100 protein-coding genes and 1 pseudogene (2 of these 101 cut by a window edge) are annotated in these 115,343 nt (G+C 58.4%); 50 read left to right on the top strand and 51 right to left on the bottom strand.

Annotated features, from left to right (window positions below):
- Positions 1-553, bottom strand: the 5' portion of a protein-coding gene (locus tag ACZ47E_RS23475; protein ID WP_464017180.1) for an MBL fold metallo-hydrolase. The gene continues 419 nt to the left of window position 1, outside the view; 553 of the gene's 972 nt are visible here — the first part of the coding sequence; it begins with the start codon at positions 551-553; the stop codon falls past the left edge of the window.
- Positions 554-677: 124 nt separating this feature from the next.
- On the opposite strand from ACZ47E_RS23475, the gene ACZ47E_RS23470 reads away from it, so the two are divergent.
- Positions 678-1,574, top strand: coding sequence for a LysR family transcriptional regulator (locus tag ACZ47E_RS23470; protein WP_022563188.1), 897 nt, complete (start codon positions 678-680; stop codon positions 1,572-1,574).
- Between the two features lie 64 nt (positions 1,575-1,638).
- Here ACZ47E_RS23470 and ACZ47E_RS23465 read toward each other — a convergent pair whose 3' ends face one another.
- Both ACZ47E_RS23465 and ACZ47E_RS23460 read right to left on the bottom strand, forming a co-directional pair.
- Complete coding sequence (locus ACZ47E_RS23465; RefSeq protein ID WP_022563187.1) at positions 1,639-2,013, bottom strand: VOC family protein; 375 nt, start codon at positions 2,011-2,013, stop codon at positions 1,639-1,641.
- 39 nt (positions 2,014-2,052) lie between these two features.
- Positions 2,053-2,859 carry an AraC family transcriptional regulator gene (locus ACZ47E_RS23460; protein ID WP_022563186.1) on the bottom strand — a complete coding sequence of 269 codons (807 nt, stop codon included), beginning with the start codon at positions 2,857-2,859 and terminating at the stop codon, positions 2,053-2,055.
- Positions 2,860-2,914: 55 nt separating this feature from the next.
- Between ACZ47E_RS23460 and ACZ47E_RS23455 the strand changes: the two genes are divergently transcribed.
- The 5 genes from ACZ47E_RS23455 to ACZ47E_RS23435 all read left to right on the top strand — a co-directional run bounded on the left by ACZ47E_RS23455 (position 2,915) and on the right by ACZ47E_RS23435 (position 7,400).
- A complete protein-coding gene (locus tag ACZ47E_RS23455; RefSeq protein WP_223216964.1) occupies positions 2,915-3,304 on the top strand; it encodes a hypothetical protein in 390 nt (129 codons plus the stop codon).
- Complete coding sequence (locus tag ACZ47E_RS23450) at positions 3,301-5,304, top strand: FUSC family protein (RefSeq protein WP_278067646.1); 2,004 nt, start codon at positions 3,301-3,303, stop codon at positions 5,302-5,304. Before ACZ47E_RS23455 ends, ACZ47E_RS23450 begins: the two co-directional genes overlap by 4 nt.
- Positions 5,301-5,507 carry a DUF1656 domain-containing protein gene (locus ACZ47E_RS23445; RefSeq protein WP_022563183.1) on the top strand — a complete coding sequence of 69 codons (207 nt, stop codon included), beginning with the start codon at positions 5,301-5,303 and terminating at the stop codon, positions 5,505-5,507. Before ACZ47E_RS23450 ends, ACZ47E_RS23445 begins: the two co-directional genes overlap by 4 nt.
- A gap of 2 nt (positions 5,508-5,509) precedes the next feature.
- Positions 5,510-6,430 carry an efflux RND transporter periplasmic adaptor subunit gene (locus ACZ47E_RS23440; protein ID WP_034497688.1) on the top strand — a complete coding sequence of 307 codons (921 nt, stop codon included), beginning with the start codon at positions 5,510-5,512 and terminating at the stop codon, positions 6,428-6,430.
- A 109-nt stretch (positions 6,431-6,539) separates the two neighbouring features.
- Positions 6,540-7,400, top strand: coding sequence for an alpha/beta fold hydrolase (locus ACZ47E_RS23435; protein WP_022563181.1), 861 nt, complete (start codon positions 6,540-6,542; stop codon positions 7,398-7,400).
- 111 nt (positions 7,401-7,511) lie between these two features.
- Here the strand turns inward: ACZ47E_RS23435 and ACZ47E_RS23430 are convergent, their stop codons facing one another.
- The 3 genes from ACZ47E_RS23430 to ACZ47E_RS23420 are packed head-to-tail and all read right to left on the bottom strand — an operon-like array spanning position 7,512 to position 11,085.
- Positions 7,512-9,488: an iron ABC transporter permease gene (locus ACZ47E_RS23430; protein ID WP_022563180.1), complete on the bottom strand. Its 1,977-nt coding sequence runs from the start codon at positions 9,486-9,488 to the stop codon at positions 7,512-7,514.
- The gene (locus ACZ47E_RS23425; RefSeq protein ID WP_022563179.1) at positions 9,485-10,342 is read right to left on the bottom strand and encodes an ABC transporter ATP-binding protein; all 858 of its coding nucleotides are present in this window, start codon (positions 10,340-10,342) and stop codon (positions 9,485-9,487) included. The genes ACZ47E_RS23430 and ACZ47E_RS23425 overlap by 4 nt, the downstream gene beginning before the upstream one ends.
- A complete protein-coding gene (locus ACZ47E_RS23420) occupies positions 10,339-11,085 on the bottom strand; it encodes an AraC family transcriptional regulator (RefSeq protein WP_022563178.1) in 747 nt (248 codons plus the stop codon). The genes ACZ47E_RS23425 and ACZ47E_RS23420 overlap by 4 nt, the downstream gene beginning before the upstream one ends.
- A 285-nt stretch (positions 11,086-11,370) precedes the next feature.
- Here ACZ47E_RS23420 and ACZ47E_RS23415 point away from each other — a divergent pair, with 285 nt between their 5' ends.
- The 6 genes from ACZ47E_RS23415 to ACZ47E_RS23390 all read left to right on the top strand — a co-directional run bounded on the left by ACZ47E_RS23415 (position 11,371) and on the right by ACZ47E_RS23390 (position 20,581).
- Entirely contained in the window at positions 11,371-13,566 is a 2,196-nt protein-coding gene (locus ACZ47E_RS23415) for a TonB-dependent siderophore receptor (RefSeq protein WP_464017179.1), read from the top strand.
- 35 nt (positions 13,567-13,601) lie between these two features.
- Entirely contained in the window at positions 13,602-14,435 is an 834-nt protein-coding gene (locus ACZ47E_RS23410; RefSeq protein WP_234704082.1) for an ABC transporter substrate-binding protein, read from the top strand.
- A 139-nt stretch (positions 14,436-14,574) separates the two neighbouring features.
- Positions 14,575-15,189 (top strand): siderophore-iron reductase FhuF, encoded by a 615-nt coding sequence (gene fhuF, locus ACZ47E_RS23405; RefSeq protein ID WP_464017178.1) that lies wholly within the window; start codon positions 14,575-14,577, stop codon positions 15,187-15,189.
- 308 nt (positions 15,190-15,497) lie between these two features.
- Positions 15,498-15,959 (top strand): DUF4126 family protein, encoded by a 462-nt coding sequence (locus tag ACZ47E_RS23400; protein WP_022563174.1) that lies wholly within the window; start codon positions 15,498-15,500, stop codon positions 15,957-15,959.
- Complete coding sequence (locus tag ACZ47E_RS23395) at positions 15,956-17,317, top strand: FAD-containing oxidoreductase (RefSeq protein WP_022563173.1); 1,362 nt, start codon at positions 15,956-15,958, stop codon at positions 17,315-17,317. The genes ACZ47E_RS23400 and ACZ47E_RS23395 overlap by 4 nt, the downstream gene beginning before the upstream one ends.
- A 345-nt stretch (positions 17,318-17,662) precedes the next feature.
- Entirely contained in the window at positions 17,663-20,581 is a 2,919-nt protein-coding gene (locus tag ACZ47E_RS23390) for an autotransporter outer membrane beta-barrel domain-containing protein (protein WP_048902908.1), read from the top strand.
- 58 nt (positions 20,582-20,639) lie between these two features.
- On the opposite strand, the gene ACZ47E_RS23385 is transcribed toward ACZ47E_RS23390, so the two are convergent.
- From ACZ47E_RS23385 to ACZ47E_RS23365, 5 genes are all read right to left on the bottom strand, one after another.
- Positions 20,640-21,302, bottom strand: a complete 663-nt coding sequence (locus tag ACZ47E_RS23385; protein ID WP_022563171.1) for a TetR/AcrR family transcriptional regulator — start codon at positions 21,300-21,302, stop codon at positions 20,640-20,642.
- 8 nt (positions 21,303-21,310) lie between these two features.
- Positions 21,311-21,709, bottom strand: a complete 399-nt coding sequence (locus ACZ47E_RS23380; protein ID WP_022563170.1) for a DoxX family protein — start codon at positions 21,707-21,709, stop codon at positions 21,311-21,313.
- A gap of 273 nt (positions 21,710-21,982) precedes the next feature.
- Positions 21,983-23,785 (bottom strand): NAD(P)/FAD-dependent oxidoreductase, encoded by a 1,803-nt coding sequence (locus tag ACZ47E_RS23375; protein ID WP_022563169.1) that lies wholly within the window; start codon positions 23,783-23,785, stop codon positions 21,983-21,985.
- Between the two features lie 118 nt (positions 23,786-23,903).
- Positions 23,904-24,977, bottom strand: a complete 1,074-nt coding sequence (locus tag ACZ47E_RS23370; protein ID WP_022563168.1) for a 2,3-butanediol dehydrogenase — start codon at positions 24,975-24,977, stop codon at positions 23,904-23,906.
- Positions 24,978-25,141: 164 nt separating this feature from the next.
- On the bottom strand, positions 25,142-27,028 hold the full coding sequence (locus ACZ47E_RS23365; RefSeq protein ID WP_022563167.1) for a sigma-54-dependent Fis family transcriptional regulator: 1,887 nt from the start codon (positions 27,026-27,028) through the stop codon (positions 25,142-25,144).
- Positions 27,029-27,313: 285 nt separating this feature from the next.
- On the opposite strand from ACZ47E_RS23365, the pseudogene ACZ47E_RS23360 reads away from it, so the two are divergent.
- A pseudogene (locus ACZ47E_RS23360) lies at positions 27,314-29,079 on the top strand (diguanylate cyclase).
- A 239-nt stretch (positions 29,080-29,318) separates the two neighbouring features.
- Here ACZ47E_RS23360 and ACZ47E_RS23355 read toward each other — a convergent pair.
- Positions 29,319-30,392 (bottom strand): NAD/NADP octopine/nopaline dehydrogenase family protein, encoded by a 1,074-nt coding sequence (locus ACZ47E_RS23355; protein WP_048902907.1) that lies wholly within the window; start codon positions 30,390-30,392, stop codon positions 29,319-29,321.
- A 387-nt stretch (positions 30,393-30,779) separates the two neighbouring features.
- On the opposite strand from ACZ47E_RS23355, the gene ACZ47E_RS23350 reads away from it, so the two are divergent.
- The 10 genes from ACZ47E_RS23350 to ACZ47E_RS23305 all read left to right on the top strand — a co-directional run bounded on the left by ACZ47E_RS23350 (position 30,780) and on the right by ACZ47E_RS23305 (position 40,424).
- Entirely contained in the window at positions 30,780-31,760 is a 981-nt protein-coding gene (locus ACZ47E_RS23350) for a LysR family transcriptional regulator (protein ID WP_048902906.1), read from the top strand.
- Between the two features lie 53 nt (positions 31,761-31,813).
- Positions 31,814-32,914 (top strand): extracellular solute-binding protein, encoded by a 1,101-nt coding sequence (locus tag ACZ47E_RS23345; protein ID WP_022563164.1) that lies wholly within the window; start codon positions 31,814-31,816, stop codon positions 32,912-32,914.
- Positions 32,915-32,994: 80 nt separating this feature from the next.
- Positions 32,995-33,978 (top strand): ABC transporter permease, encoded by a 984-nt coding sequence (locus tag ACZ47E_RS23340; RefSeq protein ID WP_022563163.1) that lies wholly within the window; start codon positions 32,995-32,997, stop codon positions 33,976-33,978.
- A gap of 9 nt (positions 33,979-33,987) precedes the next feature.
- Positions 33,988-34,779 (top strand): ABC transporter permease, encoded by a 792-nt coding sequence (locus ACZ47E_RS23335; RefSeq protein ID WP_048902905.1) that lies wholly within the window; start codon positions 33,988-33,990, stop codon positions 34,777-34,779.
- A 3-nt stretch (positions 34,780-34,782) separates the two neighbouring features.
- Positions 34,783-35,853, top strand: coding sequence for an ABC transporter ATP-binding protein (locus ACZ47E_RS23330; protein ID WP_022563161.1), 1,071 nt, complete (start codon positions 34,783-34,785; stop codon positions 35,851-35,853).
- A gap of 53 nt (positions 35,854-35,906) precedes the next feature.
- Positions 35,907-37,388, top strand: a complete 1,482-nt coding sequence (locus ACZ47E_RS23325) for an NAD(P)-binding domain-containing protein (RefSeq protein WP_022563160.1) — start codon at positions 35,907-35,909, stop codon at positions 37,386-37,388.
- A 10-nt stretch (positions 37,389-37,398) separates the two neighbouring features.
- The gene (locus ACZ47E_RS23320; RefSeq protein WP_022563159.1) at positions 37,399-37,992 is read left to right on the top strand and encodes a 2-hydroxychromene-2-carboxylate isomerase; all 594 of its coding nucleotides are present in this window, start codon (positions 37,399-37,401) and stop codon (positions 37,990-37,992) included.
- A gap of 7 nt (positions 37,993-37,999) precedes the next feature.
- Positions 38,000-38,506, top strand: a complete 507-nt coding sequence (locus tag ACZ47E_RS23315) for a CMD domain-containing protein (RefSeq protein WP_022563158.1) — start codon at positions 38,000-38,002, stop codon at positions 38,504-38,506.
- A gap of 1 nt (position 38,507) precedes the next feature.
- Positions 38,508-39,086 carry a peroxidase-related enzyme gene (locus ACZ47E_RS23310; protein ID WP_004445999.1) on the top strand — a complete coding sequence of 193 codons (579 nt, stop codon included), beginning with the start codon at positions 38,508-38,510 and terminating at the stop codon, positions 39,084-39,086.
- Positions 39,087-40,424 carry an MATE family efflux transporter gene (locus ACZ47E_RS23305; protein ID WP_006697836.1) on the top strand — a complete coding sequence of 446 codons (1,338 nt, stop codon included), beginning with the start codon at positions 39,087-39,089 and terminating at the stop codon, positions 40,422-40,424.
- Positions 40,425-40,448: 24 nt separating this feature from the next.
- Here the strand turns inward: ACZ47E_RS23305 and ACZ47E_RS23300 are convergent, their stop codons facing one another.
- Complete coding sequence (locus tag ACZ47E_RS23300; RefSeq protein ID WP_022563155.1) at positions 40,449-40,712, bottom strand: hypothetical protein; 264 nt, start codon at positions 40,710-40,712, stop codon at positions 40,449-40,451.
- Between the two features lie 311 nt (positions 40,713-41,023).
- Here ACZ47E_RS23300 and ACZ47E_RS23295 point away from each other — a divergent pair, with 311 nt between their 5' ends.
- On the top strand, positions 41,024-41,626 hold the full coding sequence (locus tag ACZ47E_RS23295) for a cytochrome c oxidase assembly protein (protein WP_278067642.1): 603 nt from the start codon (positions 41,024-41,026) through the stop codon (positions 41,624-41,626).
- On the top strand, positions 41,623-42,123 hold the full coding sequence (locus tag ACZ47E_RS23290) for a CopD family protein (protein ID WP_022563153.1): 501 nt from the start codon (positions 41,623-41,625) through the stop codon (positions 42,121-42,123). Before ACZ47E_RS23295 ends, ACZ47E_RS23290 begins: the two co-directional genes overlap by 4 nt.
- Here ACZ47E_RS23290 and ACZ47E_RS23285 read toward each other — a convergent pair.
- Positions 42,101-42,598, bottom strand: coding sequence for a DUF2231 domain-containing protein (locus tag ACZ47E_RS23285; RefSeq protein WP_004445991.1), 498 nt, complete (start codon positions 42,596-42,598; stop codon positions 42,101-42,103). The genes ACZ47E_RS23290 and ACZ47E_RS23285 overlap by 23 nt on opposite strands.
- 51 nt (positions 42,599-42,649) lie before the next feature.
- Here ACZ47E_RS23285 and coxB point away from each other — a divergent pair, with 51 nt between their 5' ends.
- Positions 42,650-43,318, top strand: a complete 669-nt coding sequence (coxB, locus tag ACZ47E_RS23280) for a cytochrome c oxidase subunit II (protein WP_022563152.1) — start codon at positions 42,650-42,652, stop codon at positions 43,316-43,318.
- The gene (gene ctaD / locus ACZ47E_RS23275) at positions 43,318-45,816 is read left to right on the top strand and encodes a cytochrome c oxidase subunit I (RefSeq protein WP_022563151.1); all 2,499 of its coding nucleotides are present in this window, start codon (positions 43,318-43,320) and stop codon (positions 45,814-45,816) included. The genes coxB and ctaD overlap by 1 nt, the downstream gene beginning before the upstream one ends.
- A 402-nt stretch (positions 45,817-46,218) precedes the next feature.
- On the opposite strand, the gene ACZ47E_RS23270 is transcribed toward ctaD, so the two are convergent.
- The 7 genes from ACZ47E_RS23270 to ACZ47E_RS23240 all read right to left on the bottom strand — a co-directional run bounded on the left by ACZ47E_RS23270 (position 46,219) and on the right by ACZ47E_RS23240 (position 53,040).
- Positions 46,219-47,340 carry a DmpA family aminopeptidase gene (locus ACZ47E_RS23270; protein WP_022563149.1) on the bottom strand — a complete coding sequence of 374 codons (1,122 nt, stop codon included), beginning with the start codon at positions 47,338-47,340 and terminating at the stop codon, positions 46,219-46,221.
- A 26-nt stretch (positions 47,341-47,366) separates the two neighbouring features.
- Positions 47,367-48,128, bottom strand: a complete 762-nt coding sequence (locus ACZ47E_RS23265; RefSeq protein WP_004445980.1) for a DeoR/GlpR family DNA-binding transcription regulator — start codon at positions 48,126-48,128, stop codon at positions 47,367-47,369.
- Positions 48,129-48,269: 141 nt separating this feature from the next.
- Positions 48,270-49,022: a cysteine hydrolase family protein gene (locus ACZ47E_RS23260; RefSeq protein WP_022563147.1), complete on the bottom strand. Its 753-nt coding sequence runs from the start codon at positions 49,020-49,022 to the stop codon at positions 48,270-48,272.
- A gap of 10 nt (positions 49,023-49,032) precedes the next feature.
- Positions 49,033-49,839, bottom strand: coding sequence for an ABC transporter permease (locus tag ACZ47E_RS23255; protein ID WP_022563146.1), 807 nt, complete (start codon positions 49,837-49,839; stop codon positions 49,033-49,035).
- Positions 49,840-49,842: 3 nt separating this feature from the next.
- Entirely contained in the window at positions 49,843-50,739 is an 897-nt protein-coding gene (locus ACZ47E_RS23250; protein WP_022563145.1) for an ABC transporter permease, read from the bottom strand.
- Position 50,740: 1 nt separating this feature from the next.
- Entirely contained in the window at positions 50,741-51,871 is a 1,131-nt protein-coding gene (locus ACZ47E_RS23245; protein ID WP_004445970.1) for an ABC transporter ATP-binding protein, read from the bottom strand.
- 29 nt (positions 51,872-51,900) lie between these two features.
- Positions 51,901-53,040 (bottom strand): ABC transporter substrate-binding protein, encoded by a 1,140-nt coding sequence (locus tag ACZ47E_RS23240; protein WP_022563144.1) that lies wholly within the window; start codon positions 53,038-53,040, stop codon positions 51,901-51,903.
- Between the two features lie 305 nt (positions 53,041-53,345).
- Between ACZ47E_RS23240 and fabG the strand changes: the two genes are divergently transcribed.
- Positions 53,346-54,119: a 3-oxoacyl-ACP reductase FabG gene (gene fabG, locus ACZ47E_RS23235; protein ID WP_022563143.1), complete on the top strand. Its 774-nt coding sequence runs from the start codon at positions 53,346-53,348 to the stop codon at positions 54,117-54,119.
- Positions 54,120-54,149: 30 nt separating this feature from the next.
- Here fabG and ACZ47E_RS23230 read toward each other — a convergent pair whose 3' ends face one another.
- From ACZ47E_RS23230 to aspT, 5 genes are all read right to left on the bottom strand, one after another.
- Entirely contained in the window at positions 54,150-55,478 is a 1,329-nt protein-coding gene (locus tag ACZ47E_RS23230; RefSeq protein ID WP_022563142.1) for an aspartate aminotransferase family protein, read from the bottom strand.
- Between the two features lie 10 nt (positions 55,479-55,488).
- Positions 55,489-56,478 (bottom strand): phosphotransferase enzyme family protein, encoded by a 990-nt coding sequence (locus ACZ47E_RS23225; protein WP_022563141.1) that lies wholly within the window; start codon positions 56,476-56,478, stop codon positions 55,489-55,491.
- 359 nt (positions 56,479-56,837) lie between these two features.
- Positions 56,838-57,935, bottom strand: a complete 1,098-nt coding sequence (gene dinB / locus ACZ47E_RS23220) for a DNA polymerase IV (protein ID WP_022563138.1) — start codon at positions 57,933-57,935, stop codon at positions 56,838-56,840.
- A 418-nt stretch (positions 57,936-58,353) separates the two neighbouring features.
- The gene (locus tag ACZ47E_RS23215) at positions 58,354-59,943 is read right to left on the bottom strand and encodes a bifunctional aspartate transaminase/aspartate 4-decarboxylase (RefSeq protein ID WP_004445962.1); all 1,590 of its coding nucleotides are present in this window, start codon (positions 59,941-59,943) and stop codon (positions 58,354-58,356) included.
- An 18-nt stretch (positions 59,944-59,961) separates the two neighbouring features.
- Entirely contained in the window at positions 59,962-61,647 is a 1,686-nt protein-coding gene (gene aspT, locus ACZ47E_RS23210) for an aspartate-alanine antiporter (protein ID WP_022563137.1), read from the bottom strand.
- Between the two features lie 592 nt (positions 61,648-62,239).
- Here aspT and ACZ47E_RS23205 point away from each other — a divergent pair.
- Positions 62,240-64,114 (top strand): methyl-accepting chemotaxis protein, encoded by a 1,875-nt coding sequence (locus tag ACZ47E_RS23205; protein WP_022563135.1) that lies wholly within the window; start codon positions 62,240-62,242, stop codon positions 64,112-64,114.
- A 147-nt stretch (positions 64,115-64,261) separates the two neighbouring features.
- Here the strand turns inward: ACZ47E_RS23205 and ACZ47E_RS23200 are convergent, their stop codons facing one another.
- Positions 64,262-65,344 (bottom strand): aldo/keto reductase, encoded by a 1,083-nt coding sequence (locus tag ACZ47E_RS23200; RefSeq protein WP_022563134.1) that lies wholly within the window; start codon positions 65,342-65,344, stop codon positions 64,262-64,264.
- A 30-nt stretch (positions 65,345-65,374) separates the two neighbouring features.
- The gene (locus tag ACZ47E_RS23195; protein WP_064263626.1) at positions 65,375-66,367 is read right to left on the bottom strand and encodes an MBL fold metallo-hydrolase; all 993 of its coding nucleotides are present in this window, start codon (positions 66,365-66,367) and stop codon (positions 65,375-65,377) included.
- A 157-nt stretch (positions 66,368-66,524) separates the two neighbouring features.
- Between ACZ47E_RS23195 and ACZ47E_RS23190 the strand changes: the two genes are divergently transcribed.
- Positions 66,525-67,451: a LysR family transcriptional regulator gene (locus tag ACZ47E_RS23190; RefSeq protein ID WP_022563132.1), complete on the top strand. Its 927-nt coding sequence runs from the start codon at positions 66,525-66,527 to the stop codon at positions 67,449-67,451.
- 71 nt (positions 67,452-67,522) lie between these two features.
- Here the strand turns inward: ACZ47E_RS23190 and ACZ47E_RS23185 are convergent, their stop codons facing one another.
- Both ACZ47E_RS23185 and ACZ47E_RS23180 read right to left on the bottom strand, forming a co-directional pair.
- Positions 67,523-68,179: a nucleotidyltransferase family protein gene (locus ACZ47E_RS23185; RefSeq protein ID WP_022563131.1), complete on the bottom strand. Its 657-nt coding sequence runs from the start codon at positions 68,177-68,179 to the stop codon at positions 67,523-67,525.
- 366 nt (positions 68,180-68,545) lie between these two features.
- A complete protein-coding gene (locus ACZ47E_RS23180) occupies positions 68,546-69,289 on the bottom strand; it encodes an AraC family transcriptional regulator (protein ID WP_022563130.1) in 744 nt (247 codons plus the stop codon).
- Between the two features lie 308 nt (positions 69,290-69,597).
- On the opposite strand from ACZ47E_RS23180, the gene leuA reads away from it, so the two are divergent.
- Positions 69,598-71,268: a 2-isopropylmalate synthase gene (gene leuA, locus ACZ47E_RS23175; RefSeq protein ID WP_022563129.1), complete on the top strand. Its 1,671-nt coding sequence runs from the start codon at positions 69,598-69,600 to the stop codon at positions 71,266-71,268.
- Positions 71,269-71,607: 339 nt separating this feature from the next.
- Here the strand turns inward: leuA and ACZ47E_RS23170 are convergent, their stop codons facing one another.
- The 4 genes from ACZ47E_RS23170 to ACZ47E_RS23155 form a co-directional block, all read right to left on the bottom strand.
- Positions 71,608-73,911 (bottom strand): xanthine dehydrogenase family protein molybdopterin-binding subunit, encoded by a 2,304-nt coding sequence (locus tag ACZ47E_RS23170; RefSeq protein WP_022563128.1) that lies wholly within the window; start codon positions 73,909-73,911, stop codon positions 71,608-71,610.
- Positions 73,908-74,897, bottom strand: coding sequence for an FAD binding domain-containing protein (locus ACZ47E_RS23165; RefSeq protein WP_022563127.1), 990 nt, complete (start codon positions 74,895-74,897; stop codon positions 73,908-73,910). Before ACZ47E_RS23165 ends, ACZ47E_RS23170 begins: the two co-directional genes overlap by 4 nt.
- Positions 74,894-75,427 (bottom strand): 2Fe-2S iron-sulfur cluster-binding protein, encoded by a 534-nt coding sequence (locus tag ACZ47E_RS23160; protein ID WP_022563126.1) that lies wholly within the window; start codon positions 75,425-75,427, stop codon positions 74,894-74,896. The genes ACZ47E_RS23165 and ACZ47E_RS23160 overlap by 4 nt, the downstream gene beginning before the upstream one ends.
- A 118-nt stretch (positions 75,428-75,545) precedes the next feature.
- Positions 75,546-76,535: an XdhC family protein gene (locus tag ACZ47E_RS23155; protein ID WP_022563125.1), complete on the bottom strand. Its 990-nt coding sequence runs from the start codon at positions 76,533-76,535 to the stop codon at positions 75,546-75,548.
- 228 nt (positions 76,536-76,763) lie between these two features.
- On the opposite strand from ACZ47E_RS23155, the gene ACZ47E_RS23150 reads away from it, so the two are divergent.
- The gene (locus ACZ47E_RS23150) at positions 76,764-77,345 is read left to right on the top strand and encodes a TetR/AcrR family transcriptional regulator (RefSeq protein WP_022563124.1); all 582 of its coding nucleotides are present in this window, start codon (positions 76,764-76,766) and stop codon (positions 77,343-77,345) included.
- 98 nt (positions 77,346-77,443) lie between these two features.
- Here ACZ47E_RS23150 and ggt read toward each other — a convergent pair whose 3' ends face one another.
- Together ggt and ACZ47E_RS23140 are read right to left on the bottom strand one after the other, a co-directional pair.
- Entirely contained in the window at positions 77,444-79,201 is a 1,758-nt protein-coding gene (gene ggt / locus ACZ47E_RS23145; RefSeq protein WP_464017177.1) for a gamma-glutamyltransferase, read from the bottom strand.
- Positions 79,202-79,564: 363 nt separating this feature from the next.
- Positions 79,565-80,488 carry a LysR family transcriptional regulator gene (locus tag ACZ47E_RS23140; protein WP_004445940.1) on the bottom strand — a complete coding sequence of 308 codons (924 nt, stop codon included), beginning with the start codon at positions 80,486-80,488 and terminating at the stop codon, positions 79,565-79,567.
- A gap of 134 nt (positions 80,489-80,622) precedes the next feature.
- On the opposite strand from ACZ47E_RS23140, the gene ACZ47E_RS23135 reads away from it, so the two are divergent.
- From ACZ47E_RS23135 to ACZ47E_RS23120, 4 genes are all read left to right on the top strand, one after another.
- Positions 80,623-81,396 (top strand): SDR family oxidoreductase, encoded by a 774-nt coding sequence (locus ACZ47E_RS23135; protein ID WP_022563122.1) that lies wholly within the window; start codon positions 80,623-80,625, stop codon positions 81,394-81,396.
- A gap of 60 nt (positions 81,397-81,456) precedes the next feature.
- Entirely contained in the window at positions 81,457-81,726 is a 270-nt protein-coding gene (locus tag ACZ47E_RS23130) for a hypothetical protein (protein ID WP_022563121.1), read from the top strand.
- 448 nt (positions 81,727-82,174) lie between these two features.
- Positions 82,175-82,540 (top strand): DoxX family protein, encoded by a 366-nt coding sequence (locus ACZ47E_RS23125; protein ID WP_278067641.1) that lies wholly within the window; start codon positions 82,175-82,177, stop codon positions 82,538-82,540.
- Between the two features lie 432 nt (positions 82,541-82,972).
- Positions 82,973-84,802, top strand: coding sequence for a PAS domain-containing sensor histidine kinase (locus ACZ47E_RS23120; RefSeq protein WP_082891344.1), 1,830 nt, complete (start codon positions 82,973-82,975; stop codon positions 84,800-84,802).
- A gap of 78 nt (positions 84,803-84,880) precedes the next feature.
- Here the strand turns inward: ACZ47E_RS23120 and ACZ47E_RS23115 are convergent, their stop codons facing one another.
- Positions 84,881-85,963: an ATP synthase subunit B family protein gene (locus ACZ47E_RS23115; protein WP_060942251.1), complete on the bottom strand. Its 1,083-nt coding sequence runs from the start codon at positions 85,961-85,963 to the stop codon at positions 84,881-84,883.
- 433 nt (positions 85,964-86,396) lie between these two features.
- Here ACZ47E_RS23115 and ACZ47E_RS23110 point away from each other — a divergent pair, with 433 nt between their 5' ends.
- On the top strand, positions 86,397-86,813 hold the full coding sequence (locus ACZ47E_RS23110; RefSeq protein WP_022563116.1) for a hypothetical protein: 417 nt from the start codon (positions 86,397-86,399) through the stop codon (positions 86,811-86,813).
- Between the two features lie 156 nt (positions 86,814-86,969).
- On the opposite strand, the gene ACZ47E_RS23105 is transcribed toward ACZ47E_RS23110, so the two are convergent.
- From ACZ47E_RS23105 to ACZ47E_RS23075, 7 genes are all read right to left on the bottom strand, one after another.
- On the bottom strand, positions 86,970-87,680 hold the full coding sequence (locus tag ACZ47E_RS23105; protein WP_004445932.1) for an anti-sigma factor: 711 nt from the start codon (positions 87,678-87,680) through the stop codon (positions 86,970-86,972).
- Positions 87,677-88,219: a sigma-70 family RNA polymerase sigma factor gene (locus ACZ47E_RS23100; RefSeq protein ID WP_022563115.1), complete on the bottom strand. Its 543-nt coding sequence runs from the start codon at positions 88,217-88,219 to the stop codon at positions 87,677-87,679. The genes ACZ47E_RS23105 and ACZ47E_RS23100 overlap by 4 nt, the downstream gene beginning before the upstream one ends.
- A 125-nt stretch (positions 88,220-88,344) precedes the next feature.
- Positions 88,345-88,776: a DUF2177 family protein gene (locus ACZ47E_RS23095; RefSeq protein ID WP_004445929.1), complete on the bottom strand. Its 432-nt coding sequence runs from the start codon at positions 88,774-88,776 to the stop codon at positions 88,345-88,347.
- 73 nt (positions 88,777-88,849) lie between these two features.
- Positions 88,850-89,227: a DUF2147 domain-containing protein gene (locus ACZ47E_RS23090; protein ID WP_004445928.1), complete on the bottom strand. Its 378-nt coding sequence runs from the start codon at positions 89,225-89,227 to the stop codon at positions 88,850-88,852.
- Between the two features lie 27 nt (positions 89,228-89,254).
- Positions 89,255-90,487, bottom strand: a complete 1,233-nt coding sequence (locus ACZ47E_RS23085; protein WP_022563114.1) for an SAM-dependent methyltransferase — start codon at positions 90,485-90,487, stop codon at positions 89,255-89,257.
- Positions 90,474-91,292 (bottom strand): DUF1365 domain-containing protein, encoded by an 819-nt coding sequence (locus ACZ47E_RS23080; protein ID WP_022563113.1) that lies wholly within the window; start codon positions 91,290-91,292, stop codon positions 90,474-90,476. The genes ACZ47E_RS23085 and ACZ47E_RS23080 overlap by 14 nt, the downstream gene beginning before the upstream one ends.
- Positions 91,289-92,662, bottom strand: a complete 1,374-nt coding sequence (locus tag ACZ47E_RS23075) for an NAD(P)/FAD-dependent oxidoreductase (protein ID WP_022563112.1) — start codon at positions 92,660-92,662, stop codon at positions 91,289-91,291. The genes ACZ47E_RS23080 and ACZ47E_RS23075 overlap by 4 nt, the downstream gene beginning before the upstream one ends.
- Before the next feature lie 188 nt (positions 92,663-92,850).
- Between ACZ47E_RS23075 and ACZ47E_RS23070 the strand changes: the two genes are divergently transcribed.
- From ACZ47E_RS23070 to ACZ47E_RS23050, 5 genes are all read left to right on the top strand, one after another.
- Positions 92,851-93,639, top strand: a complete 789-nt coding sequence (locus ACZ47E_RS23070; RefSeq protein ID WP_022563111.1) for a DUF1295 domain-containing protein — start codon at positions 92,851-92,853, stop codon at positions 93,637-93,639.
- Positions 93,636-94,676, top strand: a complete 1,041-nt coding sequence (locus ACZ47E_RS23065) for an SAM-dependent methyltransferase (RefSeq protein ID WP_022563110.1) — start codon at positions 93,636-93,638, stop codon at positions 94,674-94,676. The genes ACZ47E_RS23070 and ACZ47E_RS23065 overlap by 4 nt, the downstream gene beginning before the upstream one ends.
- Before the next feature lie 119 nt (positions 94,677-94,795).
- Complete coding sequence (locus ACZ47E_RS23060; protein WP_022563109.1) at positions 94,796-97,006, top strand: ATP-binding protein; 2,211 nt, start codon at positions 94,796-94,798, stop codon at positions 97,004-97,006.
- Positions 96,999-97,454 carry a response regulator gene (locus ACZ47E_RS23055; RefSeq protein WP_022563108.1) on the top strand — a complete coding sequence of 152 codons (456 nt, stop codon included), beginning with the start codon at positions 96,999-97,001 and terminating at the stop codon, positions 97,452-97,454. The genes ACZ47E_RS23060 and ACZ47E_RS23055 overlap by 8 nt, the downstream gene beginning before the upstream one ends.
- A gap of 13 nt (positions 97,455-97,467) precedes the next feature.
- The gene (locus ACZ47E_RS23050) at positions 97,468-98,460 is read left to right on the top strand and encodes a sensor histidine kinase (RefSeq protein WP_048902966.1); all 993 of its coding nucleotides are present in this window, start codon (positions 97,468-97,470) and stop codon (positions 98,458-98,460) included.
- A 43-nt stretch (positions 98,461-98,503) separates the two neighbouring features.
- On the opposite strand, the gene ACZ47E_RS23045 is transcribed toward ACZ47E_RS23050, so the two are convergent.
- Positions 98,504-98,878, bottom strand: coding sequence for a response regulator (locus tag ACZ47E_RS23045; RefSeq protein ID WP_006699868.1), 375 nt, complete (start codon positions 98,876-98,878; stop codon positions 98,504-98,506).
- A gap of 210 nt (positions 98,879-99,088) precedes the next feature.
- Between ACZ47E_RS23045 and ACZ47E_RS23040 the strand changes: the two genes are divergently transcribed.
- The 6 genes from ACZ47E_RS23040 to ACZ47E_RS23015 all read left to right on the top strand — a co-directional run bounded on the left by ACZ47E_RS23040 (position 99,089) and on the right by ACZ47E_RS23015 (position 107,481).
- Positions 99,089-100,543 carry a sensor histidine kinase gene (locus ACZ47E_RS23040; RefSeq protein ID WP_037092065.1) on the top strand — a complete coding sequence of 485 codons (1,455 nt, stop codon included), beginning with the start codon at positions 99,089-99,091 and terminating at the stop codon, positions 100,541-100,543.
- Positions 100,540-100,977, top strand: a complete 438-nt coding sequence (locus ACZ47E_RS23035) for a response regulator (RefSeq protein ID WP_004445914.1) — start codon at positions 100,540-100,542, stop codon at positions 100,975-100,977. Before ACZ47E_RS23040 ends, ACZ47E_RS23035 begins: the two co-directional genes overlap by 4 nt.
- Positions 100,978-100,981: 4 nt before the next feature.
- Positions 100,982-102,019, top strand: a complete 1,038-nt coding sequence (locus ACZ47E_RS23030; RefSeq protein WP_022563105.1) for a sensor histidine kinase — start codon at positions 100,982-100,984, stop codon at positions 102,017-102,019.
- 500 nt (positions 102,020-102,519) lie between these two features.
- Positions 102,520-103,974 (top strand): HlyD family efflux transporter periplasmic adaptor subunit, encoded by a 1,455-nt coding sequence (locus ACZ47E_RS23025; RefSeq protein WP_022563104.1) that lies wholly within the window; start codon positions 102,520-102,522, stop codon positions 103,972-103,974.
- A gap of 148 nt (positions 103,975-104,122) precedes the next feature.
- Positions 104,123-106,087, top strand: coding sequence for a glycosyltransferase family 2 protein (locus ACZ47E_RS23020; RefSeq protein ID WP_022563103.1), 1,965 nt, complete (start codon positions 104,123-104,125; stop codon positions 106,085-106,087).
- Positions 106,088-106,182: 95 nt separating this feature from the next.
- The gene (locus ACZ47E_RS23015; RefSeq protein WP_278067640.1) at positions 106,183-107,481 is read left to right on the top strand and encodes a hypothetical protein; all 1,299 of its coding nucleotides are present in this window, start codon (positions 106,183-106,185) and stop codon (positions 107,479-107,481) included.
- A gap of 84 nt (positions 107,482-107,565) precedes the next feature.
- Here the strand turns inward: ACZ47E_RS23015 and ACZ47E_RS23010 are convergent, their stop codons facing one another.
- The 5 genes from ACZ47E_RS23010 to ACZ47E_RS22990 form a co-directional block, all read right to left on the bottom strand.
- Entirely contained in the window at positions 107,566-108,447 is an 882-nt protein-coding gene (locus ACZ47E_RS23010; RefSeq protein ID WP_022563101.1) for a carbohydrate ABC transporter permease, read from the bottom strand.
- Positions 108,444-109,532, bottom strand: a complete 1,089-nt coding sequence (locus ACZ47E_RS23005; RefSeq protein ID WP_004445905.1) for a carbohydrate ABC transporter permease — start codon at positions 109,530-109,532, stop codon at positions 108,444-108,446. The genes ACZ47E_RS23010 and ACZ47E_RS23005 overlap by 4 nt, the downstream gene beginning before the upstream one ends.
- 11 nt (positions 109,533-109,543) lie before the next feature.
- Positions 109,544-110,812 carry a sugar ABC transporter substrate-binding protein gene (locus tag ACZ47E_RS23000; RefSeq protein ID WP_022563100.1) on the bottom strand — a complete coding sequence of 423 codons (1,269 nt, stop codon included), beginning with the start codon at positions 110,810-110,812 and terminating at the stop codon, positions 109,544-109,546.
- Positions 110,813-110,964: 152 nt separating this feature from the next.
- On the bottom strand, positions 110,965-111,930 hold the full coding sequence (locus ACZ47E_RS22995; protein WP_022563099.1) for an MYG1 family protein: 966 nt from the start codon (positions 111,928-111,930) through the stop codon (positions 110,965-110,967).
- Between the two features lie 159 nt (positions 111,931-112,089).
- A complete protein-coding gene (locus ACZ47E_RS22990; RefSeq protein ID WP_006697222.1) occupies positions 112,090-112,557 on the bottom strand; it encodes an Lrp/AsnC family transcriptional regulator in 468 nt (155 codons plus the stop codon).
- A 123-nt stretch (positions 112,558-112,680) separates the two neighbouring features.
- Here ACZ47E_RS22990 and ACZ47E_RS22985 point away from each other — a divergent pair, with 123 nt between their 5' ends.
- The gene (locus tag ACZ47E_RS22985) at positions 112,681-113,964 is read left to right on the top strand and encodes a cystathionine gamma-synthase family protein (protein WP_004445895.1); all 1,284 of its coding nucleotides are present in this window, start codon (positions 112,681-112,683) and stop codon (positions 113,962-113,964) included.
- An 85-nt stretch (positions 113,965-114,049) separates the two neighbouring features.
- Positions 114,050-114,733 carry a DUF2161 domain-containing phosphodiesterase gene (locus ACZ47E_RS22980; protein ID WP_022563098.1) on the top strand — a complete coding sequence of 228 codons (684 nt, stop codon included), beginning with the start codon at positions 114,050-114,052 and terminating at the stop codon, positions 114,731-114,733.
- Positions 114,734-114,843: 110 nt separating this feature from the next.
- On the opposite strand, the gene ACZ47E_RS22975 is transcribed toward ACZ47E_RS22980, so the two are convergent.
- Positions 114,844-115,343, bottom strand: the 3' portion of a protein-coding gene (locus ACZ47E_RS22975; protein ID WP_022563097.1) for a LysR family transcriptional regulator. The gene runs 397 nt beyond the window's last position; the window shows 500 of its 897 coding nt (coding positions 398-897); the start codon falls outside the window, past its right edge; the stop codon is at positions 114,844-114,846.

Genomic DNA, 115,343 nt, shown 5'->3' with positions numbered 1-115,343 from the left:
TACGCTTGGCCGGGTCGGTCCAATGCTTGACGTCGCGCCGATCAATATAGACTTCCGCGTTCGGATAGTTGTTCCTGCCACCGGCGATCAGGCCGCCCATGTGGTCCTGATGCATGTGCGTCACGATCACCGCGTCAATCTGATCAAGCCGCAGACCGAGCCTGGCGAGGGACTGCGGCAGGTTGCCGGTTTGCCCGATGGAGCCCGCTGCGCCGGCATCAATCAGGATGCGGCGTTGGCCATCATCGACGAGATACTGATTGAACAGAAATCGCACTCCGCTTGGCCTGGCGGTGAACTGGGCGGCAGCCGCCTGTTCCACCTCGGCCGGATCCCGCCCCGGGAAGAAGTTATAAGGCATATCCGCATAACCATCCGTCAGCGCCGTCACCGTAAAGCGGCCGATGCGGATCTGCGCCAGCGGGGTTACGCTGGCCAGCGTCGCGACCGGTTCCGGCGTTGCGGCGATGGCCTGCGCACTATGGATCAGTCCTCCCCCGAGGAGGCCAAAAAGAAGGGCGCTGGCAAAGGCACGACGCGAAAGATCGGGCATGATGTCTTTCTCCTTATTGTGGCAATGGGGGAAGATCCCCGACGTCATGAAAGCTAGGATATCCAAAACCGATAGGGTATCCTGCGATTTCAGGAGATTACCTCTCAATTTATGGAAGGATGGAATGGATCGGTTCGAAGCGATGTCAGTGCTGCTCGCGGTGGTCGATGCCGGCAGCCTCTCGGCCGGCGCACGTCGACTGCAGGCCCCGCTCGCCACGGTCAGCCGCAAGGTCGCCGACCTCGAAAAGCATCTTGGTGCCCGTCTGGTACTGCGTACCCGCCGCGGGCTGACCTTGACGGAGGAAGGGCGAAATTACGTCGCCGCTTCCCGGCGTATTCTGGGGGAACTGGACGCGGCTGAGCGGCAGGCAAGCGGCGATTACGGCGCGCTGCGCGGAGGGCTGCATATGACGGCTCCGATCGCGTTCGGGGAGCGCCACGTTCTGCCCATAGTGCTCGGATTCCTGAGGGAACAACCCGAAATCGACATGCGGCTGACGCTGACGGACCGTCAGATAAGTCTGGCGGATGAACCCGTTGACGTAGCGCTGCGTATCGGCCATCTGGCCGATAGCGCGCTGATCGCAACCCGTGTCGGTTCGGTCCGTCGGGTCGTCTGCGCCAGTCCTGACTATATCGCGCGACGAGGCGTTCCGCTTGATCCCGATGACCTCGCCCGGCACGACGGTATAAGCTTCCAGGGCTTCGCGACCGCGCCCGAAGTTCGTTACCGCCGCGACGGGACGACCTTCAATGTCGAACCCCGCCCCAGGCTTGCGGTCAACACGACAGAGGCCGCAATTCAGGCAGCCATGTCCGGTATTGGCATCATCCGGGTGCTCTCCTACCAGGTCGCCGATCAACTGCGTTCCGGCGCCTTACAGGAAATTTTGACCGAGTTCGCACCTGAACCGCTGCCTGTTAATGTCATTCATGGGCCGGCCGAGCCCTTGTCGATGAAAGTGCGGTGCTTTCTCGACTGGCTCACACCCCGCCTGCGCGAGCGGATGGCTCAATGAGTTCCGCTCCGGAGCCACGACCGAGCTTCATTTCTGCAGCCAACCGAGCGCAAGGTTGCCTGCCTCATGTCGTCGGAGGCGTCCGAGCGGTCAGTTTATTTCCATCGGGATCGCGAAGATATGCGACGAACGCCCCGTTCGGACGCGCCGTCGGCGGGCTCTCGATTGCCGTGCCGCCATGCGCGACGCCGGCGGCATGCCAGGCTAAAACATGATCGGGGGTCGCCGCCGCAATACCGATCGTTCCGCCGTTGGCGGCAGTCGCCGGCTTGCCATCGATCGGTTTCGTGATCATGAGCCGCCCACCCTCATGGGCGTAAATCAGTCGGCCTCTTGCATCCATTTCGCCGGGCTTGCCGCCCAGTGCGACAAAGACGGCATCGTAGAATTTCCTGGCCCGCTCCAGGTCGTTGCTGCCGATCATGACGTGGGTGAACATGTTTTATCTCCTCTCAGATGTTGCGGTGTTTTCTGACGTTCAGCGGTCGAAATTTCCCAGATATCGGGCAGGTGATGTGCCAAGCGCTTTCTTGAACATGGTTATGAACGCAGACACGGATTGATATCCAAGATCGCCCGAAACCTGCTGCACCGTTGCCCCCGCGGCAAGGCTTCGGATCGCGACAATCACCTGCAATTGTTGTCGCCAGCGGCCGAAGGTCAGGCCCGTCTCGTTTTGGACGAGGCGGGCAAGCGAATTCTCGCTCATCGCCATTCGTTTTGCCCATTGTGCCATCGTACTACGGTCGGATGGATCTTCCGCCAGTTCCGATGCAATGCGTGCAAGCCGGGGCTCATCCGTCAGCGGCAGATGAAGATGCTCAACCGGCATCCGCGACAAGGCCGACAGAAGCAGCGTTGCCATGACTTCCGAGTCAGCAGTCGCCACAGCGGACTGGTCGGCCATCTCGATGATCAACTCCCTGACGAGCGGGGACAGGGAAAGCGTGCAACACCGGTTCGGCAGATCGGCGGCCCCCGGCTCGATGAACAGGAAGAACAAACGCGCGTTGGCGGTCGCCACGTTGCTGTGACGCATGCCTCCTGGAACCCAGACGCCACAATGAGGCGGAACCATCCACATGCCGCTTGGGACGCGACATGTCACGCCTCCCCGCAGGGGCATGACAAGCTGGCCTTTGCGGTGCTGGTGTTCCGGAGCCTCGCGTTCGTTCTGCGACACGTCGATCCTCACAGCGCGAACGCGCGACGAGGAGCTTTCGAGATCATGGTCGGCGAGGGCGCCGGACAGGGATATCGGCGTCTGGTGGTATTTAGTGATCATTAGAGAGAATATCTAAATTCTTCTTCTGGTTTTGTCGATAGGGTCATCCGGAAAGATGCTGGAGAAGAAGATTATGGCACTTCAAAAATACGACGACCGCTGGTGGTCGGATATTATCCGGACTGAAATTCGTCTTCCCCTGAAAGGACCTCGCAGGTTCTGCGTCCTTCTCCCGTTACGACCGGGAGCAAGGTTGGCCCGCGCTACGGTGCTGAAAAAGATGACAGACGGGCTCGTTTCGAAAGCCCGAGCGCTCGTTGCCCGCCATCTACCGGCCATGTCGCCCGGTGAGTCCGCCGACCCGGCCGAAGCCTATCTGCACGCCTGCCTCGCCATACCCTTCTTTTGTTATGTGTCGCCAGCGACTTATGGCCTCGCAGACGAGATCACCAGCAATAAACAAGGCATTGAGCGCAGCGCCCCCGCGCCGGAGGATGCGGTGTGAGCAGCCGGCCAGTTGTCACCAGCGGGAACGTCATCTTTTCGCTAAAATCATTCCTTGCGGCCATGCTGGCATATCTTGTTGCCATCAGCTTCGATTTGAACCGACCGTCCTGGGCAGTTGCAACCGTCTATATTGTCGCTCATCCCCTCTCCGGTGCGATATCGTCGAAATCGGTATATCGGCTTCTGGGCACGGTCATCGGCGGCGGTGCGACGATCCTCATGGTCCCGAACCTTGTGAACGAACCGATATTGCTTTCCGGCGCGATCATCGTATGGGTCTCCGGGTGCACCTTTGTCAGTCTTCTTGATCGCACACCACGCAGTTATGTTTTCCTGTTAGCCGGCTATACCGTTCTTCTCGCAGGACTGCCGCTCGTCAACGCCCCGGCAAACACCTTCGATATTGTCGTTTCCCGCACCGAAGAGATCGGGCTCGCGATCATATGCGCGTCGATTGTCAGTCACGTTGTTTTTCCGGTTCACGTGGGGACAGCGCTTCTCAACCGGATCGATGGATGGATGGCCAGGGCGCAGAAGCTTTTCGAAGTCACAGCAACCGGCAAAATGGACGAAACCCAAAATCGGATGGAACGCCACGCCCTGGCGGGGGAGGCGGCCGATCTGCGGTCGTTCGCGGTGCATCTTCAGTATGACGGATCCAGATACCGAAGCAGAGTGGCGCTGGTGAAGTCGCTGCAGCACCGGATGGTTTCCTTCCTGCCCCTACTGAGCGAACTGGAGGATTTGCGACGATCGCTGGGAAGGTTGGACCCTGCCGGCCGGGACAAGGCATTGGCGATAGTCGCGGAGGCGGATTCGCGTCCGGGAGGCTCCTTCTCCACGATCGATGCGCTTGCCTTCCCCGCCTCGCTGCCGACATGGGAAAAACTCCTCCTTGTCAATTTCGCCCGAGACTTGCGGACTGTTTCTCGGCTCTCTGACGAGTGCCTTACTCTTCGAAAATCCATTGAAGATGAAAACGGAGCAAGAGGCGCCCGCGCGCCCGACAGAGCGCCCGCACCGCATCGCGATATCGGAATGGCGTGGCTGTCGTCGGTGGCGGTTGCAGTATGCCTCGTAACATCGCTCTTCTTCTGGATCGCCACCGGCTGGTCCGACGGAGTTACCTTCGCCCAGATATCTGGCGTCCTTTGCTGCCTCCTTGCCACCATGGACGACCCGGTTCCTGCCATGCGCAAGTTTGTTAATGTGACGATCGGTGCAGCCATTGCGGCATTCGTCTACGGCTTTGCAGTCCTTCCGGTAATCGACGGGTTTGCATCGCTCTCTGCTGCTTTGGGGTTGTTTCTGATACCGGCGGGCATATGTCTTGCAGTGCCTTCACTCGCCATTGTCGGCATGGGGCTTTGCATAAACTTTCCCCTTCTTCTCACCCTTCAGGCATATCCCGCGACAGACTTCGGCACATTCGTGAATGCCGCGGGGGCGACCATACTCGCAATGGTCTGGACGATCACGGTTTGCGGTCTCTTTCGATCCGTGCGAGTTGAGACAAATGCGAGAAGGCTTCTTTCTGTTGTCCGGAAACACGTCGCGAACATCGCCGTTGGTAAACAGACCGACGTTCTCGCCGCCCATTATCGCATGATTGACGTTGCCGGCCTGTTCGCCTCAAGACTGGCGAAACTGCCTCCGGTGTCGGAGGTCGGCGGCTATGACCCGTTAAGGGATATCCGGGCAGGGCTGCATCTGATTGCAATGCAGGAGCTTTTACCCAAGGTTTCGAACGGTATTCACCTTGCTGCACAACCGGTCTTTCAGGCGGTCACAATTCTATACCGCGGCCGTGCCGGTAAAGGTGGAAAAATCCTGGAAAGCGCCGTCCGGGCGCTGGATGATCTGATCCTTTCCCCTGTGGCCATCACCGTGATGGATAACGAACTTCTGCTGCGCGCCGCTGCTCTTCGCCTGTGCATTGCTCCGGACGCTGACGCGCCCGTTCCCCAGATACCCGGGTCTTGGAGGAAAGCCGCTTGAAGGAACAGCTCGATCTCTATGGCATTTTTCTGCCCTCGTTCGCAGCGCTCGCATTGTTTGCGTATGCAGGATTTCGTCTTCTCACATCACTTCTCGAAAAGATGGGGTTTTACCGGATGGTATGGCACCGCTCCCTGTTCAACCTTGCGCTTTACATTACCCTTGTCGGCGGATTTTCTGCCGCTATCGACTGGTTTCCATGATCATGAAAAATCTGATGTTTACCGCGGGTCGAGTGCTTCTCACCTTCTCCATGACGGGATGCGCTGCGGTGCTGGGCTGGCACCTATGGTCTTTCTACATGGAGGCACCATGGACGCGTGATGCCCATGTCCGGGCGGATATCATCCGATTGGCACCAGATGTTTCCGGGCCTGTCGCCGAGGTTCTGGTGTCGGACAATGCACAGGTGGAGAAAGGAACGCCGCTGTTTCGCATCGAAACAGATCGCTTCGAGCTCGCGCTGCGCGAGGCAGAAGCGCAGGTTACAGCGACAAGGGCGGCGGCGGAGCTGGCGAAAACCGATTTCGAACGGTATCAACTGCTTGCATCAAAGGAGGCGGCAAGCCTCAAGGAGCGTCAGTACGCGGAAAGCCGGATGTATCAGGCAGAGGCCGCCTATCAATCTGCGCTGGTTGCCCGGGATCTGGCAAGGCTCAACCTGGAGCGCACAACGGTCAGGGCACCGGCATCCGGTGCAATCACCAACTTTTCCCTGCGCAGGGGTAACTATGTCGTTTCCGGCAACGCCGTGGGAGCCCTGGTGGAAGAAGAATCCGTCTATGTCGCAGGATATTTTGAAGAAACGAAGCTCCCCCGGATCCACATTGGCGATCCGGTAACGATCAGTATCATGGGCGAAGCTCAGTCGGTCACCGGACGTGTCGCAGGCATTGCCGCGGGCATTGAGGATCGGGAGCGAAGCGATAATGCGGGTTCTCTGGCAAGCGTCGCCCCGACATTCTCATGGGTCCGACTTGCCCAGAGAATCCCGGTGCGGATCGAGATCGATGACGCCCCAAAGACGGTTCGGCTCGTTGCGGGAAGGACCGCAACCGTTTCGATCGAGCAGAGGAGTAACCGGGTGGCACTTCGTCATCCGTTACCCTCCGCCATCACACCCTGATCGCTACCGAAGCAGAGTTTTGAGCGGACCCGCGGTTCCAAGCCACGGCAGGCCGAGATGGAACCGCTGGTGGCAGAGACCGTTCGTTCCATGATCCAAGGGGAGCGCGATGTTTGAAAATTTCAGGCTGGAAATGATCAATGTCCCGGAAACGACACTTCGGGTTCGCCATGGCGGCAAGGGCCCGCCGCTTCTTCTGCTTCACGGACATCCGAGAACACACACAACCTGGTACAAGGTGGCTCCCATTCTGGCCGAAAAGTTCACGGTTGTTTGCCCCGATCTGCGAGGTTTTGGCAAGTCTGGCAAGCCGTCCGACCCCTATGATCATGAGGCGTCGTCAAAGCGGGCCAAGGCTCGTGACTGTGTCGCGCTCATGGAACATCTCGGTTTCGACCGGTTCTTTCTGGCCGGCCACGACCGTGGAAGTTACACGGCATTTCGCACCGCGATGGACCACCCGGCAAGAGTTGAGAAGCTCGCGATCCTCGACGGTGTTCCGATCCTCGAAGCGCTGGAGCGATGCAATCTTCGCTTTGCACAGCAATGGTGGCACTGGTTCTTTTTTGCTCAACACGACAAACCCGAGCGGGCCATCCTTTCCGATCCCTTGGCATGGTATGGCGGGAGCGAGGCTTCGATGGGAAAAGAAAACTTCGCGGACTTCCGCTCGTCCGTCGAAGACCCCAGGACTGTTCAGGGCATGCTGGGTGATTATCGCGCGGGTATGCACATAGACCATCTCCACGATCTTGATGATCGAAATTGCGGAAGAAAGCTGACATGCCCACTTCATGTCCTTTGGTCGCTGCAGGACGATCTGGAAATGTTGTACGGAGATGTCCTGTCGGTATGGCAGCCCTGGTCAACCCTTCCCGTTTCGGGTCTGGGAATAGACAGCGGACATCACATGGCAGAAGAGGCTCCAGCGGAACTGGCGCATGAGCTCATCTCGTTTTTCACCGCATGAGGCTATCGATTTCGTCCGCCCCTTGCTGTGTAGGCGATGGGCGTTGTCGCCGGATTTTACCGCCCCGCAGTCGAACACCCGAGACCATAGAGTTGCACCTCTTCCATTCGATCAGGACCGCGACCTCAATCCGGAACGGAGCAGCAGCATAAAGGCGGGCGCACCTATAATTGCGGTGATGATGCCCGCCGGAAGTTCAAGTGGCGCTATAATGCTGCGACCGATCGTGTCGGCGAAAGCGAGCATCACAGCGCCGAGCGCCATCGCGACAGGAAGGCTTTTGGCATGGCGCGCTCCGGCAAGGAGCCGAGCCGCGTGGGGCGCGAGCAAGCCAACGAAACTGACGGCTCCGATGGAAGAAACGGCGATTGCCACCGCGACGGCGGCATAGAGCATCGCGTATTTGCTCGCATTTTCCGTCGCGAGGCCCAGTGAGCGGGCTTTTTCGTCCCCAAGCAAAAACGCATCAAGATGACGGCTGAACAACAGGCCGATGGCCGACAGGGCGAAGACCCATGGCATCAATACGACTGCGTCGGCGTAACCACGGGCGTGCGTGGAGCCGATGAGCCATGAAAGTGCCTGAGCCGTTTGCAGGCGAGCCTCCACGACGATGATCGTTGCGGCCGCGCCCAGGCTTGCTGCGATTGCGACACCGGCCAGAACGAATTTCTCGGGAGAATATTTTGGCGCCAGCAACCGGAGCAGCAAGAGCACGGTAATGGCCCCGACCAGAGCGACCGCCTGGAAAGTTGGCGTTGCGGGCGCAAATCCCAACAGGAGCGCGACGAGGCTAAACAGCGCTGCTCCCTGTGTAAGGCCCAGCGTCTCCGGCCCGCACAGCGGATTGCGCGCCACCGCCTGAAGGACGGTGCCGGCAGTAGCCAGCAATGCACCACAGCCAAGTGCCACAAGAAGGCGAGGCGCGCGCAGGTCGAGGTTTCCCGTCACCTCGGCAATCGTCAGTGAAAGTCCGTCGCCTGTCGCGAGACTTGCCGCGATGACTATCAGGCCCAAGGCGGCAAGTGCTGTCGCGGCAAGGGGCAGGGGCGGGGGCGCTATCCCTACGGGCAAGCCGATTCGGCGCTCTCCCCCGATCTTTGCCTTCCGGAGCAGGAGCAGCATGGCCGGTGCACCAAGGCAGGCAACCGTAACGCCTGTGGGTATGCTCGTGCCATTGCGCGCGAGGGACTGCGTGACGATATCTGCGAGGAGCAGGGTGTTTGCTCCCCAAACCATCGAAAGCGGCAGATGGCGATGATGCCGCATTATACCCAATGCGCGCAAAACATTCGGGACTGCAAGGCCGATGAAGCCAATCGGCCCTGCGAGGGTAACGGCGGCGCCGCAGAGAAGAACGCCGACGAGCAGACCGAAAAGTGTGACGGCCCGCGTCACCCCGAGACTAGCCGAGGCCTGATCTCCCAGTCCCAGCAAGTCAAGGGCGCGCGCCATCACCATCAGCATCAGGAAAGACAGGAGCACCAAGGGGATCGCCGTGGCGACCCTGGCCCATCCGGTCTGGTCCAGGATACCGGAGGACCAGAGCAACAGACCGGACGCCCGTTCGTCGGCGAGAAGCACGATGGCCGATGATATGGCGGAAAAACAAAGTGATACGGCGATACCCGAAAGAGCCAGCCGGCCGGGCGCGGCTTGAAAGCCGCCTGCCAGCGCGAGACATGCAGCTGCGCCGGCGAGACCGCCCGCGCTTGTCGCGATGATGGGTGGCAGAGCCAAGGGCAGCAACAAGGTTGATATGACTAGGAAAAGCTGCGCGCCGCTGGTAACGGACAGTATATCCGGAGCCGCCAAAGGGTTTCGCAAGACGGTCTGGAGAACCGAACCTGCCAGCGCGAGGGCGGCGCCAGTTGATATTGCTGCGACCATACGGGGCGCCCGGGTCGTTTCCAGAATTGCCTGCGCGAGTGTTTCCGGGGCTGTCGGAAAAAGAAACACGTCCCTCCAGCCGACCAGCCTGCTCCCCACTCTGAGTTCCAGCGCCGCCAGGAGCAGCAAAAGGATCACGCCAACGGGCCAGACAAGGGATGGAGCCAATCGATGAAGGGCGAGGCGAGACAAAGTCATGGTTGAGCCGAAGCCGGGCGGTTTTGCCGATTGCCGGTGCCGACCCAGTCGACCATGCAATAGGTTCGCCCGCTTCCGTCGGGATGTGGGACGAGATCGACGTGGCACTCAAAGGCCTGCCGCAGCAGGTCAGCCCGAAGCACCTTGTGTGTCGGCCCAGCCGCGAGAACCTCACCCTTCTGCATCAGGACGACGTCATCGGCGACATCCATAACCTGATTGAGATCGTGAAGCACCGCGATGATCGTGAGCCCTTCCTCCGAGTTGAGTTTGCGCAGGAGTGTCAGCAGCTCGGCCTGATGTCTGATGTCGAGAAAGCTCGTGGGTTCGTCAAGAAAGAGGACACGCGGTTCCTGCGCCAGAGCCATGGCCAGCCAGGCGCGCTGCCTTTCACCGCCGGAGAGGGTCGTGAGTTGACGCGCACGTAAGTCCTGGAGGCCGACGCGAAAGATGGCGCTTTCGATAATTCCGCGGTCCCGTGTCGACAGGCGTCCCAGCCAGGGGCGATGAGGATAACGGCCTTGTTCAACGAGTTCCTCGACGCTCAGACCGATCGGAACCTCCGGCGTCTGGCTCATGACGGCAACCTGACGGGCGACGGTGCGCCGTGACAAAGCGTTGAGTTGCTGCCCGGACAGGTGGACCTCGCCCTCCGTCGGTTGTTCGAGCCCGGCGAGGCATTTGAGCAGCGTGCTTTTCCCGGAACCGTTCGCGCCGCATATGACGGTAATACGGCCTTCGAATGCGATCGAATCGACCTGCCGAAGCGCTTGAGTCTGATCATAGATGACGCTGAGACCAATCGCCTGAGCGGCGATTGTCTGCGTCTTCTGTCTGCTTGCGAGCCCCGTCATCCGGCAGCCTCGCGCATGGCTTTGCGCAGAGAGGACAGGCTGCGATAACCGACGTCTGCGGCCGCCTCTTCCAGGCGCGCTCCCTCCGCCTGCCGGCGCATGACATGCGCCATGCGCAAGCGACGCCGCCATTCGGCGAAACTCATGCCCGTCTGGATTCGGAATTTCCGGGTCATGGTGCGCCGGCTCATGCCGAGATTGTCTGCCCAGCGGTCAATATCAAGATCGAGCGATGGGGTTTCGGAAAGATCCCGGCACAGCCGCTGCAATCGCCTGTCACTTGGCGTTGGAAGCGCAAACGGGCCTTCCTCCGCATTGGCAATTTCTTCGAGTATCAGAGCTGCCAGATGTCCGCCGCGCCCATTTTCGTCATAAAGAGTTGGTTCCTTCAGGAACGCTCCAACCGTGGCCGAAAGGAGCGTCGAGGTCGAGATGACACGTGGCGGCTCCCACGGCATGGCGATCCCCGGGTCCGGCTCGATATAGACCGACTGCATGGAAACCCGCCCGTGTGAATGGACGGCATGTGGTATCTCCGGCGTTATCAGCAAACCGTAACCACAGGGGATGATGAACGAGGTGTCGGGGGTGCGGGCGGTCATGAAGCCGTCGATGATCTGGAGCAATTGCCCTCGGCGATGGCTGTGCCAGCCAAAATCGACGCTTTGCTCGTAGGTCCGCGCCATGGCAGCGACAGGCCGCGGCACATTTTGAAGATCGGCTGCCCTTTGCGGCTGTTTCATCGTGTTTCCAGGCAATGGGATTCCTCACGGGGGCCTTGCCGCCGCATCCAACGGGAAGAGCCATAGTCGCGTCGCGTCCGTATTTCAAAAGGAAAAATTGGCCCGATGGAGCAGAATAATATCATCTAACAGGATCGGGCCACAAAATGGCCCGCAAGAGCTCGATTTTGACCTGACAATGCTGATAAAAAAAGTCTAGTTAAGCGGCCAAGCGTGCGGGAAAAGAAAATCACTGCGGACAGTCCGGAGTAGCCCTTACGCAGTATTCCTATCACAGGTCCTCGAATGCAGAACACCCACCTTCGCCTTCGCACATCAACCTGCCACTTCACCAGACAGCAGCTCCTGTTTCTGGTGTCAGGCGTTGCGTTGGGGGCGCTTGTCCTCCAGCCGGGAAGGGTTGAGGCGCAAGAGGCAAATGGGTCCACCGTGCTTGAGCCAATCGTCGTACAGGGAAAGACGGGCGCCAAAGGGGCGCGTGTCGAACAGCGTGGCTACGTTGCGACGCAATCGGCTTCGGCCACCAAGACGACGACGGCGATTGCCGAGACGCCGCAATCCGTCTCCGTGATTACCCGTGGCGCGATGACGGATCGAGCCGTGCAGACGGTGGCGGACAGCCTGCTCTATAGCGCGAACGTCAACGGCCAACGCTACGGTAACGACCCCCGTTCGGATTACTTCAGCATCCGCGGCTTTAGCGCCGATCTCTATCTCGACGGCTTGCGCGTGCCGCAGATTGCAAACCAGACCGGTGGCTATGCCGGCTTTCGAGTGGAACCCTACTTCCTTAATCGCGTGGAAGTGCTGCGCGGACCAAGTTCGGCGCTTTTTGGACAAACGAATGTCGGCGGCGTCGTCAACATGATCAGCAAGGATCCGTCAGAGACCGCTGGCGGAGAAGTCTACGCGCGCTTCGGAAGTTATAATCAGAAGGAAGCAGGGTTTGACGTCACGGGCCCTGTCGGTGCGGATTCAAATCTTACCTATCGCCTGGAAGGCATTATCCGCGACAGCGAAACAATGAACGATTTCGGCAAGAACGACCGTTTCGCCATCAGCCCGACAGTCAGGTGGTCGCCGGATGAAGATACCAGTCTCACGGTTTATGGCGCCTATATGAAGGATGACGCCGGCCAGGTGCCCTCGCTTATTCCAGCACTCGGGAGCATCTATTTCAATAGTCTCGGTTTGACGATACCGCGCAGCTTTTCGGACGGCGATCGCTCGTTGGCGATTTACGACAAGGAAACGGCCTATATTGGATATCGGCTCGAACACGCAATTAACGACGATCTCGTTCTACGCCAGAATTTCCGGTACTCATATCTGGACGTCAATTATCAAAACCTTTTCGGCAACGGCCTTTCCGCCAACCAGCGCACGCTTTCACGCCTCGTTTACAATGCGCAGCCAACGCTCAACGCCGTGGCGCTGGATACCAATCTTGAGTACAAGTTTGACAGTGGGCCAATCAGCCATACGCTTCTCGGCGGTATCGACGTGCAGTGGCAAAACCTTGTGAACAGGACAGGATCACGCAGTGGCCCCACACTCGACCTGTTCAATCCGGTCTACGGCATTGGCGTACAGCCGGCAGCACTGACGACACGTCTTGATCAGACGCAGCGTCAGGTCGGTTTTTATCTCCAGGATCAAATGGAACTCGGCGGGCTTCGACTGACGGTTGGCGGCCGCCAGGACCATGTCAGCAACGATTCCGACAGCACCACGCTTGCCAGCGGTCTTACCACCCGATACCGGCAGGACGATAGAGCCTTCACCGGCAGGGTCGGTGCCGCTTATGTCCTTGATAACGGCCTTGTGCCCTACGCGCTTTATTCCACGTCCTTCTCCCCGGTGCTGACATTGGCGCCAACGCCGCTGAAGCCAACCAAGGGCGAGCTGAAGGAAATCGGCGTGAAATTTGCGCCACAGGGCGAGGACTTCAGCCTTACTCTTTCCGGCTTCGAGGCGACGCAGCAGAATGTCGTCAACCGTGTTGCAGGCGTTTATTACCAGACTGACGAGGTGCGCGTCCGCGGGATCGAACTGGAGGCCAACGCCACCCTTTGGGACAGTCTCAATGTTACTGCGGCGGCGAGCTGGCAGGATCCTGTGGTAACCGAGAGCCAGACGCCCACCCAGATCGGGAAAATGCCGTATACCGTTCCAAAGCAGCAGCAGTCGCTGTTCGTGAGTTATGATCTGCCGATGCCGGACAGCTGGAACGGCAAGCTGACAGTCGGTGGTGGTGTCCGACGCATCGGCAAGACTGCCGGGGATACCGCGAACTCACTCTTCGTTCCCGGTTATACGCTGGTCGATGCCTTTGCCCGTTACGAACATGATCGCTATTCGTTCCAGCTCAACGGCTACAATCTCGGAGACAAGACCTACGTCGCCGGTTGCAACACCACCACGCAGTGCTATTACGGGCAGGGTTTGACCGTTGTCGGAACAGTGAGCGTGAAGTGGTAGCGGGTATAGGCAGACGATCGTTCTTGAGTGGCGCGGTGGCTTTGATCGCGGCGCCAGGGTCGCTTGCCGCCTCAGGAACCTCACGCCTGGTCACGCTGGATTGGACTGCTACCGAGATTGCGCTTTCCCTTGGGATATCGCCGGCTGGATGCGCGGAAATCTCCGGGTACAGAACATGGGTCGATGTCGCAAATGAAGGCCTCTCCGATGCCGTCGACGTCGGACGACGACAGCAGCCCAGCCTCGAGGCAGTCCGCAAACTTCAGCCTGACCTCATCTTGACGTCGCGGTATCGGCACGCGTCCATCGCTCATGCGCTCGGTGAGATCGCTCCGGTTCATCTGATCGATGATCAGGAAAATGGCGGTGACATGCTGGCGAGCGTCTGTCAGAGCGCCCGTCAGGCGGGCGCAGCGCTTTCGCGATCGGATGACGTCGCAAGGCTCCTCGGACGTTTTGATGATGAGATCGAAAACCTGAAATCGCGCCATGCCGGGCAGGTGGCAGGCCGCAAGCTGGTCGTGGCGCAACCGTTGCCGGGCGTTCCGCGGTTGCGCGTCTTTGCGCCCAACGCCGCAATTTCCGGCCTTCTCAGGAAGATCGGCTTTGCCGATGGCATTGAAATGTCAGCGCAACCTTTCGGTTTTACGACAATCGATCTTGAAGGACTTGCCTCCCTTGGAAGCGACAGCACCTTGTTCATCCTTGGCGAGACCGTTCCGGCTGATCTTCTCAATGCTTCGCTCTGGCCCATGTTGCCGGTCGTAGCGCAAGGAAATGTCCGTTTGACCGGCATGCCATCCTGGCCATTCGGTTCCACGGCCTCACTGCAGCATCTGGCTCGCCAGATTGTCACCCGGCTCGTTTAGGCTGCGGGAGCGTATGCGAAGGTCGGAGGTTCTTGGCGAATTGCTGCGGCAGTCGGCACATTCGCAGTGGCGGGATTGCTTCCGGCGCAGGCGGCCCACTGATCTGGCTTTCACTGAATTGCTGGAGCCCGATTGTCTTTTGGCTGTCCTCAACAGTTACGGTCGCCGCCACGGGGCGAACGCGGCCATTGCCGCCGTTGCCGGGGAGTGGTCAAAGCGGTACTTCGCAAGGGTGATGAGACCGATTGCCACCGCAGCCATGTTACTGGATTGGCGGGTAACTCTGACGCCGGCGGACTTGAGCATCGAAATAAGCGGTGAAGGGGAGGTCGTTTCGCTCGGCCTGACTGATTTCGGCCACCCGGTCCGAGCGAAGTCCGCAGAGGACCGTTTTGATTTTCTGATCAGGGGCAATATCGAAGCAGTTATCCGAGCTGTGTCCGAGGTGAGCGGGCTGTCTCGCAACGTCCTTTGGTCAAATGCGGGCAACCTATTCGAAGGTATCGCCCGCGGTTACGCCGTGGATAATGATTGCCCTGGTGCAGGCGTCGTGGATGCACTGGCATTGCTTGAACTGCCTCAGATGGCAGATGGCTCACGTAACCCGCTTTTCAGACCTATCCTTTACCCTGAAAGCGATGGCCAGCCGGAGCGGCTCCGCCGCGTCTGTTGTATCCGATATCTGATCGACGGACTGGATTACTGCAAGACGTGCCCGTGCCCGGGGCGGCACTGTTCTTCGGGAAAAAATTAAGGGCCTGCCGAAAGCAGATAGCGTGCCCCCTTTCAACAAATTTGCAGGACCTCAAACAACCGAAACGACGGGGCGCTGGCTCACGGCACCACGCAGCGGCCCTGTCGACCAAACTGGCGCGCCATGGTACGGTTGCGATCTGTCCGGTAGGTAACGGCAAGTTGAGGATCAATCCGGGACGCCGTCGCGGCCGATCTTCCGGCTTTCCTTCGGACGTGTCGACCGAGGACGGCCCAGACGGGCAAGGGAACTGTCAACTGCGCATCAGCCGGGCGCCGCGGCATGCCGATTTAGCTTAGGGGATCTGAATGCTCATTCTTCTCGCAATGCTGATAGGGCTTGTCGCCGGTCTGCGCACCATGACTGCCCCGGCCGCAGTCTCCTGGGGCGCTTATCTCGGGTGGTTCGATATTTCTCCAAGCGTTCTCTCCTTCATGGGCTCGCTCTGGGCTGCGGCGATTTCGTCTGTGCTTGCCATCGTGGAACTGATTGCCGACCAGCTTCCCGGCACGCCCTCACGCAAGGTACCCGTTCAATTCGGAGCAAGGGTTATAATGGGCGCTCTCAGCGCTGCGACGGTCGCCGCAACTGCAGGAATGGTGGTTCCCGGGCTTCTCGCGGGGGTCATCGGCGCTGTCGTCGGAACCTTCGGCGGTGCATCCGGCCGCGCTTATCTCGCCAGGCATTTCGGCCGCGACCTTCCCGCCGCCCTGATCGAGGATGCGGTAGCCATCCTGCTCGCGCTGATCGTCGTGGTGTCCGTGTCATGAGGGAGTATGACGCGATCTTCATCGGGGCCGGTCAGGCCGGACCATTCCTTGCCGCCCGCATGGCGGCGATGGGCCGCAAGGTGGTCCTGATCGAACGCAAATATCTTGGCGGCACCTGTGTCAACGCCGGGTGCATGCCGACCAAGGCATTGGTCGCCAGCGCCAAGACCGCGGAGGTTGCGCGGCGCGCATCCGAATTCGGCGTCACCATCAGCGGTGAGCCGATAGTGAACATGCCGGCCGTAGCGGCCCGCGCCAGGAAGGTGACCCTTGATGCGAGAAACGGTTTGGCATCCTGGTTTGACAGTCTCGAGACGATGGATGTGATCCACGGCCAGGCCAAATTCGTCGGTGCGAAGGCCGTGTCCGTGGACGGGACAGACTATACTGCGCCGCAGATTTTTATAAATGTCGGCGCGCGGCCACACATCCCCGACATTCCTGGCCTTGAGGACGTGCCATACCTCACGAGCACGTCGGTGATCGCGCTCGAGAAATTGCCGAAACATCTGATTGTTCTTGGTGGCAGTTACATCGGACTGGAATTCGCCCAGATGTATCGGCGCTTCGGCGCCGAGGTTACGGTCATTGAGCGTGGGCAGCAACTGGCGCCCAGGGAGGATACCGATATCTCGCAAGCCATTGCGGAGATTCTGAGTAGGGATGGCATCGAGGTTCTTTTGAACCGCAGACTCCTGTCCTTCACCAAGGAAGATGTGGGCGTCGTCGTGCGGACCGATCAGGGCGAAGTCAGTGGGAGCCATGTCCTGGTCGCCCTCGGACGGCGGCCGAACACCGATGATCTCGGTCTCGATCTTGCTGGCATCGAGGCTGATCAACGCGGCTTCATCACGGTGGATGAGCGCTTGCAGACCACCGCAGAAGGCATTTGGGCCCTTGGTGACTGCAACGGGCGAGGCGCATTCACGCATACGTCCTACAATGATTTCGAGATCGTCGCGGCGAACCTCCTTGATGGCGGCAACCGAAAAGTGTCAGACCGCACCCTCGGTTACGGCCTCTACATTGATCCGCCGCTCGGACGCGTTGGCATGACGGAGCGTCAGGCGAAGGAGGCCGGTCACCGGATCAAGGTCTCGACCCGACCGATGAGCCGCGTCGGCCGGGCCGTTGAGAAAGGTGAAACGCTTGGCCTCATGAAACTCGTCGCCGACGCCGAAACCGACCGGATACTCGGTGCCGCTTTCCTGGGGGTCGGAGGTGACGAGGCGGTCTATGGGGTGCTCGACGCCATCAACCTGGGGGCCACAACTGAAGAACTGCGCTGGGCGGTGCCAATCCATCCAACGGTCGGAGAGCTGGTGCCGACACTGATTGGCGACCTCAGGGAAACCTGACATCCAGCCGGCCCGGCGAGGAGCGCAAAGGCTTTTCCGGATCGATGAGGCGACTGTCGCTCGTTTCGTTGGTTCAACGTCGGCCTTACGCTCCACACGTGTCCGGCTGAGCTGCTCACTCGATTTCGGGAATGGCTTCTGCAGTATCCATAAACCGCAATCAGGAGCTGATATTTTCAGAAATAGCGATTTCTTTGCAACTTGCCAATCGGCGAGAAGTGAAGTTAGTGATTTGTTAAGCATAATCCTCCCACCATCGCAGTTGCTTGGTTCAATTTTTCAACTAGGTCTGCGATGCAGAACAGCCGTTTCCTCCATAACGTTCTTGCATCCCGCCAATGCCTCATGTCGACGGCACTGTTGGTCGTGGCGCAGGCGACGCTTTCGCCCGCCTGGGCACAGGTATCGATTGGCGGCGACAGCACACCATCGGATCCCGCGCTCGTCGATGGCAGTGTCGACCTGGACATCGGTTTTACCAGTTTCGGCAGCTTGACCGTTTTCAATGGCAGCATATTGACGAACAACGCAGGCTACGTCGGCGGCGATGCGGGAGGATTTGGCGTCGTAACGGTCTCGGGCCAGGATTCGCGATGGGACAATCTGGAGAATGTCGTCATCGGGCAATATGGCCGAGGAACCCTCGACATCCTGGCAGGTGGGCTCGTGACCGGGGAAACCGGCTACATCGGCGCCAGCACCGGCGGCATCGGCATCGTGACGGTTTCGGGCGATGACGGTTCCGGCACTGCATCCAGCTGGTCTCTCCGGCAGGACCTGAATATCGGAGAGGAGGGGGCCGGTACTCTGAACGTCACGCAGGGTGGTCATGTTTCTATCGCCGGGCGGGTCAGCGTCGGTTCCTGGGGGCAAGGCAATGTTGAGCTTTCCGATAGTGCCACAATCTCAAGCTATGACGCCATTATCGGTATCAGCGGATACGGAGAGGCCCTTCTAACGTCGGGCTCGTCCTGGATCGTCACGGATCAGTTCACGGTGGGGTTGTTCAGCCAAGGCGATCTGCGGATCGAAGACGGCGCCAGCCTGACCAGCAGCCAGGGCTATGTGGGCGCCAATTCCGGCGGCAATGGCAACGTCACCGTCACCGGCGCGGGATCGAACTGGGAAATGACCAGCTTCAACCTTAACCTGGGCAATTACGGAACCGGCGTCATGACCATCGACGATGGCGCGAGGGTCTACGCGAACAGCGGCGTCTATCTTGGCATATCGGACACCACGGCCAGCGGCACGCTGAATGTGCTGGGTGCGCCGGGCGCGCGCGGGGTTCTGGAAACCAGCGGTTTCCGAGGCGGGCTGGGCACGGCGAACGTCACCGTTAATGGCGGCATTGTCCGCGCCATCCGAGACAATACGAATTTTTTCAGCAATTATGGCGCGCAGCAGGTCACCCTGGGTTCCGGCGGCGGTATCATTGATACCAACGGTCACAATATCCGCGTCGCTCCGGTAATGACCGGACCGGGTAGTCTTACGAAGGACGGCCCGGGCACGCTGACGCTCACGGGTGCCAATAGTTATGGCGGCGGTACGACGATTGCAGCCGGCGTCCTGCAGCTGGGCGATGGCGGGACGCGCGGCAGCATCCTCGGAAATGTCGACAACAGCGGCGTCCTGGCTTTCAATCGCTCCGACATAGTGACCTTTGGCGGGACGATTACCGGGACGGGTGGCGTTTGGCAGGTGGGTCCCGGGCAGACCATTCTCAGTGCCGATAGTTCAGGCCTCTCGGGTGTCTCCAGGGTGTATGGTGGCATCCTTTCGGTTAATGGTGTGCTTGGCGGGTCGATCGAAGTCGTAGGCGGACGGTTGCAGGGTGTTGGTCAGGTAGGGACTACGACGAATTTTTCCGGCGGAACCATCGCGCCGGGCAATTCGATCGGCACCCTTACAGTCGCCGGCGATTATGCCGGCAATGGTGGCGTGCTGGAAATCGAAACGGTTCTGGGTGGCGACAATTCGGCCACGGATTTGCTGGTGGTAACCGGTGGTGCGTCGGGCAGCACAAATGTTCGCGTCATCAATCTCGGCGGCGTCGGTGCGCAGACCAGCGAAGGCATCAAAATCGTGGATGTCAGCGGCGTATCCACGGGCGATTTCCACCTGCTTGGGAACTATACCTTCGAGGGGGACGCTGCCGTCGTTGCCGGAGCCTATGCCTATCGTCTCTACCAGGGGGGCATAAGCTCACCCGCCGACGGTGACTGGTATCTGCGGTCTGCATTGCTCAATGGCAGCGTTCCGATTGGTCCGCTATACCAGGCGGGAGCCCCGGTCTACGAGGTCTACGCCGCGGCGCTGCAGGGGCTCAACGAGCCTGAAACATTGCAGCAGCGCGTCGGCAACCGTTCATGGATGACCGGCACGAGCGAGACAGGCGCGTTGACCGAAGCAGCGGGGGATAAAACCGGCATCTGGGGCCGCATTGTCGGCCGCCACGCCAGCATGGATTCCCGGTTCTCCACCACCGGCGCCAACCTCGACATCGACACATGGCAATTGCAGGCCGGCCTCGACCAGCAGCTGTTTTCAGGCGAGGCAGGCAATCTTTTCGGAGGGCTATCGGTACGGTATGGCACCATTGCAGGTGACGTGACGTCGATTTTCGGAAACGGTTCAATCAGGAGTGACGGCTATGGTGTGGGTGGATCGTTGACCTGGTACGGGTCTGGCGGCTTTTACCTTGATGCCCAGGCCAGCCTGACCTGGTATGACAGCAGACTTAATTCCTCAACTGCGGCAACCCGTCTGGCATCGGACAATGGCGGCTTTGGCTATGCGATTGGCGTCGAGGCCGGCCAGCAGATCGCACTTGCCGACAATTGGTCGATGACTCCGCAGGCGCAACTTACTTATTCCAACGTTACGTATGATCGTTTTACCGACGTCTATGGCGCCGCCGTTTCGCTGGACGAGGGTGACGATCTTACTATCCGGCTGGGCCTTTCGACCGACTACCAGAACAGCTGGAAGGATGAGGGCGGCGACACCAGCCGTATTCATGCTTATGGCATTGCCAATTTCTACTACAACAGTCTGCCGGATAGCAGGACCGAGGTCGCCGGCACGGCGCTCGTCAACACCCGGGACAACCTTTGGGGTGGTCTCGGGATCGGCGGGACATATGCCTGGGGTAACGAAAAATACGCCATCCACGGGCAAGTGGGCGTCAACACAAGTCTCGTCAGTTTCGGCAGCAGCTACAATCTTGTCGGCACGGCAGGACTGACCGTCAGGTTTTAAGACGGGCCAGGGAAATGCCGACACGCGGTTCAATTTTCCGGGAGTGACTTGGTCTTGCTCAGCGTGAAACCGTGTCTGAAGGTCCGTAGATCTTGAGAAAGAGGTCCACGCCCCTTGCAACCTTGTGCTGGATCTCGGCGTCCGTCAGAGGCTGGCGGGCTCCGAGCTTTATCTCCAGATTGACAAAACCCAGCCACAGTCCGGTCAGGTCGTCCGCAGCGACGCCGGGATCAAGAGCACATAGTTCACTTTGGGACAAAGCCTTTGCGATAATCTCGGTGAGCATTTTCTGGCCGCGGCCGGGGCCAGCGTCGAAAAATTTGCGCGGTAGATCAGGATGGGCCGTTGATGCCGATGCGATCAATCTGTCCCATCCGTGCAGTTCACGTCCATTTATGAAATTAAGATAGCGCGTGCCGAAAGCGATCAAAGCTTCCTTGATCGACAGTGACTCGGACGCTCGAAACTGCCCGCCGGTGATCGTGAGGTCGGATTCTCGCTGGATCACCGCTTCGATGAGTTCTTCCTTGTTTGCAACGCGCGAGTAGATTGTCGCCTTCGATACGTTTGCATGGCGGGCAATTTCTTCAAGCGTGACATCCAGACCTTTTGTCAGAAACAGATGGCGTGCGGCATCGAAAACAGCCGTAACCTTTGCCTGGTCCTTCGGGCGGCCCCGTTGCCGTTTCGGCTTGTCAGCGGTCTGTTTCAAGGTCAGCAAATCTCCGTTCAGAAGGAGAGGATGGCGGCCATCAGCAGGCCACCAACGACGGTTACATGTTCCAGTGCAATCTGGAATTCCTGTGTCTTCCTCGGCTCCTCAAATTTCCAGAAAGGATGACCGAGAGGAATTGAAAGAAGTGTGAAGACACCCAGCGCGCCTGCGCCCAGCCAGCCCAGACCATGGATGTTCGTAATGATCAAGGCGGAGCCAAGCAATTGGCAGATGATCATTGCTACCGCGCACGTCCTCGGAAACCGAAGCCCGGCATCCTTCATCTCCTTCAGCACGAGGGAAAAGTTGAATACCCCAAACAACCCGGCCATCCAGAAAAGAAGCGTCAGCAGCACTCTGGCAGCGATGAGTGTGAGAGGATTGTCTAAAATGAGTGCTATCAAGTCCGGCATATCGTCTCCAATATAATTATCATACTCAAGGGTTTAGAAATTATTTTCTGAACTGTCGAGTCTGAAATATTGGTGTCGATATCCACATGGGCGAAGCCGCTTTCCCGGCGAGATATATTCGCGCCGATCCGGTTCGATATGCTGAAAATGGAAAGCCTGAATTGACAGGGCTTGCGCGTTGCAAGCGGGCTTCGGATGTCCGATTCTTGTTTAACTCAACAACGGAGGATGCTTACAAAAAGAGCGCCGGTAAAGCCGACGCTCTTTTTGTGCTTAGGCAAGGTGATGCGGCTTGCTCATTCCGTATATGGGTGTCTCGATGCCCACCTGGCGGGCTTTCAACTGCAGCGACAGATATTGGGAATAATGGCGTGACTGATGCAGGTTGCCGCCGTGAAACCACAGGGCTTCCTGCTGTGTCGGTTTCCACATGTTGCGCTGCTCGCCTTCCCAGGGGCCTGGATCCTTGGTGGTGTTGGAGCCGAGGCCCCAGCATTTTCCGACCTTGTCCGCCACGTCGCGCGAGATGAGATCGGCGGCCCAGCCGTTCATTGAACCGTAGCCGGTGGCGTAGACCACGAGGTCAGCCGGCAGCTCCGTCCCATCCTTCAGGACGACTGCGTTCTCTGTCAGATGCGAGACGTCGACGCCAGACTTCAGTTTGATCGAACCGTCGATGACCAGATCGCAGGCCCCCACGTCGATGTAATATCCTGATCCCCTCCGCAGGTATTTCATGAACAGGCCCGAATCGTCGTCGCCGAAGTCGAGCATGAAACCGGCCTTTTCGAGCGCTTGGTAGAACTCGGCATCCCTTTCCCGAATCCTGTTGTAGATCGGGATCTGGAACTCATGCATGATCCGGTAGGGCAGCGACGCAAAGATCAGATCGGCCTTGCGCGTCGTCATGCCGCCCTGAACCGCCCGCTCGGAATAAAGATCGCCAAGGCCGATCTCCATCAGCGAGTCCGACTTGACGATATGCGTCGACGAGCGCTGCAGCATGGTGACATCGGCGCCGGCTTCCCAGAGCGCTGCGCAGATATCGTGGGCCGAGTTGTTGGAGCCAATGACGACCACCTTCTTGCCGGCATAGGCATCCGGACCCGGATGCTGGGAAGAATGCTGCTGCTCGCCCTTGAAGATGTCCTGACCGGGGAATTTCGGCACATTGGCCTTGCCCGACATGCCCGTTGCCAGCACGAGCTGCTTCGGCTTGAGGACGACCTCTCTGCCGTCGCGATCGACGACGACGGTCCATTCGCCGGTCTTCTCGTCGTATTGGGCGGATTTGCAGGTCGTGGAGCCCCAGTAATTCAGTTCCATCACCTTGGTGTACATTTCCAGCCAGTCGCCCACCTTGTCCTTTGGGGTGAATACCGGCCAGTTTTCCGGGAAGGGAATGTAAGGAAGGTGATCGTACCACACAGGGTCGTGCAGGCAGAGTGACTTGTAGCGCTTGCGCCAGCTGTCACCGGGCCGCTCGTTCTTCTCTATGATGATCGTCGGAACGCCGAGCTGGCGAAGGCGTGCGCCGAGCGCGATGCCGCCTTGGCCGCCACCGATGATGACGACATAGGGCTGGGACGTGTAACCGAGTTCCGCCGCCTCGCTTTCGCGCTTTTCCTTCCAGGTCGTGCGGTTTCTGTCATGGCCGTGCTCCGCCCCCATCGGGCGGCGGAAGCCCTTCGGCTCCTCATGGCCCTTCAGTTCGGTCATGGTGGTCAAGAGGGTCCAGATCAGACCATCCTTCAAACGGATATGGCCATAGCCGCGGGCAACCCCCGTTTCGAATTCGAACCAGCCTTCGGTAACGCCGCCCGCTTCGGAAGCGGCCTCCCTGGTGTCCTGCACAAAGTTGGACGGTTTGGTTGCGGCAAGCTGGCTGGAAAGCATGTCGCGGACCTGCTCGCGGCCTTCGAGGGTCTTCAGGTTCCAGGTAAAGGTCACCAGATCTCGCCAGTAGCAATCCGCCTGAAACAGGTTGGTGGCGGCGTCCACGTCGCCTTTCGCCAGCGCTCCTTCGAGCTTCGCAAGGGCCGTGTCGATCTTGGTTCCGGGGCTGATATCGAGCATTTATTCTCCTCCATGATTGCTTGGTGAGGGTCACGGAACGCCGCTGCCGGGCGTTCCGTCAAAGCCTCCAAACCGCCGCCTTCAGGGCTCCTCTCCCTTCAGGCCTTGGCCGAGATGCTTATTTCGAGAGATCGATCAGGATCTTCAGGTGGGTGCCAGCCGGATCGAGGAGGGCGTCGAAGCCCTCTTTCACGGCCGTTTCAAGCGTGACGCGCTTGGTGACAATCTTCGTCGCCGGCAGGAGGCCGGATGAGATCAGGCTGATGACACGCGGCCAGTAATGGGTTGGATAGGCCCAGGAGCCTTTGACCTCGAGATCGCGGAACGTGACCTGGAACCAGTCGATCGGATTCTCATGCGGATGCAGACCTGTCTGAACGACGACGCCCTGCTTGCGCACAGCATCCACGCATGCCTTCAGGGCGTGTTCGTTGCCGACGCATTCGATCGCAACGTCGCATCCCACCTGGCCCTCGGTCTGGGCGCGGACGACATCGCCAACCTTCTCGCGCTTCGGATTGATGGCGACAAGGTCGGGCAGGACTTTCTTGGCAATCTCGAGGCGGGCATCGTTCAGGTCCGAGACGAACAGCTTGGTGGCACCGGCCGCTCGGGCCGCCAGCAGCGTCAGCATGCCGATCGGGCCGGCACCCGTAACGAGAACGCTGTTACCGGCGGTGACGCCGCCACGGTCGCAGGCATAGACGGCAACCGCCGTCGGCTCGACGAGTGCGGCCTCTTCATCGGTCATCTCGTCTGGGATCTTCTGGACATTATATTCGTGAACCAGCGCGGCTTCAGCCATGCCTCCGCCATTCCAGCTGAGACCCACGAGTGCGAGTTGCGGGCTGAGATGGAAAAGGCCGCGGTCGGCGAAGTAGTCGCCGGAGCGCGGCATGACGAGAGGCTGGATCGAGACGCGGTCGCCGATGGCGACCGAGGTCACGCCTTCACCGATGGCTTCGACAACGCCGCCGAACTCGTGGCCGAGGACCTGAGGGCCGTGGGCGCCGGTAAACGGATGCGGCTCGGTCGGGATGAAGATCGGGCCATAGCTGTATTCGTGAAGATCCGTTCCGCAAATTCCGACGAAGCGGTTGCGGACGATGACCTGGCCCGGTCCCGCCTGTCTCGGCTCGGGGATGTCCTCGAGCCGCAAGTCCTTTGCGGCGTGAAATCTGAGGGCGCGCATGTTTCCTCCTTAAGGCTGCTTTTCATGCCATCAGGAGGAGCAACCGCCGTGCCAGCCGAGCCGACCGTCGAGAGGGCTGGAAATCACAGCGTTTTCAAGGAGGGTGATGACGATTGCGCCACAGCTGTGGCGCAACAGGTGTGGCGGATGCCGCAATGAATGGCTCAGTGCGGACGCTCTATACCGAACCGTCTCATCCGGCGATGGAGCGTTGTGCGATCGATACCAAGACGGCGGGCGGCTTCGGAGACGTTGCCCTTGCAACTCGTGAGGACGGCACGCAGGTCTGCTTCGACGCTGTCGCCGACGCGCACGCTGGCAGGCTGCGACAAATGATCCGGCAGGTCCGTGATCTCGATCACACCATCGTCGCACAGTGCTGCGGCAAAGGCGATGGCATTGTCGAGTTCGCGGATATTGCCTGGCCAGCGATGGTTGAGAAGCAGCAGCCTCGCTGCGCCCGATAACGTCAGGCGGCTGTCCTTCGTATTGTGTTTATGGAGCAGTTGCTCGAGGAGCCACGGCAGATCCTCGCGTTCATGGAGCGGCTGTAGCGACAGGACGGCGGCGTTGAGCCGATAATAGAGGTCTTCGCGGAACCCGCCTGCCGCGACCATGTTGGCCAGCGATCGATGCGAAGCGGAGACGACACGGAAACCCACCTTGCGCGCGACCGAGCCGCCGACGGGAAGCACCTCGCCCTCGGCGAGAACCCTGAGCAACCGGCTCTGGGCGGCATAGGACATGTCGCCGATCTCGTCGAGGAACAGCGTTCCGCCCTCGGCCTCCTCAATCAGGCCCTTTTTCCCCTTGGCCAGCGCCCCGGTAAAAGCCCCCGGGACGTAACCGAAAAGTTCGCTCTCGATCAGCTGCTCCGGAATGGCGGCGCAATTGACTGCGACGAAGCGGCCAGAAAGCCCGCTCATCTCATGAATGATGCGGGCAAGATATTCCTTGCCCGTCCCGGTTTCTCCCTGCAGCAATATCGGCAGTCTGCTGGGTGCAAGTTTGACTACCTTGCGCCTGAGGTCGTCGATCGCCGGAACATTGCCGCCGAGCCTGTTGATCGCCGGCGATCGGCCGGAAGTGCGGGCAGGCGGCACGCTGCCTGTGCGTTGCTGCGGTTCTATGGCATGGGCAAAGAGCAGCGAGCCGTCTCGAACGGCGATCCGCCGTTCCTGGGGCAGGCTGGCCCGGGTCAGCGAGGCTAACTCGTCGAGCCCCGCATGAAAGAAGTCCGTAACAGGCTGGCCGATCAGAAGCTCGGGCGTGCGCCAGTCGAGACCGCGCGACGCGGCAAGAAGCCGGGCGCCGCCGTGGGTCATGCCGGTGATGCGCCCCGCACCGTCTACGGATATCGCCGCTTCCGGATCGACGTCGAGAAACTCCGGCGCTCCCGCAAAGCGCAGGACCAGATCGTGACGGCTGTTTGCCATGAGATTGGCAAGCTCGATCCGCCGCACCGTCGACGAGACGAGATGACGCGCCATGTTCTGGCTGGCTTTCAGGATTGGCGAACTGAGGAGTGAAATGTCGAGAACGGCCGCCAATGATCCTTGCGTATCATAGATAGGGGCTGCCGTGCAGGACAGGGGTGTGTGGGTGATGTCAAAATGGTCGGTCTGGTGGATCGTCAGGGCCTCGCCCGTGGCAATGCAGGCGCCCACCGCGCAGGTGCCGGCCCGGGGCTCGGACCACTCGGAACCGAGATAGAGCCCCGCTTTGCGCAGATTGTTGTTGAAGGAGGGGTCACCCAGGAATTCAACGGTGACACCAAGCCGATCCGACAACAGCAACACGTAATTCTGTTCGGCAACCTGCCGGTAGAGCCGCTCCAGGCCGGAGCGGGCGATGTGTACCAGATCTTCCGCCTGCTGACGGTGTTCCCGCAGCCGTGTTTCCGAAACGATCACTGCCTCGCGCGCCTGCGCCGGATCGAGCTGGTAGGCGTCCAGACAGCGCCGCCAGGACTCCAGGACAACGGCGTCGCGGCCCGTGTTGGTTCCCTGTCCGACCCGCTCGATTTCCTTAACGTGGTCCGTAAAACCCATCAATCACCGGCCCTCGAAGGCCGCCTCCCGTGATCTGCCACAATAACATAGCCGCAATTGTTCAGTGTGACCAATGCTTCGGCGAATGCCGGACATCATTTGGAACCTCGATCTCCGCGCGGGACGGAATGAATGATTTCCGTGGCGCTCTCGTTGACTGTCCAGTCAACTTCGGCCAGCTTGCTGAACTCTGGGTCTGCCGGCGCCGGCAATGTCGAGCAGGCACCATGCAATCGCAACCGGCGTCTTAATCCTCCCGCAAGCAGCGGTGTGTAGTATTAGAGAATGAGAATAAGCGCGATCACCAACTGGGCTTACGGAGTGACAGTCGTCTTGACGGCTTTGTCCGGCGCGGCCTTCATCATGTCGTCTCGCAGCGCCATCGAAGAGCGTGTCGCGGTGGAGGAGCATCTGACGCTGGATAGTCTGGCGGAAGACCTCGCACTTGGCGCAGAGGTCCGGTCCGACGAGGCTAGGCTGTTTGTTATGCGTGGCGAAGAACGTCATCTCAACGCGTTCCGGGCCGAAGATGGAAGCGAGCGAAGCCGGGAAGCCGCAGTTGACCAGCTCTTGTCGAAGGCGCTGCCGAAGGCCGAGGTCGATGCGCTGCGAAAGATCGAAACGGATGCGGACGCACTCGACAAGTTCGAGATCGCGGCGGTCGAAGCATTTCAGCGCGGTGAGAGGAGCGCTGCCCAGTCCACGTTGTTCGGCCCCGAGCATGAAAGACTGCAAGAGGATCTTCTGGCGACTGTCGCGCATTTTCGCGATTTGACAGCCGCAAGAACCGGATCGCAGTTGGCCGCGGCGCGAGCGCGTAGCGACTGGTGGAGCGTGATCGCCAAGATCATGCTGGGGCGACGGGGGGGCTATTCTTGGCGGTGCTCTATTTCATCCTGAGACGCCGGATCGCCATGCCATTGGTGCGAATGAGCGGGATCATCGATCGGCTTGCAAAGCAGGATTATTCCGTCGAGGTGCTGCCCGACAGTCGCCGGGACGAGATCGGCGAGATGAACACCGCGATTGAAATCTTCCGGGCGAGCGGCATCGAGCGCGATCGGCTCGACGCGGAACGACGGGCAGACCAACAGACCAAGGACCTCATCCTGCAGATGATGCACCGCCTGCAGGCCTGCCAGAACCAGGGGGAGCTCGCCAGCATCGTCGCGCGCTTTGCGCCGCAAATCTTTCCCGGCATTGCCGGCGGCCTTTATATCCTGAACGAAAGCAAGAATATCCTCAACCGCAGTTCGGACTGGCTAGCGCCTGACAATGCCGGAGACAGTTTTCCTGCGTCTGCGTGCTGGGGGATGCGCCGCGGGCGGGCGCACGCCAACGGGTTCTCCGACACCGATGTGCCGTGTCAGCATCTGGATGATCCGGATGCTATCGCTCTTTGCGTCCCGTTGACCGCGCAAGGCGACATGATCGGGCTTTTTTACCTGGAAGAAAAAGAAGGGCAGGCGCTGCACCTCGATGCGTCACGGCTTTATCTCGAACTGATTGCCGAAAATGTCGGGCTTGCTATCGCCAATCTGCAGCTGCGTGAGAAGTTGACGCTGATGGCTATCGAAGACCCTTTGACCGGGTTGTTCAATCGCCGGCATCTGGATGAAAGGGTGCAACGTTTCGCGAGCGACCAATTAAAGACACCACTTGCCTGCCTGATGATCGATATCGACCACTTCAAGCGCTTTAATGACGAATATGGTCATGATGCCGGCGACAAGGTCATGCAGTATGTGGGCCGAACGCTTCGTGACACGCTGGGCGATCACGGTGAGGCTTACCGTTATGGGGGAGAGGAATTTACCGCGCTCTTGCCGGGGATGCTCAAGGGCGACGCTGCTGGCTTGGCCGAAAAAGTCAGAACGGCAGTAAGTGCTACAGCGATTTCCCATGTCGGGAAACTTCTTGGAATCGTAACAATTTCCGTGGGTGTGGCAACCTCGCCGGAGGCCGGGCCGCTGGACACGCTGCTGGCACGGGCGGATGCGGCCCTTCTGCTCGCCAAGGCACAAGGACGCAATAGAGTTGTGGCCTCGTGAATAACCGGCAACATCCGCGTCGGGCCAATTACAGCCATGACGGAAAGCGCTCACTTAGCTATGCCGTAACGATGGCTGAGCCTGCCCAGCTGCTCATGTAATCGATCCAGGACTGCGGTTTGCGTACCAGCCCGCCGTTGCAGGAAGCCGATCTCTCTCAGGATCTGCGGATTGCCAAAGGCCCGCTGAAAGGCCCTCGGCTCCTGCCGGTCGGGATCACGGGCGGTTCCTCTGCTCCGTTAAAATCCGCTCTCGCAAAGCTCCCGCAGCTCGCTCGGACCGAGATGATCAAGTGAAAGCTCCGGCAGCAGGTCATTGTCTGCCTCCAGATTGTGTGCGACCGATGCGGTAAAGATGCGAACGCCTGCCTCGTGCAGGATCGCAGGCCGGTTGACTATGCGGCCGAGAAGCACGGTTGGGAGTAGACCGAACGGCACATCTTCGAAAATGTAGCGGCTTTGGATGGAGGAAGGGCCCATTCCGCCTCGTCCTTCACGATGCATCTGCTGGTTCATTTCGGAAACAGAGGCGAGGGGCACGTGGAAGGAGAGAGAAAAGTGTTCGCGAACTGTTTTGACCTCCAGGCCGAAGCTCTCGGCAATTGACAGTCGCTCGGCGTCGAGCGCCTCAATCAACTGACCGACCGCCGGTGTGACATGTTCGCCCTGTCCCCAACTCTCCGCCTTTTCCATCCTTGTCAGATTGAGCAATGCGATCCCGAGATGATTTTGAGGATTGAGGTTTGAGAGCGCGATGGCAAGCAAACCGTCACGTTCGACGAAGCGATCACCGAAGAGTTCAGTGCACAGGCTCCGACCCTCAGCGGCTGCCGACTTCGGCAGGGTGGCAAAGTCCACCTTCTGGCGGATGGTGTTGACGACGACGCTGCGCCCGTCGGTTTGGCGGCGGGCCGTCAGAAGCGTGGTCCCCCAAGCAATGATCGGCAGACGGAGTTGTCGTTCGGAAAGCCGCTTCGACAGATAGAGCGCTCCAAAGGAGCTATGGGAGCTGATGATGACGGGCAGTCCCGACCGCAAATGCGGCAGCGCCGCGTCGATGGCGGCACGATGACCGTTTGCAGGCATTGCAATGATGACCGCATCTGCATCCGCAACAGCAGTCTCGCAGGTTGCCGCGACCTCGACCGGACCGACGAAGTCCAACGCGCCGGTAGCGACGAGCGGTTCGCCTTCCGACAACGGCTTGGCACTGCGGCCGGAGGGCGACCATAGGCACGGATGATGCCCCGCATTGGCGAGGAAAGCCGCCATGCCATAAGCAATCGAACCCGCACCGAGAATGGCTATCCGCATGTCATCTGTCCTTTCGGTTGTAGGAGTGGACATGGCGCCACCCTCTGGTCTCTATCTTTCGCGTAGAACACAAACCGGTTCTGTACATTGCCCGCCGATCGTTGCGCAAATGCATCATTTTTTCTGGCGCGCCAGAGGCTGTGTTTTCGGTTCCCCTGCCTCATTTATCCGCGCGCCTGCCTACGCCCTCAGCAAATTCTGGCTCCTTCCAGTAAATGCATGTGCTGCACGAGCAAAAGCCACGCCCCGAGGCTTAATTTTCTGCACAGTTCGCAGTCAGCAAGCCATCTTTTTCATCTTCCGCGTCCCAAACGAAAAATTCTCTTTTGTCACTAGCAGACATCATGCGTTTAATGCACATTAAATTTGTCATAATGCAAAGGATGCATGATAGCGATGGAGATACGCGAACTGGAGGCATTTCTTGCGGTTATGTCCGCAGGCAGCATCACCGGTGCTGCGCGCCTGCTTGACCGTTCGCAATCCCAGGTCACACGTCTTATCCAGGACCTTGAAACGTCGCTTGGATTTCCGCTGTTTGATCGCAATGGCCCGCGCATAACGCCGAGTGACAAGGGGATTGCTTTTCATTCTGAAGCGGAACGCTTCATCAGCGGCATCGAGCATCTGCGCAATCGAGCGCAAAGGATCAGTCTCAAGGAGCCCGAACCGGTCGAGATCGCCGCTACGCCAGCTTTTGCCACGGGTATGGTGCCGCTTGCTCTCGCCGAGCTACCGGAAGCCCTTCTTCCGCATACGGTCTTTTTAAGAAGCATGCCTGCCGAAGCCGCCGTTCAGGCGGTGCTGGGGCGTACCGCCGATTTCTGTGTGACGTCGCTCCCGGCCGAACAGCCCGGCCTCGAAGCGCACGGATATTTTCAGGGCCGCTGTGCAGCCGTTCTGTCCGTTCACGATCCGCTGGCCGCCAAGGATGTCATTTCCGTTGCCGACCTGGCCGGCCAGACAGTCATTACGCTTGCAAATCCGTTCCGTCTGCGTCGCCGGGTGGACAAGGCTCTGCAGGAGGCAAATGTTCGTGCACGACGGATCATAGCGACGAGCGCGGCGATGAGTGCGGTGCAGATCGCTTCGACCGGGATGGGGATCGCGATTGTCGAACCGGCAACCGCTTACGGTCCCCTGACCGCGGGCGTGACTGTGCGACCGCTCGACGTCGACATCCCGTTCCTCTGGGGAATCTTCTCGGCAACAGCGCGCCCGCTGTCGGCCACTGCCCAGGAGCTGATCCAGCTGATCATCCGTGTTGCTTCCGCACGCATGCCCGATTTCACCGCTCACGATCCTGGCGCATCAGGACGTGTTGCGGATGTCACCTATGGGGGAACCGTCGAAGGCGACGTTCCCTAAAAATGCAAGTGCTCTGCCCATCAAACCGGTCAAACAAAAACAAGGAGATTGCCATGAAAGAGTTTAAAGCGACCCGTCGTTCCGCCCTCAAGCTGCTCGCTGCCGGCTCTGGCATCCTGGCGGCGCCCAGCCTGATGCGCTCCGCCCACGCGCAGGGCAAGGTCGTCAATATCACGACATATGACAAGTTCGTACCGCAGTCTTTCATCGACCAGTTTCAGAAGGACACGGGGATCGAGATCCGCATCCGTCTGACGGACGATCAGGGCAAGCAATATAACATCCTTACGGCTGAAGGCGCCACACCATCGACCGATATCGTGACGGTGACCGGCCACCGGCTCTCCCAGTTCATCGGCTCCAATCTCCTATCGCCGCTTGATACCAGCCGACTGAAAAACTGGGACAAGCTGGCGGCGGCTTACAAGGGTGCGCCGCAGCTCACCATCAATGGCTCAACCTACGGCGTTCCGCTTTTGGCGGGCTTTGAAGGTCTGGCCCGTAACACGGAGTACACCAAGCCTTCCGATAGCTGGGGCATGATGTTCGATGACGAATACAAGGGGCTGACATCCTACATCATTTCGGACTTCCTTTCGCTGACCATGCTCTATCAAGGCAATGACGGCGATTATGTCACGTACGAAGGCAAGGAAGCCGTTGCCCAGGAAGCCACCAACAAGGCGCGCGACTTCCTGATCAGCCAAAAGGACAAGGTTCGCAAATACTACGATGCGGGCTCCGAGGTTCAGCAAATGTTCCTGAATGAAGACATCTACGTTGCGCAGGCCTGGTCCGGTCCGACGTCCAAGCTGATCATGGACGGTCACCCCATCGAGCTGTCCGTTCCGAAGGAAGGCACCTACGGGTTCCTCTACTCCTTCAACGTGGTGAAGAACGGTCCGAATGCGGACGCTGCCTATACCTTCCTGGACGCTATCCTCGCCTCGCCGGAAATCGGGGCTGCCATGGTTCGGCAGTCGGGCTTCGCCTCGGCCTTTGATGGCGTCGACAAGCTGCTCAACGACCGCGAACGGGCCGCCATGGCGCTTCCACAGGACCAGATGGAGCGCATCAAGTTCTTCAGCTCGGTCAACCGGGCCATGAAGAACGCGATGATCGACAAGGCAGCTGCCGAAATCAAGGCTGCCTGAGTTACGGCTGCGATGCGAACCCGACCTCGGCCGGGTTCGCAGGACCCCAATAAAAAGCTTGTCCAGAGCTGGGAACGATCATGGTGAACACGACAATGACTGAACTGCGAGAGGAAGGCGCGCCAGCCCCGGCGCGTTATTCCGGATGGATTGGCAAGGTGACAGGCTCAGCCCTTTACCGAACCACCATAGGCCGGGTGGCAGACAGTCGCCATGCGCGCCTCGCACTCCTTGCCGGTATACCCGTGATATGGCTTTTCGCCCTGCATGTCGGGCCGATCCTGCAAATGGCCAATATCAGCTTCACGGACAACTATCCGCCTCAACCGAACGAGGCCACGCGCTATACGCTCGCCAACTATGCCCTTTTCTTCTCGGATTCGATTTACGTGCTGCCCTTCATACGCAGCCTCGTATTTGCCGCCGTCGTTACCGTGTCGACCCTGGTGATCGTTTATCCGGTTGCCTATTACGTGGCGAAGGTGCTCCAGCCGAAGCAGCGTATGCGGGCGCTGCTGCTCCTGCTCATCCCGTTCTGGGCCGGAGAACTGATCCGGACCTTCTCGGTCATTATGCTTCTGGCCAATCGGGGAGCCGTCAACGTCCTGTTGCGCGAGATCGGCGTCATCGATCGGCCCATCCCGATGCTCTACACGTCCTTCTCGCTGAGCTTCGGCGTTATCTACCTCCTGGCGCTCTACATGCTGCTCCCACTTTATTCAGCCATAGAAAAGATCCCGGTACAGCTGGTGCATGCCGCTGCCGATCTTGGCGCAAGCCCTTTCCAACGCTTCCGCCGCGTTATCCTGCCGCTGTCGAAAGACGGTATCGTGTCCGGATGCAGCCTGGTTTACCTCACCGCCGTCGGCGTCTTCGCCGCTCCGCTGCTGCTCGGCGGGCCGAACGCCGTCATCTTTCCGGAGGTGATCGCGACGCTTTTCCACTCTTCCAACGACAAATGGCCTGAGGGCGCTGCCTTCGCCATGCTGATGCTAGCCGTGTCGCTGACGACGGTTGGTCTCTTCATGCGCGTCGTTGGCGGTCGCTCTGTCCGGCTGATGTAGGAGATGACGATGCGGTCCCCCTTAAACGACCTTCCGAAGACGGCACTTGGCGCCTGTTATGCCATTTTCGTTATCTATCTGCTTTTGCCGCTGGCCCTGATGATGGCGATGAGCTTCAAGGATGCAAACTTCATCGCCTTTCCTATCAGTAACTGGACCCTGGACTGGTATGGCAGGGTACTTCAGGACAAGCAGTTCATCGAAGCCTCGCTTTATTCGGTCGGGATTGCGTTTGCCACTACGATCGGAGCGACCGTCATCGGTGTGTGGATTGCCCTGCTGATTTCGACCGAGGGCATCCGCGGCAAGGCCATTCTCTTTGCGCTCGCCTGCCTGCCTGCCGTCGTTCCCGGTCTCATCAACGCCATCTCAATGCGGATATTCATCCGGATGGTCGATATCCCCACGGGCACCTTCGCGATTATCCTCTCCCATACCGTCCATGCGGTGCCGTTTGTCGTGATCATGGTGCTGACGCGCCTGCGTTCCATGCCCGCCAATCTCGTGGATGCGGCAAGAGACCTCGGGGCTGACGCATTTATCGCCTTCATGCGCGTTACGGTCCCTTACATCCTGCCGGCCCTGATCGGCGGCATGATTTTCTGTGTTTTGACCAGCATCGACGATTTCGTGCGCACCTTCTTCCTGGGTGGATACAAGCCGACGCTACCGATGCTCATCTTCGCCAAAGTCCAGGGCGGCATGTCGCCAGAGATCAATGCGATGGCGACCATCGTCCTCATCGTCACCGCCGCCATCGGCCTTTATGCCGAGCACTTCACCCGCCGTTCGAGGAGCTGAGTTATGCAGCCGGTTGTTCATTTTAAAAACGTCAACAAGGCTTACGGCGCTTCTCTTGCTGTCGATAACCTGGACCTGGCGGTCGCGCCGGGCCAATTCGTTACCCTGCTTGGCCCCTCCGGTTGCGGCAAATCCACGACGCTGAGAATGCTCGGAGGGTTCGAAACGCCATCTTCCGGCGAAATCTACCTCGACGGGCAGCCGATCTCGCATCTGCCGCCCAACAGGCGCAACGTCAATATCGTCTTTCAGGATTATGCCCTGTTTCCGCACCTGTCAGTTCAGCGCAACATTGCCTTCGGACTTGAACTGAAGGGGCTGGATTCGGCGTCCATCCACCGCCGGGTCATGGAACTCCTCGGTCTCGTCAAGCTGCAGGATTTTGCCGGGCGTATGCCTGAGCAACTGTCGGGCGGTCAGCGCCAGCGCGTGGCCCTCATGCGGGCGCTGGCGCCGGACCCGAACGTCTTGTTGCTCGACGAGCCACTATCGGCACTCGACGCCAAGCTGCGCCATGAGATGCAGATCGAGTTGAAGTCAATCCAGCAGACGACCGGCAAGACCTTCATCTTCGTCACCCATGATCAGGAAGAGGCCCTGACCATGTCTGACGTCGTGGTGGTGATGAACAAGGGGCGGATCGAGCAGATGGGCGCGCCTGATGATCTCTATGCCCGTCCCCGTAGCCGCTTCGTCGCCGACTTCATCGGTCAGAGCAACTTTCTCGAAGGCCGATTGGTGTCTGCCGAGGGCGATGTTGCAACAATTGAATGGCAGGGCAGTCTGATCCGGGCCGATCTTAACGGCCATCATCACGCGGTTGGCAGCCACGTCACGATCGCGCTGCGTCCGGAAGCCCTGTTCTGTCTGCCCGAGCAGCCGAGTGATCGTTTTGCCCTCAAGGGCCAGATCGAGCGGCGCGTGTTCAAGGGCGCGCATACGACGTTGACGATCCGCCTCGATAACGGCGCGCTCCTATCGGCCCAGCTCGATCCGGTGGCGCTCTCGCATCTTGATGGCGAGACGGTCTGGGTGGGTTGGCGCGATCGCGACGCCGTGGTGCTCGCCGATTAATCCTCATGCCCGTCGGTGCCGATGGGCAACAGTGAATTTCAGGAGATCACCTGATGACTTTAGAACAGCAAGACCGGACCGAGCAGCAGAGACTAGCTGCGCTCAACGCCCGGGTGAGGCAGGATTTGTCCTACCTCAACTATCCCGCAGCAAACTGGTCGCAACCGGTCTCGACCTCTGACGGTCAGCTTGCCAGCGATGTCGTGATCATCGGCGGCGGCATGTGCGGCCTCGTCGCCTGGCATGCCCTGACAAGGGCAGGGATCGCCAATATCCGGATTGTGGACCGCGCCGCAAAAGGTGAAGAGGGGCCCTGGGTGACTTACGCGCGCATGGAAACCCTGCGCTCGCCCAAGAACCTGCTCGGACCGGCGCTCGGTATGGCATCGCTCACCTTCAGGGCTTGGTACACCGCCCGCTTTGGCGAAGAGGCCTGGGAAGAACTCTTCCGCATTCCGCGACCGATGTGGATGGAATATCTCAGCTGGTACCGGCAGGTGATGGAAATCCCGGTTGAAAACAACATCCACGTCACCCGCGTCATACCACGGCCCGATGGGCTTCTGGAACTCGAGATCGACGGCGGGAAGGCTGACCCGATCATCACCCGGAAACTGGTGATGGCAACAGGCCGTGATGGCCTGGGAGAACCGACGATCCCGGATTTTGTGAAGGGCATGCAACGTCACGTCAGCTGGGCGCACTCCGCCGACATGATTGATTTTCAGCGTCTGAAGGGAAAACGCGTCGTTGTCATCGGGGTAGGGGCGTCCGCTGTGGACAATGCAGCGGAAGCGCTCGAGCAGGGGGCCGGTGAGGTGCGTCTTCTTGCCAGACGCAAGACAATGCCGACGATCAACAAGTTGATGGGCATCGGATCATACGGTGTCACCGCCGGCTTCGCGAAAATTGACCCTGAGTGGCGCTGGCGTCTCATGGATTATTCCGTCAAGCAGCAGACCCCCGCGCCACACAATTCAACGCTGAGGGTGAGCCGACATCCCAACGCCTATTTCCATTTCGACTGCGGTATCCAATCGATGAAGGAAGAGGGCGGCGAGGTTGTGATCACCACAATCAACGGCCGCGTTTTTCGGACCGATTTCGTGATTTTGGGAACGGGATTCTCAATCGACCCCGTCAGTCGTCCCGAACTCGAAATGTTCAACGGGCAGATCGCCTGCTGGGACGACCGCTACACGCCGCCACCAGGTGAGGAAAACCCTGGGCTCGGGCGATTCCCCTGGCTGCAAGACGACTTCTCTTTCACCGAGAAAGAGCCGGGTACCGCCCCTTGGCTGCAGCAGATCCATTGTTTCAATTACGGTTCATCGGTCAGTCTGGGCAAAGTCAGCGGCGATATTCCGGCCATCAGCGAAGGTGCGCTCTGGCTTGCGCGAGGTATCGCCGCTTCGCTGTTCATCGCCGACATCGATCATCACTGGGAGGCGCTGAAGGCTTACGAAAAGCCTGAACTCGATGGGTCCGAATGGACCGATGCGGATGCCGACCCCACCATGCAGAAGACAGCCTGAGGTTAAGGCGATGAGCAGAAAAACCGTTTATTATTACCATGCGCTCAGTTCGCCCTGGGCCTATCTGGGCTGGCCACAGTTCAAGGCGCTGATTGAAAAGCACGATCTCGATGTCGTCGTCCGCCCTACCCGCATCGTCACCGAAAACGGTGGTGTTCCACTTCGTTCCAGACCTCAGCCGCGGCAGGACTACCACGCCGTCGAACTGGAGCGCTGGCGCAAACGTCTGGGTATGCCGTTGGTGCTGAAGCCCAGATATTATCCCACCAACAACGAGTTTTCCGCGCGCATGGTGATTGCGGCCGACAGGCAGGGTTTGCCTGCACTGGAACTCAGTCATGCGCTTCTGCGGGCACTGTGGGCGGAGGAGCAGGACGTGACCGATCCGGACGTTCGCATCGCCGTGGCAAACGGCCTGGGTCTTGATGGTCGTGCGCTGCGTGCGCTCGAAGACACGCCCGAGATCATGGCGGCCTGGCATGACAGCCACGCCGAAGCACAGGCGCGTGGTGTATTTGGAACCCCCACCTGGATTTACCGCGACACGCTCTACTGGGGGCAGGACCGCCTGACCTTCCTGGATGACGCTCTTTCCGAGGATTGAAAAAACAATGACACCTACACCTCCAGAAGACGTGATCGACCGCGTCCTCGGCCTTGATGAAAGCTCCGATCTGCTGAAACTCCGCGAGCGGCGCTCTAAGCTCAAACACCTGACGCAGACCAGCTATCTTGCAGCTTTGCGGCCGGCAGAGCCACGCAACTTTTCCTACGCCCTGCGGGCGGCACTTGCCGCGCGTATGTCCGCTTTGTGGAAGGCGAAAGAACTTCATGCGCACTACATCGAGCGGCTTGCCGAGGAGGAGGGAGGCTCCGACCACGCATCAGTCGCTGATCCGTCATCGGTCCTTCAGCACGCGGATTCCCGCCTGCAAGCCATCCTGAACCACGTCGATCTCGTGACCCTTACGCCGAAGAACGCGACCCGGGAAAACATTGAGAAACTCTATGCCGTTGGTCTCGACGACCGCGATATCGTCACGCTCGCCGGCCTGATTGCCTATGTGAATTATCAGGTGCTGGTCGTTGCCGGCCTCAAGATGATGAGGGACAATTAATATGTCACAGCCCGTCCATGAATTCACCCTCGATGCACTTGACTGGCATCCTTACGTCCAGCCTGTGGACCTTGCAAACGCGACCCCCGAGCAATTGTCGGCCCTGAAGGTCACCCCTTCCAATACCAAGGTATCGGCCTATGTCCTCGTGCTCGCTAACGAGGCGGAGGCGCTGAACGAGCGCACCCCGCTCTTCAACGATATCATGTATAGTGAAGGCGGATTGTCACGCGGTGGGCGCGAGATCGGCGCGCTGGCGGCATCCTTCGTCAATCACTGCATTTACTGCGCCGCTGTTCACGCCAACCGTTATATCCAGCTGGAGAAACGGCCCGAGGTCGTGGACGAAATATACAAGAACGGGCTGGATGCGGACCTTCCTGATTTCGAGCAGGCGCTGTTCAATTTCGGTGTCGATCTGACCGCCCATCCAGACAATGTGGGGGTCTACCAATTTTATCACTTGCGGGAAATCGGTCTGGATGATCTTGAAATTCTCGATCTCATCCATTCCATCGCCATCTTCGGCTGGGCGAACCGGCTGATGCATACGTTGGGTGAACCACATCGGAAAGAATAAGTGAAGGCAACGGCAATCACGGGGACCGAGGCAGCTGTCCGCCCGTTCGGCGTCGCGCATCGCGATGTCCTCAAAATCGCGATACCAATGATGATCGCCTATCTGTCGACCCCGCTTGTGGGTCTTGTGGCGACGGGCGTCATCGCGCATATGCGAAACGAGGCGCTGGTGGGCGGGGTGGCGCTGGCCTCGGTTATCTTCGATGTCATCTTCGTGACATTCAATTTTCTGCGCGGTGCCACCACCGGCTTTACGGCACAGGCAATGGGTGCCGGCGACCGGGTAGGTGAACAGCGCATGTTGCTGAGCGGCCTTATCATCGCACTGGTGGCCGGTCTGTTGTTGCTGCTGCTCCAGGGCCCGATCGGTGCGCTTGGCATGAGCGTCATGGGCGCGAACGGGATTGTCGCTGAAGCCGCCTCGACCTATTTCCACTGGCGAATCTGGTCGGCCCCCTTCGTTCTCTTCAATTTTGTCGCCTTCGGCTGGCTCATTGGTCGCGGTGAGGCCATGTGGAGCATGATCCTCCAGACGCTGCTGAATGGCCTGAATGCCGCCCTCAGCGTTCATTGGGTCATAGGGCTCGGCTGGGGAGTGGAAGGTGTTGCGATCGCCACTTTGGTTGCAGAAGCCGTGACCGCTGTGGCAGGCGCAGCTTTGATCCTGGCCAAGACCGATCGCTCCTCCTGGCGGCTTCCTGATATACCGGCTATCAGACGATCCTTTGCGGTCAACGGCGACATGATGATCCGCTCGTTCGCATTGCTGATCGGCCTGTCCTTCTTCACACGCCAGAGCGGCTTCCTCGGGATCGACGTGCTTGCCGCCAACACCATTCTGCTGCGTTTTTATTTCTTCGGGGTCGCCTTCCTTGACGGTGTTGCTACGGCGGCGGAACAGCTTGCCGGCCGCGCTGTCGGTGCACGTTATCGGCCGGCCTTTGACCGCACGATCAAGCTGACGACATTCTGGGGCCTGATTTTTGCAGCGCTGGTTTCCTTGGCCTTCCTGGCTGCGGGGGATTGGGTGATTGCGCTGACGGCGCCCTCCGACGCCGTTGCGAGACTGGCCGATACCTACCTGATTTACGTGGTGGTTTTGCCTGTTGTCGGCATCATCGCGTTTCAGATGGACGGCGTCTATATCGGGTCCACCTGGTCTCGGCAAATGCGCAACCTCATGGTGGCATCCCTGATCATCTATTTCGCCGCCTGGGCGGTCCTGCAGCCGCTTTATGGCAATGACGGCCTGTGGATTTCGCTTCTCTTGTTTCAGGGCGCCCGCAGCATCGCCTTCCGGTTCATGCTTCCGAAACTTGCGGCGGCGACGTTCCGGTAAAGATGGGACAAAATGAGTTCCCCATCACGGCTGTTTCTTCCTTGCCAGATTGAGGAAGGCTTCCGACGCCCTCACCAGATGCTTATGTGAAACGTCGGCGCGGACAATCAAGCCCTGCTCAATTCCGCCTTTGTCAACATTTTCAGGGGTATGGCCGGCGTTTTCCTCCGATCCCTGATCGTAGGTTTTGACCTTAATGATGCGGCGATCCACGCCGATGTTCTCCAGATATTGGACGGCGCGCTTGGCGCCTTCTTCGTCTTCAAAAAGTCCCGTAACGATTGGCATTGTTTCCTCCTTCCTCGCGTCCCGGCTGATGGTGAACCACGGGCGTGCCTCATCGTTCCTTCACATCGATCACGGGTTGTTGTCCCGATCGTGAGCAAAGAGGGGAACGCATCTCCCCAAGCGGAGTTGGGTGAGGGGTAGAATTGACATGGGGGCTCGAGACTTTGAGCGAAACAACTGTTCCGTACTGCGGACCAGCACCTGATTTCACCGACCTTGCATATGCATGGAACCTCGATCCGGTTCTCATCGCAATGATAGCGCTCGCAACCGTTCTGCTGTTTGGGATAGCGACCCGACAGGGGTCCTTCTTGCAGCGTGCCGCCATAATCTGCATTCTTGTCGTTGCGTTCGTATCGCCGCTTTGTGCGCTGACGACGGCCCTTTTCTCCGCACGGGTTTTCCATCATTTCATATTGATTGCCGTTCTTGCGCCAGTGCTTGCGCTAAACCTTGAAGGACGCCTGCCGCGCTTACCCTCGCGGCTCCCAGCCCTTCCGGAAATTCCGTTTCTCGCGCATACCATCGTCTATTGGGCCTGGCATCTGCCGCCGGGTTATTCATTCGCGCTTTCAAACTCCCTTGCTTACTGGGGCATGCAGCTCGCCTTGATTGTAACCGCTGTCTGGCTATGGAGGACGATGCTCGTCTCTGCCGGACCGGGAAGGAGAATTGCGCTCGCACTTGCAACGATGGCGCAGATGGGCTTCCTCGCAGCCATCCTTACATTTGCTCCTTATCCGCTTTTTGCAGAGCATCTGCTCACGACCGAGTCTTATGGGATGACAGCGCTCGAAGATCAGCAGCTTTCGGGCCTGATCATGTGGACATTAGGTCTTGTCCCCTATCTCGTCGTTGCGCTTTCCTCCGTCCGGACCATGCTGCACATGACTGCATGGCGGGGGGTGGAATGATCGCGCTCTTCAAGTTTGTCCATTTTTTAGCGATCTCTGTCTGGATCGCAGGCCTTGTCAGTCTTCCCGGTCTCTACGTGCAACGTGTGCATGTCCAAAACGATGACGATCGTTTCCGCCTGCAAAAGATCGTGCGGTTTTCCTATGTAAAGGTATTGTCGCCAGCCGCTTTTTTTGCGATCGCGTCCGGAACCACGCTTATTTTCCTGCAATCCACGTATTTATCATGGTTCAGCGCAAAGCTCGCCCTTGTGGCTATTCTTGTGTTTCTACACGTGCTTACGGGCTTGGTCATTCTCCGTCTCTTTAACGACGGCGAGATCTATCCTGTGTGGCGTTTCATTGTCGTCACGGCGTTCACCAGCATCATAGCCCTTGGCATCGTCTATCTGGCGCTCGCAAAACCGGAGATACCCGCACTGCTGCCTGACTGGTTCCATGAGCCTGGGGCACTAAAGCGTAACATCGCCCCCCTCATTCCTTGGGAGACACCATGAGGCCGATGCCGTGATCGAATATCAGCTTTCCGCCGTGCCAGCCCGCGAGCGCAGTAAGGACCGAAGCAAGGAGGGACAGGCCGAGTCCATGCGGCAAAATCTCGATCATGCCGAATGTCCGCCCTCCCCAATTGGCGCCTGCCACGGAGATCAGCGCTATTGCGGCCACACCGTGCGCCCAGCTGGCAACCCGGGCGCGAATTCCCGCGACAAGAAGCAGTTCCGCCGTGCCGATGATGCCGGCTGCGACGCCGCTGAAAAAAGCGCCTCCCGATGCCCAGACACCGGCGCGAACCCAGAACTCGTCTGCGGACCACCAGTAAAGGAGGTCGCAAGCCAATGTCGTGATGACAAGGGCAATAGGGAAATGAACGGTCATTGCGTGCAGTGGATGGCCGGCAACGGCGATTGCGGAGTCGGTCGTCTTCTCCTCCACCTTGGAGATGACCGGGTTGGGTGCGTCGCTTTTTTCCATCTGATAGTTCCTTTTCGACCGCTAACCCGCGGGAGAAGCGCGGGGTTCCGTTTGATAGCGCTCATTCCTCTGCTTTTGCTGGTTTCCGCTTGCTCCGGTGACCTCTCGACACTGGCGCCGGCAGGCCCGGCCAGTCGCAAGGTCGCGCTGCTGTGGTGGATAATGTTGGGCGGCGCCTGCGCAATCTTCATGCTGATTGCCGTTCTGTTGGCGTTGGTCTTTTTCAGCCCGGCTTCCCTTGCTCGGGTGAAAACGCACCATTGGCTGGTCGGCGGCGGCATCGGGTTCCCCATACCGGTCCTGACGGCCCTGGTGGCTTTTTCATTCATGCAAGGAGAATCCCTGCTGCCACAGTCCGGGAGCGATCCGCTTCGCATATATGCGGTTTCGCGCATGTGGAAATGGGAGTTTGCTTACGAAACACCGACCGGAGAAGTTCGCATTTCCGACGTGATGCATATGCCGGTGGGCCGTGATGTCATTGTAGAGGTCACCAGTGACGATGTCATTCACAGCTTCTGGGTTCCAAGGCTTGGCGGAAAGATCGACGCCATCCCCGGACTTTCCAACAAGATTGCCCTCAGGGCGGATCAGACCGGCACCTTCGGCGGCATCTGCGCGGAATATTGCGGTACCGGCCATGCCGGCATGAGTTTCCGCGTTGTTGCTCACACGGAGAGCGAGTTTTCAAAGGTGATCGGGGGTTTGGGACAACGCTGATGAATGATGTGCGCACACCGAAGAAACACTCGTCATTAAGGCTTCACCGGGAACTCAATGAGGTCTGGAGTTCGGGCACCGGATTTCGGCGTCTCGCAGCGGTCAACCACACCGTCATAGGCAAACGCTTCATGGTGACCGCGCTTGTTTTCTTCGCCATCGGCGGGTTCCTGGGCATGCTCATCCGGACACAACTGGCCACGTCATCAAACGCCTTCATGGATGCCGAGCAATATGCGCAGGTCTTCACGATGCACGGCACGATCATGATGTTTCTGTTCGCAATTCCTTTTTTTGAAGGACTTTCGATCTACGTCCTGCCGAAGCTCATCGGCGCCAGGGACCTCGCTTTTCCCCGCCTGTCCGCCTATGGCTACTGGTGTTACCTCTTCGGCGGCGGAATGCTGATTTTCGCCCTTATTGGCGGGGCAGCCCCTGCGGGGGGCTGGTTCATGTACACGCCGCTGTCGTCATCGCAATACAGTCCCGGGATCAATGCCGACATCTGGCTTCTTGGCATTACCTTCGTGGAGATTTCCGCTATCAGCGCGGCGATCGAAATCATCGTGACGATCCTGAGGTTGCGTGCACCCGGCATGTCCCTCGACAGGATGCCGGTCTTCGCCTGGTACATGCTCGTTGTCGCCGCGATGATGCTGATCGGTTTTCCGCCGCTGATCCTCGGTTCGATATTGCTGGAAGCTGAACGGGCCTTCGATATCCCGTTTTTCGACCCGCAACGCGGCGGTAGCCCGCTTCTGTGGCAACACCTCTTTTGGCTGTTCGGCCACCCCGAGGTCTACATCATCTTTCTGCCGGCGGCCGGAGCCCTGTCGACAATTATCCCCGTTCTGGCAGGAACGCGCCTGATCGGTTACAACATCATCGTTGCGGCGTTGATCGCCATGGCTTTCCTGTCCTTCGGACTGTGGGTTCACCACATGTACACGGTGGGCATCCCCCATGTGGCGCTGTCGTTTTTTTCTGCCGCGAGCGCGCTTGTCACCATCCCGACAGCGATCCAGATATTCGCCTGGCTTGGAACCATCGCAAGCGGCAAGCCGACGATGAGTGTTCCCATGCTCCACATCCTCGGGTTTTTCTGCGTGTTCGTCATCGGCGGCCTGACCGGCGTCATGCTGGCCATGGTACCCTTCGATCAGCAGGCACATGATACACATTTTGTGGTGGCGCATCTTCATTATGTCCTGGTCGGGGGATTTCTCTTTCCCATGCTCGCCGGGCTTTATTACTGGGTACCGCATATCAGCGGGCGCCAGCCCGTCCAGCACCTTTCCAGGGCCGCGTTCTGGATGATCTTCATCGGCTTCAATCTCACATTCTTCATGATGCACCTGACAGGGCTGCTGGGCATGCCGAGGCGTGTTTTTTCCTATCCAGAGGCTTCCCCCTGGGAGTGGCTCAATCTTCTCTCGTCGATTGGCAGCTTCATAATGGCCGCGGGCTTCATGCTGGTGGTGCTGGACTTCGCGCTGCTGTTTCGCTACGGGCGCGCCTTCAGGCGCAATCCGTGGGATGCCGGTACCCTTGAATGGGCCATGCCGACCCCGCCAGCGGCCTATGCCTTTGCGTCACAGCCGGAAGTGACTGCTAGAGCGGACAGCCTTCCGATCAACCGGATCGCGGCGACGCTCGCCGCGGGTAAAGGGTACCTCGGCTTTGTGAGATCCAGGAAAATGGAGACCATGGGGACGGATGCCGTAACCGGTGCGCCGCTGCAGATCGTCGTGTTGCCAGGGCCAAGCTTTCTTCCCTTGCTGACCGCCATGTCCACGGCCGCCTTTTTCATCGCATTGCTTCTCAAGGCGTATCCGGTGGCGGTTTTCGCTCTCGTCATTATTGCTTTGCTCTTCTTGGCGTGGACGCCGAACGATGATGCCAGACAGGAACGCGGACCCGTCGTCGCGCGTGGAGAAGAACGTTTTCCGCTTCATTACGAATGCGCCGATGCTCCGTCCGTCATGGCGGTGAAACTTGCCCTGATTGCGGATACGACGCTTTTTTCCTCATTGCTTTTCGGCGGGCTTTTCCTCTGGATTTCCGCTGGTGGCGAAAAGATCGTCTGGCCGCAGTCGATACCACTGCAGACGGTTTTCCTGTTGAGCGCCGCTGTAGCCGCCATCTTTGGCGCACTGGCGAGACATCTGAGAGCGGCTGTGACGATGTCGATCATCAGCACGATTGCCTACGTGGCGGCGATCGTCTGTGGTGCAATGGTGCTGCGGGCGGAATATACGGCGGTAAGCCTTGCAATCCACGGCGTTTCGGTTGCGGTCAACGTTTATCTCCTTTTGCACGGATTTGTCGGCCTGATCCTTGTGGCATTCGGGTGTTGGCGTCTGTCGAATGGCTACGTCTCGGACCGTCGCCGAAACGACCTTCGCATAGGGACCCTCTGGCATGTTCACTTGCTTTTCGCGACAGGCATATCGTTTCTTTTCCTGCAGACACTACGGTCATTAACGGAGGGAGGCTGAGATGCGCTACCGAACAGGCTTCAGTCTTGCTGGGCCCTTCATCACCTGGGCCCTGTGCTTTCTCACATCATATGCTGTGCAATTCGTCGGCTGTGCCTGGGGGTGGGATACGCGCTCCTGGGCCGGTGTTTCGATCCTTCGATCCGTACTGCTTGCTCTGTTCGGCTTATCGCTTTTCCTGCTTGTGCTGTGGATGAGGAAATTGCGGAGCAATCAGAAGTTGGGGAGCGATATCCTTTCGGTAATCTCTCATGCGGCAGCGCTCGCGGCGTTTGCTTCCACCGCTTTGGTTTTTCCCGGCGTGTTTTGGCTTAGCCTGTGTTAAGGCGATAACATCCGTCGCCGCATGTTCAAAGCTGCATCTGCGCTTCCAGCGGGCGGGAGGGAAGCGGGGCGATGGGATCAGCGGGGTGAACTCTGAGCCAGAAGTCTGGCAACCGCGTTGGCGTCTATTGCCTCGATGCGGTATCGATCGTGGGGTGTGCCACCTGTTGTTTCCGCGGCGACCATCGCATTGACCACCGCCTCTTCCACGCTCTGCACCACGGCCTGATAGACCGGATCAAGCACATCGTCATTGATCATGTCGATGCTCAACAACGGCGCGGCCTTATGGCGCATCGGGTGTGGATTGGCCGTCGAAAAAGCGAGAAAAATGTCGCCGGAACTATTGCCGCCGACTGTGCCGTTGCGGCCGATGCCTATCGCGCCGCGCCGCGCCAGCTTCCGCAACTGGTGCGGCGCAAGTGGCAGGTCCGTGGCAATCACAACGATGATCGAGCCTCGTTCGGACAGCCCCGGGTTTTCTTGTTGCAGCAGTTTGCCAACGGGTAGACCGCCAATTGTCAGCCAGTCCCGCTGGCCGTGATTGGCCTGCACCAACGCCGCGACGGTGAACTCCTTGTCGTCAATTGCGATCAGGCGCGAGGCAGTGCCCGTGCCGCCCTTGAAACCGTAGGCAATCATGCCCGTGCCGCCGCCGACATTGCCCTCAGCGACCGGACCGCTTCTGGCAGCGTTCAACGCCTCCAGGACGTGCTCGACCGCGACGTGTTGGCCGTTGATGTCATTGAGCATGCCGTCATAGGTTTCTGCCACCACGGGCATGATCCATAGGTGGTCGTCTCCCTCGTAGGTCGATGCAAATCGGTCAATCATCCATCGCACGGCGCTTTGATGGGCGATACCTACGCTGTGCGTGTTGGTAATCAGGACAGGCCCGACAAAGTAGCCCCCGTCCTCGATCCAGTGAGATCCCGTCATCTCACCATTGCCATTGAAACGATGAATGCCAGCGAATACCGGTACTGGTTCGCCCGCTGCGGCGTGCGGCAGTATCGCCGTCACGCCGGTACGCACCGGCAACTTGCGACCGGGGCGGGGTATCTCTTCACGGATCGTCGAAAAGCCGACATGGATACCGGCGATGTCGGTGATGGCGTTGAGTGGGCCGGGCGTGCCGTCGAAGGCAATACCGAAGTCACGCGCGCGTTTTTTGCCTGCTGAGGTCGTCTCGCTGATCATTGGTCCCTCCGATTTTCAGGCAGCTTTCAACAAATGGTCAGTTTCACGTCGTTGTTGTCCAGGCTTTCTGTCAAATCTTCGCCCAGCGCCTTATCGGTAACGACGTGCGTGATGTCCCGCCAAGCGGCATAGCGCGCGGGGAAGAGGCGGTCGTGCTTGGAATGATCGGCGACCACGACGGTACGCGCTGCGCGAGAGACCATCGCGCTGTAGACCGCGCCACACTCCAGGAGGGCGTCCGAGGGGCCGTCTGGACCCAGACCGCTTGCGCCAAGAATGGCGAAATCGGCATAGAAGGAATTGAGGAATGACACCGCATAAGCACCGACCGTCGCGCCCTCGGTGGCGTGATAGTCGCCGGGGAGCATGACCACCTTGATTGTCGGGTTGATGGCAAGCACGGTCGCCACACCAAAGGAATGAGTGAGTACAGTGATGTTCTTCATCTCGACTGCTACGCGCCGCGCGGTGTGCACTGTCGTCGAGCCCGAGCCGATCATAAGCACCTGAGCCCCTTTAAGTATCTGGACGGCCGCCTTGGCGATCCTTTCGCGCTCGCCGACAAAGAGCGCATGGCGCTCGGTCACCGAAGGCTCGGTGGAAAGCGAGCGCACGGCGCCACCATAAGTGCGATTGAGCAGACCTTGTTCGGTCATCTCGTCCAGATCGCGCCGGATTGTCTCTGTCGAGACGTCTAGGCGCCGGGCAAGTTCAGCAACGCGCAGGCTCGGTGCCTGGTTAAGTTCAGTCAGGATGCGCGACTGGCGCACGCTTTTTGGTTTTTTCATCGCGCCTCACTCCCAATGGCTTTCCAGCGCAAAACTCGGCCGCGTGAGGAACAGCTCAGTGCGCCGTGTTCAACTGCAGCAGAGACGGAGGAATTCTTGTCGGCATAAAGGGCTTCGAGTGCTTTCATCGACCAAGTTGTGTCAGGAACACTCTGGGCGAACAAGCCCGGGGCGACTTTCGTCCCCGATTGTTTCATGCTTTGGCTGCGGCAGATAGCCGATCAACTCTTCCGTGGTCATCACGTTGGCATAGATCATGTGCAGTCTGGTCAGTTCACTGACGTGGAGTTCCATGGAGCCTGCTGCGCACGCGTCATCGACGACGATGACGTCGAAGCTCTCGTCAGCGAGGCTGCGGACGGTGGAAGATACACACTGGTCGGTAAAAATGCCGGAGCAAACAACGTGGGTGATGCCCATATTGGTCAGCAAAAGCCTGAGATTCGTGCCCGTCAGCGCACTGTCTGTGGTCTTGGTGACAACGATCTCGCCGTCCTGGGGGGCAACCTGCGAAAGTATCTGCGAAGCTTGCTCATCCTTCGGAAGCAAAAGATTGTTCCATCCCGGCTTCTTCTGGCTGAGCGAACGATCCCGGCCATCGGTGCGCAGGCAAGCAATTCGCGCGAAAAACACGTCGAGGCCGAGTGCGCGAAACCGTTCCATGAGACGCCGGGTATTGGGGATGACGGTGTCATGCATGCGCTCGTGAAACGGCGTCCAGGCGTGATAGCGGACAAGATCATCACCAGATAGCGTGTCGGGAGCTGGGCGATCGAGATACGTGTTCTGCATGTCGATGACGAGAAGCGCCACCTTGCCCTTTTCAAGCGTCGGATCGTCGGGCTCCGGAGCGCCCTGATAGTAGAAGGAACGGCGGTCGGTTTTCCAGTTCATCGAGGCGTCCTCATGTATCCGCCTGACGACGGCGAACCAGCATGATGGCGAGACCGCCAGCCAGCAACAATATGGCAGCCGATACAGTGCTCATCGTGCCGAGCGCCGGCACCATTGGCGAATACCCGGCGACCATCTTCGAATAGAGCCATTTCGGGATCGTAGAGTCGACGCCGGCTGTATAAAGCGACAACGGAAAATTGCCCCAGGAAAGCAGGAACGCGAAGAGCGCGCCGGACCAGATACCCGGCCACAGAATAGGCAGGGTCACCTCGCGCAGAATGAACCAGCGGCCCGCTCCGAGGTCACGCGCAGCCTCTTCCAGTGTTGGATCAAAGGAATAGACCTGGATGGCAATGACGAGCGTCACCACCGGAACGATCCAGACGAGATGCGCAATAACGGCCGTCTGCCAGCTCGGGTTGATGCCAAGCGCGTTGAACCACAGGAGGAGAGCGAGCCCCAGCACCGGCTGCGGAAAGAAGACTGGCAGAAGGATCGCCTTCTGGAAAAGCTTGCGCCCCTTCCAGTCGTAGCGGGCGAAGGCGAGCGCACCGAAGAAGGCGAATATCACGGAGACAAGCGTGACGATGAAAGCGATCAGGAGGGAGTTCTGCACGAGAGCCTGAATCTCGAGCGAGCCAAGGGTCTTGCCCCACCATTCGGTCGAAAAAGCGTTAATCGGGAAGCCGAAATAGCGTCCCCTGGACAGGCCGGCCATCGCTCCGCAGAGGATAGGAAGGTAAACGGCAAGGACGACAATGGATGTCCAGACCTTGACGAAGGCTCGGGCGCGGATTTGCGAGCGGGTTTCCATGTCTCACTTCTTTCCCAGAATGCGGTCGAGATCGAGCTTGGACAGAACGTAGAGGGCAAGCCCGCTGATGATCGCGACGAGCAGGAGGGCGAGCGCCGAGCCAAGCGGCCAGTTCTGTGCATACGTGAAAGCAACCTCGATATCCTGCGCGATGGTAATGACCGACTGGCCGCCGAGAATCTTGGATTCGGCGATCGCGCCGGCGCCGAGCACGAAGGTGAGCAACATGCCGATCAGGATACCGGGCATGGCGAGTGGGAGCTCGATCTCGCGCCAGATCGTCAGCCTGTTAGCCCCAAGGTCGCGGGCCGCATCGACAAGGTCCCGGGGGATCATGGCAATGCCAAGCGACATCGGGAACAGCATGAAAGGCAGATAAACATATGTCATGCCGAAGAGGATGGCGCCGGGTGTGTAAAGTATCTCGGGTCCGCCCGAGAAGCCGAGCCACTTCAGGCCGCCGTCGAGCACCCCGTTCTTGATAAAGAACAGCACCCAACCGTAGAGGCGTACGTTTTCCGAGACGAACAGCGGAAAGACGAACAGCACGCCGACCAGGCCAGACCATTTGCCGAACATGCGATTGAGACCGTAGGCGATGGGATAGGCGATCATCGCAAGCAATATGACTGTCGCAAAGGCATAGGCGATCGACCAGGCAAACGACATCCAAACGGTATTGGAAGGATCAAGGATCACCGTGAAGTTGGCGAGGGTAAAAGAGCGAAACACGTCGAAGCTCTTGGGCGTGGCGAAGGCATAGGCAGCTACCGTAAGAAGCGGTGCCAGAAAGCCAAGCAGCAGCAGGATCGTGACAGGAGCGGCCGCGCGCAGTCCTGCAGGGATAGACGGAAAATGCCTTTGTTCACCGGCCGCTTCAGCATGGGTCATGGTTACCATATCAGTCTCCCACCACGATCGCGTCGCGGGCGTCCCAGCCGATAGTGACCGTGTCGCCCGACGTGATGCCGGTCGCGGCGGCGCGTGCGGCCTCGACCAGATAGATCCGGTCGCCGGAATGAATCTGATACTGCATGCGCGAGCCGAGAGAATATTCGTTGTAGATCGTGCCGGAGATCAGATTGTCAGCGCTCGAGGAGCCGGTGACGAAGCGCATGGTTTCGGGCCGAACGATGACAGTTGCCGTCTCGCCAATCGTTTGTGCTACCGGGGCTACAGTGATCGGCCTGCCGTCGGCGAGCGTCCACACGCCTTGGTGGTCGCGCCTGACTTCAAAACTGTTCACCTCACCAAAAAATTCCGCGACGAAGCGCGTTGCCGGCTTGGTGTAGATTTCCTCTGGTGTGCCAATCTGAACGAGGCGGCCACGGCTCATTACCCCGACGCGATCAGACATGACCATGGCTTCCTCGAGCGAATGGGTAATGTAGACAAAGGTCTTCCCGCTTTCGCGGTGCAGGTCCTTGAGCTCCTTTTCCAGAACTTTCTTCAGTTTGTAGTCGAGCGCCGATAGCGGTTCGTCGAAAAACAAGACGTCGGGGTCATAAGCAAACGCGCGGGCGAGCGCCACGCGCTGTTTTTCACCACCCGAGCAGCGCATCACGTTCTTGGAATAGTAACTCTCAGGCAGGCGCACCATGCGCATGAGTTCGAGAGCGCGGGCCTTACGTTCGGCGGCCGGCATTTTGCGGACCTTCAGCGGGAACTCGATGTTCTCGCCGACGCTCTTGTGCGGGAAAAGCGCAAGCGACTGGAAGACGAGACATGTCGGACGCCTGTCGGACGGCACGTTATTGATCGTTTCGCCGCGCAGCGTGATATAGCCTTCTGATGGTGACTCCATGCCGGCCAGCATGCGCAGAAGTGTGGTCTTGCCGGACCCGGAGGGTCCGACAATGGTGACGAATTCGCCTTCTCTGATATCGACACTTATGCCATCTACCGCGGCAAAATCGCCGAAAATCTTTCGAACGTCGACAAGTTGCAGCACCGGTTTCGGCGTTGGATGGATCGGATCCTCGATTTTCGGCAAGACGTCGGATAGGGTGGGCGAGATCATCGCAAGGCTCATGTTCTGTTCTCCGTCGGGACAGGCTTTGCTCAGCCGCGCAGGCGCCTGGCGGCGGTCATCAGTTCCAGTGCCTTGTCATAGTCAGGCACGATGTCGTATTGCGCCGAACGCGCCATATCCTCCTCGAGGCTGTCCCATTGGATGGCTTCCATCTCGTCCTTGGTGAAGAGTTCGTAGCACTTCGGGTTGCCCATCTGGCTGACCGGGTTGAATGTGCCTTCAGCAAAGGCGACGGTGTGGGCGACGTGCGGATCCTGGACGTATTTCAGAAATTCCAGGGCGAGTGGCGAAAGTTCGGGATTGTTGACCGTCGAGGTGATCTCAATCCAGGAAATACCGCCCTTGCCATCCATCGGGCCCTTGAGTGGCGTAATGGCGCGCAAGTTCGTATAGCCGTCGGCACGCGCCGGAGAGACGGAATAAGTGCCACCGGTCATATAAAGGTCGATCTCGCCCGAGACGAGAGCCTGATTGAGTGACGCCATGTCCCCGACCATCTTGGCGCCCTTGAAAACTTTTTCTGCGGTTTCGGCAAAGGCCTTGAACTCCTCCTCCGTGTGCTCCCTGAAGGGGTCAATTCCGGCGATGAGGAAGATGTTGAAGACGTTCCAGTCGTCGGATTCCTGTATGCCGTACTTGCCGGCGATCGAGGCGTCGTTGAACAGGTCCCAGCCCTGTTCCTCCGCCGTTGCTTTGCTGACCTTGTCGGTGTTGACAACAAAGCTGTAGGGCCCGAAGCGCTGCGCCATGCCGAGCAGGTCCTTGCCGTCGTCGCTCATTGCCCAGCGATAAGGCGCCTTGAAGTTGGGGAGCATGGTCTCGAAATAGGGCTCGAACTCGGCGCGCGGCAGCGGCTTTATCAGCCCGGCCGGCCCCATCACCTTTCGGGCCCAGGGATTGTTGACGTTGATCAAGTCCCAGATTTTGGTCTCGCCCGCGCGCAGGCGGTTGATCATGGTCGGGTCGTTGGTCAGGCTTTCAGCCTTGACGGTCGCTGACTGGCTGGATCGGAAGGGATCCAGGACCTGTGCGGAATTGTAGCCTTCCCAGCACAGGATATTGAGCTCTTTTTCGCGACCCGCAAAAGCGCGGGTCGCGCTTGCCATTGGGCCGGTAAAAGCGGCCGCACCCATCATCTGCATCATGTTGCGTCTGGAGATTTTCATCATAATTGTTCCCCTTTTTCTTGGCCGCTTCCGTGGCTCGTGGATCGCTTATGTTGGAACCTTGTCGTAAAAATGTGTGATTTACAACATCTATTTTCTGCTTCATGGTGCGGAGCGTAATTGGAGCGGTAGCACTTGGAGACGAACGCAACTTCTGCAAAAATGGAGTCCTAAAGGCCTAATATTACTGTGCATTTGTTTTGTGCAGGCAGCGCCGGTCGTGTGCCGATGTTTTAATCTGACGCCTCAAATTAAAGCAGTGGCGGCACGTGAATTTGTGGAAATTACAACAAAAAAGTGAGTGGAACATGTTGAAGTCACTGCAAGGGAAAACGGTCATTGTCACCGGCGCAAGCCGGGGGATTGGCAAGGGCATAGCATTGCGTTTCGGGGAGGCCGGCCTGAACGTCCTCGTTGTCTCGCGCAGCCAGGTCGATGCCGACAGGGTGGCATCCGAAATCGGAGCCAATGGCTCGGGATTCGCGGCGGATGTGAGCGCAGAGGAGGGCTGCAGGGCGATGGTCGATGCAGCCATAACCCGCTATGGCGGCGTCGCGATCCTCTGCGCCAATGCCGGCATCTTTCCGGCGGCTAAGCTGGGCGAAATGACGGCAGCCGACTTCGACCAGGTGATTTCGACCAATCTTAAAAGCACCTTTCTCAGCGTTTCCGCCGTATTGCCAGCCATGACGAAGGCCGGTTCAGGCCGTATCATCATAACCTCATCAATTACCGGCCCGATCACGGGATATCCCGGCTGGTCGCATTATGGGGCGAGCAAGGCGGGCCAGCTCGGTTTCATGCGCACGGCTGCGATCGAACTGGCGCCGAAGAACATCACGATCAATGCGGTCATGCCGGGCAATATCATGACCGAGGGGCTTGAGGACAACGGCCCAGACTATATCGCCGCGATGGCGGCCTCTGTTCCGTTGCGTCGTCTTGGCGCGCCGGCGGATATTGCGAACGCCGCTCTGTTCTTCGCATCTGAAGAGGCTGCCTACATCACCGGTCAGTCAATTGTTGTCGATGGCGGCCAAACCCTTCCGGAATCGCTCGGAGCGCTCGACGCGATGGGCTGAAACCGGTGTACCTGAAAGATTTCAGGCGGCTCAACGCGCGTTCAGGATGCTGTCCAGCGTAGCCGAAAAAAGATCGGCATCCTCATTCGAAAAACACAGTGGCGGGCGGATCTTCAGCGTTGCGCCATACTTGCCTGCTGCCCCGATCAGGATACCGTTTTGTTTCAATTTATTGATCACTGTCGTTGCGAACGCCGTGTCCGGCTCCCCCGTGGCGGGGTCGACAAAATCGAGGCCGATAAAGAGGCCGGCCCCCCGCACGCCGCCGATGACCGGATGTCGGGTTTGTAATGCCTGGAGCGATTGCTGGAAATGACCACCGACAGCGGCCGAACGTTCGATCAGATTTTCTTCCTCGATCACCCTGAGCACGGCATGGCCAGCGGCGGCCGCCACGGGATTGCCGCCGAAAGTATTGAAGTATCCGGTTTCCTCGCAAAATCTCTGGAGTAAGTCAGGTCGCGTTACGACACCACCCATCGGGAAACCGTTCCCCATTGGCTTGCCCATCGTGACGATATCGGGTGTGACGCCGTGGCGCTCGAAGCCCCAAAGACTGCCTCCCGTCCGGCCAAAACCCGGCTGGACCTCATCGGCGATCAACAGGCCGCCAGCACGGTGCACCACATCTGTCGCCTCCCTGAGAAAGCCGGCAGGATCGGCGTAGATACCGTCGCTTGAGAAGATTGTATCAACGACCAAGGCGGCGAACTTGATGCCGCGCGATTTGAGTTCGTTAATCGCCTGTTCCACAGATGCGGCAAAGCTTGCAGCAACGCTCATGCCGTCACGGGGCGCCGGCGCCGGAATGACCGCCACAAAGGGTGCGGGCTTGCGCTTGCGCAGGGACGAGGGGGAAATCTCGGTCACAAGCGCAGTATTTCCGTGATAGGCTGCTTCGGTGACGACGAAACCTTCGGCGCCAGTTCCGATGCGGGCGATGCGCATGGCAAGATCATTGCTTTCGCTGCCGGTGCAGGTCAGAACCACATTGCTGAGCGCCGCCGGGAATTTTGACAGAAGCTCTTCGCTATAGGACTCGACGACGCGGCTGAGGTAGCGCGTGTGGATGTTGAGTTCGCCAATCTGGCGCGCAACGGCCTCGACCACCCGCGGATGGCAGTGGCCGACCGACGGTACATTGTTGTAGACGTCGAGATATCTGCGTCCGCCGGCGTCATACAGGTAGGCGCCCTGTGCACGCACCATCTCAATCGGCTGCTCGTAAAAGAGCACGGATGACGCTCCAAACGTTGCCTGGCGCTTGGCGACGCGCTGCGCAAGTTCAGCCGGGAAGCCCTCGGCACGGCTTGCATCAAAACGGTTGAGATCTAGAATTTCCTTGGTGGCGACGCTCATCGGGCTCTCCTCAACGGTGTTCGGCCAGATAGCGCTCCGCGAGCGCCACGGTACCATCGGTATAGCCTGTTCCCATGGACTGGGCCGTCGGCGTTTCAGCATGGGAAGCGATCCACGCGGTGAGTTGCATGCGGCGAAGCATGATGAACATCGGCAGGGCCGCCTCATGTTGCTCATCAAGAGCGGTGACGCGCCGATAGCCTTCGAGCCAGGCGGCTTTGAGGTCGGGGATGAAAGGCTCATGTTCCATGAAGCTGATCGAGGCTGCAAAATCGTAGGCGTACCAGGACAGACCGCAATCATCGAAATCGATCACTCCCAGTCTGCCATTATCGACCAGAAGGTTGGCGGCGCGCATGTCGCAATGAACGAGGCCGAAGCGGTCCTCACCATAGCCGTAAGCGGAGGTCTGGGCTTCGAGCAGCTTGTGCGTTCTCTCTAAAACGGACTTGCCGCCGAGCGTCAGTCCGAGGGCGTCACGCCAGTCACCCCAATAGGCACCGTCCCCCAGAATCCGGTTGAAGCTCCATGTCTTGCGGACGAAGTTCTCCGGTCGCGTCCATCTGCGGCTGTGGGCGTGCAGTTTCGCATTGATTTCACCGAGTGTCCTGTACCAGTGGACGAGGTCTGACTCAGCATCTGGCTCCTTGCCCGCCATATATTCGAAGGCGACGGCATGGCGCATGGTTTCGCCGTCCGAGAAGACTTGAAGGAGGCTGCCGTCGTTTGCCGTGACTGGCCGCGGCGTAACAACGACCCCATCTTGCCGTAGCGCATCAATCCATGCGAGCTCGGACAGTATCTCCGCTTCAGTATGGTAGTCAGGGCGATGCACACGCACGATCAGATCGCTTCCAGTGGTCTCGTCAGCGATACGGAAGGTCGCGTTCTCGGAGATCGTCAGGAGCGTCAGGGTTGCGTCCGGCGAGACGCCCCATACTGGCGAGAGGTCCTTGAGGCCTTGTCCCAACCTGGAAAGAAAATCTGTATGATACAACATTTATCGCGCCTGTTTTGATCATGATTGGCAAATCCAACAATATTAATGTTGTAATTGCAACATTTAATCCAAACCCATTGATGTTTTTTGGATGTTCAAAGCGGCTGCTCGTGGCGACGTTCGCGACATCATCGGAAGGCTGATGAACATCATTGGGGTGGTGACGACCGCCCGGCGTCCGGTCGCCATCAGCGGCCGCCTCGGCGCTCCGGGGGCGATCGATCAGGGTGGCCGCTCCGAGGACTCTCGGATACTGCTCTTTCCTCGCTTTGCCTGCGGAGGCAGCGACGCGATCAAGCCAACCCAGCTGACGCGCACGTCGCCTAAATCAACTCAGGCCCCGAAGCACATTCTTCTGATCAAAAACCCAGGCCCAGCTGCGATTGGTCCTCGTATTCAGCCTCTTTGTCATTGGTGAGCGACGACAGCGTTACCCCAAGGAGCCGGACCGGCCGTTTGAATGGATAGACACCGGCCAGCAGGGTATTGGCCGCGTCTAGAATGTCTTCGGCGTTCGAATAGGGGATGGCAGTTGTCCTGCTCCGCGTCGCCTGGGTGAAGTCGGAATATTTGATTTTCACGGTCACCGTCTTGCCGCTGAAACCCTTGGCCTCGCAATAGGACCAAACCTTTTCCGCAAGTGGCCGGAGTTCCCTGGTTGCGAGCTCGAGGTCATCGATGTCCGCGGTAAATGTATCTTCCGCGCCGACCGACTTACGCACGCGGTCTGGTCTGACCTGCCGCTCATCGATGCCCCGGGCAATGCCATAGAAGTACGGACCGGACTTCCCGAAATGCTCAACCAGAAACGGCAAGGATTTTGCTTTCAGATCCGCTCCGGTCTCAATACCAAGCCGGTGCATCTTTTCCGCCGTAGCCGGGCCGACGCCATGGAATTTCTTGACTGCGAGCTGTTCGACAAAGGCCGGACCGTTCTTCGGCGTAATCACCGCCTGACCGTTCGGCTTGTTCAGATCGGACGCCATTTTTGCCAGGAACTTGTTATAGGAGATGCCGGCCGAAGCGTTCAGCCCGGTCACCGCCTTGATCCGGGCGCGGATTTCCAGAGCGATTTCAGTGGCAATTGGCATATCCTTGAGATTTTCGGTGACGTCGAGATAGGCCTCGTCGAGCGACAGAGGTTCGATGAGCGGCGTATATTCCGCAAAAATCTCGCGTATCTGCTGGGAGACGGCGCGGTAGACTTCAAATCGTGGTTTCACGAAGATCAAATCAGGGCATTTTCGAGCCGCCGTGACCGACGGCATTGCCGAGCGCACCCCAAATTCCCGTGCCTCGTAACTTGCTGCTGCAACGACGCCACGGGCAGCCGCTCCGCCAACAGCGAGGGGTTTGCCGCGCAGTTCAGGATTGTCGCGCTGCTCAACCGAAGCGTAGAAGGCATCCATGTCGACATGGATGATTTTTCTGGCGGCTGAGGCGGTGGTGAGGTCCATTGCAACCAAGTTCGCGGAGAGAAACGAAACAAGAACATAACAGCTTGCGACGTGACATCCAAGTCACCATTCGCAGTTAGGGTCATAATGGTGTTGCCGGAACGGAAGCGACGTCGTCTGATTACAATGGGTTTCAGAACCCATACATTGCCGAAATCGGTCAGGGCGGCATCCCAGGAGGCGCGGACAAATTTGCGAGGATCGTGTGCCGTGCAATTCACTCTCCTTATGGCGTGTCCATGCTGTGAGGTTAAGATTCAGTTTGGCGGCGTGCCGATGAACCTGTTCATGATCACGATTGGCACGACATAGCCGTTGTCCACCATGAGGATCCGCGAGAGCACTCTTACACTCTCTTGATCATCAGGGTGGTCGGCGACAGAGGCGTCCCGCCATCTGGACGATGGCAGGAAGCGCGTTATCGATGCGTTTGCTGGAATTTCGCGTAGTACTCGTCAGCCATCTTACGGAGCGATCGGCCAATCGCCGCGTACTCGTACTCGTTGAGATTGGCAAGCGACGCCCGACCAGAAGGGTGCTGGGTTCCAAAGCCGCGTCCCGGCAGCAAAACGATTCCGGTCTCATCGGCAATTCTGAACAGCAGCTCGTTCGGCGAAAATTCGTGTCTGACCCATGCTGCAAACTCGTCGCCAAAAAGCCGGCGGGAAATCTTCTCAAGATCCAGCAAGGTATAATAATCGACCGAATTTTCGTCGTCGGGAGTGTCCAGGCCGAGCTCAGCGTAGAGGGCTGCCTGTCTGCGCCGGATAAGTCGCTTCAGTGTTTTCTTGTAGTTGTCGTTTTCGTCCATAAGCGCGAATAACGAAAACAGCACCGTTTGGACCTGCTGAGGCGTTGAGAGCCCTGCGGTGTGATTGAGCGCCACGGTACGGCTGTCAGCAACCAAGCGGTCGATAAACCTCAATGCCGAAACGTCTGTGACAATCGATGAATACCGCTTGTCGAGCGACGCTTTGTCTTCCTCCGGCAAGTTCCTGATCGCTTGATCGATCACGTTGTCCCGTCTTAATGCGATGGTTCCCAGCCGCCAACCCGTAGCTCCGAAGTATTTCGAGTAAGAGTAGACCAGGATCGTGTTTTTTGGGCAGACGGAGAACAGCGATTTGAAGTCGTCCGCGAAAGTCCCGTAGACGTCGTCGGTTAATATCATCAAGTCTGGCCGATGATTGTCGACGATGTCGGCGATCTTTTCCAGGCTCCGTTGATCGAGCTTTACCGATGGAGGGTTGCTTGGGTTGATGCAGAAAAAAATCTTGATCGAGGGGTCTTTAAGCTTTTCGAGTTCGGAGTCCGGATACTGCCAGCCAGCCTCTGGGTCCGCACTGATCGAAACCTCTTCAAGCCCGTATGCGTCCAGTTGTGGAATCTCGATATACGGCGTGAACACAGGCATACCGATAGCCACCTTGTCCGATTTTTTGATCAGACGGTTTTTCTGCAGCGTGTCAAAAACATACGTCATTGCTGCCGTTCCGCCCTCAGTGGCAAAAACGTCTATGTCCTGGGGCGATATTTGTCCGCCGATCATCTCTTTCGCTAAATACTGACGGACAATCTGTTCACTGACACGCAGCATGCGCGGCGGAACAGGATAGTTGCAGCCCAATATGCCTTCCACCATCTCGTGGAGGAAATCGGAAGCGGAAAGTCCGAGCTGGTCACGCACGTAACTTATGGCGCGACCAAGAAACACGACGCCTTCCTGGTCTCGATTGTCTGAGACGAAGCGTTCGAATCGCGCTTCGATGCCTTCTATGCGCGGTAAGCCACCTAGGTGCTGCTCCATGTAGGAGTATGAGAGCTCTGATTCCGCAACAGCGAATAGGCCGAGCCTGAAAAAGCCTCGCCGGGGCAGGGTTGCCAGAAAATTCGGGTTACCGCGTCCCGCGTTCAGCATTTGTTTTTCTTTTTTCGTGGACGCCAGTTTGATGAGCTCGTCTTTGAGTTCGAAGGGGCTGAGTTTTGCGAACTGACTGTAATCGTTCATACTTCTCTCTCCTGTCTGTTAAACGAGTGCCACCACGAGTGGGCCCAGCAACGTCAGGAAAACGTTGGCAAGTGCATACGTTATGGCAAAAGGGGTCGTGGGAATGGAGTTTCCCGCTTTATCGAGGATTTCTCCGAAGGCGGGATTGGCGCTTCGAGATCCACTCAGAGCACCAGCGAAAACCGCGACGTTGTCATACTTTAGAAGGTAGCGACCGACGAGCATTGTTATCAACAGCGGGAGCACCGTGACGACGACGCCTATCGCAAATATCGAAAGACCACTTTCGGCGACGGTGTGTACCGCTTGTTGACCTGACTGTAGGCCGACCACGGCCACGAACCCTGCCAAACCGAGATCTCTCAGGAGAGTTGATGCGGGTGTTGGCATGTTGCCAAGCGTCATATTACGGCTGCGATACCAGCCAAATACGAGACCGGCGAGCAAAGCCCCGCCGCCCGCGCCAAGCGTTAGCGGGACCGAACCGATCCGCAACACGAGAAGACCAACCAGCAGGCCGATGGCCACACCAAACCCGTGGTATACGAAGTCTGTCTTGTCACTCGGAGTTATGACGTTGCCAACTTTGTTCGAGAGGCGCTGTAAATCCTCCTGTACTCCGTGCACGGTCACTATGTCGCCGGCACGTATAACAGTATCGTTGGTCAATTCCAGTTTCACACCGGCCCGAGTTACCTGGATCACGTAGATCCCATGGCGCAGGTCTTTGCTTCGATCCAATATCCGGGCAACGGTTTGGCCGGCGAAGTCCCTGTCTTTTACGACGATGTCGCGCGTTGTGACCACGAGTTCCAGGCCTTCCGCCGCGGCCACCTCCCTGCCGATCAGGTTTTCAAGACCGACGACGCCCGCACGACGTCCGACTATCAGCACGAGATCACCGTTCTGCAGACGAAGCTCGGGTTCAATGCCAACCAGAGCGCTGCCGCGTTTCACGCGTTCGATCGTGATGGGCCCTTTTGTCGACAGTGCTTCCAATTCGGCAATGCTTTTCCCAGCCGCACCCTCGACCCTGAATATCCGTCCGACGAGGTCCGGAAGGGCAGGTGCTTCACCGACGCCATATACTCGGGCGCCCTTGAGCATCTCTGCTTCCGCTTTCACGGCGTCATCCCGTATCCCCCGTTTCATGAACCAGGGAAGAATATTCACGCAGACGATGATGGCTCCAAAAGAACCAAATATGTAGGTGACCGCGTAACCGATCGCGACGTTCGCCTGGAGCCTCTGCGTCTCATCGGCGGCAAGGCCAAGTTTTTCAATAGCGGAGCTCGCCGTTCCGATAATGGCCGATTGTGTCATTCCCCCGGCGGCAATCCCCGCGGCGATACCCTTATCAAGGCCTGTCAACTTTGCGAGCACGACCACGGTGGCAAGACCGCTGATCGCAAGAACCGCAGCCAAGACGATCTCTCGTATAGATTGTTTTCCCAAGGAGCGGAAAAACTGTGGCCCGCTTTCAAAACCGACCGCGTATATGAAGAGCGCAAAGAGAACGGATTTGATCCCATTGTCGATTTGAACTCCCACCTGGCTTATCACGACCGCTACGAGAAGGGAGCCCGCGACGCCTCCGAGCTGAAACCTGCCGAACTGGACCTTTCCGATCCAATAGCCAAAAGCCAGAGATAAAAAGAGCGCGATTTCAGGGGATTGGCGGAAAATTTCGGCAACGAACGACATTCGACATCCTCTCAAGATGTGTAATCAAGCGTACAAACCGGCCGGGCTAGAGCTACGCGCATGACGAGCAAATTGTCTAGGGAATGCCCTGCAAAAATCCCCTTCAGGAAGATCGTGGTTACCAAAACATGACGGCTAAGCGGTCTGTGCTACCAAATGCAGCTATCGAGACACAGGAAAACGTATCAGAAAGTATTTTAGCAACCAAAAGTTCCATGGCCTGTTCCTTTCGCGAAGCGATTAAACAACATCATCGACTGATGGCGAGCGAAAAGACTGACCTGAAATGGCGTGAGCCTCTTAGAGCGGCAGTCATTTTTTGATATGCGAAACGAAGCAACCAAGGCCCTTAAAAGTAAGCCGAGACAAGTCGGCACCCCGTCGGAACCACGCAATTTCGAGTGAAGGTTTGTATCACGCGTAGTCCATAGAATATTTGCGCCGACAGCTCTAATTAAAGATCGGACAGCGCGAATGTTATTGTTCCATCCGAGACATCAGATTTCTCGGAGACACCGTAGATAATTGTTGTGACAGATAATTAAGAATAACGGCGTATTATTTTCCAAGGCCGAACCTTGGGAACAGTGTCATGGCATCCATTCAGCAGAAGATCATCTTTGCGGGCGTGGCAATATTTGCAATAGCCGGGGGCACCGCCGGGGTGGGGATATGGTCGGCATCGACGCTGACGCACAACTCTGAAAACGTAACCCGATCGGCTCAGATCCTTCGCAACCATATGCAGGCGGACATGATGCATGACGCCCTGCGCGCAGATGTGTTTGCGTCTCTCCTTGCTTCCAATCCAGCGGCCGGCGTCGCATTCGACAGCGTCAAGGCCGATCTTTCAGAACACGTTGAGTCATTTCTCAAAATGATTGCCGCCAACAAAGCGCTTGCAACGGATGCGGCCACCCAGACGGTACTGGCCGGGGTCGAGAAACCCTTGCTCGCCTACATTGATAGTGCGAACAAGATCGTCGGTACGGCAGAAAAGGATCCGATCGTCGCCCTGGCGGCATTGCCCGATTTTATGAAGCAGTTCTCAGCCTTGGAAACCGCCATGGAGGAGACGGGCGACCAGATAGAGCAAGTGTCGGAATCTATCTCCGCCGAAAGCGCCCAGACAGCCGCTGCCATGCAGGATGTGCTGCAAGCTCTTCTCGGCCTGGCAGGATTGTTTTCGATCTTGCTCTTTGTCCTGTTCCGCCGCACCGTGAGCAAACCCATCCTCGCGCTCTCTGCCGACATGACAAGGCTGGCTGAGGGTGAGACCAACATCACCTGCGCGGGTACCGGACGGAAAGACGAGATCGGGACGATGGCGGCGGCTGTGGAGGTCTTCCGCAAGGCGGCAATCGTCAACAGGCAGCTGGAGGAGGATGCGGAGCGTGCACGCGGGCAAGCCGAAGCTGACAGGCTCGAGGCGCAGCAGCAGGCTGAGGCCGATGCCGCAGAACGGCTGCAGGTGGCGGTATCCGGTCTTGCCAATGGTCTCAAAAGACTGTCCTCCGGTGACCTTTCCTTCCAGCTCGATGAGCCTTTCGCTCCGGATTTCGAAGCCCTCAGGCATGACTTCAACACGTCACTGAAGCAACTTGGTAGGACGCTGAGCGCGATTTCCGAGAGCATTACGGTCATCGACAACGGCACGCGGGAGATCGCATCCGGTGCCAACGACCTCTCGCGTCGAACGGAGCAGCAGGCTGCCTCGCTGGAGGAAACTGCTGCTGCCCTAGATGAGATCACCGCCAATGTGACCAATGCCAGCAGACGGACAGAGGAGGCACGCGGGGCGGCGACGGAGGCCGATCGGAGCGCTTCCCGCTCGGCTGCAGTGGTCAGCCAGGCTGAGGAAGCCATGCAGCGCATCGAGAATTCCGCGCAGCAGATTTCCAATATTATCGGCGTGATCGATGAGATCGCCTTCCAGACGAATCTCCTTGCGCTCAATGCCGGCGTGGAAGCTGCCCGGGCCGGCGACGCCGGCAAGGGTTTTGCGGTCGTTGCACAGGAGGTGCGCGAGCTGGCGCAACGTTCCGCGACGGCGGCAAAGGAGATCAAGACATTGATCAATACCTCCACCGCCGAGGTCGACGGCGGCGTGAAGCTTGTGCGCGAAACTGGTGTGGCACTCAAGGAAATCGGCGAGCGCATCTCCGGCATCAACCGGCATATGGAAGCCATCGCGACGGCGGCCCGGGAACAGTCGACCGGTCTTTCCGAAGTCAATGGGGCGGTCAATACGATGGACCAGACGACGCAGCAGAACGCGGCGATGGTCGAGCAGTCAACGGCGGCATCCGCTGCGCTCGCGACCGAGGCGAGAAAGCTGCGGGAGCTCGTCTCGCAGTTCCACCTGGAGGCGGCCGGCTCCGTTACCTCTGCAGCGCTTAGACAAACCGCCCGCGCCATGGCAGAGCCAGCAGCTCGCGTTGTGCCCGTCGTGGCAGCCGTTAGGTGACTCATTTACGGTCTTTGGGGCATCCTGACTCAAGCGCAAGCGATATATCGGCAGGCTGGTCGAAACCATCCGGCCCGCCGAATGCCAAAAACTATCTCGAGAATACAGGGTGAGGCGAAATGCTCTAAGGCGAGCTGGCCGCGTATTTTACCGCAGGCGCTGCGCCGCATTGGCCTGCGCCTCGCGGATGAGGCCGGAATACATATTCTCCTTGCCCGGGTACCATGGCATCGTGCCGATGGAGCCGAACCCGGAAATTGTTTCCATATGCGCGACCATCCGGGCACGCATGCGCTCGTCCGGAAGCGGGCCTGTCATCGCCTGGACATTGTCACTCATATGGTCAGGGTTTGACGTACCGCAGAGCACGCTCGTAACGGCGGGGTGTGCCATGACCCATTTCAGAAAGAACTGCGCCCAGCTGGTCGCTCCAAACTCGGTTGCGAATCCGGGAAGCGGTCGCCCCTCGACGACCTTCATCAATCGTGCCTTTTCCAGCGGTAGATTAATGAGGACGCCAACGCCCTTGTCGGCGGCGGCTGGAAGGAGGCGTCGCTCCGCATCGCGATTGAAGATCGAGTAGTTCGTCTGAATGAAATCGACATCGTCGCGTTGAACAATCGCCAGCAGCTGGTCCTGTGCCGCCGACTCGTGATGGGTCACGCCGACATGCCGTATAAGACCTTCCTTCTTCCATGCCTTCATCAGCGGAATAACGACCGGCGCATTGGTGATGCTGTGGCATTGCATCAGGTTGATCGTGTCACGCCATGTCCGCATGCGTGATTGCCGAAAGCTTTCAACGGCATGGCTTTCGTCTCCGAGATATTCTCCTGTCGACCAGACCTTGTTGGCGAGGAACATCTCATCCGATCCCTCAAATTCGCCCATGAACTGACCGACGCTGACCTCCGCCGAGCCGTAGAGAGGCGATGTGTCGACCACGCGACCGCCTGCAGCGACGTATCGCTCAAAGACCTGTCGCAGGGCATCGCGGCGATCCCCGGGCTTTAGATCAAATGTCAGAAAGGTGCCGAGACCGAGGGCTGTGACCCGTTCCCCGGTGCGAGGCAAGGTCCGGGTCAGCACCTCCGGGTTCGAGGCAGATGCGGCCGACGACACGTTCGTGCCTTGAGCCTGCGCGGTAGTGCTGCTGGCGAGTGCAAGTCCGGTTGCCGCCGCACCCACCGTGCCGAGAAAGCCGCGACGATTGATCTTTGACTGATCCATGGGAGATTTCCTGCTCGATTGTTGTTGACGTCAAAACTGCCAGTTGGCGGGGACCCAGGCATAGCCGTCATCGGTCTTCAGCATCCGGCCAAGACCGGGGAAAGGATAATGAAAGCCAAGAACCGGCATACGCTCGGCGGCCGCCCTGTCAAATATGCGACGACGGGAGGAAAGGGCTGTTTCCTTATCGCGGTCGGGGCCTGGCACCCAAGGCCTGTCGACGTTGACGACAGGGTGATAGGCAAGGTCTGCCGTCAGCAGCAGCTGGTCATTTCCGGAATGAACGAGGAAGGTCGCCATGCCGGGTGTGTGGCCAGACGCGACGATCGTCGCCAGACCCGGCGCAATCTCGGTGCCGGCCTCATATAGTTCAACATCGTTCCTGAAGGGTTCGAGGCTATTCTTGATGTTTGCCGCAAATCGTGTCCGGAAATCCTCCGGGACAGGCATGTAGGATAGGTCCGGATCGGTGCGGACAAAGAAGTCCCAATCCGCCCTCGGGACAAAGACTGTGGCACGAGGGAAGGCCTTGCCACCGCCTGCAGTTCTTAGGTTGCCGACATGATCCGGGTGGGTATGCGAGATGACGATCACATCAATGTCAGCGGCATCGAGACCGATTGCCGCGAGGTTATCGAAGATGCGGCCACCGTTCGGACCCATGGTCTTGCCAGCGCCGGCTTCGATCAGAATCCGCCGGCCACCGGTTTCGATCAGCAGCGTGTTGAGATTGAGTGTCATGTGGTCGGTCGGCAGAAATGCCTGTCGCAGCACATCCTGAAGCTCGGCCTCCGGGGCATCACTGGCGTAAATGCGTGGCGGACCACCAATCACCCCATCGCTCAAGACGGTTGCGCTGATCTCTCCCACCCGAAAGCGATAATGACCGGCATTGCCGGCCGCTGCCGAAGCCGTCTGGGCACGGGCATTGCCCGGGCCGCCCAGGCTTGGGAGGATCATGCTTGACGCGCCTGCAACCGCGGACAGCATGATGGCACGTCTGTTCAGAGTGAAGGCGTTCATCTTTCTTTCCTCTTTCGTTGAGCGCACTGCCTCGGTTTGCCCCTCAATGGGGCAGAGGTGCACCAGAGCGCAGGCCTTAACTCAGGGAACCATGACATGACGTCATTGATCTGATAACCTGCATTAACTTTATCAACTTGATTAGAAAAACTTAGCAATGGACCCTGTTCGGCTAGACAGCTTCGACGTGTTTGTCGCCATCGTGCGCTGCGGCGGCTTCCGAGCCGCGGCATTTGAACGGGGGGTTTCTTCATCGGCCTTGAGCCAAACGATGAATGCTCTGGAGGAAGCTCTGGGCATCCGGCTTCTTAATCGAACAACGAGGAGCGTGTCTCCGACCGAGGCAGGGCAGCGTCTTCTCGAGCGTCTTGCGCCTGCGTTGAGCGACATCAGGCTCGCCATCGCAGAGGTCGATGAATTACGCGATAGCCCGTCGGGGACCCTCAGGATCAACGCGCCTGCGCCTGCAGTCGATCACTTCCTCTGCCCACTGGTCTTCGATTTTATGGAGGTATACCGCGAGGTGAAGATCGAAATTATCAGCGACGCGGCCGTCATAGACATCGTGGAACAGGGTTTCGATGCCGGTGTCAGGTTCGGCAAGCAACTGGCGCAGGATATGATCGCTCTGCCGCTTGGTCCTGCACTTCGTTATGCAATCGTTGCTTCTCCTGATTACATCGAGAGGTGCGGGCAACCACAGACGCCGCACGAACTTGTCAGTCATGACTGTGTCAAACGCCGCTTTCCCGGCGGCACGCTGGTCACCTGGCGATTTGCCGAGGGCGACGAGGAAATTGAAGTCACCCCAACCGGCCGCCTGACGGTCAGTTCGGCGCACAATGAACTACAGGCAGCACTTGCGGGAAGAGGTATCGCCCATGTCTTTGATGACTACGCCAAGCCGTACCTTCAGGATGGTCGACTGGTGGAGTTACTCCCCGACTGGAGCCCGACCCTGCCGCACTGGTTCCTGTATTATCCCAGCCGCCGCCTTCCGAGCGCGGCCATGCGTGCGTTCCTCGACTATATGAAGAACTATAAATGGGAGAAGGCGAGATCTTCAATCTACAGGGCTTCGTAAGGGTCCCTGACATTGCATTGATGAACAACGAGCGACGGGTCTTGCTACGGTGACCGACGATGGCGCTGGGACTAACCTTTCAGCGTTCCGCCCGCGGCGTGTATCGCATCGGGCGTGTCTACGTCGAGCAACGCACCTTCTCCGATCTCCACATAAATGATGGGTAGGCCGGATGTTTCCATGATCCGACGAGCCCCAACATCGCCTTCGAGGTGGGTGACGGCCTCAAACAGCGATTTAGGAAGTATTACGGGATTCCCCGGCTTCCCGTTTCCCGTCGCACGTACAACCGCCTCACCATCGGTCGTTCGAAAAGCCGCAATGAGCCGATCGAGATCGCCGCTTGCCAAGCCCGGCATGTCGGCAAGCTGGACCAGAACTGCCTCCGCTCCCCGAGCATGGCAGTGTAAGACCCCCGCCGCAATCGAGGTCGCCATGCCGCGGCCGTATAGCGGGTTTTCGAGACACTCGACTCCCAGGCCATCAAGCGCAGCTTCGATTTCAAACCGGCGGTGCCCCGTTACAACGACCACACTGTCGGCAGTCGAACCGAGCGCGACCTGCGCAGAACGTCGTACGAGAGCAACGCCGCCAAATTCCGCAAGCAACTTGGATGCACCTGTCTCTCCCATGCGACTGGAACGCCCTGCGGCAAGCAGGATAACGAAAACACGGGGGCCGACGGGGCGTTCTTTGGGCGGCGGCTCATTGTCGTCTCTGTTGGACACAGTTTTCCTCCCATGGTTTGTGGGCTTTCCATGAGCCTCTGTGACGAGGCGCTGCTGGAACCTGCAATATCCTATGGACGTGATCAATGGCTGGATTCCGCGGGGAGCGGAAGTCGTGCATCTCGTCGCTCAGCAACCGTTCGGTCTGTCGGTTTAACCTCGCGGGTTTGGCGGCCCCGTTACGGCGTTCAAGTTGTTGACCGGTGGTGGCGATGCGGATTGCACAGGGGTGGACGGATCAGCGCGACAAGCCGAATTCAGCCCCATGCGGGATTGACTGCAACTGAATTGCGGAGGCTTGATCGTCTGGCATGCAAACGCGCAGTCGATGCGCTAAACGAGGTGATGACCAGAATCCGGGCTGGCTTAAAAATAAGTGCTGGGCGGGCACCCGAGTGATCGGCGAAACACGGCAGAAAAGGCGCTTGGGCTATTGTAGCCACACTCAAGGGCGACATCGAGGACGCTTCTGCCTTCTGCCAGCATCGTCAAGGCATCAAGCATCCGGGCCTGTTGACGCCATTGCCCGAAACTCATGCCGGTTTCACGCCTGAATGTCCGCATAAAGGTGGCTCTGCTCATGTGAAGCCTGGTCGCTGCATCTTCGATGGAGAGATTTTCCGCCAAATTGGTACGGACCTGCTCGCACATTTGCGCCAAGCCGGAATGCTTCGGTATCGGCAGGTTGAGCGGCTGCGCTGGCTGAAAGGAAAGTTCCATCAGAAGCAGCCTGACGACGGCGTCCGCTTGCTCCCGACTTTGTGGCTTCTCAGCAAGCTCGGCAAGTTTCAGAATCAATTCCCGCAAAAGAGGGGTGATCGTCACCACAAGGCATTCGTCGGGAAGCCCCCCTATTTCGCTTGTGTCAATCAGAAGTGACCGGAACTGCACGCCTGCATGGCTCGACGTTTCGTGCGCCAGCTTGGGCGGTAGCCAGACCGCCCGGCTTGGCGGAACGACCCAGGTGCCCCGATCCGTCCTGATCGATACAACCCCGCTGACGGCATATAGAAGCTGAGCCTCTTCGTGACTGTGCCTCGGCCCCGAAAAGCGGTTTTCGTCGTGGGTGATGACGGCGATCTCGTTGGTAATGTTTATGCCGCTTTTCAAAACTGATCCTTTTGCGACGATCGATGATCATCCGGCGTTAGAATATCAGCTTCGCGCTCACTACGGTAGGCCATCTAACAGCAGAGAGTTTTCGCCAGGTGACCGACCGCAACCGCCTTATTGACTGCATCGAAGAGCCGTATCCTGCGGCGCTCGGCGTGGCCGTTGGACGCGCGGCCCATGCGTTTGCCTGTTTAACGGTTTGCGACGTGTTGCGACTTACCGGCGATCGTCGGGCCTGACGGCTTCCCGGCGATCGTAATGGCCGTGTCGAATCCTTCACAAAACGCATCGCAACGGATCACGCCATGTTGACCAATCCTGAAATCAAATACCGCCCTTTCGTCTCTCCCATCGAGCTGCAGGACCGCAGGTGGCCGTCCAACCGGCTCACGAAAGCGCCCCGCTGGTTGTCCACCGATCTGCGCGACGGCAATCAAGCGCTTGCCGATCCGATGGATGTGGAACGCAAGCTACGCTTTTACGACATGCTGCTCGCCGTAGGCTTCAAGGAAATTGAGATCGCCTTTCCATCGGCGTCACAGACCGAATTCGACTTTGTCCGTGCGCTGATCGAAGAAGATCGGATTCCCGACGACGTAACGATTCAGGTGCTTACCCAATCCCGTAAAGATCTTATTGTCCGCACCTTCGAAGCGCTTGAGGGCACGCGCCGGGCGATCGTTCACCTCTATAACGCAACGGCTCCGCTGTTCCGCCGCGTGGTCTTCGGCATGGAGCGGCATCAGATCATCGATCTGGCCGTCACCGGCGTCACGGCGATGCTGGAGGAAAGCCTGAAGCGACTCGACACCCACTGGACCTTTCAGTATTCGCCCGAAACCTTCTGCTTCACCGAGCCTGATTTTGCGCTTGAGATTTGTGAACGGGTGTTGGACGTTTGGCAGCCGACCTCCGAACGTCCAGCGATCCTCAACCTGCCGGCAACGGTCGAAGTCGCGACACCCAACGTTTATGCAGACCAGATCGAGTGGTTCGGCCGCAACATCTCGCGCCGTGATGCGGTGGTTATCAGCGTGCATCCTCACAATGATAGGGGAACGGCCGTGGCGGCGGCCGAGCAGGCGTTACTTGCCGGGGCCGACCGTGTTGAGGGATGCCTGTTCGGGAATGGCGAGCGGACCGGCAATGTGGACCTGGTGACGCTGGCAATGAATTTCTACACCCAAGGGATCGATCCGAAACTCTATTTTCCCGCGATCCGCGATGTCGTGAATACCGTCGAGCATTGCAACGGACTGCCGGTGCACCCGCGCCATCCCTATGCCGGCGAACTGGTGCACACGGCCTTCTCGGGCTCGCACCAGGACGCGATCCGGAAAGGGTTCACGGCCCACAGAAAACGCAATGACGGTATCTGGGAAATGCCCTATCTGCCAGTTGATCCGGCGGACATAGGCGAGACATACGAGGCAGTCATCCGCGTCAACAGCCAGTCCGGCAAAGGAGGTATTGCCTGGGTGATTGAACAGGACAAGGGTTTGAAACTGCCGCGCTCGCTTCAGATCGATCTCAGCCGCCGTGTGCAGGAGTTCGCTGAGAGCACCGGCAGGGAAATCACGGCCGCTATGATCTGGTCGATCTTCGAAGATGCTTACCATCTAACCGGGCCGCAGCCGTTTGAACTGGTTGATTATCAGGATGAAAGCCGTCGGAGCGCCGGGAAGGAACGCGTTTTTGTCGGGCGCATCCGTCACAGAGGTCGTGTGATTGCGATCACAGGCCGTGGGAATGGCCTGATCTCCAGTGCGGTCTCGGCGCTGGAGGAGGGCTGTGGGATGACGTTGGAAGTCCTCGACTATCACGAACATTCTCTGAAACGCGGCGCGAATTCCCAAGCGGTCGCCTACCTAGAATGCCGCACTCGTGATGGCGTCACGGTTTTCGGGATCGGCATCGACGATGACATCGCCACGGCTTCGGTCAAGGCCGTCCTCAGCGCAGCCAACAACGGCTAACCTCTCGCTATGACTGCCGCGTGATCCGCCCAGGAACACACGAATGCCGTAGGTCATGCCCGGAGCGCTAAGGAGGCCGCCAGAGCGGCCAACTCGACGGTATGCAAACCGCAAAAACCATAGGCGAAGGGTAATGCCGGTGGTCTCTGCGCTCTTTGCCGATGGGCAGGGCTTAATGCCCATCCAGGCAGACAGATTTTGTGGACTGTTTACCGACATTGCTGTCGCTTGCAGGCGGGGTCGAGGTCCAAGCTGGACCTCGAATTTTGGCGCTCCGTGTCGCGGCGAGCGGTTTGGACCGGGGCGGAAATGCTGAGGGCGTTGATGTTGTCGGACGCGTCAGTCGAGACGGGCCATCAGCTTGTCCAGGGTGACGGGCAGATCGCGAACACGAATACCCGTTGCGTTATAGACTGCATTTGCAACGGCTGCGCCAACCCCTGTTATACCGATTTCACCGATGCCGCGAGCGCCCATCGGCGCCTGCGGGTCGGGCTTGTTGGTGTAGAGGATTTCAATAGGCGGTACGTCCATCTGCACCGGCACATGATAATCCGCCAGGGAGGCGTTCACGATGCGTCCAGTCCGCTCATCGAAATAGGTTTCTTCGGTCAGGGCAAGCCCGATGCCCATTATGATGCCGCCTTTGAACTGGCTGGTCGCCATTTTGGGATTGAGGATCTGCCCGGCGTCAAAGGAACCCAGGAAGCGGGAGACGCGCGTCTCGCCGGTGAGTGTGCTGACGCGCACCTCGCAGAACTGCGCACCATAGGAATGCATTGAAAAAGCTTCCATTTCGGCTGGCGCTGGTGCCTCTGCCTCGCAGACGAGCTCTTCTCGACCCGCCCTCTGGAGGATCGATTGGTAGCTCTCAAACCGGCTGCTATCGCTCACATGCGATAGCCCACCATCTCTCGCCTCGACTTCAGGAAGCGACAGCCCCGCAAGGGGCGAGTCATTCCCGGCAAGCTTGATCAGCTCTTCCATGAAGACCTCGGTTGCGGCAATGATCGCCCCGCCTATGGAGGCGGTCTGAGTGGAGCCTCCGGCGATCACGCCTCTCGGCAGTCTGCTGTCGCCATACTCGAACGTGACATGCTCGAGCGGCAGGCCCAGTCGTGCCGCCAGGTGCTGCACCTGAGCCGTGGCGGTGCCCATACCCATGTCATGGACGGCCGTCGACACGGTAACATGGCCGTCTTCTGTCAGCTTGATCCGGGCCGCGCCGCCGGGAAAGCGATGGTAAGGATAGGTCGCGGTGGCGCATCCCATGCCGATAAGCCATTCGCCTTCACGTCTTTGACGTGGTGTCCGGCTCCTTTTATCCCAGCCGAATTGCTCTGCGCCCTTGTCGTAAGCTTCGATGAGATAGCGCGACGAGAACGGCTTGCCGGTCGTCGGGTCCTTTTCCGGCTCGATCCGCCGGCGCAGCTCGATGGGATCCAGTTCCAATTTCTCCGCGAGTTCATCCAGTGCACATTCAAGTGCGAAAGTCCCGACGGACTCGCCCGGCGCACGCATGAAAGTATTTGCCAGCATGTCCAGATCGGCGACATCCTGACCGATGCGGAACGTTCTGGCGCCATAGAGATGGCGGGCCGGAAAGGTGAATTGTTCCGGACAGGAATTGTGCGTCGTCATCGCCGCGGTTCCGGTGTGGATCAACGCATTAAGTGTTCCATCGGTCCTGGCACCCAAGGCCACGCGCTGTTCGGTTACGGTGCGACCGCCTATGATCCTGAAGACACCTTCCCGCGACAGCATGATGCGCACGGGGCGCCCCGCAAGTTTGGCTGCCGCGCAAGCCAGGATCTGATGATCCCAGAAACATTTCCCACCGAAGCCGCCGCCGACATAGGGCGAGGTTACATGGACCTTGCTGATATCGAGCCCGAATATATCCGCGAGCTGGCCTGTGGTGAGGTCTAGCAGCTGGCTCGCGTCATGAACGCGCAGCTCATCATCGTTCCAGACGATCGTTGCTGCATGCAGTTCTATGGCATTGTGATTGTGTCGTGGTGTTCTGTAGATGAGATCGACCTTCACCTCCGAATTTGCAAGCGCGGCTTCCGCGTCGCCGATTTCAACAAATGGAGGCTGACCAAGCAGGTTTTCGAGCTGCCTGGGCGATTTCTTGGCTTCATCGAAGGACGTGACCGCCGGCAGCAGTTCATACTTTGCCGTGACCAACGATGCAGCGTAATCCGCCTGTTCCTGCGTTTCGGCCAGAACCAGAGCGATCGGCTGACCGTTCCAGTGGATTTCGTCGTTTTGCATGACGGGAAGATTGCTCGCCCCGGCAGCTGTCGGAGACGACATCATCAGCGACGGCGCCTTCATCCTCGGTGCGTTTCTGTAGGTCATGACGAGAATGACGCCGGGCGCGGCCTCCGCTGCACTCACATTCAGCTCGGAGATGCGACCGCGGGCAACGGTGCTGAAAGCGAGCGCCGCATAGCTGATGTTGTCATAGGGAAACTCCGCCGCAAATCGCGTCCTGCCCTGAACCTTCATGGGACCTTCGATGCGCGATATGGATTGCCCGAGGGCGCCATGTTTGCGCAGCAGCGGGTCTTTCGTAACGGCAGGTTGCCAGCGACCTTGTCTGCCCGCTTCCGGCAGCGTGTGGGTATCAGCGCTCATGCGTTTTCTCCCTTCAGTTCTTCCAGAACGGCGACAATAGTGCGTTTTGCCAGTTCGATCTTGAAAGCATTGTCTCGTAAACCGACAGCGTCCGCGAGTTCGGCCTCCGCCGCAGCGCGGAAACTCTTCGCGTTTGCCGGCTGGCCTTTAAGATGCGATTCAGCCGTGAGAGCGCGCCACGGCTTGTGCGCGACGCCGCCGAGCGCCAGCCTCACGTCGTTCACGTTACCTGCGCTATCGACATCAAGCGCCGCGGCGACGGAAACGAGAGCGAAGGCGTAACTCGCACGGTCCCTGACCTTTCGGTAAGCGGATCTTTTTGCAAAAGGCAGCGCTGGGATTTCGACGGCCGTGATGAGCTCGTCCGGATGAAGTGCCGTTTCTATCTGGGGTGTGTCGCCCGGCAGACGGTGAAGATCGCGCAGCGGCAGGCTGCGCGTGCCGGATGGCCCCTCAAGGTGCACCATTGCATCCAGTGCGACGAGCGCAACGCACATGTCTGAAGGATGGGTCGCGATGCAGCTTTGAGATGCCCCAAGGATTGCGTGGTAGCGGTTGAAACCTTCCAGCGCGTCGCAGCCCGAACTCGGTTCACGCTTGTTGCAATGGGCGGCATTGTCATAGAAATACCGACACCGGGTGCGTTGGAGGATATTGCCTCCGACCGTCGCGACGTTTCGAATCTGCGCGCTTGCTCCTGCCAGGATGGCCCGGGAGAGAACCGGGAATTGGGTCCGCACCGCGCCATGGGCCGCGAGCGCCGTGTTCTTCACCCCCGCTCCGATCAGCAGGCTGCCATCGGTGCGCTGTTCGATGTTGCTCGATAGCCGCGTGACATCGATCAGCGTTTCCGGTCTTTCGACCGTCTCGCGCATGAGATCGACAAGATTGGTGCCGCCGCCCAGATATTTCGCCGCCGGCCCGGCCTGTTTGAGCGCGATCGCCGACCCAGCATCAGATGCCTGGTGATAGGAGAAGATATTCATGCCCGTGCCCTCTCATCGGTTTGGACCGCCGTCTGCTGCACCAGCGCTTCAGATATGGCTTCAACGATGCCGTTATAGGCTCCGCAGCGACAGAGATTGCCGCTCATGCGTTCGCGAATCTCGGTGTCGTCGACGGCGATGCTGTCGCTCGAAAGATCGGCGGTGACGACGCTCGGAATGTTTCGTTCAATTTCTCCCGCCATGCCGACGGCGGAACAGAGTTGGCCGGGTGTGCAATAGCCGCATTGAAAGCCGTCATGCTCTATGAAGGCTTTTTGCAGGGGATGAAGGTTGCCGTTTGCGGCGAGGCCCTCGACAGTCGTGATGTTACGCCCCTGATACTGGACCGCGAGCGCGAGACAGGAATTGATGCGCTCGCCATCCACCAGAACGGTGCACGCGCCGCATGCGCCTTGATCACACCCTTTCTTGGTGCCGGTAAATCCCAGATAGTTGCGCATGAGATCAAGCAGCGAAGTGCGGATGTCTGCCTCGACCTCCACTGCCGTTCCGTTGATGTTAAATCGCATTGGACATCTCCCTCGTCTGAAGGCCCGCGCTGGAGGATCTGTCGCGGCACCCATGGAACTCACGGTAATGGTTTGCCTGTGACCAGCCGTCGGCTTGTTGATTCGACGACCTTCTGCTCTAGCTGTTTGTTACGTTGAGCTGTCGCGACGCTGCGATGTCGGCGATGACCGACAGCGCCAGTGACTGAGCGTCTCTTGCCCGCCCGAAAACGCCGATCGGAGCCTTGATCCGGGCGATTGACTCATCCGAATGACCCCTCTGGCGCAATCGCTCGACGCGTTTCTCATGGGTGCGGGAACTGCCGAGTGCGCCAATGTAAAAAGGCGATGCGCGCAGAGCGGCCTCAAGTAACGGGATTTCCCGATCCAGGTCATGCTGGAGAACTGCAACGGCCGTGTCGGGATCAATCAACGATGCATCGATGTTGGTTCCCGGCGAATCCTCAAGGAGAACAACGTCGTATCCTGCAGCTCTCGCGACGCTGACGGCGTTTTCCACTTCGAGCGAGCGCCCGGAAAAAACCGTCCGTACTTTTGGCCGATAGTGGGTGACGAAGACATCGCCATCCCAGCCGGTCGGCTTGCTCTGGAGGCCGGGCGAAAGTTGCTCGAGACCCGGTGCATAACAAAGAGATGCGCATTGCCGGTGATCGACCTGCATGTTGGTGGAACAGAGCGGTTCAACGTTCCTGACAAGATGAATCGCAACCGTAATGCCGCCTCCGCAGGGCAGCACGATATCGAAGAACGGCGAGCCTTCGCCCAGCATGACGAAGCGATCATGGCCGCTCTTCATCGCTTGCAAGGCTTCGGCGGCGATAGCCGCTTCCGTGCATCCGCCAGAAACATATCCGCAGTACCTGCCATCCTCCGCGACCGCCATATGCGCGCCAAGCGGCCGGGACGAGCCTCCGCGTATTTCCACCAAGGTGCACAGCGCCACCTCAAGCCCTGCCTTCATGGTCTCGATGGCAAAGTTCAGGACGTCGTAGGCCCTGTCAGTGGAAAAAGCTTGCTGAGGTGTTGCCAAGATTGAGGCATCGGCACTGCGACGCAACCAATCTGCGGGATTATCGTTATGTCTGATGCTATCGGCCGATCGTGTCATAAGTGCCTCCTGCATTGTGACATCAGAATGAGCGACAGAAGGTTAAGTTCCTCAGGAACTCTGGAGTTGTCGGGAGCTCATCAGCGCCAATCGTTGATTTCGGCATGACATCCGCCTCATATCTGATTTAAAGAAGCGAATGGCGCACCCATAAACGGAGGCGCCTCCGTTTAACTTAGTGGCTTGCAGTCGTCCGTCAAGCTATTTTTTAATGGAGCGGCCTTTCACGTGCCCAAGGAGCAGACGCCTCCGGTTGAACCGGCCCCTTTGCGTGCAGACGCCCGGCGAAATCGGGAAAAGCTGATTGAAGTCGCGGCGCTGGCATTTTCAGAGCAGGGCGCGGCGGCTTCGCTGGAAGATATTGCCAGGCGTGCAGGCGTTGGCATAGGGACGCTGTACCGGCACTTCCCGACGCGCGAACATCTGGTGGAGGGCGTCTATCGGCGCGAGCTGGAAATTCTTGCGACGGCCGCGCGCGACCTGATCCGGGAAGAAGAGCCCGCGAAAGCCGTTGAAGAATGGATGAACCGGTTTGTTAGCTACATGGCGGCAAAAAGAGGCATGGCCAACAGTCTGAAACTCCTGTTCACCTCCAACTCCGCCCTTTTTGCGGAGGGCTCGAAGCTGTTGCATACGGCGTTCGAGGAGCTACTCGACAATGCCGTCAAGGCTGACGCCGTAAAGGGAGACATCGCAGGTGCGGATGTCCTGAACGCGCTCTTCGGCATCTATTCCATACCGGAAGGGCCGGATTGGCGTGACCGCGCGCACAGGATCGTCCGGCTGGTCATGGATGGGCTGCGGCGTTAGTCAGGTATCCAGATCATATGGGAACTGTCGCCTCGTGCCTGCAATCTTGGCGGATAGACACCCTCCACGCTGTTCTGGTGCTCGTGGCCGTGACGCATTCACTCTCCGACAACGGCTCCCTCGCGCCGGGGATCGGCGCTGCCGGCCAACCCCTTGGGGGTCATCTCAATGGCATGCAAACCGGAATTCATTTCACCCGGTTTTACCTCGTAACCCAGCGCCTTGAGCGATCCCACCAGATCTTCTGCGCTGGTGCCGGCCTCGATATCGTATGTGCCAAACCGGTTGATGAGATGTGGCTGGGCGACGATCGCCTCAACGGGCATGCCCCAGTCAATGTAGGCGATCAGCGCCTGTGCCACATAGCCGATGATCTGGCTGCCGCCGGGTGAACCAATGGCGAGCAGGGGTCTTCCATCCTTCATCACGATAGTCGGGGCCATCGACGAGCGCGGCCGTTTACCGGGCTCAACGCGGTTGGCGACCGGCAGGCCGCCGTCGTGAGTCTTGAACGAGAAGTCTGTCAACTCGTTATTGAGCAGGAAACCATTCGTCATCAGACGCGAGCCGAAGCCGTTTTCGATTGTCGTCGTCATAGAGACCACATTGCCGTCCTTGTCGGCAATGACAAAATGGCTCGTGGAGGGCAACTCGAGCGCCGCATCCCGGCCCAAAAGGAGCGCGTGGTCCCATTCAGGTTCGCCGGCCTTGACGGCATCCTTGGCCAACGCCTTGTCGCCATCGAGCAGCTTTGCCCTTTCGCTTAGGTAGCTCTTGTCCAGCAGGCCCTTGATCGGCAGGGGGACGAAATCGGCGTCAGCGACATAACGCTCGCGGTCGGCAAAGGCGAGGCGTTGCGCATCGCCGATAATGCGCCAGCTTTCGACATTCTTCGGCCCCAGGCTCTTCAGGTCGAAATTCTCCGACAGGCCGAGTATTTGACCGACGGCGACGGCACCCGAAGACGGCGGTCCCATCCCGCACACATCAAGAGCGCGATAATTGAAGCAGACCGGTGCGCGCTCGATCACACGATAGTTGGACAGGTCGGTCAGCGACAAGACGCCCGGATTGTCGGCGGCTTCGCGCACGGTCTTGACGATCGCTTCGGCGATTGTCCCCTTGTAAAAAGCGTCGGCACCGCCTTTGGCAAGCACGGCAAGCGTTTCCGCATAGGCCGGATTCTTCAACACGGCACCGGTTTGCAGGGCGGCCCCTGAGGCGTCGAAGAAATATGACCGGGCTTCTGCATATTTCTTCAGCCGGTCGCCCTCCGAAGCGATGAGGGAGGCAAGACGCGGTGATACTTTGAACCCCTCGGTCGCCAGCTTTTCGGCGGGCTTCAGAAGGCTCGCCCATTCCGCTTTTCCATACCGTTTATGGGCTTCCTCCAGAAGTCGCACCGTTCCCGGCGTGCCAACGGAACGGCCGCCAATGACTGCGTCCAGGAATTTAAGCGGCTGACCTTTATCATCCAGGAAGAGCTTAGGCGTAGCTTCCCGTGGCGCCGTCTCGCGGCCGTCCAACGTCGTCAACTTGCCGCTTTTTGCATGGTAATAAACCAGGAAGGCACCGCCGCCGAGACCGGAACTCTGCGGTTCGACAAGGCCCAGCACGGTCTGCACCGCCAACATCGCATCTATGGCGTTTCCGCCCGCTGCGATCACCTCGCGTCCCGCCTCAGCCGCGAGCGGATTGGCCGCGGCGACCATGAAGCTCTTTGACTCGACACGTCTGGCAGTTGCAGCTCCCGTCGCTTTTTCGGGCGCGACAGTGTCAGAGGCCTGCTGAGCGGAGGCAATTGCGGTGGAGAGCACCAAAGCGAGGACAGTCCCACCGAGAAATCTCGTTTTCATTCGCCTTGTCCTCCAGCGCGGCGCACCGCGTTAACATGAGAAGAGCATCCAGCTGAGCCGGCAGGCCAGTGAATCCCATAATGGCCGAGGCAGGGATGGTTGCCCGAACTTTCTCTTCGCTCTCGGAAAGAGTCGGTCTCTGCCCGTGACGCCATTCACTGACGGACGGTGGCGTCGCTCTATTCCTGCACTATGATGACTGTTTCGGCCTGTGTCCATCATGCCGGAAGGTGACACATGCGTTGAGGGCGCGTCATGGAGCCTTCGCCGCCAGCATTATCGCGGTGGTGATTTGCCTGAGTGTCAGTTGTCTTGCGTGATCGGTCCGCTGCCGGACAATCTCATTCTGGTCTCGGCCCCAGGTCAATCCTCAAGAAGAATGGCGTCGCTCAGGAGCTCCCGCTTAAGCAGTGCCTCCAACCAGTCTATGAAGACCTGCAAACGATGGGAGAGGTGCTGCCTGTGTGGATAGAGCAGCGCCATGGGCAGGGATTGGGCCCTGTAATCCGGCATCACCTCGATCAGGGCGCCGTTTTGCAAGTGATCTCGGACGTCGTAGGCAGGTATCTGAATAAGACCCATTCCTGCCAGACAACATGCAATATAGGCCTCTGCACTGTTGACCGTCACGCGGGCACGCATAGACATCGAGCGAACGGTGTCGTTTTCCAGCCATTCCCAGCTTTCAATTCTCCCCGTGGAAGGAGATGCGTAGTTAATTGCCCAATGTTGCGACAGATCGTCCGGGGCGAAAGGTGTGCCATGCGCGGCAAAATAGGCTGGGCTGCCGACGTTGATGAGTGGCAGCCTGCCTATCTGTCGCGCGATCAAACCGGAGTCGGTCAATGCACCGACCCGCAAAACGCAATCCACACTCTCTTCAATGAGATTGACTGCGCGGTCGGTAACCCCCAGCTCGATATCGATCAAAGGGAATCGATGAAGGAAATCCGGCAAGGCGGGCGCGATTATCAACCGGCCGATCCGGCCCGGAACGTCGATCCTCAGCCTGCCCGATGGCCGTGAGATGGTTTGTCGGAAGATGTTCTCGGTGTCCTCGACATCCGAGACAATGCGCTGGCACCTCTCGTAAAAAGCCAACCCATCCTGCGTCGCTGAAACCTTGCGGGTGGTCCGGTGAAGCAGGCGGGCGCCGACCCGCGCCTCGAGTTCCAGAACGGCAGCCGAAACCGTAGACCGTGGCAGGCCGAGTGTGTCTGCTGCACGTGTAAAGCTTGAGCACTCCACAACGCGGGTGAACACACGAAAGAGGTCGATGCGATCCACAAGAGCCTCAGATTGTGCGGGGTTTCAAACAAGTGAAACCAGAATGGATGACTTTATCACGAAAATCCAGACGATACTCTGGCTGGCGACGGCGGGCGCAGATGCGGCTGCCCATCTGCAAAAGGAGGCCATCCATGACCGATCACAGCATCAAGGGTAAAACCGTCATCATCGCCGGGGGCGCCAAGAATTTGGGCGGGCTGATAGCACGCGATCTCGCCTCACACGGCGCAAAAGCAATCGCGATCCACTATAACAGCGCTGCCACCAAAGGGGAGGCGGATGCAACAGTGGCCGCAGTCAAGGCGGCCGGTGCCGAGGCAGTGGCATTGCAAGCCGACCTGACAACGGCGGGCGCCGTCGAAAAGCTGTTCGGCGAGGCTGTCGCTGCCATCGGCCGCCCTGACATTGCAATCAACACGGTGGGTAAGGTCCTTAAGAAGCCAATCCTGGAGATATCTGAAGCCGAATATGATGAAATGAGTGCCGTCAACGCGAAAACCGCGTTCTTCTTCATCAAGGAAGCCGGCAGGCACCTTAATGACAACGGCAAGCTGGTAACGCTGGTGACCTCATTGCTCGGCGCGTTCACACCTTTCTATGCGAGCTATGCCGGCACCAAGGCGCCGGTCGAGCATTTCACCCGCGCAGCCTCGAAGGAGTTCGGTGAGCGCGGCATCTCGGTCACGGCGATCGGGCCCGGCCCGATGGACACCCCGTTTTTCTATCCCGCCGAGGGAGCGGATGCCGTCGCCTACCACAAGACCGCGGCGGCGCTCTCCGGTTTCTCCAAGACGGGACTTACCGACATCGAGGACATCGTCCCCTACATCCGTTTTATGGTCTCGGATGGTTGGTGGATGACGGGCCAAACCATTCTCGTCAACGGCGGTTATACGACCAAGTAACGACTGGGGGAACGGGCTTCAGCGCCCGTTCTCGCCTGCGAGGCATGAAAGGTTGGCATCATGCATATGATGTTGGTGATTCTGGGCGGCATTGCCCTGTTCGGTGTATTCTGCCTGTTCGGTTGGCTGTGGGGCGAGGATCCGGCAAGTGTGGCTGTCGCCGCGAAAGCTTTCATTCCCCTCTGGCTTGCGATGGCGCTGGTTAATATGTGGGTGGGCGTGACCAAAGCGGGTTACACGGTGATGCAGGAACTGCCCATCTTCTTGATTGTCGCCGCAATACCGGCTGCAATAGCTGCGATCGCTGTATGGCAAATCGCTAGGGCCTGATACGCGGCGGCACGTGGCTGCCGGTTCGGCGCACGATTCCTTGTCTTGCGTATGGTTGGCGCGGGCGACAACAACGCCATTCCATTCGGTCGGCGGAACCTGATCGATAGCTGCAAGCGGCGTCCAGGCAGCAGCCTAAAGGTGAGGATCGGGAGAAACTGATACTGGATTGGGGCCGTTTGACCGTTGACTACGCAACGTGCGCAGAAACCAGCGTGCGCGTTCAACGGTCACCTGTGCGGGGTTCACGGTAAGATTTGCTTTCTCTCGAAAGCCGAAAGTCTTGTATATTCATCCGCCAGGAAGTCCAGAAGCGCGCGTACGGATGGCAGCAGCCCGCGCCGTGAAGGGAAGGCGGCATGGATCATGCCGCTTCGTAGCGCCCACAGGCGCGGCGCGATGATAAATCTGCCGAGAGTGCCGAAGCAAGATTCAACAGCAACTTCCAATGACTGCAAAGATAAATGATGCGATAATTCTTCTTGGGCGCCTTTCGATCAGCGCGCTCTTTCTGCAGGCCGGTGTCGGCAAGCTCTTCGAAATTTTCGGCTTTGCGGGTTCTTTGGCCGCAAAGGGCGTGCCTTTTTCCGGCCTCGTCGTATATCTTGTGATTTTGGTAGAAATCCTCGGTGCCGCTGCCTTGATATTCGGGGTAAGGGCCCGGGAAACAGGTGCGATACTGCTGGCTTTTACCTATGTCGCCACCTTGCTCAGCCATGCGTTCTCGTCTTTCCCGGAAGAGGCGCGCTCTGCCCAGCAGGGGCAATTCTTCAAGAATCTGGCTATCGTTGGGGCCTGTTTTTGTATTTCGTGACGGGGCCCGGCAGGTATCGTCCGCGGTTCGGGGCGAAGTAGCCAATCATAATACGGTTTGGCAGCACTCCGGTGCCGCACGGAGGTTTATTTAAAAGGCAGCGCGGTTATCGCTGACGTGACGCGTATCGTTCTTAAGCCGGGCCAAATAGCTTGCAAGCAGTTTCATCTCGCTCCTTCATGCGTGTGTTCATGCAGTGCAGCGAGACGGTCCAGTGACACACCAAAAAGGACTCTGGACTGCAAAAGTCAGGCGGAGGTGATCGGGGGTGGGCCGCTCGGATTGAGATATATGGGGCCTTGATTGAAATACGATCGGCCATGATGACTTTCGGCTGATATCGACGGTCAGACATAGGAAACATGCCGCAACCGTGACAGACACTTTGCTCGCACCCGAAAATTCTATAGGCTAACTTCTATAAATCCTCAGGTGGAGATCGTCGTCCTGGACAAGGTTAACACGCTCGCAGTTCCCGTATCCAGCCTCCTCGACACAGTGGACTGGGCATCAGGGCCACTTGGCCCGAAATCGGAATGGCCTGCCTGTCTGCATGCCGCCATCGGCATCATGCTTCCCTCACATGCGCAGATCGTGATGTTCTGGGGGCCGGAGTTTGTCGCGTTCTACAACGACGCCTACGCGCCAACCATAGGCAACAAGCACCCACACGCATTCGGCAGACCCGCCCGAGAATACTGGAACGAACTCTGGGATGACCTCGAGCCGCTGCTGCAGCGCGTCCTCGCGAAGGGAGAAACGGTCGCCGCAAAAGACAGGCCATTTTATATCGAAAGACACGGTTACCCCGAAACGGTGTACTTCGACATTTCGTATTCTCCGGTCGCGGATCAGGATGGCACCGTGCGTGGTGTGTTCTGCATCGTCAACGAAACGACCGAGCGGGTGAAGGCGGATGCGGCCTTGCGAGAGAGCGAGGAGCGTCTAAGGGCCATCTTCGCGCAGTCAGCCGCTGGCATAGCCCTCGGCGATCTGACCGGAAAACTCCTCAGCGTGAACGATCATTTCTGTCGGATCGTCGGTCGGCCGAGGGACGAGCTGATCGGCATCCGCATGCAGGAGATTACGTTTGCCGACGATCTTCCCGAAAACCAGCGCCTGTTCCAGCACATGGTTCAGACCGGTGAAAGCTTCGAGATAGAAAAGCGCTACGTCCGTGGTGACGGAAGTCTGGTGTGGGTCGCGAACTCGGTCTCCGCAATCCGCGATGACGGGGGAAACATGTCGCAAGCTGTCGCCATTTCGGTCGATATCGGCGAGAGACGACACGCGCAGGAGATCGAGAAACACCTCGCGTCGATGATCGCCTCTTCCAATGACGCGATTATGGGCATCGATCTCGATATGAAGATCACCAGCTGGAACGCAGCTGCGGAAAAGCTCTATGGTTATTCGCAGGATGAAGTCGTCGGCCGGTCGGTGCTGATGTTGGTGCCGGATGGGAGGCAGGAAGAGGAGCCGAGGATCCTCACGGAGGTCAGGGCAGGCCGTTTCGTTGAACCCTACGAGACGCAGCGTCGTCGAAAGGACGGGCGGCTTGTCGAGGTGCTTCTCAGCGTGTCGCCGATCCGCGACGCCAACGGACGTGTTATAGGCGCCTCCAAGACGGCGCATGACATCACCGCCCGCAAGGATGCAGAGCGGCTGAAATCCATTCTCGTCAATGAACTCCATCATCGCGTCAAGAACGTCCTTGCGACTGTGACGGCAATTGCGAGACAAACGCTTGGTCGCGACAAGGCAAACCACGAGGAGGTGGAAGCCTTCACCAGCAGATTGGCGTCGCTGAGCAGAGCGCAGGACCTGCTGGTGCACGCCGATTGGCAGCACGCAGATCTCAAGGCCGTCATGCAGCAGGCCTTGTCACCTTATCCCGTCGACGCCTTTCAGATTGGCGGGCCTAGCGTTCCCTTGCCCCCGAGAGCGGTCGTGTCACTTTCCCTTGCTCTCCACGAACTGGCGACCAACGCGGCAAAATACGGTGCACTGTCCGCGCCTGGCGGCCAGGTATCCATCTCGTGGCAATTCGAGCCTCTTGCAGACAACCGCCTGCGGATTGTGTGGGAGGAGCGAGGGGGGCCGGAGGTTGCTCGGCCCCGGCGCAGGGGTTTCGGTTCGACTCTCATCGAGCGGCTTCTGTCCGCCGAATTGAAGGGCGAGACGAAATTCGTCTACGAGAAGAGCGGTGTGATCTGCGTCATTGAGGCGGAAATGTCGAAGGATGATGATGGCGCGGCGTAATGAGGCCGAAGAGCGCGGAATGGCTTATGATCGGGGCCCCGCCCGAGACGGGCGGGACTCCTTTGCAGATATGAAGGGCTATCTCCTGTAGGCGAGTCCGCCCCAGATTCTTCCTTCATCCCTATGTCGACCACCGTGAACAGCGCCGATGTAAGCTGCTGCAGAGGACACGATTGCTGAAGCTGCCAATAAAAATGCGGTCAGAATGCCGGTGATTCGTGCTTTCTCCGCAACGTCAGCCGCCTGCCTCTTGGCATCCTCCAGCGCTTTCTCTGCCTGCGCCTTCATTTCGTCGACGCGCTTTTGGGCCTCATCGACTTTTTGCTGCGCTTCCGTCCGTACGGCCTGCACCCGCTCCACCGTCTGATTGACCCTGTTCTGGGCATCGGTCTGGCTGATGCCGGTACGCGTAGCAATCTGTGTCGTGAGCCAGTTTCTGTCAGCGTCGGAAATTTCGCCTGTCGACAGCAGATTTCCCAGGATGCCGCTTATTTGCCGCTGGTAGTCACCGACGGTTTGATCGGCCTGCGGCGACGCTGCCTGTCCATCCGTTCGCAACAGCGTATCAGTAAAATAATCGAGCGGATTGGCCCTGAGGCCCTGCGGAAGCATCTGCTCGATGCTGGGCGCTGCTGCCTGCCCGGCCCCTTGCGCGATACCGCCAGCGGCACTGCCGGCTCCTGAAACGATTCCCCCGGCGACCTGTCCGACGCCTTGCGCCGCTCCACCAACCGCCGTTCCGGTTGCCTCAATTGCTGTCTGGGCGGCGCTTCCAACAGCTCTTGCACCACCTGAAATAACGCCCAGGGCCAGGAATGCCGAGACGACCGTTCCAATCCCCCAAACCACCAGCCCATTCAGGCCGTCACGAACGGTCAATTCGTTTCGGTCCGCCTGCCCTGCGGGTCTGCGCATCCGGCCGGTGATGTAACCGCCCAGCATGTAAGAGCCGACCATGGAAATGACTACGAAGAGGCCGGTTATGATCAGCCAGACTGAACTGATCTCACCGCCATTGTCCGCCGAGATTGAACTCAGTCCCAATCCGCTGGCAAACGCGGTGAGAACCGCCATGGCCCCGGAGGCAATAAACGCTCCGGCAAAAATGGCAGGCCAGTCGACGTAGCTCCGATTGGCGTCAGTAACGATTGGATCAACCATTAGCGTAACCCCAACAGTGAGAGAATGAACAGGACGACCACGACCAGCCCGACTAGGTAAATGATAGAGTTCACGGTATCTCCTCCGAAAGGGGGCAGATTCTCCGCATGGCGGATGACTGCATGATGTGGGAAATGCGAGCTTCATTGCTCGTGAACCAAACTCGTCGCGCTCAAAAAAGTTTCACCCCCGATCGCCGTCGCTGGCAAAACCGGATTCAAGACGGATTCCCTGTCTGCGATGTGTCTTATCTCGCGTCGCCGGCCTCTAAAGAACCTTCGACAGTTAGACCCATTGACGGCGGCGTCTGACGAGGCGCGGTCCCGGTGTTGTGCGATAGCTGAAGCAAGTGTTCGCAAGACCCACCGGCCAGGGCTTTACGCGACGCAAAGCAATCATTCTTGCTGGAACATCCGAGAGAGGCGCGGGTTAGATGCTGATCAAGGAGGCTTCGATGAACCAAAATACCTTTCAACAACATGGCAGTTCTGTTCCCGCGGCATCAGAGGGCGACGGACAGCCGAACCCCGCGGGTGTCCAGCCGCAAATCTCCGACGCTCCCCTCGTTGACGCGGCGCTTGCAGAGGTAGCGGAGCGCGATGACAGCCTTGCAGCGCAATTGAGCGATGAGATAAACGCACTGCGCGCCGAGATCGACAGTTTGAAAGTCCGTGCTGGCGAAACCGCTTCACGGGCTTTGGTGTCTGTAAATGCGGTTGCCCGGATCAATCGCCGCGCCGCACGCCGCGCGATCGGCAGAAGTCCTTGGGCTTCACTTTGCCTGGCCGCGGGTGTGGGTTACGTGTTGGGCTGCAGCACGTTGCGAAAAGACGGATGGCGGTGGCGGTAAAATTGAGAACGGCCGCAGCAGCGCGGCGTTTCGCTTCAGATACGGCGGATCACCCTTGCCAGTCCTGGATTTTGCGCCATGCTGGACATGGAATTGCGTCTTTCTTTTCCGGCAGCAGCATGACAATACCACGGCTGCAGACGGCCCAGTGGGGCATCAACCCCACCGGGCGGTGCCGACAGCAATGACCGGACCGGTTGCCTGACCAGTCGGTGAACCACCGAATGGTTCGACACTGATCGCGAAAGTCGTACCTTCCTTTATATTGCCACGCATGTCGGCGGGAATGACGAGGTCGCCATTCGTGCCGGGCTGGAAAACGCCGAGCGAGCGGGTCTTGCCGCCGTCCATGACGAGCCACAGTTCCAGTGACTTTTCGTCCGTCTTTCCGGTCGCCACGGGAACGATACGCATTCGGCCCGATTCCGCGTCGTAGGACGCGAGGAGATTGACCTGGCTGTCGGTTGTCGCAAGCTCGGCCACAAGCGGGCTTGTGCCGTCCCGTTGTTCCGGGAACGCGGCATAAACGACGGCAGCCACGGCGGTTGCGCTGGTGGCCACAGATATCCAGCGCCAGAAAGATGCGGAGTTCCACAAGGTGCCATTCGTGTTGACCGCTCTGCTGCCGAACAGACGCTCTTGAATACGGGCAAGAATAGCGGCGCTGGGCGTCTCTTCCTGGTAATCGGCGTTAAAGTCTGAAAACTCGGTCTCCCAGCGCTGCACCAGTTGCGCGAAGACCCTGTCCTCCTGGATACGCTGTTCCACTTCGCGGCGCTTTTCAAGCGGCAGGACACCGAGCACATATTCGCCTGCGAGTATTTCATCGCGCGAGTGCATTCCGCCGCTGTGGTCGCCCGTCGTCATCGCTGCATGCACTCTCTGAGTTTGAGAAGACTGCGCCGCAGCCAGGTTCTAACCGTATTCAGTGGCACCCGTAATTCGTCGGCGAGTTCGAGATAGCTCAGACCCTCGACATAGGCCCGGCGTATTGCCTGTGCGTGCACAGTCTCAAGTTCCCGCATGCAGTCGTCGATCCTGCGACCTTCATCCGCCAGAACAACATGCTGTTCAGGATCGCGAACGCTTTCGTCGACGAGGTCATATGCCTCGTCAATGTCATCGCCAGCAGGTCTGCGGGCGCGAATCGTGTCTATGGCGTGGTTGCGCGCGATGGTGGCGAGCCATGTCGCCGGTTTGCCGGCACTAGCGGCAAATGTGCGGGCGCGCTGCCACACCTTGATATAAATTTCCTGCAGCGCCTCCTCGGCGTCCGTTCTGTCCCGCAGGATTTTCAGGCAGATCGCAAAAAGCTTCGGGCTTGTTGCCTGGTAAAGCGAGACGAATGCTGAACGATCACCCATGCCGACGCGGTGGATAAGGCTTGCGATCTCTGTGCCCTGCATTCGAACCTTCCTTGCTATTCTTCCTTTATAGGATCGTCTTTCGAAGGAAGACAAGAGATGCTTGGGAAGTTCGTTCCGGACACGCCCTGTGATCATCGGGCGCAGGCTGCAGGAGGCGACGGTCATCATGGCCAGCCTGCCGAGTTTTCCAACGGGCCAATGATGCGTACCGTGACAAGAAAGCCGATGACGGCCGCTGCCGCGGAGACGAAGGTGCCCCACAGCAGATCGGCAACGGTCAGGGTCGTCGACCAGCTTTTCAGCGTCGCCTGATTGGTCAGATCATATGTGGCATAAGCCATGAAGCCCACGGCAGCGCCGTAAAGCAGCGCCGTGCTCCATTGTCCCGAAATAAGTGCCGGACGCACGGCGAGAAAAGTAAGGCCGGCGGCGTAGATGAGATAAAAGATGATCGCCGGAGCGAGACGGAAATTTTCCGCCAGAAGATCGCCGATGGCCGGTCGATAAAGTCGTGACGCCATGGTGCTCAACCAGATGAAATCGATCACCAGAAAGGCAACCAGGGTGAAGAAATAGGCGGCAAGATATGTCTTCATCGATTTTTTCCTTTGCCATTGATCAGGCGACTTTTTGGTCTGGTTGACTCGAGAGGGAGGATCTGGGACGTGGCTAGTCGATCCTGGTCCAGCTTATGCCCTTGCACAGCAGACCGGCGATGATGCAGCCTTTCGTAGTCATGTTGTTGCCTGCCACCGTCACCGTTATCTTGTAGGATTTATCCCGCTGCGGGTCGAAGGCCGTGCCGGTGTAATTGCCCGTCTCGCCCGGCCTGATGTCCATGATCAGGCGGTCGCCGGTCTTCTCTTTCTGGGTGCCGGGTTTGATCCATGTGTTTGTCGCACATATTTTCTCGCCGCAGGGAGCGATCAGCACTTTCGCCTTGCCGTCGCCCCGCGCCCAGTTGCCGTTGATATCGGCTGCCGTCGCACTTGTCCCTGCCAGCAACGGAGACAGGGCGGATGCAATTGCCAATCCAAGGATCTTCATCGTGGTTCTCCGTTTTTTAGTCCCGCCTCATCCGTGTTCTATTGTGTACAGCCCGACGTTAATGGTTCCCTCGGCAAAACCTGCTTCGCAATAGCAGAGGTAATAGTCCCACATCCGCCGAAAGCGCTCGTCGAAGCCGAGCAGGGAAATAGTCTGCCACCGGGCATGGAAACGCTGGCGCCATTCCGCCAGTGTGAGCGCATAGGACTGGCCGAAAAGCTCCTTTTCCGTGAGTTTGAGGCCGGCTTGCCCCACGGCTTTTTCCAGAGCTGAATCGGAGGGCAGGAAGCCGCCAGGAAACACGTATTTCTGAATGAAATCGGCCTTGCGCCGATACGTATCGAAGCGGTTTTCTTCAATGGATATGATTTGCAGCACCGCCCGACCGCCGGGTTTCAGGCAGCGCTTCAGCGTCCCGAAATAGCTTGGCCAATAGGCTTCGCCGACGGCTTCAAACATTTCCACGGAGACGATGTTGTCGAATTGACCTTTGACGTCGCGGTAGTCCTGCAGCTTCAGTTTGATCCGGTCAGCCTTGTCTGCTTTTTCCGCAGCATTTTCCGCCCAGCGCAACTGGGAGGGCGACAGGGTGATGCCGGTCACGTTGGCATTGTGCTGCGTGGCGAGGTGAATGGCGAGCGCGCCCCAGCCGCAGCCGATTTCCAGCACATCCTTGTTGCCGGTCAACTGCAACTTTTCCGCAATACGCTCGAGTTTCTTCTGCTGCGCTGCCTCAAGGGTTGGTGTCATCAGGTCGAAAATCGCCGAGGAGTAAAGCATCGAGGGATCGAGCCATTGCCGGTAAAACTCGTTGCCAAGATCGTAATGCGCCTCGATGTTGCGTCGGCTGCCACGTCTGGTATTGGCGTTCAGCCCGTGCGCAAGCCGGTTGATGAGGCGCATGGGCAGGCTGCCGCGCATTGATTTCGTGAAAGCATCACGATTTTGCGCGGCGAAACGGATAAGCGCGGTCAGGTCCGGTGTGGACCAGTCGTTCTCAATGAAGCCTTCCGCAAAGCCAATATCACCATTGACGAACAGACGGCGGATTGCCCGCCAGTTATGCAGAACGAGAATGGCGTCGATGCCTTCCGATGTCCCCGATTTTTCGATGGTTCCGCCGCCGGGGAGGGTGATGCGAAGCCGGCCGCGGTGAATATTGTTCAGCAGCCGGGTGATGAGCCAAGTGCCGAGGCCCATACGGCCGCTGACGCGGGTGTTCTGCACCGGTAATTCCGAGAGATTGTCAAACGGGGTCATGAATTCTGGCCTCGATTTGCGACGATGAAGGGTGAACGAAGGATATTGGCTGTGCGGGTGGCGGCGGGCGCTTTCTCAGTCCCACCCCCTTCAGCCAGATTTTCAGCGCTTCCCAGTGAATGCCGAGAACGACTTTCAGGGTCAGGAAAGGAATGGTGACAAAGGCTCTCAGCAAGGCTCGATCGGTCAGTTCGACCCTTCGGGCAAGATGCCTGGCGGTCAGGACGGCGCCATCTTCGTCGAATGTTTCAATGACGATCTTCAGCCTCTCCCCAGGCGGGATGACGCGGAAAACATAGTGAAGGTCCATGTCCATGAAGGGCGAGACATAAAAAGCCTTGTCACAGCGCTGTACGATCTCCGCGCCCATGCCGGACTCTACGGGGATCAGATAGGAATGCCGTTGGCCGAAAGTGTTGTCCACTTCCCAGAGGATGGCTTTGAGTTCCATGTCGCGGCCATGGCAGAAGAACACACTGAGCGGATTAAAGGCCCAGCCAAGCAAACGGGGCATGGTAAGCAGGCGCACCGGCCCTCCATCCGCCGTCATGCCCGCCGCCGTCATTGCCGCATCTATCTGCTGGCGCAGCCCAAGCCCGCTGCCGTTGCCGCGGTCCCTGCGATGAAATGAAAACAGGTTGAACCGGTCCACCGAGAAAAACCGCAATTTCCGGTCCAGCGTCTCCAACTCATCGAGATCGAGAAACAGCGAATAGATTCGATAGTCCAGTTTGTGGGTTTTCGGCTTGAACCGGGCGTGGGTAACATGGCCCGGGAAAAGCGCAGAGACGAGGGGAGGCTTCATGCCGTCGCCTCCATGGATCGCGTGTCCCTGGCAATCGTCTCCAAATCGAGGCGGATGATCCGGCTGCTGTCGTCCGCCACCTTCCATGGGCGGGACAGGCGACCGAGATCTTCAGCGACGGCAAGCCCGGCCTGGAGGCCGTCTTCATGAAAACCGGAACCGAAATAGGCGCCGCAGAACCAGGTGTTTCGCAAGCCCTGCAAGGCCCATAGTTCCTGACGCATCTGTTCGGTTCCGGCGTCAAAGACGGGGTGGTGATAGGTTTCTTCGGCGATGATCTTTCCTTGATGCGGTTCCCGCGCCGGGTTCAAGGTCACGAAAATATCCTCGGCTTCGCCGAGCGGCTGGAGCCGGTTCATCCAGTATGTGATGCTGGGCTGGCCCGCTTCGGTGCGCGTGTCGGCCACATAATTCCAGCTTGACCAGGCGGCGCGGCGGCGCGGCATGAAGGTGTTGTCAGTGTGAAGCACGGCCCGGTTTCGCGTATAACCAAAGGCACCGAGAATGCGCTTTTCGACACGTGTCGCATCCGCCAGCAAGTCCAGGGCCTGATCCGCATGCGTCGCGATGACCACGTCATCGAAGCGGGCAATCTCACCCTGCGCAGTTGTAATTTCGACGCCGTGCGGCAGGCGGCGAATACGCGTCACTGGCGTTGACAGGCGAATTCTGTCTGCAAACGGTGCCGTGAGGCGTTTTACATATTCGCGCGAGCCACCAACGACGGTGCGCCAGACCGGCCGGTTGCGCAGCAACAGCAAACCGTGATTGCGGCAGAATTTGATGAAATGCGCCGCCGGATAACGGCCTACTTCCATGGCCGGTGTGGACCATATGGCCGCAGCCATCGGGTAGAGATGATCGTCGCGGAACGCTGCGCCGTAGCGATTACGCGTCAGATAATCGTCGAGGGACATGTCAGCCATCGAGTGCAGGTCACGCGGGGCGTTGCGATAAAATCGCAGGAGGTCCGCAAGCATCGACCAGAAGCGGGGTTTTAGAGCATTTCTCTTCTGTGCGAGCAGGCCAAACCCGTTTCCGCCGGAATATTCAAAGCCGCCATTATCAAGGGAAACAGCGAACGACATGTTCGAGGCTGCGGTCGGCACGTTCAGCTTTCGAAAAAGCGCGGTCAGATTGGGGTATGTCCAGTCGTTATAGACAATGAAACCCGTATCGACATGGATCGGGCCATTCTTCGTATCGAATGTCACCGTGTTGCTGTGGCCTCCGACGCGGTCTGCCGCCTCGAAGACCGTGACATCGTGCCTTTGCGACAAGAGCCAGGCTGCTGACAGACCGGAAATTCCCGTTCCCACTATCGCGATGCGGCGCCGGTTGTCTCGTCGCATTGTTTCGGTGTCGGTCATCGATCCTCGCTATCGCATTGTAGAAATTGTCTTTGGACAGCGCAGATACGAAGCAGCCGTCTGATAAGTTTCAACGGCAGGCGGTTTTTCGAATTTTTTTCGAACCCTGAAACTCTTTTGCTGGTTAGGCCGTATTTGCCATCACGAAACCCGGCCTCGATCGATTAAAAGTGGTGAGCGAAGTAGTGATGTTTTCCGTGATCCTGACGCTTGCCATTCTGATGTCGCTGCTGATGGCGGGAGCCTGGGCTCTACAAAGAGCGACCGGCTCGAGCGGCTGGATCGACACCGTCTGGTCGGCAAGCGTCGGGCTCGGCAGCATCTTGGCTGTGTTGCTGGCGGAGGGCGATGGCGGGCGGCGCAGTGTCGTATTCTGTCTCGTTGTCGTATGGTCCCTGCGGCTTGCTGGACACATAGGCCTGCGCACGCGGGGTGGTGGGGAAGATCCGCGTTATGCAAAACTCATGGAGCAATGGGGCGAAACCGGTCCCCGGCGGCTTTTCTTCTTCCTGCAAATACAGGCGGTTGCCGCCTTCGTGCTTGTTTTGGCTGTTTATCTAGCCGCCAGCAACGACCGGATTTTCCCGCGCACGATAGATCTTCTCGCCACCATGGTTGCGCTTGTTGCACTGGCAGGTGAAGCGCTCTCGGACGCCCAGCTGTCGAAATTCAGGAAAACCCCCGAAGCGAAAACCGGTATATGTGAAACCGGTCTCTGGCGTTATTCACGCCATCCCAATTATTTCTTCGAATGGCTTTTCTGGTGCAGCTTGCCGCTGCTGGCCCTTCAGGCGGACGGCTTGTCCTGGGCGTCGCTTGCCGCGCCCGTCATGATGTACTGGCTGCTCGTCCATGTCTCCGGCATTCCGCCGCTTGAAGAGCACATGCTGAAATCGCGCGGAGAAAAATTCCGTGCCCTGCAACGCCGCGTCAACGCCTTCTTTCCGGGGCCGCGCAAAAACGAGGAAGCGCCATGAATATGCTCGCCTTTGCCATCAATGCCGCAGAACGCGCGGCGCTCAACGACAGCGTTACACTCGCCGGAATAGATATGCTCTGCGCAAGAACGAAACGGCGGCTCGCAAAAATACCGCCGGATGCCGAGGCGGCTTTTGCGGCGGATATGGCGAAATTCCCCGTCGCCAGCCATACCGACGAGGCGAACAGGCAACACTATGAAGTCCCCGCTGAATTTTTCGCACTGGTTCTCGGAGCCCAGCGGAAATATTCCTGCTGCTATTATCCCAATAACCAGACAAGCCTTGATGAAGCGGAGACAGCTGCTCTCGCCGAGACGGTAGACCATGCCGAGTTGGAGGACGGCATGGACATTCTCGAACTCGGCTGCGGCTGGGGTTCGCTGTCGCTTTATATGGCAGCGCGTTTTCCCAATGCGCGGATCACGTCTGTCTCCAATTCCGCGTCGCAACGGGAATCCATCCTCGGCCGCGCGCGTGAGCGCGGGCTGTCCAATCTTTCCGTGGTGACCGCAGACATGAACGATTTTGCGACCGGCGATCACTTTGATCGCGTCGTATCGGTCGAAATGTTCGAACATATGTCGAATTGGCAGGTGCTCTTCGAACGCGTTCGTGCCTGGCTGAAACCTGATGGCAAGTTTTTCCTCCATGTCTTCAACCACCGCAGCCGATCCTATCGTTTCGACCACAACAACCCAGCCGACTGGATTGCCCGGCATTTTTTCACCGGCGGCATCATGCCCGCTTTTGATCTTCCCCATCGTTTCAGCGAGGTTCTTACCGTCGAAAGGGAATGGAACTGGCCGGGATCGCATTATCGGCGCACGGCTCTCGCCTGGCTTGAGAATTTCGATCGGGAAATCGGCCACATAAGGCCGATCCTGCAGCGGGTTTATGGCGCTGACGCGCGGTTATGGGAACGCCGCTGGCGTCTGTTTTTTCTCGCAACGGCCGGGCTATTTGGTCACGAGGACGGTAACGTCTGGGGTGTGGGTCATTATCTCATGAAGCCCGCTGTTGTTGCCGAAACCTGAGAGGGACGTGGCCGACGGCGAAACAATTTCGCGTAAGCAAACGTTTACATCCGTAGAATAATGGCTAGGCTGGCCGCGTTTTGAGCAGGCCGTCGATCACAGAGCGGCTGGAGAAAGTCATGAGTTCAGTCACGCCGAAGCTGGATAGTTGCGGCGCCGAGCCCATCCACATTCCCGGCGCTATCCAGCAACATGGCGCACTCTTCGTGCTGTCCGCGCGTCAGTTGGCCGTCGTGCAGGCGAGCGATAACCTGCAGGATTTTCTTGATGCGCCTCTATCGATCGGGGTGATTCCAGACGGGGGAACATTGCCTTTTATCGAGGCATTACCGGCTTGGTATTCCGGTGACGACAGCAGCTTCAGATATGTCTGGACCGAAAAAAAACTCGATGTCTCGGCGCATCGGTCGGGAAGCGTGATCATCGTCGAGCTTGAGAGAACAGGCCAGGGCGCATCCGCCGAAGCGCTGATGAGCGAATTGACAGGCCTCGCCCAATATCTCAACAGCACGCCGTCGCTGAGCGACGCACTGTCTCGAGTTGCACAGCTTGTTTCCTCGATCAGCGGTTATGACCGGACCCTCATTTATGACTTCGGTCCCGACTGGAGCGGTCATGTCGTGGCGGAAGCCGGCAGCGGGGCGTTGCCTTCATATATCGGGCTTCGCTTCCCGGCCGGCGACATCCCGCCGCAGGCGCGCAAGCTTTATACGGTCAACCGTCTGCGTATGATCCCGGACGTCGATTACAGGCCCGTGCCTGTCATGCCGCAGGTCAACTCGGAAACGGGCGCAGTGCTCGATATGAGCCTTTCACAGCTCCGCAGCGTTTCGCCCGTTCATCTGGAATACATGCGTAACATGGCGACGGCGGCCTCGATGTCGGTGTCAATCATCGTCAATGGCAAATTGTGGGGGCTGATCGCATGCCATCACGCCGCCCCGCACTCCGTCTCGCTCGCCGTGCGCGAAGCCTGCGATTTCGCCGCCCAGCTCCTTTCGATGCGGATCGCAATGGAGCAAAGTTCTCAGGATGCTTCGCGCCGGCTGGAACTTGGTCATGTCCAGGCTCGCCTGCTCAAGCGGATGGCGGCGGCACAAAGATGGGTTGACGGCCTTCTGGGCGGGGAGAGCGAAAAGGACGATCTGCTGGAGCAGGTGGGGGCTGAGGGAGCGGCACTCCTTTTTGGCGATGAGTACCATCTCGTGGGCAAGACTCCCTCGCAGGAGCAGGTCGAAGGATTGATCCGCTGGCTCGGCGAACGCGAGGTTGCAGACCTGTTTGCCACAGACAATCTTGCCGGCGATTATCCCGCTGCTGCGGCGTTTGCGTCCGTGGCGAGCGGGATCATCGCGATGCGGGTTTCGGAATTGCACGGAAGCTGGCTTATCTGGTTTCGGCCGGAAGTCGTAAAGACGGTGCGCTGGGGCGGGGATCCGCACAAGACAGTGCATGAGAGCGGGCGCATTCATCCGCGCAAATCGTTCGAAACCTGGAAAGAGCAGGTGCGTAACACGGCCTCACCGTGGTCAGCCCCCGAGCTTGCAGCGGCGCGGGAGTTGCGTGGCGCGATCATCGGCATCGTCTTGCGCAAGGCGGAGGAAATGGCGGATCTGACGAAAGAATTGCAGAGGACCAACAAGGAGCTGGAGGCATTTTCCTACTCGGTTTCGCATGATCTCCGCGCGCCCTTCCGTCATATTGTCGGTTTCGCCCAGCTCTTGCGCGAACGCAGCAACGCCCTGGATGAAAAATCGCTCCACTATCTGCAGATGATCTCCGAAGCGGCACTCGGCGCAGGCAGGCTCGTGGATGATCTTCTGAATTTCTCGCAGCTCGGCCGCACCCAAATCACAATGGTGCCGGTAGACATGGAGAAAGTCGTGAACGAGGTTCGCCGGTCCCTCGCTCATTCCATCGCTGATCGGCAGATAGAATGGCATATCGGCAATCTGCCCGTATCGCTCGGAGATCCGACCCTGCTTCGGCAGGTGTGGTACAATCTCGTTGACAACGCGATCAAATATTCCCGCCAGAAACCCGTTTCGATTATCACCATTTCCGCGGCAGAAACCGAAGGTGGCGTGACCTACTCGGTCGAGGATAACGGTGTCGGCTTTGACATGGCCTATTACAGCAAGCTTTTTGGTGTGTTCCAGAGATTGCAGCGGGTAGAGGATTTTGAGGGAACGGGAATTGGACTTGCGCTGGTAAGACGAATTGTTGAACGCCACCACGGTTCGGTCAGCGCAAAGGGAACTGTCGGAGAGGGAGCCACGTTCTCCTTCACATTGCCGGTTACGAAAGTTGAAGAGGAAAAAATTGCCTGAACTCAGACCTATTCTTCTCGTGGAGGATAATCCACGCGATCTGGAATTGACGCTAACTGCGCTGGAAAAATGTCAACTGGCGAACGAGGTCGTCATTGCGCGTGATGGTGCAGAAGCGCTTGATTATCTCAACGCCTCGGGTAACTTCCACAACCGGCCTGCCGGTGACCCGACCGTGGTTCTTCTTGATCTCAAGCTGCCGAAGGTTGATGGGCTCGAGGTCCTCCAGACCGTTAAGGGCAGCGATCACCTCAAGCATATTCCGGTCGTCATGCTGACCTCCTCCCGTGAAGAACAGGATCTCGTAAAGAGCTACGAACTCGGCGTGAACGCCTTTGTGGTGAAGCCGGTGGAGTTCAATCAGTTTTTTAAGGCGATACAGGATCTTGGCGTGTTCTGGGCCCTGCTGAACGAACCGCCGCCGGGCGCGCGCCGCAATGGTGCGTGAGGCGATGCCGCAGATGGAGCAAAGCAAGCTTCTTCTTCTCGAAGACAGCTCGGTCGATGCCGAACTGATCGAGGATCAGCTTTCACGGATCTCTCCGCCCCCTGTCGTAACCAGGGCGGTGGGTAAAACTTCCTTCATCGAGGCGCTGGAAAATCAGCAGTTCGATATCATTCTCGCAGATTTTTCCCTGCCGGACTTTGACGGCATGGCTGCGCTTGATGTCGTCATGCAAACGAGACCAGACACGCCCTTCATTTTCGTTTCCGGTGTTCTCGGCGAAGACGCGGCGATCGATGCCTTCAGGCGCGGCGCAACTGATTATGTCCTGAAGCAGCGACTGGCGAGGCTGCCCTCCGCAGTGGGTCGCGCTCTCGCGGAAGCACGGGAAAAGGAGGAGCGGCGACGGGCGGAAATGCACAAGGAGCTGCTCGTCCGCGAACTCAGCCATCGTGTCAAGAACACGATGGCGATGGTCATTTCCATCATTCGCCGCACTGCAAAAGGCAGTTCATCCGTAGAGGATTATCAAGAGAGGCTCGTGGCCCGCGTGAGTGCGCTCGCCGAAAGTCATGCCCTGCTTTTCCAGAGCAACTGGGGACAAACCGATCTCAAGGATGTCGTGAAGCGGGCAATTGAACCCCATAACACTTTTGCCAGCCGCGTCGAGCTCGAAGGTCCGGACGGGGTTAGCGTATCGCCTAAATCCGCATTGGCGCTTGGCATGATTTTACATGAACTGGTGACGAATGCGCAGAAATACGGTTCGCTTTCAGAAGCAACCGGGAAGGTGCAGGTCTTCTGGAAAAGGCTTCGTAACGATGAAGGCCGGGACCTTATCGAGCTGCGCTGGCATGAAAGCGGTGGCCCGCCCATTTCCGCTCCGCTGGAGACCGGTTTCGGAACGACCCTTGTTACAAGGGGAGCCCAGTACGAGCTGCAGGGCGACAGTGAAATCCGCTATGATCGCGACGGCCTGAAATATCGGGTGATTTTCCCTCTGGACTGAAGTGTCGCATATCAGCGTTACCGACGTTGCGCGTATTTTCCCGCTAGCCGGTATGCGCGAATTCGGTCGCCAGAACATTCGGGAGATTATCAAAATCGCACGGCTTGGAAATGATCGTCAGCCCTGTCAATTGCGTGCGAATACCGGGTATCTCGGCATAGCCGCTGCAGATGACGAAAGGTATGCTCTCGGCCCTCAGTCGTTCGATCACGGGAAAAGATAATTCGCCCTTGAGATTGAGGTCGATGACCGCTCCATCCAGATCGGTTGCGCTTATTTTCTCCAGCGCTGCGGCTATATCGGAAACCGGCCCGATGACGTCGACACCGAGGTCGGACAGAAAGTCCTCCATATCCATCGCCAGAAGGGCGTCGTCTTCAAGAACGAGGATATGCTTTCCCTGAAAATCATATTGCATAGCTTACCGCATTCACATGGTCGCAGGCGCGCCCGGACATTTTACCAACAGCGCTGAACGCCTGAAGATCGAGGCGGTTCCACCCTTGTGTAAAAAGAAATCATTCGCATCCGTCGCTTGCGTACTCTAGTTTGTGCCGCGAACTAACTGCCTACCGGGAATGTTACTGCTGTGACTGGTTTTTCACCGTTTGCCCAGCGAAGCCTTTTGATGCTTGCTGTTGGCGTTGCAATTTTGATTGGCATGGTCTCCACATCTTTGTGGCTGGTGCAGGTGAATAATCTCTATTCCCAGGAAACGGCGGAACTGCGCCGTGTCCGTGCCGCAATTCTGGATGTGCTGACGACGATGCAGGACGTCGAAACCGGCCAGCGGGGATATTTGCTTACCAACAATCGCGAATATCTGGGGCCTTACGAAGAGGCCCTTCAGGGCTTGCCCGAACGCCAGGCGCGACTTCTCGATCTTCTGAAAGGGGAAGAGCGATATAAGCAACCTCTCGCTGGCTTGAAGCAGGCGATCGACGCAAAGCTCTCCGAGACACGCGAAACCATCGATTTGCAGCGCGCGGGTCGCATTACCGAGGCAGCCGAGGTCGTTCGAAATAACGACGGCAAACGCTTCATGAATGAGATCAGGAGTGTTCTGTCGGACCTTCAGTCGGATACCGACGATCGCCTGCGCGTCATCGTTGCGGATCAACTGGGCGCCGCCAATACACTTCGTTGGGTAACGATTGGCGGTGCCGTTGCAATTCTCATCGTGGTCGGCGGGTCGATACTGCTCGTCTTTACTTATATTCGCGCGCTAAACAGGTCGCGGGAGGATGTGGACGAACTCAATCGCCATCTTGAGGAGCGTGTCGAGGAAAGAACACGCGATCTTCGCCGGGCCAACCAGGAAATTCAGCGCTTCGCTTATATCGTTACTCATGATCTGAGGGCGCCGCTTGTCAACATCATGGGCTTCCTTTCCGAATTCGATACGTCGCTGAAGCCGGTCACCAACTATGTCCTGGCAGATGGAAAAACGCTGACGCAGGATGTGATCCGAGAGGCACGGCTGGCGGTTGAGGAAGACATACCCGAAGCCATCGGGTTTATCCGTTCATCGACCCGCAAGATGGACCAGCTGATCAACGCCATTCTGAAGATATCCCGTGACGGCCAGCGCAAGCTTCAGCCGGAGAAAGTCGATATCGAAACTTTGCTCTCCTCGCTTTCAGAGACCGTGCGCCATCAGATCACGGCCAATGGAGGCGAGATTCATGTCGACACGCCCAAGCTGACAGTCGTGACGGACCGCATATCTCTCGACCAGATTCTAGGTAATCTTCTCGATAACGCGGTGAAATATCAGATGCCTGGGCGCCCTCTGAGGTTAACGGCACGCGCCTATCCGGCCGGGCGCGGCGCGATCGCCATTGAAATTGGCGACAACGGGCGCGGTATCGGTGAGCAGGATCTTGAGCGTGTCTTCGAACTGTTTCGTCGGGCGGGCGAACAGGACCAGCCCGGTGAAGGAATAGGTCTCGCACATGTCCGTTCGCTAATCAGAAATTTAGGAGGTGACATTAGGGTGGAGTCGCGACTCGGGGAAGGCAGCACATTTATCTTGCTGCTTCCGAGTGACCTCAGAAGAGTAACGAAGGAAGGCGACAAATGAAAGCGACCGGTCAGGAAGTAACGATCGTGATGATCGAAGACGACGAGGGACATGCCCGTCTGATCGAGAAAAATGTGCGCAGAGCAGGTGTCAACAACGAGATCGTGCCGTTCACACTCGGTGCGAAGGCGCTGGATTACATCCTGGGTCAAAGCCGGGACGGGCTCGTCAGCAAGGATCGCTATCTGCTCGTTTTGCTCGACCTCAATCTCCCCGATATGTCCGGTATCAGCATTCTCGAGCAGATCAAAAGCAATGAATACACCCGCCGTCTGCCTGTCGTGGTTTTGACGACCACTGATGACGAAACCGAAATTCAGAAATGCTATGATCTCGGCGCGAATGTTTATATAACAAAGCCGGTCGACTATGAGGGCTTCGCGAATGCCATCAAAAATCTCGGCCTTTTCTTTTCCGTAATACAGATACCCTGAAGGCATGATGGCTCTGCGCGTTTTGTATGTCGATGACGACCCGGCTCTGGCGCGGCTTGCGAGCCGCGTCCTTGGTCGCCACGGAATGGAGGTGGTCCATGCCGCGTCCGTTGCTTCCGGGCTTGACCTCTTCCAAAACGGGCAGTTCGATGTCGTCGTTCTCGATCACTATTTTCAGGCGGCGACGGGAATGGAGTTTCTGGCGGCTATCGAGACGGTGCCGGCCCGGGTTCCCGTTCTTTACGTAACGGGGTCCAACGAGGCCCAGATCGCTATAGACGCGCTCAAGGCTGGTGCCGCCGATTACGTCATCAAGAATGTTGGAGACGACTTTTTTCCGCTGTTGCTGGCAGCCATCAACCAGGCGCTTGAAAACCATCGCCTGCGCCAGACAAAAGAGGAAGCTGACCGTCTGCTGATAAAGGCTAAAGAGCATGCGGAAATGATGGTGAAAGAGATGAACCATCGCATCGCGAATAGTCTCTCACTGGTTTCCGCCATGATCCGGCTGCAGATCAATACGCTGAAGTCCCAGGAAGCAGAAACGGCGTTGCTGGAGACGCAGAGCCGGATTTCTGCGATCGCCGGCGTTCATCGCAGTCTCTACAATACCGCGAATGTGGGGCTCGTATCCCTGAATTCCTATCTCACCTCGATCATAAGCGACCTGTTCCAAGCTGTTCCGGGCTCTTCCTCCATCACGGTCGAAACGTCGCTCTGTGAGGTTGATCTGAACGCCGACCATGCCGTTGCGCTCGGTGTCATCGTCACTGAGCTTCTGACAAACGCGCTCAAATATGCCTATCCGGATCAAGAAGGCACAGTGCGCATTAACCTGTCCGCCCAGGACGGCCGGTTCATTCTTGTTGTGGAGGATGACGGCGTCGGTGTGAAACCGGATTCAGCCCCTCGCGGCACCGGTCTCGGCACCAAGCTGATCATGGCGATGGCGCAGAATATTGGCGCCCGGGTCGAGCAGACGCACACGCACCCGGAACTCAAAAAAGGCACCCGTTTCTCGATGATATGGAATGAACGGTGACGGCATGGCCGCCGTGCCTTGCGATTATATCTCGATATAACGGCTGTCTAGCGGAGAGCGATTGGACCTCCTGGCCGTCCCCATAGCCTTCAGCGCGAACGAATGGTCAAAATATTTTGCCCGAAGCACGGAAGAGTGAAGCCGCTTTCGGCGCTCAGAGCAGAGCGACCTGCCGCCAAAGCGATTCTTTAAAATTTTTCTCTCTGCCATAGTGGAAACGCGGTACATTCTCAGGTTGTGCGCCCCGGTCGAGCAAAGTGCACAAGGCGGGTGCCGGCTGCCGCTATAAAGGCACAGCTAATATGGAACGACTGAAATTTGACCCAGGAAGTTTTCATGGGTGAAATTTTGCGTCCATAAAGCCGGCAGATGCATAGTATTTCGGCAATCTCGGAAAATGTCTTAATGCAATCTTAACGATGTTGCGCTGCAAAAAAACTTGATGGACTATTTTAATACTGCGGGAGGAAATGCTGTTCAACAAAACAGGAGTTCGTGCCATGCTGTTCCGCAATAGAGATAAAGAAAAACCTCAAGGCGCCTCGGTCAGGCTGGCCTCATATACTGTTCTCGGTGTTGTCGCCACAGTGTTTTCCTCCTCCGTGTTTCCACCTGTCTTCACTTCGCAGACAAACCGCGCCTTGATCAATGCTCCCGTCATTCCGCTGACGACCCCCATCAGTGGCGTGGTGAAAATATCCGGTAACGGCAGGGCGGCTGTTGAAAACGACAAGGTCGACAACACCACTCTGATCGGCCTGAAAGTGCAACTGGCGGCACTCGACAATGAACTTCGCCAGAAAAACGCGATTATCGGCGATTATGCTAGCCGGGTCGACAATCTGAACAATGATCTTCTCAGCCAGCAAGCGGCTTTACTGCAGAGAACAGAATCCGACCTTGAAGCGGCAAAGGCTGCTTTGCAGATGGTGACCTATTCGACCCGCATCGCGAAAGCAGAAGCGGTGCGCAAACAGAAGCTGGTTGCCAAGGGTGTTTATTTCGGAATTGGCGACGACATCGCCGATACGATACAACTTGAAGATACAAAACTGCAGGCCGCGAAAGTTGCCGTCGACAAGCTGAACAAGGAAATGAGCTTCGCGCGCCAGGGCATCTATATCGGTTCCGACCTGCAATCCCTGCAAAATCTTCAGCAGGAAATCCGCACAAGGTCCGCCGATCTGCTGCAAATCCAGATGCAGATGACGACCATGCAGACGCGGAAAAGCGAACTCGAAGCGCTTGCCTCCGCGGAGGCCGCGCGTATCGACAGGCTGACCCGCGCCGATCTCGCCATTCCGCCGGGCACGACGCTTTATAAGCCGGTTGCCGTGACGGGACGTGAAGTGGTGGCCGGCGATACCTTGGCAGAGGCGCTCGACTGTCGCAACGCTTTCGTCGTGGCAATTTTTTCCGAACGTCAGGCGCAGGCCCTTTCCGTGGGTTCAAGGGTAAAGGTAAATGCCGATGCCTGGGCGCAGGAAGCGGACGGGGTGGTAGAGCGGCTGGTGCCCCGAACCACCGAACGCGTCGACCTCGATTATGCCGTACCGTTTCCCCCCACGGAGCGGCGGGAGCTTTACGCTTATATCCGCATGGCCGGGACATCCGAGAGCCAGTTTATGAAAAACGGCGTCTGTTCGGTCGGTACCTGGGTGAGTGTAAGTCTGCCGCGCGAATGGCTCGGCAAGACCCGGGAATATGTTCATGAGGCATCGGCAAGCCTTTTCCAGTTTGCGCAGGCATCCGCCAGCGAAATGCCCGATGTGAGGCAGGCCGCCTGGACGCTCATCGAGACATCACGAGAGAAAATATTCGAGCAGATGGGCATGGGCGGGCAGCCGCAACAGCCGCCGGGAATAGCGGCGCCCACTACAAAGCCGGATATCATCACGCAGCATGCGATCAGCGGTGCAGATGCCACCGCGAAAGCACCGCGCACCCAATCCTGACACCCGCATGGATTGGGCAAGCCCCTGCGGGCGCGTCCACGACGCCCGCAGGGCGACCCACCTGTTTCACACAGTCGAAGCAGCCTCATTCGCGCACGCTATCGGGCGCGGCTTTTGGGACGTATCCGGTCAACCATGAGGACAAGCGATGTATTTCACTTCAGAGGGCGATGTTCAGTCCGTCCTTTATGTCAATCTCATCATCGCCCTCTGCGCGATCCTGTTCACCATGCTTGCCGACCCGCGGCGAACGCTGGACCGGCTGGCGTTCAGCACCATCATGCTGCTCTCGCTCAGCGTCTATATTTTGTGGCGCGCCACCGATACGCTGCCTCCCTTCGAGCTTTCGCTGGAAACCGCATGGAATTATATCTACTTTACCTTCGAACTGATCTCCGTGCTTTATGCGATGGGATCGATCCTGATCCTGACAAGACGAACGGACTGGTCTTCCATTGCAGACGAAGCCGAAGCCGGGATTACGGGCGATCCCAATGCGCCACTGGTCGATGTGTTCATCTGCACCTACAATGAACCTTTGAACGTGCTTGAAAAATCGATTGTCGCGGCTCAGGCAATGCAATATCCGCGGTTGCGCGTTTTCGTCTGCGACGATACGCGCAGGTCCGAGGTTCGGGACTATTGCGAAACAGTCGGCGTCAATTACGTGACGCGGCCGGACAATAAGCACGCAAAGGCGGGGAACCTGAACAATGCGCTTGTCCACACCAATGCGCTGTCGGAAGTTTCAGATTTCATCATGGTTCTCGACGCTGATTTTGCGCCGCAGGCCAATTTCCTGTCACGCGTGACCGGGCTTTTTGCCGATCCCAAAGTGGCCGTGGTGCAGACACCGCAATTTTATTTCAACAGCGACCCCATCCAGCATAATCTCGGTATCCGCAATTCCTTCGTGGATGATCAACGGGTATTCTTTGACGTATTCCAGCCTGCAAAGGACGCAGTCGGTTGTGCGTTCTGCGTCGGAACGAGTTTCGTTCTGCGGCGGGCAGCGGTGAACGAACTCGGAGGTTTCCCGCATGATGCACTTTCGGAAGACATGCTGCTGACCTACCGGTTGATGGAACGGGGGTATGTGACACGCTGGCTCAATGAAAAGCTCAGCGTCGGATTATCGGCAGAAGGCCTGCCGGAGTATATCACGCAGCGCACGCGCTGGTGTCTCGGCACCATCCAGATTGGACTTTTGCGCACCGGGCCGCTGTGGCGCGGCAATTTCACCCTGACGCAGCGGCTGCATTATCTGCACGGCCTGTTCTGCTGGCTCTCGAAACCCTTCATCCTTTGCCTGCTGCTCGCGCCTTCCATCTATTGGCTGACCGGCGTTTCCGCGCTCCAGGCCGATGAGTTGATGTTCATGCAACTCGGTCTGTCATCGCTTGCGCTGTTCTGGGCCTATTCCACCTGGATATCGGGAAAGCGCACACTGCCGCTTTTCACCGAGGTGACACACGCACTGACCGCCGTTCCGATCACGATCACGCTTTTTCAGGCCATGCGAAAACCTTTCGGACGCCCTTTCAAGGTCACGGAAAAGGGCGGAGACAGGTCACAGGTGCGCGTTCACGGCCCGACGGCGCTATTCTTTGCCCTTGTAACCCTCACTTCGGCCATCTCCGTGCTGATTGCCGTTTATGGATGGGACGCACCCGTGGAATTTTCGGCGCGCGATTGTCTCAACCTTATCTGGTCGGCCGTCGCCATGGTGATTGCCTTCATCAGCCTTATCTGCTGCATCGAGTTGCCGCGTTTCGACAGGGAGGAGCCGATCAGCGTAAACCTTGGCGGACAATTACGGCAGGGCAATGCGGTGACAGGGGTGAAAATCGTGGCACTGTCGACTGAAACCGTGACGCTTGCGGGTTTCACTTCTTCTACAGAAGCGCAGGCCATATTCGTGCCGGAGGTGGGCTGGTTGCAGATCGATGCAACAAAAGACCAGTTAATACCCGGAAAATTCTGCCTTGCTGCAACCGCCGAGCAGCATCGGGCTATCCTGCGGCTGCTTTTCCGCACTGCACCGGAAAATGTGGCGGAACAGGGCGACCTGATAAAATCCATGCAGATGTTGCTCGCAAGGGCCTTCAGCTAATCAGGGGGCAATTAAACAGGACTTTGCCGGACACAACACGGTCCCGATGGCCGGCTGCCGCATTGAAAGGTTTCGATCAAACGGGAATTCCGCTCATGCCTCTCAGATCGATCATCCCTGCGATCCTGATGTCCTGTGTCATGACAGTGTTGGCTGGAGGTGACGGGCGCGCTGCATCCGGATCCGTCCGCGATATGCTCGCTTCGCGCTTATGCGCGGGTCTTGCCGGGAAGATGGATGGTTCTCCCGCGCCCTTCGTGTTCCGCAGCTTCGAGCCTGCGCCCGGTGGCAAGGCGCTCGATCCGGCGCTTTCGAATACGGGTTTCACCTATGACAATGCGCTGGCATCCATCGCTCTTTTTGCATGTGGGAAAGACGCAGAAGCAACAAGGGTTGCCGATGCGCTGCTGCTGGCCGTGAACCGTGACCGCCGTTACAGTGATGGCCGCCTGCGCAACGCCTATCGCTCCGGCCCGGTCGTCAGCAAAACGGAGGTTATGCTCCTGCCCGGTTTCTGGAATGCCGCCAGCAATGCCTGGGTCGAAGACGGCTATCAGGTCGGCAGTGCGACAGGCAATCTCGCCTGGGCGGCCCTTGCCCTGCTTACCGCCTCTGAGCGCTCCGACAATCCAGCCTATTTGCAGGCCGCGGCAAAAATCATGCGCTGGATCGATGCATATACCAAGAGTGACAGCGACATCGGTTACACGGGCGGCACATTCGGCCACGAACCGTCTCCGGTGAAACTCGACTGGAAATCGACGGAGCACAATCTTGACGTTTACGCCGTTGCCAGTTGGCTCACCGAGAGTGGGGACGATAAAACCTGGCGGACGATGCAGGACAGGGCAGGCAAGTTCCTCGACGCCATGTGGAATGAGCAGCAGGGTCGTTTTTATGTTGGTAGCCTGCCCGGCAGCGATCGGTCCAATTTAACCCAGTCGGGAATAGATTCCGAATTCTGGCCCATCCTCGCCGTTCCGGAATTCCGCGGCCGCGCCGAGCGCGTGCTGGAATGGGTCGACCGGCACTATGCGGTCGGGGAAGGCTTTGATTTCAACGATGACCGGGACGGCATCTGGCTGGAAGGCACGGCGCAGGCAGCGCTTGCGTTTCAGCATGCAGGCCACGCCGGGCGGGCCGAAGCCCTGCTTGCCACCATTGATGCTGAGGTATCGCCCGATGGTCTGGTCTATGCCACTGTCGGGCCGGAGTTGACGACGGGGCTGATGATCGGGCCTGCCTCGACCTCTGCCGATTTCAAATATTTCAGACTGCCGCATGTCGGCGCTACTGCCTGGGCAATCCTGGCGGCGAAAGACTGGAACCCGTTTTTGAGAGAAAGCAGTTGCACGCGTCCCTGTCGGAATTATGCCCGTCCCGGCAGGGGGTAAGGAGGATGTTGTTGTCGTGGGATCGCGAGAAGACCGGATGGCGGCGGGCCTTGCGGTTTAAGATGCCGGGCAGCCTTCAAAACGCTATCCCTTTATCCCGCTTGCTGCGATGCTGGAGATGAAAAGTCTCTGCAGACACAGGTAAAATATTAGCACGGGCAGGGTAATAATGGTGAGATAGGCCATGACTTCACCCCAGGGCGTGTTGAGCTGGAAGAAATACTGCAGCCCCACCATAACCGGCCGGTAAGCCTCGGACTGCGTGACGAGAAGCGGCCATAGATACTGCTGGCTGTACATGACGAGAAACTTCAAGATCGCAGCTGTTGCGATCACCGGCCCGCTGAGCGGCATTACCACCTGTGCGTAGATACGCAGCCAGCTGGCTCCGTCGATACGTGCCGCCTCCAGTAATTCCTTCGGCAGATCCTTGAAATATTGGACGAAGAGAAAAATCGTCAATCCGTCCGCGATCCATGGAATGATCTGCACATGCCAGGAATTGAGCCAACCCCAGGTAAACCCGCCGCTGCCGATCCATGGCAGATTGTTAACCTCCAGCAGCAGCGGCACTGCAATCGTCTCAAACGGAATAATGAGCGTGGCGAGAATGATCGAGAAGAGAACGTCCTTGCCGCGCCAGTTCAAAAACGTAAAAGCGAAGGCGGCAAGCGAGCCGAGCAGCAGGGCGAGAAATACGGTGACGCCAGTCACCATAACGGAATTGAATATGAAGGTTGCAATCGGCGCCCGGGCGAAAGCCGCAGTATAGTTTTCGAGCGAAAGATCTCCGACCGGCAGGAAGGCTCGTATCGAAGTCGCATCGCTCAACAGCTGGTCGTTCGGTTTTAGCGATGAGAACCCCATGAACAACAGGGGCAGGATGAAGATCGCCGCGAAGGCGAGCATGAGCGCGTAATTGCCGATGAGAAAAACGGGACTTTTGCGGCGTCCGGCCTGCATCATTGCTTCTCCCTTGTCAGGTAGCGCTGGGTCAGCGAAATGCACAGGACAAGCAGGAAAAGGACGACAGAAATTGCGGAGCCCGCGGCTATGTCCTGCTGGCGGTATCCTCGCTCAACCGCCTGATAGACGATGCTCTGCGTAGAGTCGCGAGGCCCGCCTTTGGTCATCACATCGATCTGCGCAAAAAGCGCAAAAGCCTGCATGGTGATGACGATGATAACGAGCACCGCCGTGTTGCGCAGCAGCGGCCAGGTTATCATGCAGAACTTCTGCCAGCGGCTCGCGCCTTCAATGTCCGCTGCCTCGTAGAGATCGGGCGAGATGGTCTGCAGGCCGGAAAGCCAGATGACCATATGGAAACCGACGCCCTGCCAGACTGACATCACCAGAATGGCCCATAAGGCGGTATCGGTTCTGCCCAGCCAGTCGACAGGCTGGAAGAGCCCAAAACTCATATAGCTCAGAAGGCTGTTCAATAGCCCATTATCGGCGGCATAAATAAACCGCCAGAGAAGCGCCACCACGACCACCGACAAGACCACCGGCATGAAATAGATCGCACGGAAAATCGTGACGCCGGGGATTTTCTGGTTCACCAACAGCGCAAGAAACAGCGCTAGCGCCGCCTGAACCGGCGCGACCACGACCACGAAGGAAAGGGTGTTTACGACGGCGGTCAGAAATACGACGTCGCGTGCTAGAATGACGATCCGGTTCTCGCCCCAGCTGAAGTTCTTATATTCCCGCATTCCGTCCAGATGAGGATAGTCGGAGTTGTTGCGGGTGAAATTACGAATTCTCGGATAGGAGATGGAGCCATCCGCATCCCGGCTGATGCTTCCATCGGCCTGCCTTTCCGGCTTGAGCGTCAGCACGCCGACGCCCAGCAGCCGGCTGTAGTTTTCAAAGCCGACGAACTCCGTCGGGTTGGGAGATGTGAGCCGCTGGTTGGTGAAGGAAAAACCCAGCCCCAGCAGAAATGGTGTGATCAGGAAGAGCCCGATCAGCACCACCGCCGGTGCGGCCATGAACCAGCCCGTGAAGCTGTCCCGGGCCGGTTTTCCCTGTGAAGAAAAGAGCGCCATCGATCACGCCCCTATTTGGGTTGGTAACCGGAATTGCGTTCCAGATTGTTGTTTATCTCGTCCGTTGCATTATCGAGGGTGTCGGCCACATCCGCACCGTTGGCAATGTCGGAAAGAGCCTTGGAGAAGACCGGCGAGATGAAGGCGTAGGCCGGAGTGACAGGACGCAACGTACCCTGGCGTCTGGATATTTCGAAGAAAACTTCGAGCGGGCCGCCCTTCTTGTAATTCTTCGTCATCTGGGCTGCCGAGGGCGTGGCCGGGATAAGACCGATCGCATCCGAGAACTGCGCGAGATATTTGTCCTGGATGGCGAATTCGATGAAGGCGGAAGCGCCTTCGGGATGCTTGCTGGTGGCCGAAACACCAAACTGCCATGACCCCGCGCCGATTTTCGGACCCTGCCCGAAATCAGGCGCAGGCAGGAAAAGCAGATCGTCTCCGTATTTTTCCAGAGCCTTCACCGCAACCCAGTTGCCCATCCATTGCAAGGCGTGGCGACCTTCCAGAAATCCGGTTTCGTGGTCGGCGGGTGATTGCGATGTCCCGGGGGCAAGCTTCCTGGCGAACAGGGATTGCCACCACTCCCCGAACTTGACGGCATTGTCTCCATTGAGGAAGTCCTCGGCGGTTCGATAATTCTCCTTGTCGATCAGGCTGCCGCCGAAACTTTCCAGAAAGGGACTGAAGGCATAGCTGTACCATTCGGTTTTATCGGCCATGCCGAGATCGATGGCATATTCGAACTTGCCGCTGGCAGCGAGCTTCTCAAGGGCTGCGTTGAATTCCTCGCCGGTCCACGGCTGTTCAAGAGTTGGAATGCGGATACCGTTTTCATCGAGCACCGATTTACGGGCGAAAACCGCCACGGCAGCGTCCCACAGACCGACCGAATAGAGCTTGTCTCCCCACCGGCCCACGGCGCCGGGCAGGAAATTCGCAAGCTTTGCCTCGTCGATCTTCAGTGGTTGCAAATATCCGGACCACGCCCAGTTGGGCATGTTCGGACCGTCGACATCCAAAATGTCCGGCAGCTTGTTGGAAAGCGCAGCAGCGGTGACGGATTCATTATATGCATTCTGGGGGAATTCCTGAAGCGAGACCCGCCAGTCCGACTGGGACGAGTTGAAGTCCTCGATGATACCGGCCAGAATCTTACGTTCTTCAACATTGCCTGCGCCGTGATACCACATCGTCAGGTCGGTCTGGGCCAGTGCGGCGGTGGAAAAAAGCATCGACAGGGCAGTTGCTGCCCCCGCAAAAATGGCTCTGCTGGTCATAGATGGTCCTCCTCCTCACGAAGGGTAACTTCAACATCTACAGATTGTTCCGCAGAAATTTGCGTCCAGACGCTATGCGGAGAACCGCGTTTTAAAAAATGCAGACAGGATCGCGGATTTGCCCCGCCCGAACCGCATCAGCAGCCAGGCGTTCAGATCCCGCCATTTGACGGCTCTGTCGCCGGTGCATTGTTGCTGAAGGAGAGAGCCTCTTTTACCGCCAGTTCTGCCATGGCCAACGCGGCGTCGCGGGTCTTTGCAGCTGCGACAAACCGGCCGTTATGGCAGAAGCTCGCGCCTTCCACGCCACAAACCGCTTCCAGATCCTTGTCAGTCAGGCCTGCCCAGGCCGCCGGCAGATCCGCCCGCAACGCGAAGCCCTCGTCGGCGCGCCGGATACCGGTCAGGCACCAGTCGTTGTTACGCGGATGAACGACGAAGAGCAGATGATCGGCGCCTGCCTTCACGATGGCGGGCCGGAACGGCATTCCCATCGGCAACTCGAGAACATGCCCTTCGCCAGCATCCACGATAGCCTGCTTTACTAGCGCTTCGGCGCGCAACTTTGCGGCACTGTTGGTTATTTTTGCCTCAACGAAGCTGCGGGCAATGCCCAGCGCCGCGTGGAAATTGCGATTGTCCGCTTCGGGATCGGTGTCATCAAAAACGGGTTTCAGAGTTTCCAGCAGGACGGGCAGGGTCAGTCCGGCGAGCGGTCCGGCGGTCGAGGGGCTGAGCGCCCCATTGTCAACCAGGTCAACAGGCAACACAAAACCGGCATCGAAAGAAGCGTGAATGGTTTCGATGTGGTCTTCTGGAACGCCGAAGGCAGCAAGATAATCGCGGCCGAAATGCTTCCAGATCAGCCCGAATGAACTGTAGGGCTGTCCGTCATCGCGTAACGGCGCGCCGCGCTGGTGGTGGTCGAACATTCCTCTTGCTGCGTCGTAGGCGCCGCCCACGTCGTAGATGATGCGGTCCGCACCGGCAGCGAGCCATTCCGGTGCCCTGCTGCGGATGAGGCGGGCCTGCGGGAAAAGCCGTGTCAGCACAACGCTCGACAGAAGTTCATCGGCATGGAAGCCACCGGAATGGGTGACGAGGAAGTCCGGGTTCATGTCAGGATGTGCCTTGTTGCTTGCGGAAGAGCCGCCCGAGAATGGGGCACCTGATACCCTTTGCCGTACATCATCTCAACCCGCCACGACCCTAATTCGGATCAAAATTTCCCCCGGAAGGTGCGGACAGCATGCCGCCAGCGCGACATTGTCCGCGCGTTACGACGACCAGATGCGCCGCGTCTTGATCGTGTTCATGACGAAGCTGGTCTCGATGGTGTCCACGCATTTCAGCTTCGCGATCTTGTCCTTGATGAAACGCTCGTAATCCTCCAGTCCGCCGCACATGACCTTCAGCATGTAGTCCTTCGTGCCCGTGACAAGATGACATTCGAGAACCTCGTCCCACTCAAGAACCGCCGCTTCGAACATCCGGATTTCATCATCGTGCTGGCGGCTGAGGCGAATGGATGCGAGAGCGGTCATGGTCCATCCCTCGATCGCCGGGTCGATGATGGCGGAATATCCCTTGATGGCACCCATTTCTTCCAGGCGTCGAAGCCGGCGTAGACATGCGGATGCCGATAGCCCCACGCGCTCGGCGAGTTCGTTATTCGTGATCCGTGCATCGGCGGACAATTCCCGAAGTATTCGCCGGTCGATCGGGTCTGCAATTTTCTGCGACATAAATTACAATTCTCCGCAATATATTGCTTCATGGGGCATATAAACGCTCCAAAATGCAAGGCATTTTGACTTCATTGCGTGTAACCTGCAGGAAGTTCAACGCCAGCTGAGGGATCATCGGAAATGACCGCGCCGCATCCGTCCAAAACCCATATCGGCAACCATGCTCTTCATCCCGAAACCCAGATGCTCAATTACGGGTATGATCCGGAGTTGTCGGAGGGAGCCGTGAAGCCTCCGGTGTTCTTGACATCCACCTTCGTTTTCAAGTCGGCAGAAGATGGTCGCGACTTCTTCGATTATGTCTCCGGGCGCAAGGAGCCGCCGGAGGGCAGAGGCGCCGGTCTCGTCTATTCGCGTTTCAACCATCCAAACAGCGAGATCGTCGAGGATCGTCTTGCAGTTTATGAACGGACGGAGAGCTGTGCGCTCTTCTCCTCGGGCATGTCCGCGATTTCGACGACGCTTTTCGCCTTCGTGCGGCCCGGCGATACGGTGCTCCATTCCCAGCCCCTTTACGGCGGCACGGAAACGCTTCTCGCGAAGACCTTTCATAATTTCGGCGTGTCGGCAGTGGGTTTCGCCGATGGTGTCAGCGAAACCTCTGTCATGGCGGCGGCAGAGGAGGCGATGGCGAAAGGCAGGGTGTCCGTTATCCTGATCGAGACCCCCGCCAATCCGACGAACAGCATTGTCGACATCGCCATGATAGGCCGGGTCGCCGAGGTGATTGGCAAAAGGCAGGGGCACAGGCCGATCATCGCCTGCGATAACACGCTTCTTGGTCCTGTATTCCAGCGGCCCATAGAACATGGCGCCGATATTTCGCTCTATTCGCTGACAAAATATGTTGGCGGGCATTCCGATCTTATCGCCGGGGCGGCACTGGGGCGCAAGGATGTGATGAAGCAGGTGAAGGCCCTACGTGGGGCGATCGGCACGCAGCTCGATCCGCACTCGTGCTGGATGCTCGGACGTTCCCTGGAGACGCTGCAAATCAGGATGGAACGGGCGGACAGCAACGCCAGGCTTGTGGCTGAATTCCTGAATGCCCATCCCAAGGTCGAAAAAATCCACTACCTGCCATTCAGCGATCCGGCATCCGCGGTTGGCAAGGTGTTTGCCGCCCAATGTTCGGGGGCAGGATCCACCTTCTCATTCGACATTGTCGGCGGGCAGGCCGCATCTTTCAAATTTCTCAATGCGCTCAACATATTCAAACTTGCGGTAAGCCTTGGCGGCACGGAGTCCCTTGCTTCTCATCCGGCAACGATGACGCATTCAGGCGTTCCTGCCGATGTCCGTCAGCGTATCGGTGTGCTTGATTCCACGATCCGGCTGTCAATCGGCATCGAACACCCCGACGATCTTATCGCCGACCTGACCCTTTCACTGGATCAGGTCTGACGCTTCACGTGCCAACCAAGAGGTTGTCCTGTGCAGGCGGATCGATATATCTGGGGGTAGTATAGTCACGTGAACCTTCAGGCATATGGAAACTTCGCTTTATCTGCCCGTGAAAGATTTCCTCGAAGAGGCGGGTTATACCGTCAAGGGCGAAGTCGGCGGCTGTGATCTTGTTGGCCTGAGCGATGACGATCCCCCCGTCGTCGTCATCTGCGAGCTAAAGCTGAGCTTCAATCTGGAGCTCATTTTGCAGGCTGTCGATCGCGCGGCTATCGCAGATGAGGTGTGGATCGCCGCCCGGGTCTCTGCCAGGGGTAAGGGCCGCGAGGCTGACAGGCGTTACCGCGATCTTTGCCGCAGGCTCGGGATCGGTATGCTAGGAATCTCCGATGCCGGTGACGTCAGCATCATCGTCGGCGCCGTTTCGCCGATGCCGCGAACCAATCCGAAACGGCGGTCGCGGCTCATGCGGGAACACCAGAGGCGGCGGGGCGATCCCACGGCGGGTGGGAGCACGCGCATGCCAGTAATGACAGCGTATCGCCAGCAGGCGCTTGGCTGCGCCGTGGCGCTGGCGTCGGGTCCGATGCGCGTGCGTGAGGTCAGGTCCAATATACCCGATGCCGGGAAGATACTGCTTTCGAATGTTTATGGCTGGTTCGTACGACTCGACCGGGGAGTCTACGGTCTGACAGAGGCCGGACACGAAGCCCTGCAGCGGTGGCCACAGCAGGACGTGTCGGCAAAGGCTGTCGACGGGATTGTGTGAGGAACGGTCGGCTTCGAAGAAACCTGACGGCGAAAAACCTTTCCAAGACTTCAGGAGATCCGGATTGCGGGGTCAGGGGCCCTCCCGGGCATCCCCGACCCATCAGGTGACTACTGTGTCTTCCAGGTCTCCAGCAGCAGCCGGACGAATTTTTCCGCGGCGGGCGAAAGGGCACTGCTTCGCCTTTGTACAATGCCAATCGTACGGGAGACGATGGGATTGACGATCGGTCTGGTGATGAGAAATGGATGTTCGTCTTGCGGCGTGGCCAGCCGCGGCAGAACGGAAATCCCCAGCCCGGCTTCGACCAGCCCGAGCGACGTATTGAGATGAGTCACCTCATAAAACCAGTTCAGCTTTAGATTGTGTCTCGCAAGCGCGCCGTCTAGAAGGGTCCTGTTGCCGCTCGAACGGTCCACGACGACGAGCGGATAGGCTTCCAGCTGATTCCATTCAATCGTTTCGAAATTTGCCAACGGGTGATCTTTCCTCATCGCCAGCACGAACGGGTCATCGATGAGCGGTTCGAATGACAGTTCGGGATCGGAATTGCCCATCAAGTTGATGCCGAATTCCACCTCGCCTCTCGCAACCGCCTGCAGCCCCTCAT

It is taken from the genome of Agrobacterium sp. 5Ca39 (assembly GCF_055382365.1).
This window is presented reverse-complemented; position numbering and strand designations above follow the sequence as displayed.

Coding starts and splice junctions, on each gene's coding strand:
- ACZ47E_RS23350 (WP_048902906.1), top strand. CDS start 30,780: ATGATAGCGATGGAGATACGCGAACTGGAGGCATTTCTTGCGGTTATG.
- ACZ47E_RS23155 (WP_022563125.1), bottom strand. CDS start 76,535: ATGACACGATCGGCCGATAGCATCAGACATAACGATAATCCCGCAGAT.
- ACZ47E_RS23230 (WP_022563142.1), bottom strand. CDS start 55,478: ATGAGCGTCGCCACCAAGGAAATTCTAGATCTCAACCGTTTTGATGCA.
- dinB (WP_022563138.1), bottom strand. CDS start 57,935: ATGGACCTCACCACCGCCTCAGCCGCCAGAAAAATCATCCATGTCGAC.
- ACZ47E_RS23310 (WP_004445999.1), top strand. CDS start 38,508: ATGTCACAGCCCGTCCATGAATTCACCCTCGATGCACTTGACTGGCAT.
- ACZ47E_RS23225 (WP_022563141.1), bottom strand. CDS start 56,478: ATGTTGTATCATACAGATTTTCTTTCCAGGTTGGGACAAGGCCTCAAG.
- ACZ47E_RS23465 (WP_022563187.1), bottom strand. CDS start 2,013: ATGTTCACCCACGTCATGATCGGCAGCAACGACCTGGAGCGGGCCAGG.
- ACZ47E_RS23470 (WP_022563188.1), top strand. CDS start 678: ATGGATCGGTTCGAAGCGATGTCAGTGCTGCTCGCGGTGGTCGATGCC.
- ACZ47E_RS23400 (WP_022563174.1), top strand. CDS start 15,498: ATGCTCATTCTTCTCGCAATGCTGATAGGGCTTGTCGCCGGTCTGCGC.
- ACZ47E_RS22995 (WP_022563099.1), bottom strand. CDS start 111,930: ATGAACCCGGACTTCCTCGTCACCCATTCCGGTGGCTTCCATGCCGAT.
- ACZ47E_RS23260 (WP_022563147.1), bottom strand. CDS start 49,022: ATGAACTGGAAAACCGACCGCCGTTCCTTCTACTATCAGGGCGCTCCG.
- ACZ47E_RS23265 (WP_004445980.1), bottom strand. CDS start 48,128: ATGAAAAAACCAAAAAGCGTGCGCCAGTCGCGCATCCTGACTGAACTT.
- ACZ47E_RS23315 (WP_022563158.1), top strand. CDS start 38,000: ATGACACCTACACCTCCAGAAGACGTGATCGACCGCGTCCTCGGCCTT.
- ACZ47E_RS23090 (WP_004445928.1), bottom strand. CDS start 89,227: ATGAAGATCCTTGGATTGGCAATTGCATCCGCCCTGTCTCCGTTGCTG.
- ACZ47E_RS23320 (WP_022563159.1), top strand. CDS start 37,399: ATGAGCAGAAAAACCGTTTATTATTACCATGCGCTCAGTTCGCCCTGG.
- ACZ47E_RS23075 (WP_022563112.1), bottom strand. CDS start 92,662: ATGACCGACACCGAAACAATGCGACGAGACAACCGGCGCCGCATCGCG.
- ACZ47E_RS23035 (WP_004445914.1), top strand. CDS start 100,540: ATGAAAGCGACCGGTCAGGAAGTAACGATCGTGATGATCGAAGACGAC.
- ACZ47E_RS23125 (WP_278067641.1), top strand. CDS start 82,175: ATGACTGCAAAGATAAATGATGCGATAATTCTTCTTGGGCGCCTTTCG.
- ACZ47E_RS23045 (WP_006699868.1), bottom strand. CDS start 98,878: ATGCAATATGATTTTCAGGGAAAGCATATCCTCGTTCTTGAAGACGAC.
- ACZ47E_RS23165 (WP_022563127.1), bottom strand. CDS start 74,897: ATGAATATCTTCTCCTATCACCAGGCATCTGATGCTGGGTCGGCGATC.
- ACZ47E_RS23365 (WP_022563167.1), bottom strand. CDS start 27,028: ATGGGTTTTACGGACCACGTTAAGGAAATCGAGCGGGTCGGACAGGGA.
- ACZ47E_RS23130 (WP_022563121.1), top strand. CDS start 81,457: ATGCATATGATGTTGGTGATTCTGGGCGGCATTGCCCTGTTCGGTGTA.
- ACZ47E_RS23430 (WP_022563180.1), bottom strand. CDS start 9,488: ATGACTTTGTCTCGCCTCGCCCTTCATCGATTGGCTCCATCCCTTGTC.
- fabG (WP_022563143.1), top strand. CDS start 53,346: ATGTTGAAGTCACTGCAAGGGAAAACGGTCATTGTCACCGGCGCAAGC.
- ACZ47E_RS23195 (WP_064263626.1), bottom strand. CDS start 66,367: ATGAACGCCTTCACTCTGAACAGACGTGCCATCATGCTGTCCGCGGTT.
- ACZ47E_RS23455 (WP_223216964.1), top strand. CDS start 2,915: ATGCTGGAGAAGAAGATTATGGCACTTCAAAAATACGACGACCGCTGG.
- ACZ47E_RS23160 (WP_022563126.1), bottom strand. CDS start 75,427: ATGCGATTTAACATCAACGGAACGGCAGTGGAGGTCGAGGCAGACATC.
- ACZ47E_RS23345 (WP_022563164.1), top strand. CDS start 31,814: ATGAAAGAGTTTAAAGCGACCCGTCGTTCCGCCCTCAAGCTGCTCGCT.
- ACZ47E_RS23190 (WP_022563132.1), top strand. CDS start 66,525: ATGGACCCTGTTCGGCTAGACAGCTTCGACGTGTTTGTCGCCATCGTG.
- ACZ47E_RS23390 (WP_048902908.1), top strand. CDS start 17,663: ATGTCGACGGCACTGTTGGTCGTGGCGCAGGCGACGCTTTCGCCCGCC.
- ACZ47E_RS23270 (WP_022563149.1), bottom strand. CDS start 47,340: ATGATCAGCGAGACGACCTCAGCAGGCAAAAAACGCGCGCGTGACTTC.
- ACZ47E_RS23095 (WP_004445929.1), bottom strand. CDS start 88,776: ATGAAGACATATCTTGCCGCCTATTTCTTCACCCTGGTTGCCTTTCTG.
- ACZ47E_RS23085 (WP_022563114.1), bottom strand. CDS start 90,487: ATGACCCCGTTTGACAATCTCTCGGAATTACCGGTGCAGAACACCCGC.
- ggt (WP_464017177.1), bottom strand. CDS start 79,201: ATGAAAACGAGATTTCTCGGTGGGACTGTCCTCGCTTTGGTGCTCTCC.
- ACZ47E_RS23245 (WP_004445970.1), bottom strand. CDS start 51,871: ATGAGCCTTGCGATGATCTCGCCCACCCTATCCGACGTCTTGCCGAAA.
- ACZ47E_RS23205 (WP_022563135.1), top strand. CDS start 62,240: ATGGCATCCATTCAGCAGAAGATCATCTTTGCGGGCGTGGCAATATTT.
- ACZ47E_RS23285 (WP_004445991.1), bottom strand. CDS start 42,598: ATGGAAAAAAGCGACGCACCCAACCCGGTCATCTCCAAGGTGGAGGAG.
- ACZ47E_RS23325 (WP_022563160.1), top strand. CDS start 35,907: ATGACTTTAGAACAGCAAGACCGGACCGAGCAGCAGAGACTAGCTGCG.
- ACZ47E_RS23070 (WP_022563111.1), top strand. CDS start 92,851: ATGTTTTCCGTGATCCTGACGCTTGCCATTCTGATGTCGCTGCTGATG.
- ACZ47E_RS23440 (WP_034497688.1), top strand. CDS start 5,510: ATGAAAAATCTGATGTTTACCGCGGGTCGAGTGCTTCTCACCTTCTCC.
- ACZ47E_RS23370 (WP_022563168.1), bottom strand. CDS start 24,977: ATGCGCGCCCTCAGATTTCACGCCGCAAAGGACTTGCGGCTCGAGGAC.
- ACZ47E_RS23060 (WP_022563109.1), top strand. CDS start 94,796: ATGAGTTCAGTCACGCCGAAGCTGGATAGTTGCGGCGCCGAGCCCATC.
- ACZ47E_RS23135 (WP_022563122.1), top strand. CDS start 80,623: ATGACCGATCACAGCATCAAGGGTAAAACCGTCATCATCGCCGGGGGC.
- ACZ47E_RS23110 (WP_022563116.1), top strand. CDS start 86,397: ATGCTGATCAAGGAGGCTTCGATGAACCAAAATACCTTTCAACAACAT.
- ACZ47E_RS23080 (WP_022563113.1), bottom strand. CDS start 91,292: ATGAAGCCTCCCCTCGTCTCTGCGCTTTTCCCGGGCCATGTTACCCAC.
- ACZ47E_RS22990 (WP_006697222.1), bottom strand. CDS start 112,557: ATGTCGCAGAAAATTGCAGACCCGATCGACCGGCGAATACTTCGGGAA.
- ACZ47E_RS23115 (WP_060942251.1), bottom strand. CDS start 85,963: ATGGTTGATCCAATCGTTACTGACGCCAATCGGAGCTACGTCGACTGG.
- ACZ47E_RS23215 (WP_004445962.1), bottom strand. CDS start 59,943: ATGAACGATTACAGTCAGTTCGCAAAACTCAGCCCCTTCGAACTCAAA.
- ACZ47E_RS23460 (WP_022563186.1), bottom strand. CDS start 2,859: ATGATCACTAAATACCACCAGACGCCGATATCCCTGTCCGGCGCCCTC.
- ACZ47E_RS23255 (WP_022563146.1), bottom strand. CDS start 49,839: ATGGAAACCCGCTCGCAAATCCGCGCCCGAGCCTTCGTCAAGGTCTGG.
- ACZ47E_RS23330 (WP_022563161.1), top strand. CDS start 34,783: ATGCAGCCGGTTGTTCATTTTAAAAACGTCAACAAGGCTTACGGCGCT.
- ACZ47E_RS23020 (WP_022563103.1), top strand. CDS start 104,123: ATGTATTTCACTTCAGAGGGCGATGTTCAGTCCGTCCTTTATGTCAAT.
- ACZ47E_RS23290 (WP_022563153.1), top strand. CDS start 41,623: ATGATCGCGCTCTTCAAGTTTGTCCATTTTTTAGCGATCTCTGTCTGG.
- ACZ47E_RS22980 (WP_022563098.1), top strand. CDS start 114,050: ATGGAAACTTCGCTTTATCTGCCCGTGAAAGATTTCCTCGAAGAGGCG.
- ACZ47E_RS23100 (WP_022563115.1), bottom strand. CDS start 88,219: ATGCAGGGCACAGAGATCGCAAGCCTTATCCACCGCGTCGGCATGGGT.
- ACZ47E_RS23420 (WP_022563178.1), bottom strand. CDS start 11,085: ATGAAACAGCCGCAAAGGGCAGCCGATCTTCAAAATGTGCCGCGGCCT.
- aspT (WP_022563137.1), bottom strand. CDS start 61,647: ATGTCGTTCGTTGCCGAAATTTTCCGCCAATCCCCTGAAATCGCGCTC.
- ACZ47E_RS23065 (WP_022563110.1), top strand. CDS start 93,636: ATGAATATGCTCGCCTTTGCCATCAATGCCGCAGAACGCGCGGCGCTC.
- ACZ47E_RS23355 (WP_048902907.1), bottom strand. CDS start 30,392: ATGCGGATAGCCATTCTCGGTGCGGGTTCGATTGCTTATGGCATGGCG.
- ACZ47E_RS23030 (WP_022563105.1), top strand. CDS start 100,982: ATGATGGCTCTGCGCGTTTTGTATGTCGATGACGACCCGGCTCTGGCG.
- ACZ47E_RS23375 (WP_022563169.1), bottom strand. CDS start 23,785: ATGCTCGATATCAGCCCCGGAACCAAGATCGACACGGCCCTTGCGAAG.
- ACZ47E_RS23170 (WP_022563128.1), bottom strand. CDS start 73,911: ATGAGCGCTGATACCCACACGCTGCCGGAAGCGGGCAGACAAGGTCGC.
- ctaD (WP_022563151.1), top strand. CDS start 43,318: ATGAATGATGTGCGCACACCGAAGAAACACTCGTCATTAAGGCTTCAC.
- ACZ47E_RS23335 (WP_048902905.1), top strand. CDS start 33,988: ATGCGGTCCCCCTTAAACGACCTTCCGAAGACGGCACTTGGCGCCTGT.
- ACZ47E_RS23240 (WP_022563144.1), bottom strand. CDS start 53,040: ATGATGAAAATCTCCAGACGCAACATGATGCAGATGATGGGTGCGGCC.
- ACZ47E_RS23200 (WP_022563134.1), bottom strand. CDS start 65,344: ATGGATCAGTCAAAGATCAATCGTCGCGGCTTTCTCGGCACGGTGGGT.
- ACZ47E_RS23105 (WP_004445932.1), bottom strand. CDS start 87,680: ATGACGACGGGCGACCACAGCGGCGGAATGCACTCGCGCGATGAAATA.
- ACZ47E_RS23005 (WP_004445905.1), bottom strand. CDS start 109,532: ATGGCGCTCTTTTCTTCACAGGGAAAACCGGCCCGGGACAGCTTCACG.
- ACZ47E_RS22985 (WP_004445895.1), top strand. CDS start 112,681: ATGACCGCGCCGCATCCGTCCAAAACCCATATCGGCAACCATGCTCTT.
- ACZ47E_RS23380 (WP_022563170.1), bottom strand. CDS start 21,709: ATGCCGGACTTGATAGCACTCATTTTAGACAATCCTCTCACACTCATC.
- ACZ47E_RS23050 (WP_048902966.1), top strand. CDS start 97,468: ATGGAGCAAAGCAAGCTTCTTCTTCTCGAAGACAGCTCGGTCGATGCC.
- ACZ47E_RS23040 (WP_037092065.1), top strand. CDS start 99,089: ATGCTTGCTGTTGGCGTTGCAATTTTGATTGGCATGGTCTCCACATCT.
- ACZ47E_RS23025 (WP_022563104.1), top strand. CDS start 102,520: ATGCTGTTCCGCAATAGAGATAAAGAAAAACCTCAAGGCGCCTCGGTC.
- leuA (WP_022563129.1), top strand. CDS start 69,598: ATGTTGACCAATCCTGAAATCAAATACCGCCCTTTCGTCTCTCCCATC.
- ACZ47E_RS23425 (WP_022563179.1), bottom strand. CDS start 10,342: ATGACGGGGCTCGCAAGCAGACAGAAGACGCAGACAATCGCCGCTCAG.
- ACZ47E_RS23000 (WP_022563100.1), bottom strand. CDS start 110,812: ATGACCAGCAGAGCCATTTTTGCGGGGGCAGCAACTGCCCTGTCGATG.
- ACZ47E_RS23250 (WP_022563145.1), bottom strand. CDS start 50,739: ATGGTAACCATGACCCATGCTGAAGCGGCCGGTGAACAAAGGCATTTT.
- ACZ47E_RS23415 (WP_464017179.1), top strand. CDS start 11,371: ATGCAGAACACCCACCTTCGCCTTCGCACATCAACCTGCCACTTCACC.
- ACZ47E_RS23300 (WP_022563155.1), bottom strand. CDS start 40,712: ATGCCAATCGTTACGGGACTTTTTGAAGACGAAGAAGGCGCCAAGCGC.
- ACZ47E_RS23010 (WP_022563101.1), bottom strand. CDS start 108,447: ATGATGCAGGCCGGACGCCGCAAAAGTCCCGTTTTTCTCATCGGCAAT.
- ACZ47E_RS23015 (WP_278067640.1), top strand. CDS start 106,183: ATGCCTCTCAGATCGATCATCCCTGCGATCCTGATGTCCTGTGTCATG.
- ACZ47E_RS23435 (WP_022563181.1), top strand. CDS start 6,540: ATGTTTGAAAATTTCAGGCTGGAAATGATCAATGTCCCGGAAACGACA.
- ACZ47E_RS23395 (WP_022563173.1), top strand. CDS start 15,956: ATGAGGGAGTATGACGCGATCTTCATCGGGGCCGGTCAGGCCGGACCA.
- ACZ47E_RS23340 (WP_022563163.1), top strand. CDS start 32,995: ATGGTGAACACGACAATGACTGAACTGCGAGAGGAAGGCGCGCCAGCC.